Here is a 112,034-nt window from a genome sequence, read left to right as displayed (position 1 = left end):
CGAGGATCTCCACGGTGAGCAGCTCCGGCGCGATGGGGACCGGGGCCCCGGAGAGCAGAAGATCCCGGGTGAAGTTCACGAAGACCCGGCGGCCGCCCGTTATGGCGTCCAGGGAGGGCGAGTTGAAGACGTTGAAGAGGAGGCGGGAGGTGGCCTCGTTGCCGTCGAGGCCGGGAAAGGCGTTGGTCCGGCCGGAACGGTAGAGGAGCTCGTAGGCCACCACCCGCTGGGAGCGGTCGAAGATGGGCTGGCGGCCGATGAAGAGGTCCATTGGAGCGCCTCAGTCCCTTTCGTCCCCGGCGGGAGGGAGCGCGCGCCGTCCCTCCATACCCGCCACAGGCCACACCGCCCGGAGCCACCGGACCAGGGCCTCGGCCAGCGGGCCGGGCCGCCGGGGCAGCCGGAGCCGCACCCGGGCCACGTGGTCCCCGCGCCGCCCGGCGGCGTCGCGCCAGCCCTTTCCCGGCGCCTGGAGGCGACACCCGTCGCCCGATCCGGCGGGCACCTGCACCAGCACGTGCCCCTCCAGGGTGGGGACGGCCACCTGGCCGCCGAGGAGCGCCGTCCAGACGTCCACCGCCACCGGCGCGTGGACGTCGTTCCCCTCGAGCCGCCAGCCCGGGGGGAAGCGGACCCGGACCTCCACGTAGAGGGGGGAGCGTTCCGCCCCCTCGCCGTGGGCCGGCCCCTGCCCCGGAAGGTGCAGCACCGTCCCGTCCCGGACCCCGGGCGGGAGCCGCACCGCGACCCGGCGCCGGCGGAGCACCCGGCCCCGCCCCCCGCACCGGTCGCACACCGGGCGGCCGACGAAGCCCGTCCCGCCGCAGGTCGTGCACAGGACCCGGAGGTGCCCCTCCCCCCAGGGGAGGAGGTCGGACCCCGTGCCGCCGCACGCCGGGCAGGCACGCTCGCCCCGCCCGGGCCGCCGGCCCGCACCGTCGCAGACGGGGCAGAAGACCTCCCGGTCTGCGACCTCCACGTCCCGCCGGGTGCCGGCCAGGGCCTCCCGGGCCGACACCTCGAGGAACAGGAAGGTGCCGTCCCCGGCAGGCGGAGCCGCCGGCTCGACCGCCCCGCCGCGCCAGGCACGGCGGACCAGGGCCTCGTAGGCCGCCCGGAGCCGCCGGAACTCCTCCGCGCGGGCCGGGCCGCCGCCGGCCGCGTCCGGGTGGCACCGCCGCGCCCGCTCCCGGTAGGCCCGCTTGATCTCGTCCAGGGTCGCGGACCGCGGCACCCCGAGCAGCTCCCATGGATCCATCGTGCCCCGGCCCCCGCCGCCCCGGCCCTATTCCCGTTCCGCTCCCCGTTCCGCCTCTCCCTGCTGGAGGGCCTCGCCGTCCAGGATGATGAGCAGCCGATCCTGGAGCTTGCAGACCTGCTTCACGAACCGGACGTTCATGCCCGAGATGAGCGGGGGCGGCGGCTCGATGAGGAGGGCCGGGATGGACATGACGTCGCCGATCTCTTCCACCAGGAGGCTCACCGGCTCGTCCCGGTCCCCGATGATCACGTTGTTGTAGGTGCCCCGTTCCTCCTCCGCGTCGGCCAGGCCGACCCGCCGGGCCAGGTGGATGGCGGTGAGGATCTGGCCCCGGAGGTTCACCACCCCGGCCACGTAGGGCGGGCCGAGTGGAACGGGCGTGATCTCCAGGGCCCGGTTGATCTCGATCACCTCGTCGATGGGGAGGCCGAAGAGATGCCGCCCGAAGTGGAAGGTCACGAACTGCTCCGCCTCCCGGGCCCGGACCTCTCCGGAGGCCGGGTCCGCCGCTGCCGGAAGATGCTGGTGTGCGCCCGTCATGCCGTCGCGCCTCCTTCCGCCCCGGCGGGCTCGAGGGCCGCCCCCGCCAGCCGCTTCACCGCGTCGAGGACGAGGTCACGGTCGAGCTTCACCTGGTAGTCGTCCACGCCGGCCTCGAGACCGCGGCGCCGGTCCGCCTCGCCGGAGAGGGACGTCACCGCCATCACCGGGAGGGACTGGGTCCGGGGGAAGCCCCGGATCTTCCGGGTCAGCTCCAGGCCGTCCATGTTGGGCATCTCGATGTCCGTGATGACGAGGTCCACCTGCTCTTCCTGGAGCAGCCGCCAGGCCTCCGCCCCGTCCTCGGCCGCGATCACCTCGTGCCCGGCGGCGGTGAGGTACGAGGTCAGCATGTTCCGGTAGAAGGCCGAATCCTCGGCGAGCAGGATGCGGACGCGGCGCCCCTCCTCCCCGCCGGGCCGATCGAAGAAGTTCGGATCGTAGGTCTCGATGACCCGGTAGACGTCCACGAAGAGGGTGGTCCGGTCCTTGACGATGGCCGACCCCAGGAGCCCGGGCTGCTTGAAGGTGTGCTCCTCCACCTCCACGGCGACCTCCACGCTGTCGTCGATGTTGGAGACCAGGAAGGCCACGTCCTTCTCGTTCATGTGGAAGACGATCAGGTGGTAGTACTCCTGCTCGGGGAGGGGCGAGACGGGCAGGAAGTTCTCGAGCCGGATGACGGGCATGGAGTGCCCCCGGTACTTGAGGACCTCCCGGCCGCCCACCACCTCGATGTCCGCCGCGCGGATCTTGTCGAGGCGGTTCACCATGGCCAGGGGTATGGCGAAGAACTCCCCGGGGGCCACGTTGAAGATGAGGAGGAACTGGCGCTCCTGCTCGCCGGCGGCCGTCCCCTCCGCCAGGACGCCCTTGGCCAGGGTGTCCTCGGCCCGCATGTTGATGGAGGCCGCGATCCCCACCACGTCGAGGATGAGGGCCACCCGCCCGTCCCCCATGAGGGTCGTCCCGGCGTAGGCGCGGATGTGCTTCAGGTGGCGGCCGAGGGGTTTGACCACGATCTCCTCGGAATCGCTGATGCCGTCCACCACGAGGCCGAAGTTCCGGCCGCCGGAGTTGAGGACCACGATGCTCAGCCGCCCGTCCCCCCCCCCGGGGGGCAGGCCCAGCACCTGGCGAAGCCGGACCAGGGGGAGGATGTCGCCCCGGAGCCGGTAGAACTCGGAGCCGCCTATGACCTGGACGTCCCGGCGCAGGGCCTCGGGGGAGAGCGTCACCAGCTCCACCAGGTTGATCTGCGGGATGGCGTAGCGCTGGTCGGCGGCCTGGACGATGAGGGCCGGGATGATGGCCAGGGTGAGGGGGATCTTCACCCGGACGGTGGTGCCGTGGTCCAGGCGGCTTTCGAGCTCCACCGTCCCGCCGAGCTTTTCGATGTTGGTCTTCACCACGTCCATGCCCACCCCGCGGCCGGAGATGTTGGTCACCTTCTCCGCCGTGGAGAACCCGGGCTGGAAGACCAGCATGAGGGCCTCGTGCTCCGAGAGCGCCGCGGCCTGTTCCGGCGTCAGCACCCCGCGCTCCACGGCCTTGGCCGTCACCCGGGCGGGGTCGATCCCGGCGCCGTCGTCCTGGATCTCGATGATGACGTGGCCGCCCTCGTGATAGGCCCGCATCACCAGGGTGCCCACCGGGGGTTTCTCCTTCTGGATGCGGATCTCCGGAGCCTCGATGCCGTGGTCGATGGAGTTGCGCACCATGTGGGTGAGGGGGTCCTTGATGACCTCGATGATGGAGCGGTCGAGCTCCGTCTCGGCCCCCTCGATCTGGAGCTGCACCTGCTTCTCCGCGTTCTTGGCGAGATCCCGGACGATCCGCGGGAACTTGTTGAACACGTTCCCGATGGGCTGCATCCGGGTCTTCATGATCTGCTCCTGGAGCTCGGTCACCACGAGGCTCATCCGCTGGTTGGCCTTCAGGAGCTCCGGCTCGTCCAGGGCATTGGCGATCTGGACCATCCGGTTGCGGGAGAGCACCAGCTCCCCGGCCAGGTTCATCAGCTTGTCCAGGAGGTGGATGTCGATCCGGACGTGGGTCTCGGTGAGCTGCGGCGCCCGGGCGGCGCCCGGCGGGGCGGCGGGCGCGGCCTTCTTCGGCGGCGGAGACGGCGCCGCCTCGGGGGCCGGGGGGGCCTCTCCCCCTTCCCCGCCGGGCGCCGCCCCTTGGGCCTCGGCCGGGGCCTCGGCGGCGGCCTCCGGTGCCACCTCGGCAGCCGCGGCCGGTTCCGGGGCCGATTCCGGGGCCGGAGGAGCAGCCGGCGCGGCGGGGACCTCGCCCTTGCCCACCTTCTCGGCGAAGTTCCGGAGGTCCACGATGAAGTCCAGGTAGGCGACGTCGTCGGGCTCCTTCCCCTGCTGCTCGAGGTTGGCCAGGATGGCCTTGATGTGGTCCACCGACTGGAGCAGCACCGTGGTGATGTCCTCGTTCACCTTCACCACGCCGTCGCGCAGCTTGGAGAGGATGTCCTCCGAGAAGTGGGCGATCCCCTCCAGGGTGGTGTAGCCGAAGAACCCCGCCGTCCCCTTGATGGTATGGATGGTCCGGAAGATGCTCTTGATGAGCTCGGCGTCTTCGGGGTTCTGCTCGAGCTCCACGAACTCCTGGTCCAGCCGCTCCAGGTTCTCCTTGGACTCGGCGAGAAAGTCCTTGAGGATCTCTTCTTCCATGCCCATGGGCCGTCTCCTTGCGCGGGCCTATGCCGCCCCCTCCGTGAACCGTTCCGAGACCCGGAAACCCGAGATGATCCGGCGGAGTTCCTCCGCCTGCCGGCTGAGACCGGCGGCCTGCTCCTGGAGGGCCTGGGCCTCCTCGAGATTCTGGGCGGCCTCCCGGGAGAGGACCTCCACCTTCTCGCCCACCACCGCGGTGCCCTCCCGGACGCCCTGGACGTGGGCGTTGATCTCCTGGTAGGTGGCGGTCTGCTCCTCCACCGCCGCCGCCACGGTGTTGGTGGCATCCCGCATCTGTTCCGTGGCCTTGACGCTCTCGGCGATGCTGGCCACGGCATGGGCCACCTCCTCTTGGATGCCCGTGATGAGCGGGGCGATGCGCTCGGTGGCGTCGGCGGTCTGCTTGGCCAGCTCCTTCACCTCGTTGGCCACCACGGCGAAGCCCTTGCCGGCCTCCCCGGCCCGGGCGGCCTCGATGGTGGCGTTCAGGGCGAGGAGGTTGGTCTGCTCGGCGATGGAACGGATGAGGTCGATCACATCCCCGATCTGCTGGGTCCGGGCCGCCAGTTCCTCGATGACACCGCGGCTGCGGCCGATGTGGCCCTCCAGCGACTTGGCGAGCTCGGCGCTCCCGCCGGTGGTCTTGGCGATCTCGTCGGTGGCCACGGAGAGGTTGGCCACCATCTCGGCGGTCTCCTCGATCCGCTGCCCCATGGCCGACGTCTCCTCGTGGACGGCCCGGGCGGCCTCGGCCGCCCGCTCCGCCTCGGAGAGCATCTGCTGGGAGAGTCCGCCGAGGGCCTGGGAGCTGTCTCCCACCTCCCGGGAGGTCCGGGTCACGTTTCCCACCACGGTGCTGATGTGGTCGAGGAAGGCGTTGAGATGCCGGGCCAGGCCCGTCAACTCGTCGTCGCCCCGGGCGGGGGCCCGCCGCATGAGATCCCCGCCGGCCACGTCCTGGAGGATGCGGACCCACCCGTCCAGGGGCCCCAGGATGGAGCGGAGGAAGAGGGCCCCCAGGACCAGGAAGAAGAGAAGGTCGAAGAGCAGCGCCCCCACGGTCACCCCCGTGCCGAGGCGGCCCACGGAAGCCGCCTGGCGGGCGAGGTCAGAGGCCGCGCGGCTCTCGGCGAGGACCCGCTCCTCCACCGAGCGGGAAAGGGCGGAGAGGTTCTCCATGAGGAGGGCCGAGGTGCCGTCCACCTTCTTCCGGATGGCGATCACCGTGCCGAGCATGTCCTCCATGTCGAAGAAGGCCTCCCGGAGGGCCATGAGGGCCCGCGCCTCGGCCGCGGGCCTGCCCTTGGCCGCCCGGCCGAGGATCCCCGCCGCCGCCTCCAGCTCCTGCGAGACCTCCCCGGCGGCCGCGTCTCCCTTGCCCTCGAGCACGGCCCAGGCATGGGGCACGAGGCGCCGGGCCACCTCCCCGGCCTTGCGGACGGCGGCCTCCGGGCCGCCGCTTCCGGCGGTCCGGGCGGCGGCCTCGAGGGCGGCGGTGAGGCTCCCCAGGATCACGAGCAGCTTGTCGCGGTTTTCGGCGAGGCTGTCCAGGCGGATCGCCATGGTCTTGATCCCCTCCCGGAAGCGCTGGATGTGCCCCCGGTCCGCCTCGGAGACCATCCCCGAAAGCGCCTGCACGCCGGCCTCGATCCGGGGCTTGAGCGCGGGGTCCGCGGTCCGCAGGTAGACGTTGGTGAGCCGGTTGACCTCCGCCACCTGGCGCGAAAGCTCCAGGCTCGCGGCCACGGACCGGGAGGCCGACTTCATGCGGACCACGGCGGCCTCCATGCGGTGGAGGCCCCACAGCCCCACGCCGCCCACCACGGCCATGGCCGCGAGCGCCAGGACGATGAGCGCCGCAAGGCGCACCCGGATGGAGAAACTCCTGAGCCAATCCATGAGCTGTTCCATTTCGTCTCCTCCCAGGCCCGGGGTGAGCCTACGCATCCGCGGCGGCCGGGTCCTTCCGCCGCCAGCAGTAGGTCTTCCCGTGGACCTCCTTCGCCAGGCCCTCGGGCAGCCAGACCGGGGTCTCGGTGGCGCCGAGGAAGAGGACCCCCCCGGGCCGGAGGGCCCGGGCCAGGCGATCGAGGATGGCCTTCTTGGTCTCGGTGTCGAAGTAGATCAGGACGTAGCGGCAGAAGACCACGTCGAAGGCCCCCAGGGACGCGAAGGGCTCGAGGAGGTTCCGCTGCTGGAACCGGACCAGCTTCCGGAGGGCCTCGTCCGCGATCCAGAAGGCCCCGTCCTGCTTGAAGTACTTGAGGAGGTACGTCACCGGGAGGCCGCGGTTGACCTCCACCTGGGTGAAGCGCCCGGCCCGCCCCTTCTCCAGGGCCCTGGCCGAGATGTCGGTGGCGAGGATCTCCACGTGCCAGGCCGCGGTCTCCGGAAAGTGCTCCCGGAGCACCATGGCGATGCTGTAGGGCTCCTGGCCCGTGGAACAGGCCGCGCTCCAGATCCTGAGCCGCCGGCCGGGCCGGTTCCGGTCGAGGATGCCGGGCAGGATCTCCTTCCGTAGGGCCTCGAAGGGATGCTGGTCGCGGAAGAAGTAGGTCTCGTTGGTGGTCATGGCCTCGACGACGGCCTCCTTGAGGCTCGGTGTCATCTCGTGCCGCGCCTTCCGGTAGAGCTCGTCGAGGCCGTCCAGCCCCAAGGACCGCGCCAGCTCGTTCAGCCGGCTCTCCAGGAGGTATTCCTTGCCCGGGTTGAGCGCGATGCCGCTTCCAGCCTTGACCAGGTCGGCGAAGAAGCTGAACTGTTCCGGGGTGATCATGCTCGCTCCCTGGTCGCCGGGCCGGTGGGCCGGCAGCCGCGGTGATCCCTGTCCGGTCGAACCCGTCCCATCACGCCGCCTGCAGCCCCACCACCCGCTGGATGGCGGAGGCGATCTCCCCGAGGGGCCGGATCTCGTCGGCCAAGCCCGCCTCCGCCACGAACCGGGGCATCCCCCAGACCACGCAGGTCTCCCGGTCCTGGGCGATGACCCGGCCACCGGCCTCCCGGAGGCGCCGCGCCCCTTCGAGCCCGTCCTGCCCCATGCCCGTCATCACCACCGCCAGCGCCCGTCCCCCGTACGCCTCGGCCACGGACCGGAAGAGGACGTCCGCGGAGGGCCGGCAGCTGTTCACCGGCGGCCCCTGGTGGAGGTGGATGATCCGTCCGTCGCCGCGGCCCCGGACCTCCATGTGCTGGTCCCCGGGGGCGATGTAGACCGTGCCGGGCTCCACCCGCTGCCCCTGGACGGCCTCCACCACCCGAACCGGGGAGCGCTCGTCGAGCCGCCGCGCCAGCTGGGCCGTGAAGACCGGCGGCATGTGCTGCACCAGGAGGACCGGGACCCGCAGACCCGCCGGCAGCCGGGGGATCACCTCGTTCAGGGCGTTGGGGCCCCCGGTGGAGATCCCGATGGCCACCGCCTCCGGACGGACCGCCACGGTCCGGCGGGGTGCTGGCTGGGCGGCCGGGGCCGCGGCGCCCGCCGCCCGGCCGGCGCGGCGGGTGGCGAAGGCGTGGATCTTCGGGATGAGCTCCGCCTTGATCCGCCGGATGCTCTCCACGAAGGCCCCCGTGCCCGTGGGCTTCGGCACGAAGTCGAAGGCCCCCTTGGCCAGGGCCTCCAGGGTGGTGGCGGCCCCCTCCGACGTGAGCGCCGAGAACATGATGGCCCCCACGCGGAGGTGCTGGCGGCGGAGTTCATCCAGGGTCTGGAGGCCGTCCATGCCGGGCATCTCGACGTCCAGTACCAGGAGGTCCGGGTGCTTGGCGCGGACGAGGTCCGGCACCTCGAGGCCGCTGGCCGCCGTCCCCACCACCTGGATGCCGGGGTCCGAGGCCAGCGCCTCGGTGAGGATCCGCCGGAAGGCGGCGGAATCGTCCACCGCGAGGACCTTGATCATACTCATACGCCCAGCACCATCCGGACCTTCTCGCCCAGCATGTCCGCCGTGAAGGGCTTCATGAGGTACTCGTTGGCCCCGGCCATGACGGCCCGGATCACGTTCTCCTGCTGGTTCTCCGTGGTCACCATCATCACCTTCACGTCGTTCCAGGCGGCGTTCTCCCGGATCTTGAGGAGACACTCGTAGCCCTCCATCTCCGGCATGTACCAGTCGAGCAGCACGATATCCACGGGCCCCACCTCCCGGAGCTTCGCCAGGGCCTGGGCCCCGTCGGCCGCCTCGTGGATCTCGTCGAAGATCCCCAGCTCCTCGAGGCCGGCCCGGACCATCTTCCGCATGGCCTGGGAGTCGTCAACGACCAGCGCCTTCATGCCTGTCTCCTCGTCTGGACGCCTCCCCGGGGCCGGGCCCGGCCCGGGGGATCCGGAACGCGCCGGAGGGCGCAAAATACCCCGCCGCGGTGCGCGGCATGCTGTTTTTTTATCGACACGCGGGGTCGAAATCATAAAGCCGGCCGGGGGGAAAGACCGGAGAAGGGCCGGCCGCCGGGGCGCGAAGCGGCGGGAAAGGGCGGGGCCTACTTCCGGGCGGGCAGCAGCACCACGTCGCCTTCCACCACGTAGGACCGGGCGGTCCAGAGGGGGCTGAGGGGAAGGCCGAGGAGGATCTCCCAGAGGCCCTGCCGGCCGGTGACGGTGAGGTTGATCACGGCGTCGCCGCCGGCGGCGGCGACCTCCTCCCGGACCACCTCGGCCAGGGGGAGATCCTTCCAGGTGACCAGGCCGAAGAGCCCGAAGTGGGCCCGTGCCTCGCGCCGGAAGTGGCGGAGGACGGCAAGGTCCACGGCCACGGGGTCGTTCAGGCAGGCGGGGGGCTCATCGGCCACGAGGTCGAGGTGCACCCGGGCACAGCCCGCGGCCCCGGCGAGCAGGCAGGAGAGCGCAACGGCCGCGAGGAAACGACGCGCCACTAGTAGCGCACCTCGAAGCCCTCGAAGGCGCCGGAGACCGGCTCCTCCCGGACCTCCAGGTGGTCCACCCGGGCGTAGGGCGGCCCCTGTCGGCACCAGGCCTCCAGCGCCCGGACCGCCGCCTCGGGCCCCTCGGCCACCAGCTCCACCCGCCCGTCCGGCAGGTTGCGGACCCAGCCGGAAAGCCCCAGCCGCCGGGCCTCGTCCCGGGTGGAGGCCCGGAAGAAGACCCCCTGGACCCGGCCGCTCACCCACGCGTGGATTCGGATGTCCGCCATGGATCTCCCCCGCTCAGGCCGCGCCGCCGCCCGGCCGGAGGCCCACCACCCGGTTCCGGCCCTCTTCCTTGGCCTTGTAGAGGGCCTTGTCGGCCCGGGCCAGGACGGCCTTGGGATTGGCGTCCTCCGGCCCCCCGGTGGTGACGCCGAAGGAGGCGGTGATCTTGAGGCTGATGTCCTCGTCGCCCTTGCACTTGAGGACGCGGGACTCCACGCGGGAGCGGAGCCGCTCCGCCACCACCAGGGCCCCGTCGAAGTCGGTCTCGGGCAGCAGCACCACGAACTCCTCCCCCCCGTAGCGGTAGACCCGGTCGATCTCCCGGACCTCCTGCGAGATCATCCGGACGAAGTACTTGAGGACCTCGTCACCGATGGTGTGGCCGTAGGTGTCGTTCACCTTCTTGAAGCAGTCGATGTCGGCGATGATGAGGGTGAAGGGCCGGTCGTAGCGGCGGCACCGGGCGTACTCGTCGGCGATGTCCTCCTCGAAGGCTCCGCGGTTCAAGGCCCCCGTCAGCGCGTCGAACCGGACCCGGCGCTGGAGCTCGGCCACCTCCTGCTTGTGGGCCTCGAGGCGCCGCTCCGAGGCCTCCACCTGCTCGCGCATGAGGGCGTTGGCGCTCAGGAGCGCCCCCACCTCCTGCTGCAGCACGGCCCAGACCTCCGGTGCCAGGGCGTCCTCCAGAGACTTCTTCCGCCCCTCGATGTGCTCGCTGTGGACGTCGAGCCGCTCCTTGTACTGCTTCATGGTGTCGCCCAGGTTGGTCATGACGCCAGCGAGGCGCTCGGCCATGGCCTGGGCGGCCTGACCCGGGGGGAGCTTGGCCTGGAGGAAGGCCACGAGGCCTTCCTCCCCGAGCTTCAGGGCCTCGTCGTAGAAGGCCTTCTCGTAGACCGGGGGGATGGGCGCCTTGCCCTTGGCGACGAGCCCCTTGAGGGCCCGGCGGGCGATCTCCGAGATCTTGTCCTGGGGCAGCTGTTCCCCGGCCGCCGCCTGGGTCGTCTCCTCCGGTGCCATCGTCTAATCCTCCGTTCCTTCGAGCAGGGCCAAGAACTCCGCCTCGTCGATGACCCGGATCCCGAGACGGCGCGCCTTTTCGAGCTTGGAACCGGGCCGTTCCCCCACCACCACGAAATCCACGCCGCGGCCCACGGAGGAGGCCACCCGCCCCCCGGCCGCGAGCACGCGCCGCTTGGCCTCCTCCCGGGTCAGCCCCGAAAGCCCCCCGGTGAAGACCACGGTCTTGCCCGAAAGGGGCGCCCCGGCCCGGGCGGCGGGCGGCGCCGGCCGGACCCCGGCCGCGAGCAGGCGCTCCACCAGCCGCCGGTTGGCCGGCTCGGCGAACCACGCGGCCACGCTCCGGGCCATCTCCGGGCCCACCCCCGGAACCTCCTGGAGGGCCTCCTCGGACGCCGCCATGAGGGCTTCCACGGACCCGAAATGCGCCGCGAGGAGCTGGGCCCCGACCTCCCCCACGTGCCGGATCCCCAGGGCGTAGAGAAGGCGCTCCAGTGTGGTCGCCTTGCTCCGCTCGATGGCCTCGAGGAGATTCCGCGCGGAGCGCTCGGCGAACCGGTCCAGGGAGAGGAGGTCGCTCATCTCGATAGAGTATATATCGGCAACATCGCGGATAAGTCCAACCCCGACCAGTTGCTCGGCGACCTTGGTCCCCAGGCCGTCGATGTCCATGGCCCCCTTGGAGGCGAAGTGGACCACCCGGCGGACGAGGCGCGGGAAGCACTCCGGGTTGGGACAGCGCCAGACCACCTCCCCCTCGCCCCGGACGAGCCGGGAGCCGCAGACCGGGCAGGTCCGCGGCATGACGAAGGGCACCTCCGCCCCGGTCCGGCGCTCGGCGAGCACCTTGACCACCTCCGGTATCACGTCGCCCGCCCGCTGGACCAGGACCCAGTCGCCCACGCGGACGTCCTTGCGCCGGATCTCGTCCTCGTTGTGGAGCGTGGCCCGCCGGACCCGGACGCCCCCCACCCGCACCGGCTCCATGAGCGCCACCGGGGTCACGGCCCCGGTCCGCCCCACGCTCAGCCGGATCTCGAGGATCCGGGTGACCGCCTGTTCCGCCGCGAACTTGTAGGCCACCGCCCAGCGCGGGCTCCGGGCCCGGGTCCCGAGCCGTTCCCAGTAGTCCAGGCGGTTCACCTTGATGACCACCCCGTCGATCTCGTAGGGCAGGGCGGCCCTTTGGGCCGCAAGGCGGTCCCGGGCCCGTATCGCCGCCTCGATCCCCTGGGCCCTGTGCACCAGGGGGTTCACCTTGAGACCCCAGCGGCGCAGGGCCTCGAGGACCTCCCAGTGGGTCTGCGGGCGCCACCCCCGGATCTCCCCCACCCCGTAGAAGAAGATGTCCAGCGGCCGGGCCGCCGTGACGGCGGGATCCAGCTGGCGAAGGGAGCCGGCGGCGGCGTTTCGCGGGTTGGCGAAGGGGGGCTCCCCCGCGGCCTCCCGCTCGCGGTTCAAGGCCGCGAACCCCTCCCGCGTCATGAAGACCTCGCCGCGGGCGTCGAGGCGCTCGGGGAGGTCGGCGGCGGGCCGCAGCCGGAGGGGGACGGCGCGGATGGTCCGGAGGTTGGCCGTCACGTCTTCCCCCGTGGTCCCGTCCCCGCGGGTGGCGCCCAGGACGAAGCGCCCGGCCTCGTAGACCAGCTCCACGGCGAGGCCGTCCATCTTGGGTTCCACCACGTACTCCGGCGAGGCGTCGAGGCCGAGCTGCCGGCGCACCCGCCCGTCGAACTCCCGGACCTCCGCCTCGCTGAAGGCGTCGTCCAGGCTCAGCATGGGAACGGCGTGGGGGACCTTGCGGAACCGGTCGGCCGGGGCGGCCCCCACCCGCTGGGTGGGGGAATCCGGGGTGACCGTCTCGGGGTAGCGGGCCTCGAGGTCCCGCAGCTCGTGCATCAGGGCGTCGAACTCGGCGTCGCTGATCACCGGGCTGTCGAGGACGTAGTAGCGGTAGTTGTGTTCGTCGATCTCCCGGCGGAGCCGCTGGATGCGCTCGAGGATCTCGGCGGGGACGGCCATGGGCGGGACCTGCTAGGAGGCGTCGTCCGGGACCAGTTCGAAGTTGATGTGGCGCCGGGCCACGTTCACCGCCTTCACCGAGACCCGGACCACCTGGCCGATCTGGAAGGTGCGCCCGGTGCGCTTCCCCACCAGGCGGTGGCGGTTCTCCTCAAGGACGTAGTAGTCGTCGGCGAGGTCCACCAGGCGGACCGCCCCTTCCACGAAGACGTCCCGGAGCTCCACGAAGAAGCCGAAGGAGGCCACCCCGGAGACGACCCCTTCGAAGACCTCGCCGACCCGGCCCTCCATGAACCGGACCTTGAGCCGGTCGAGCATCTCGCGCTCGGCCTCCAAGGCCGTCCGCTCCCGGGCGGACAAGGCCCGGCCCAGCTCCTCGAGCCGGTCCTCGCCGTAGACGGGCCGCTTGCGCGTGCCGCGCAGGTTGGCCTTCAGCACCCGGTGGACCACCAGGTCCGGGTACCGGCGGATGGGGGAGGTGAAGTGGAGATAGGCCGGGGAGGCCAGGCCGAAGTGCCCGGAGTTGACCGGGGAATAGACGGCCTGCTGCATGGACCGGAGCAGCACCGCGTTCACCACGTACTCCTGGGGCGTCCCCTCGGCCCGGGCCAGGACCTCCTGAAACCACCGCGGTGTCAGCTCCTCCGGGGCCGCCACGTCCAGGCCCGCCGAACGGGCGAACTCCACGAAGTCGCGGACCTTGGCGCGATCGGGCTCCTCGTGGACCCGGTAGAGCACCGGGATGCGGCGCTCGGCCAGGTGCGCCGCCACCGCCTCGTTGGCGGCGATCATGAACTCTTCGATGATCTGGTGGGCCAGGTTCCGCTCCCGCCGGACGATGGCCTCGAGCTCTCCCCGGAGCCCCAGGACCACGGCGGGCTCGGGGAGATCGAAGTCGATGCTGCCGCGGCGCCGGCGGCGCCGGGAAAGGTGCCCGGCCAGCTCCGCCATCCACTCGAGGTGGTCCAGGTGTTCCCGGTTCCGGGCCACGGCCGCCGGGTCGCGGTCCACCAGGACCTCCTTCACCTCCGTGTAGGTGAAGCGGCGGTGGCTGCGGATCACGGCCTTGAAGAACCGGCTCCAGCGCGGCCGGCCAGCCCGGTCGTAGGCGATCTCCACCGCCATGGCCAGGCGGTCCTGGCCGGGCACCAAGCTGCAGAGGTGGTTGGAGAGCGACTCGGGCAGCATGGGCACCACGGCCCCGGGAAAGTACACGCTGGTGCCCCGGGCCAGGGCGTCCTCGTCCAGGGGGGATCCCGCGGGGACGTAGTGGCCGACGTCGGCGATGGCCACGGTGAGGGTGTAGCCCGTCCGGGTCTTGCGCACGCAGACCGCGTCGTCGAAGTCCCGGGCGTCCGCCCCGTCGATGGTGACCAGGGGGAGCTCCCGGAGGTCCTTCCGGCCGGCGAGGTCGTCCCGGGTGACGGCGTCGGGCAGGGCCTCGGCCTGGTCCCGGGCCGCCGGGGAAAAGTCGTGGGGGAGCTCGTACTTGTGGATGACGATCCGGGTCTGGACCGCCAGATCCGCAGGGTCGCCCAGGACCTCCGTCACGCGGCCCTCGGGGTTCCGGTGTTCGGGGGAGAAGTCGGCGATCTCCGCCACCACCACCTCGCCGGGCCGCGCCCCCCCGTCGGCCCCGGGCGGGATGATGACCTCGAAGAGGAGCCGATCGTCCTCGGGGATGACCGCCGCCACGTTCCGCCCGCGCCGGAAGGTGCCGATCACGCGGTCGAGGGGGCGCTCCACCACCCGGAGGATGGAGGCCTCGAAGCGCTTCCCGCGCCGCCCCTCCACCCGGGCCACCACGCGGTCGCCGTGGACCGCGCCCTTGAGGCCCTTCGGGGGGATGAAGAGGTCCTCGGTGACCTTCTGGCCGGGATCGGGAATGACGAAGCCGAAGCCGTCGGGGTGAACGGACAGGCGGCCAGCGACGAGGTCCATGAGGTGCGGAAGGCCGTAGCGACGGCCCTTCATGAGGAGGAGCGCCCCCCGGCGCACCAGGCCGGAGAGGGCCTTCCGGGCCGCCGCCCGGTCCTCGGGCCGCACGTGGGCCAGGTGGAGGATCTCCCGCCGGAAGAGGGGGCGGCCCGCGGTCTCGAGGGCGGAGATGAGCCGGTCCTCGAGCGGCGCGCCCGGGCCGCGACGGCCGCGGCCTTTGGCTGACGTCCGCATGCGGGCACTATACGGTCGCCCCCGCCCGGGGTCAAGGAAGGCGGGCCGGGGATTTGACAACCCTTCGGCGATGGGGTTCATAAGATAAGGAGGCCCCGAGCGCCGGGGTCCGAAGTGCCGTCACGGGAACGGGCGTATTCGACGCAACTCGATCAGTTGGCGACGCCGTGCGACGCCATCATCGGAGTGCACTATGGCCGACGCTCCCAAACCGCTCGACCTCGATCGGCTCCGCACCCGCCTCAAGGAGCGGATCCTCGGAGCCCTCCCCGACGGCCGCCTGGACTACTGCCTCACCTGCGGACTCTGTGTCAGCGGCTGTCCGGCCAGCGGCCTCGAGGGCATGGATCCCCGAAGGCTCCTCCGCCTCCTCGTCTTCGGGCAGGACGACGACGTCCTCGCCACCGACTGGATCTACGCCTGCACCATGTGCCAGCGGTGCAAGTACGCCTGCCCCATGGGGATCGACGTCGGGCGCATCGTCTACGAGCTCCGCGGCATGCGCCCCAGGGACCGGCGCCCCAGGAACCTCCAGCGCTCCTGCGATCTCCAGAAGGCCTCCAACAGCACCGGCATCCCCGACGAGGACTTCGTCTGGGTGGTGGGGGACGTCCTGGAGGAGGTCCGGCGGAACGAGCCGGAATGGGCCGACCTCCAGGCCCCCATCGACAAGCACGGCGCCGAGTACTTCCTCAACCAGAATGCCAAGGAACCCACGGTGGAGCCCGAGGAGATGGTCCACCTGTGGAAGATCCTCCACGCCGCCGGCGTCGACTGGACCTATGCCTCCCGCTGGTGGGACGGGGCCAACTACTGCCTCTTCCCCGGCGACCCGGCGGACTGGGAGCTCACCGTACGGCGCCAGGCGGAGATGGTGGACTCCCTCGGCGTGAGGTACTACATCAACACCGAGTGAGGCCACATGTTCTACGCGACCCTGGAGGGGTTGCGAAGGTTCCGGATCCCCCACAAGTTCGAGCTCGTCAGCATCATCACCCTCTACGCCCGGTGGATCCGGGAGGGGCGGCTCCGGGTGGACCCCTCCTGGAACACCGAAGGGCTTCGGTTCACGGTCCAGGACCCGTGCAAGCTGGTCCGCCAGGGCCTCGGGGACGAGGTGGCCGAGGACCTCCGGTTCGTGGTCCGGGCCGTGGCCGGGGAGGCCAACTTCGTGGAACCCTGGCCCAACCGCTCCAACAACTACTGCTGCGGGGGCGGGGGCGGGGCCCTCCAGGCCGGCTTCGTGGAGAACCGCCGCCGCTACGGGCGGCTCAAGTTCGAGCAGCTCGCCGCGACCGGCGCCGACGTGGTCATCACGCCGTGCCACAACTGCCACAGCCAGATCCTGGACCTCTGCGCGCACTACGGCGGCTCCTGGCAGACCACCCACCTCTGGAACTGGATCGTCCGGGCCCTGGTCCGGGAGGCGGCGGCATGAGCGCCCCGGCGGGCGGCGTCCTCGTGGTGGGCGGAGGCATCGCCGGGGTCCAGGCCGCCCTGGACCTCGCCGACGCGGGCTTCCGGGTCCACCTCGTGGAGCGGACCGCGGCCATCGGCGGCCGGATGTCCCAGCTGGACAAGACCTTTCCCACCAACGACTGCTCCGCCTGCATCCTCTCCCCCAAGCTGGTGGAGTGCGGCCGCCACCGGAACATCGACCTCTACACCCTCACCGAGGTCCTCGCCTTGGAGGGCGAACCCGGGGCCTTCCGGGCCCGGCTCCGCCGCCACCCGCGCTACATCGACCCCGACCGCTGCATCGCCTGCGGCCGTTGCGCGGACAAGTGCCCCAAGCAGGTCCCGGACGAGTTCGACCTGGGCCTCGGCCGGCGCAAGGCCGCCTACCTCAAGTATCCCCAGGCCGTCCCGCTGAAATACGCCATCGACCCCGACCACTGCATCCGCCTCAAGAAACCCGGCCGCTGCGGCTTCTGCATCGAGGCCTGCCCCGCCGACGCGGTGAACTTCGACGATCGGGCCGAGGAACTCGACCTCGACGTGGGGGCCGTGATCCTGGCCCCGGGCTTCGCCCCCTTCCACCCCGGCGCCCTGGATTTCACGGGCTACGGCCGCCTGCCCAACGTCGTGACCGCCATGGAGTTCGAACGCCTGCTCTCGCCCTCGGGCCCGTGCATGGGGCACCCGGCCCGGCCGGGCGACGGGGCCGCGCCCCGGCGGATCGCCTGGCTCCAGTGCGTGGGCTCCCGCGACATCCACCGGTGCAACCGGCCCTACTGCTCGGCGGTCTGCTGCATGTACGCCGTCAAGCAGGCGGTGATCGCCCGGGAGCACCTGGGAGCCGACCTTGAGGCCCACGTCTTCTACATGGATCTTCGCACGCCGGGCAAGGGCTTCGAAGCCTACGCCCAGCGGGCCGCCGCCGAGGGCGTCCGCTTCCACCGGGCCCGGGTCCACAGCGTGCTCCCCGCGGCGACCCCGGGGGGCCTCTCCCTCCGCTTCATGGACGACGACGGGGAGATCCGGCAGGAGACCTTCGACCTCGTGGTGCTCTCCGTGGGCCTCGAGATGGACCCGGCGGCGACGGAGCTCGCCCGCCGGCTCGGGGTGGAACTCGACCCGGACGGGTTCATCCGGACCGACCCCTTCGCCCCGGTCCAAACCTCGCGCCCGGGGGTCTTCGCCTGCGGCGCGGCCACGGAGCCCAAGGACATCCCCCAGACCGTGGTGGAGGCCGGGGCCGCGGCCCACGAGGCGGCCCGACTGCTCGCGCCGGTCCGCTGGCAGGCCTCCCGGGAGGAGACCTACCCCGAGGAACGGGACGTTTCGGCCGAACCGCCGCGTATCGGGGTCTTCGTCTGCCACTGCGGGGTCAACATCGGCGCCGTGGTGGACGTCCCCGCCGTCCGCGACTACGCGAGGACCCTCCCGGACGTGGTCTTCGCCCAGGACAACCTCTTCACCTGTTCCCAGGACACCATCGACCAGATCGCCGAGACCGTCCGCCGCGAGCGGCTCAACCGGGTGGTGGTGGCCTCGTGCTCCCCGCGCACTCACGAGCCCCTCTTCCAAGCCACCCTCCGGGCCGCGGGCCTGAACCCCCACCTCTTCGAGATGGCCAACATCCGGGACCAGGACGCCTGGGTGCACCCCGACCGGCCCGACCTGGCCACGGAGAAGGCCAAGGACCTCGTCCGGATGGCCGTGGCCCGGGTCCGGGAACACCGGCCGTTGCCCGAGCGGCGGGTCCCGGTGACCCGGCGGGCCCTGGTGGTGGGCGGCGGGGTGGCGGGCATGAGCGCCGCCCTGGCCCTGGCGGACCAGGGCTTCCCCGTGACCCTGGTGGAACGCGAGGCCGCGCTCGGCGGCCAGGCCCGGGCCCTCTCCCGCACCTGGGAGGGGCACCCGGTGGCCCCCTGGCTCGAGGAAATCTCGGCCCGCGTGGCCAGCCACCCCCTCGTCGACCTCCGGACGGGCGTCACCGTGGCCGGGGTGGAGGGCTCCGTGGGCCGGTTCCGGACCCGGCTCTCGGACGGGACCGAGGTGGCCCACGGCGCCGCCGTCATCGCCGTGGGCGGCGAGCCGTGGCGGCCGGAGGACCCCTGGCGGTTCGGCCACGGCGACCACCCCGGGGTGATGACCCTCCTCGAGCTCGACCGCCGCCTCGCCGAAGACGCGGCCGGCCCCGCCGGGCTCTCCCAGGCGGTCTTCATCCACTGCGTGGGCTCCCGGGTGCCCGAGCGCCCCTACTGCAGCCGGGTCTGCTGCACCCACGCCATCGAGCAGGCCCTCGAGCTCAAGACCCGCCACCCGGACGCGGACATCTTCATGCTCTACCGCGACATCCGCACCTACGGCCGGCGCGAGCACCTCTACCAGGAGGCCCGGGCGCGGGGGATCGTCTTCGTGCGCTACGACCTGGATCGCCCGCCGGAGGTGACCGCCGCCGGCGGCCGCCTCGAGGTCACCGTCCGGGAACCCATCCTGGGCCGGGACCTCCGGCTCCACCCGGACCTCGTGGTCCTGGCCACCGCCATCCGGCCCCGGGCCGACGCAGGGGCCCTCTCCCGCTTCTTCAAGTGCGCGGTGGGCGCCGACGGGTTCCTCCTCGAGGCCCACATGAAGCTCCGCCCCGTGGACTTCGCCACCGAGGGGGTCTTCCTGGCCGGGCTCTGCCACTACCCGAAACCCATCGAGGAATCCGTGGCCCAGGCCCAGGCGGCGGCGGCCCGGGCGGCCCGGGTGCTGGCGCGCGAGGCCGTGGCGGCCGAGCCCATCACCGCCGTGGTGGACCCGGCCCGCTGCACCGCCTGCGGCGTCTGCGAGGCCGTCTGCCCCTACCACGCCGTCACCGTGGACCCGGCCGCCGGGGCCGCCGTGGTGGACCCGGGGCTCTGCAAGGGCTGCGGGGCGTGCACGGCCGGGTGCCGCTCCGGCGCCGTGACCCTCCCCAACCTCGACAACGCCGAGATCCTGGCGGCCGTGGAGGCCTGCCTGGAGGAGTCGCCATGGAGGCAGTGATGACCGGGACCGCGCCCGGGCAATGGGAGCCGCGGATCGTCGCCTTCCTCTGCAACTGGTGCAGCTACGCGGGGGCGGACCTCGCCGGGGTCAGCCGCCTCGCCTACCCGCCGAGCCTCCGGATCGTCCGCGTCCCCTGCTCCGGCCGGGTGAGCGCCGAGATGATCCTCGACGCCCTGAAGGCCGGGGCCGACGGGGTCCTCGTCTCGGGCTGCCACCCCGGCGACTGCCACTACCTCCAGGGCAACCTGGTGGCCCGGCGGCGCCTCTCCCTCTTGAAGCGGCTGCTCGAGTTCGTGGGCGTGGAGCCGGGCCGCGTCCGCCTCGCCTGGATCTCCGCCTCGGAGGGGGAGCAGTTCGCCGCCCTCGCCCGCGAGGTCACCGAAGGGGTCCGGGCCCTCGGCCCGGCCCGGCGCCTGGCGAAGACCCTGCCGGAGGTGAGACATGCCTGACCTCGCCGGCCAGATCCGCGCCGCGGCCCGGGAGCTCCTGGCCGCCGGGGAGGTGGCCGCCGTCCTCGGCTTCGCCCCGGGGCCGCTGCCCATGACCACGCGCCCCTTCGCCGCCCGGACACCGGCGGAGGCCGACCGCCTCACATGGAACGGCTTCTGCGTGATGAACCCGGCGAACCTCCTCCCGGAGATCCTCGCCGCCGTGGAACCGCCCCGGGGGCCGAAGGACCCCCCGCCCGAGGGGCCGCTTCCCAAGGTGGCCGTGGTGGCCACGGGGTGCTGGTCCCGCAACATCGTGGTCCAGATCCAGGAGGGCCGGGTCCGGCGGGAGCGCCTGGTGATCCTCGGCATCCCGAGCCGGGGCATGATCGACCGCCGGAAGGTCCTCCGCCGCGTCGGGGGGCGCGAGATCCGGCGCGTGGAGGAGGGGGCCCACGAGCTGCGGGTGGAAGGCCCGGGCCTCCACGAGACGATCCCCCGCTGGGAGGTGGTGCGCGACAACTGCCGGACCTGCGTCCACCCGACCCCGGTGGTCTACGACCGGCTCCTGGCCGAACCCGTGGAGCGCACCGGAGTGGACCGTTACGCCCAGGTGGCGGAGATCGAGGCCATGACCCCGGAGGACCGCTGGGCCTGGTTCCGCCGGGAGATCGCCCCGTGCCTCCGCTGCTACGCCTGCCGCAACGTCTGCCCCCTCTGCTACTGCCCCACCTGCTTCGTGGACGACTCCCGGCCGCAGTGGGTGGGAAAGAGCCTCGACCCGGCGGACACCGCCCTCTTTCACCTGCTCAGAGCCTACCACTGTGCGGGACGGTGCACGGACTGCGGGGCCTGCGAGAGCGCCTGCCCCATGGGGATCCGGCTCCGGCTTCTCACCAAGAAGCTCGAAAAGGACGTCCTCGAGCTCTTCGGGACGGAGGCCGGCCTCGACCCCGGGGCCCCGCTCCCGCTGGCCGCCTTCCGGCCCGACGACCCGGACGAGTTCCTCACCGCCGGGCCGGGCGGCGGGGCGGGCCCCGAGGGGCCCCCGCCCCGGGAGGAGGAACCGGCATGAAGCTCCTTCGCCTCCCCCGGCAGGCCCTCGCGGACTGGCTCGCGGCCCTCGGCCGCGACGCCGAGGTTTTCGGCCCGAAGGCCACGGCCGAGGGGCCGGCCCTGGCCTCCCTCGCCCCGGGCGAGACCCCGGACGAGGCCCCCGGTCCGCCGAAGGCCCCCCTGAAGACCTTCTTCTTCCCCCAGCCCGAGACCCTGGCCGTCTTCTCCACGCGCCGGGACGATCCGGAGGCCCACGTCCTCCGCCCGCCCCGCCTCGAGGCCGGCCGGCGGGTGGTCCTGGCCGGCGTCCGGCCCTGCGACGCGCGAAGCGTCGTGCTGAACGCCCTCCCATTCGCCGGGGATCCCTACTTCCAGGCCCGCTGCGGGGCCACGGTGCTCATCGGCGCGGCCTGCGCCGAGACCTGCGGCACCTGCTTCTGCCGGTGGACCGGGGGCGACCCCCTCGGGACCGAGGGGCTGGACCTCCTGCTCCACCCCGCGGACGGCGGCGACCTCCTCGTGGAGGTCCTGACGGCGAAGGGGGAAGGGGCGGCGCCCGAGGCAGGCCGGCCGGCGGCGGCGGCCGACGCCGAGGGCCTCGCGGCGCGCCGGGAGGCCTCGCGGCGGGCGGCCGGCCGCGCCCCGGACCCCCGCCCGCCCCTGGCGGCCGTGGACCTCCTCGCGCTGCACGGCGCCCCCTTCTGGGGCCGGGTCGCGGAACCCTGCCTCAACTGCGGGGCCTGCACCTTCCTCTGTCCCACGTGTTACTGCTTCGACATCCAGGACGAGACGCTCCGCGGCCGCGGCCGGCGGATCCGCTACTGGGACTCCTGCATGTTCCCGCTCTTCACCCGGCACGCCTCCGGGCACAACCCGCGGGGGGCCAAGTTCCAGCGCGTCCGGAACCGGTTCCTCCACAAGTTCCGCTACTTCCCGGACCGCTACGGCCCCTTCTCGTGCGTGGGCTGCGGGCGTTGCATCCGGGAGTGCCCGGTGGGGATCGACGTGCGCGAGGTCCTGCGGGAGATGCTCGCCTTCGCCGGCCGCGGCGCCTGAGGACCCGGACCATGGAGAACCCCTACATCCCCCTTCCCGCCCGGATCGACGACATCGTGGTGGAGACCGAGGACGGCAGCCTCAAGACCTTCCGCCTCGTGCTCGAACGGGAGGCCGACCGCACCCGCTGGCGCCACGTCCCCGGCCAGTTCGCCATGCTCTCCCTCGCCGGAAAGGGCGAGATCCCCATCGGCATCGCCTCGGCGCCGGAGGAGACCGGGCACCTTCTCTTCACGGTGAACCGGGCCGGCGTGGTCACCACCGCCCTGCACCGAATGCACCCCGGCGCCCGGATCGGCGTCCGCGGCCCCCTGGGAAACGGCTTTCCCCTGGACGCCCTCAGGGGGAAGAACATCGTCATCATCGCCGGCGGCTTCGCCTTCACCACCCTCCGGGCGGCCCTGGTGCACCTGCTCGCCCACCGCTCGGACTACGGCCGTATCACGGTGATCTATGGGGCGCGCACCCCGGGCATGCTCCTCTACCGGAAGGAATTCGAGGCCTGGGCGGCCCGAGACGACCTTGCCGTCCACGTCACCGTGGACCGGGAGGCCCCCGGCTGGGACGGGCTCGTGGGCTTCGTCCCGGCGGTGGCCGAGCAGGTGGCGCCGCCGCCGGACAACGCCGCCGCCCTGGTCTGCGGCCCCCCCATCATGATCAAGTTCACCATGCCGCCGCTGGAGAAGCTCGGCTGGCGCGACGAGCAGGTCTACCTCTCCCTGGAGAACCGGATGAAGTGCGGGCTCGGGGTCTGCGGCCACTGCACCGTGGGGCCCGCCACCGTCTGCACGGACGGCCCCGTCTTCACCCGGGCCGAGGTCCGGCGGCTGCCCGCCGAGTATTGATCCGGCGGACGTTCGGCGGCTCCGGACCTCACTCCCCGGCGGCTGTCGCCCGGCGCCGCTCCTTCCAGCGCCGGCGCTCCTCCAGGAACCGCTCGCACTGTGCCCGGGAAAAGCCCCGGCACACCTCGGGCCGAGCGGCATAGGCGGCGCACGCCGCGGCCCCTTTCCCCGCCCGGGCAAGAAGCGGGCAGGCCAGGAGCATCCCCTCGCCCGCCCCCACCCGCCGCGCCCCGCACCAGGCCCGGGCGAGGCTGCCGGCGAGGACCGCGGCCCGCCGGGGCGTCATCCCGACCCCGGGCGCCCGGAGGAAGGCCCGGAGCCGCCGGACGTCCGCCGCCCGGGTCTCGATGGTGAAGGCCATGGAGAGGCAGCAGGCCCCGCACCGCCCGCACCCGTCGGGCTCGGGCGGCCGGGCGGCCGCCGCCTCGAGCACGGGGAGCACCCCCAGCCGGAGCAGCGCCGCGTAGTGGAAGAGCACCTCGGGAAGCAGGTAGTCGTCGAGGAGGAGTTCCCAGGGGACCGCCGGGTGCAGCCACCCCTCCCGCTCCCGGAGCAGGCCGGAAAGGCCATAGGCATCGAGGTCGGCGAGGAGGTCCCGGTCGAGCAGCAGGGCGTGGCGGTCGGGGCGGACGAGGCGCCGCCAGAGATCCCGGCCCTCCTCCTGCCAACCGGCAGCCGCCCCCGGCCGATCCGCCCCCACGGCGCCTCCTCCCCTGGCTCCCCCGCCCGGCTCCTGCCTCCCTTGTACAACGTCCCTCCCGCCCGGCACAACCGGAAAGGCCGCGCACGAGACAAAAAGATGGCGTCGTCGAGATGCGCGGGGGGCCGCGGCACTTCGCATGTTCTCGTCATTGCGGCGTACCGTACGCTCCACACCCCGACATCCTTGCGGCTTGCACCTGGCGATCTTTGCTGAGCCATCCACTCAGAGGGCTTTCCCCGGGGCCATCAAAAAAGGGCGGCGGGCAAAGGCCCGTCGCCCTGCGGTCGTGTCGAGAACCGGGACTACTGGATGGTGAAGGTGATGGACTTGAGCACCGTTCCGTCCGGCCCCACGACGTCCACCCGCCACTGGCCGGTCCACCCCTGCCAGATGTTCTTGCTGCTCCAGGTCCGCCAGTTGTTGGACCGGACGGGCAAGGTGATCTCGGCCATCAGCTGGTCGCCGTGGTACCACTTGTGGGTCACCGTGGTCTCTGCCTCGGCCCCGACGATGCGGGTGAAGGCGTAGAGCTTGCCCACGTCGGCGGGGAAGGTCTCGCCCACCCCTTGGGGCATGCGATCCTCGATGAACGTGGCGATGGCGGCATCGTGCACCTGGAGTTCCTGGGCCTGGGCCAGGAAGGGGAGCAAGAACAGCGCCGCCACGACCAGCAACCAGATGAGGCCTCTCGGTTTCATGGATCCACTCTCCTTTTCCGCTTGCGTTGCGTCCTGCCGGGGTCGCCCCAAGGGGCGGGCCGGCCTGTTATTTTATTCTCTGGCCTAGTCGAAAGGCGCCGTTTTGTCAACGGCCGCCCCGACACCTCCCTTTTCGGCCCAGCCGCCCGAAAACCTGAAGCCCCTCGCGCTCCGGCCGGCGCGGCGCGGGGCAACATCCCCTTCATGCGGCGAGCCGGAGGAAGTCCTCCGCCACCAGGATCGGGCCGTCGTAGAACCGGGCACAGGGCGTGACGAGGTCATGGGCGTCGCATTCGGGGTAGAAGTGCGTGAGCACCAGGCGCCCGACCCCGGCCTCGGCCGCCATCCGCCCCGCCTCCGAGGGCGTCAGGTGCCCCTCCACCTTGTGCCCTTCCGGGGCCGCGCACTCGCATACGAAGATGTCCGCCCCGGCGGCCAGCGCCACCAGCTCGGGGCTGACATCCGTGTCGCCCGAAAAGACCACCGACCGCCCCGCCGGCGTCTCCACCCGGTACCCGAGGCTCATGGGCGTGTGGCGCGTGGGCCCGCTGCAAACGCGGAGCGGGCCGAGTTCCGTCTCCGCGGGGCCGGAGACCGGCAGCTCCCGCACCTCGAGCCGGCCCGGGCCCGGCTCCACCCACCGGCCGAAGGCCGCCTGGAGGTGCCCGTAGAAGGCCGAGAAGCCCCGGGCGGCCAGCACCGTGACCGGCGCCTCGCGTTGGTAGCCCGGGGCGTACTTCATGGCGAAGAGGAAGGGAACGAACTCCCCCACATGGTCGGGATGGAGGTGGGTGAAAAGGACGGCATCCACCTGGTCGTGGGCGACGCCCGCCCGCACCAGCTGCCGGAGGGTGCCGGCGGCGGCGTCCACCAGGAGGGTCCGCCCGCCGGCCCGGAGGCAGACCGCCGGCCCGGCCCGGCGGAGGGAGGGAACGCACGTCCCGGATCCGAGGATGATGAGTTCCAGAAGGTCGCCTCCCATGATGGCCTCGTAAGTCCTCTGAGTGGATGGCTCAGCAAAAATCGCCACAAGCAAGGCGCGAGGATGGATAGGCGAGAATCGCCGAGGAGAGGGCGCGACCATCGCGGGGAACGAGGCGTCGCCGGGGACCACGAGGGGCCGAGAGGCTTGAAGCACCACCGTGATTGGTGATTCTCGCGACGCCATCCCCCATGGCCGCGCCCCCGTCAGATAGGTGCCAGCTCGATGTCCCCCCAGGCGCCGAGCCGCCTGCCGACGATCACCAGCCCTCCGGACACCCCGGGGATCCGCTGGAGGAGCGCCAGGGCCGCATCCACGTCGGCAGGGCCGGCGACGCAGTTCGCCGCCGCCGTGGCCGCGGCATCGGCCAGGGCGGCCACGGGCGCCGCCACGGTGACGGCGTGGGCCCGGCCGAAGCTCCGGGAATGGCCGATCCTGCCCGAGGACGTGCAGAGCCCCAAGGGCATCTTTGCCGGGGCGAGGCGCAGCCCCACCCGGCCGCTGAAGGGGGAATCCCCGGCCCAGACCTTCGCCGTGGCGGGGCCGTGGGTCCAGACGAAGAGGTCGCCCCCGTTCTCCACGATGACCTCCCCGCCGGTCTCTTCCCGGAGCCGGCGGCCGACGTACTCGGCGATGGCCCCGGCCACCGCGGCCATGGGCCCCACGCCGGCGGCCGCCCCGGCCCGGATCATCTCCCGGACCACGGGCGGAGCGAAGGGGTCTTCGGGCCACGGCTCCAGGGCTTCGACAAAACCCGGGCGGCGCCGCGCGTAGGTCTCGATGCCGGTCCGGGCCTCGATGATCCACCGCGAGACCGCCTCCGGCACGGGGCGCTCGGCCTGCACGTGGAGGTCCGTCTCGCGGTGGCGCACCCGGAAGGCCGCCAGCCCCGGGCGCCGCATGGCCGCCCGGTAGAAGCGCTCGCCTTCCGCCGGCCCGGCCCGGCCCATCCGGCCTAGCCGGCGCCCGTGCCGGGGTTCACGGTGAGCACCGGCACGGCGGCGGCGCGCACCAGGCGCGCGGCCACGCTGCCGAAGACCACCCAGTCGAGCCCCTTGCGGCCGTGGGTGCCCATGATGACCAGGTCGGCACCGGAGTCGCCGACGGCCGCCAGAAGCTCTTCCGCCACGTCGCCCAGGCGGACCTGGGTGGCCACGGGCAGGCCGCCGAGGCGGTCCGCCACGAAGGCCGCGAGCTTCCGCTCGGCCCCCGCCACGGCGTCGGCCTCGAGGCCAGACAGGGTCTCGGCGGGCACCGACAGCCCGCTCATGTCGGCGAGTTCCGCCACCACGTGGACGGCCAGGACCTCGGCCCCGAAGGCCTCGGCGAAGGCGCGGACCCGCGCCGCCACCGCCTCGGCCCCGGCCGGGTCGGCCAGGTCCACGGGGAAAAGGATCTTCCGGATCTCCACGATACCTCCCGGTCGCGCGCCGGAGTGCCGCCCCCGGCAACGCCTCAGACGAATTCCGCCTCGGCCCGGGGCGGCCGGAGCATGAGCTCCCGAACCGCCTCCCGCGGGTCGAACCCCTCGTGCAGGACCCGGCATACCTGCTCGGTGATGGGCATCTCCACGCCGTGCCGGGCGGCGAGGTCCCTGGCGGCCCGGGAGGTCTTCACCCCTTCGGCCACCATGTTCATGTCGTCGAGGATGGCCTGGAGGGCCTCCCCCCGGCCGAGCCGGAGCCCCACCTGCCGGTTCCGGCTGAGATCCCCGGTACAGGTGAGGACCAGGTCCCCCAGGCCCGCCAGACCGGCGAAGGTCAGGGGATTGGCCCCGAGCCGCACGCCGAGACGGGCCATCTCGGCCAGCCCCCGGGTCACCAGGGCGGCCCGGGTGTTGGTGCCGAACCCGAGGCCGTCGGAGATCCCGGCGGCCACGGCCATGACGTTCTTGAGGGCCCCGCCGAGCTGCACCCCCACCACGTCGGTGCTGGTGTAGACCCGGAAGCTCCCGGTGGCCATGACCTCCTGGACCCAGGCGGCCACCCGGTGGTCCTGGGCCGCCACGGTCACCGCGGTGGGGAGATCGGCGGCCACCTCGCGGGCGAAACTCGGGCCGGAGAGCACCGCCACCCGGGCCCCCGCCTCGGGCGGCAGCTCCTCCTGGAGCACGTCGGTCATGGTCCGGAGGGTCCCGTTCTCGATGCCCTTGGCGGCGGAGACCACGGCCTTCGGGCCGCCCCCCGACAGGTGCGGGGCCAGCGCCCCAGCCACCTCCCGCAGCCCGTGGGAGGGGACCACCACGAGGAGGAGTTCCGCCTCCGCCACGTCGGCGAGGTCCGAGGTGATCACCATCTCGGGCGGGAGCGGAAACCCCGGAAGATAGGAGGCATTTTCCCGGCTGCGGTCGAGCTTGCTGGCGTGAACGGGCCGGCGCGCCCATAGGACCACCTCGTGGCCCTTCCGGGCCAGCAACAGGGCCAAGGCCGTGCCCCAGCTCCCCGCCCCGATGACGCCGACTCGTTTCATCCCTGGTGGACTCGCAACGGGTTCACGCCCCGCCGCGGCCGGGCGGCCACGTGCACGGCGCAAGATCTTCGGGCCCGGCGGCCGGGGAGGTGCCCCGCTGGCGGCACGCCCGCGACCCCGCTCCCCGATGGCCGCGACGCCCTCACGCCTCGTCGTCCTGCTCGGCCAGCCTGGCCACCGCCGCCAGCCGATCCCCGTCGGCCAGCTGGATGAGCCGGACGCCCTGGGTGGACCGGCCGATGGCGCGGATATCCCGCACGGAGAACCGGATGATGTTCCCGCTGGCGCCCACCAGCATGACCTCGTCGCTTTCCTGGACCAGGAGGGCCCCGACGACCTTGCCCGTCTTGGGTCCGACCCTGAAGTTGATGATCCCCTTCCCGCCCCGGGACTGCAGGCGGTACTCCTCCACCGGTGTCCTTTTACCATAGCCCTTTTCGGTCACGGTGAGCAAGGTGGCCTCGTCGGTGCCGTGCACCTCCATGGCCACCACCGCGTCGCCGGGCGCCAGACGGATGCCGCGCACACCGGCCGCCAGCCGGCCCATGGGGCGGACGTCCGTCTCGGGGAAGTGGATGCTCATCCCGTCCCGGGTGCAGAGGAAGATCCGCTCGTCGCCCCCGGTGAGGGCCGCGGCCATGATCTCGTCGCCCTCGTGCACCGTGGCGGCCAGGAGCCCCTTCGGCCGGGGGTGCGAAAAGGCCTCGAGCGGGGTCTTCTTCACCGTGCCCAGCCGGGTCGCCATGACCACGAACTGGCCGGTGTCGAAGGAGCGGACCGGGATCACCGCGGCGATCCGCTCCCCGGCCTCCCGGTCGAGGGGGAGGAGGTTCACCAGGGCCTTTCCGCGGCTCATGCGCCCGGCCTGCGGGATCTCGTAGACCTTGAGCCAGTAGAGCCGCCCGAGGTTGCTGAAGCAGAGGAAGTAGTCGTGGGTGGAGGCCACGAAGAGGTGCGAGACGAAGTCCTCACGCCGGCTGTCCAGCCCGGTGACCCCCTTGCCCCCGCGCCGCTGGCTCCGGTAGAGGCTGAGCGGATTGCGCTTGATGTAGCCGCCGTGGGAGACGGTGACCACCATGTCTTCCTCGACGATGAGGTCCTCGAGGCGGATCTCCTTCGGGTCGCCCACCACCTCGGTCCGGCGGGGGTCGGCGTAGGTCTCTTTCAGGGCCAGGAGTTCCTCCTCCACGATCTCGAGCACCAGGGCGTCGCTGGCCAGGATCTGCCGGAACCGCTCGATGTCCTTGAGGACCTGCGCGTATTCCTCGAGGATCTTCTCCCGCTCCAGGCCGGTGAGCCGCTGGAGCTTCATGTCGAGGATGGCCTGGGCCTGGATCTCGGTGAGCCCGAACCGCTCCATGAGGCCCTCCCGGGCCGCGCGGGGGCTCCGGGAGCCGCGGATGAGGGCCACCACCGCGTCCAGATGGTCCAGGGCCGTCTTGAGGCCCTCCAGGACGTGGGCCCGGGCCTCGGCCTTCCGGAGGTCGTAGGTGGTCCGGCGGATGACGACGCTCCGGCGGTGCTGGATGAAGTGCCCCAGGAGTTCCTTGAGGTTCAGGAGCTCCGGCCGGCCGTTCACGATGGCGAGGAAGATGATCCCGAAGCTCGTCTCCATGGGGGTGTGCTTGTAGAGGTGATTCAGCACCACCTGGGCCACCCCGTCCCGCTTGAGCTCCACCACCACCCGGAGGCCCTCCCGGTCGGACTCGTCCCGGACCTCGGCGATCCCCTCGATCTTCTTGGCGGCGGCCAGCTCTGCGATCCGCTCCACGAGCTTCGCCTTGTTCACCTGGTAGGGGATCTCGGTGATGACGATGTGCTCCCGGTTGCCCTTGGCCTGCTTCTCGATGGTGGCCCGGGCCCGAAGCTTCAGGATGCCCCGGCCCGTCTCGTAGGCCTCCTGGATGCCCCTTCGGCCGCAGATGAAGCCGCCGGTGGGAAAGTCCGGGGCGGGCAGATGGGCCATGAGGTCCGCCACGGTGGCGTTGGGATCCCGGATGAGGGCAACCAGGGCGTCCACCACCTCGCCCAGGTTGTGCGGCGGGATGTTGGTGGCCATCCCCACGGCGATGCCCGCCGAGCCGTTGACCAGGAGGTTGGGCACCTTGGTGGGCAGCACCACCGGCTCCTGGAGGGAGTTGTCGTAGTTGGGCTGGAAGTCCACCGTCTCCTTCTCGAGGTCGGCCATGAGCTCGTGGGCCAGCCGAGTCAGCCGCACCTCGGTGTAGCGCATGGCGGCGGCGGAATCGCCGTCGATGGACCCGAAGTTGCCCTGGCCGTCCACCAAGGGGTAGCGCATGGCGAAGTCCTGGGCCATGCGCACGATGGTGTCGTAGGCCGCCTGATCCCCGTGGGGGTGGTACTTGCCGATGACGTCGCCCACGACCCGGGCCGACTTCTTGTAGGGCTTGTTGTAGTCGTTCTTGAGCTCGTGCATGGCGTAGAGGATCCGCCGGTGCACGGGTTTTAGGCCGTCGCGGACGTCGGGCAGCGCCCGGCCGATGATGACGCTCATGGCGTAGTCCAGGTAGGACCGCCGCAGTTCCTCGGCGATGTCGCGCTGCTGCCTGTGGAAGGTTTCACCCTGCTCGGTCATGCAATCTCTCCTCGCGGCCGGGGGCACACGGCGGGTGCCGGCCCGGGCGGCGGCCCCGGCGGCTTCAGGTCAGGGAGGCCCCCGTGGTGGTCATGGTGAGCTGGCAGTGCTTGATGCCCTTGAGGGCCCGAAGCTTGTCGGCCAGGCGGCGGAGGGCGGCGGCCCCGCCCTTGACGATGGCCACCTCGAGGCAGTTGTGGTGGTCGAGGTGAACATGCTGGGAGGCCACCACCTCCTCGGGGAAGTGGTGCTGGATCTCGAGGATGGCGTCCACCAGCTCCCGCCGGTGGTGGTCGTAGACGTAGGTGATGGTGCCGATGACCTCGCGCCCCTCGGCCTCGAGCTCCCACTCCTGCTCCACGAGCCGCTCGCGGATGAGGTCCCGGATGGCCTCGGACCGGTTCCGGTACTCCCGTTCATCGAGGTACCGGTCGAAGGCCCGAATGAGCTCCCCCGGGATGGAGACCCCGAACCGGACCAGGGCGGGGGACTTCTTGGGGCGGGGCATGGGCGAAGGATCCTTTCCGCGCGGTCGTCGCACCGCCCCAATTAACCACCCTTCGCAAATAAAGTCAATAAGTTATGAAAAGCCCTCCCCGCCCCAAAAAGGCGGGGCGCCCCGCAGGGGCGCCCGCCGTGGCGGCGTTGGCACGGCCGCGTCAGATCTGGGTGATCTCGGGCCGGAGCAGGATGACGAGCTCCCGCTTGTTGTCGTACTTTCGGGTGTTGGTGAAGAGGTAGCGCCCGATGAAGGGGATGTCGCCGAGGAGGGGCACCTTGATGACCTCCGTCCCCGTGGTGTCGTCGATGAGGCCGCCGATCACCAGCAGCTGCCCGTTCTTCACCCGGGCCATGGTGGTCATCTCCCGGAGCTTCACCCGGGGGAGGCCCACCTCGTTCTCGTTCCCCACCTGGCCGAAGGAGCGGTACTCGATGGGCTCCTGGAGCTGGGAGGTCACGGGGGTGATCTGGAGGATCACCTCCTCGTTGTCGGCGATGTTGGCCATCACCGAGAAGCCCAGGCCGGAGAGGACGCTGGCCGTGGTGACCGTGTAGGTGATGATCCGGGTCTCGGGGTCCACGTTGGACTCCACCTTGTCGATGTAGCGGACGCTGTCACCCACGGTGATCATGGCGGGCTGCCCGTTCATGAGGGAGAGCTTCGGATTGGAGAGGACCCGGACGTCCCCGAACTCGTCCAGGAAGTCCACCAGGATCCCGAAGGACTTGGAATCGAGGAAGACGTCGCTGATGAACTTGATCCCCTGGCGCGGGTAGATCTGCCCGAGGTCGCCGAAGTCCACCAAGGCGGCGAAGGCGGAATTCTTGAGGAGCTCGCTCCAGTCGATCCCCTCCTGGTGCTCCTTGTTCAGCCGCACCTCGATGATGCGGGCCTCGATGACCACCTGGCGGGAGAGTTCCGTCTTGAGGTTGGTGATATAGTTGGCCACCTGTTCCTGGATGGAGCGGGGAGCCGTGACCGTCACGATCCCGAGGGGCTTGTCGATGGTGTAGTAGAAGCCCTGGCGGTCGGCGGTGGCCTGCGTCGGCGGGGGTGGCGCGTTGGCGCCGCCCTGCTGCTGGCCCTGGGCCGCGGCGGTCCCCGAGGCCGGGGCGGCCGCCTGGGTGGCCGCCAGCTGGAGCAGCTTGTCGAGGTTCTGCTCCACCGTGGCCCAGAGGTCCACGGAGTCGCCGGAGTGGTTCACCTGGAGCGTCCCCTTCATCACCCCGGAGGCCCCCTCGGCAGCGCCGAGGAGGTCACCGCCCACGTTGCTGCTGTAGTTGGCCTTCACGAAGGGCATGGGGAGGTAGTAGCGCTTGGTCTCCTTGTACTTGACGATGATGGTGTTGCCCTTGTACTCGAAGAAATAGTCCAGCTGGCGCAGGATGTTCGAGATGGCGGTGAAGAAGTCGTCCTCCGCCTTGATGTCGACATCCACCAGGGCCTGCTGGTTCACGTCGCTCGCCCAGCTCACGTTCATGTTCTTGAGCTCGGCCAGCCCCTTGATGAGGTCCCGGAGGACCACGGTGCCGTTTCGGGCCTCGATGTCGGCCCCCACCTTCATCTTGGGGAGCTCTTCCTTGAGGACCACCGGCTCGTTGGGCAGCTCCACGTCCTGGATCTTGTACTGGGGGTTCCAGGCGGCGGGGGCCGCCTCGGCCGGGGCGGCGCCCGCCGCCTGGCCGGCGGCGGCGGGGGCCGGAGGCGCGGCCTTCTGGCCGGAAGCGCCGCAGCCGGCCAGGGCCAGGAGACCGGCCGCGGCCGCCAGCACCAGGAGAACCTTCTTCTCGGGCACCACTCTCATACGGGTATCCATGTCATGCACTCCGCTCTAGGGTGTCGGCCCGCCGGTGTCGTTGGCGGGACCACCGGCCGCCTCGCCGGACTCCAGGACCTGGTCGAGCAGCTCCCGCACCTCGGGCACCGACTCGGCCGGGGGCGGGGCCTCCGCCTCGGGGGCGGCGGGTTCGGCGGCGACGCCGGGAGCCGGGGCGGATTCCGCGGCCGGCGGTGCCGGGGCCGCGGGCGCCTCCGGGGCCGGAGTCGCCTCGGGCGGCGCTTCCGCCGGGGCGGGCGCCGTTTCGGGAACCGCTTCCATGGTCGAGGCCGGCGCCTCGGGCGGCGGCACAGGTGCCTCCTCGGGCGTCGTCACCTCCTCCAGCATCTCGCGGATCTCCGGGACGGCCTCCGCCGGCATCGGGGCCGACTCGGCCGGGGGCGGGGCCTCCGGCGGCCCCTCGGGCACGGGGATCACCTCCGGCGGCGCCACGGGCGGCGGCACGGGGGCCGCCTCCACCGCCTCGCGCTCGCGGCGGGCCGCCTCCTCGGCCTTGAGCCTGGCCAGCTCCGCCTCGGCGTAGCGCCGCATCTTCTCGGGCTGCCGGGCCCCGGCCTTGAGGAAGGCCTCGTATTCCTGGATGGCCCGGCGGGTCTTGCCGAGCCGGGCCAGCAGCCGGGCCTTCATGAGGAGGGTCTCCCCCGTGACCCCGGCGATGGCCTCGTAACGCTCGATGAGCCGGAGGGCGGCCCGGTAGGAGCCCTGCTGCTCGGAGAACACCGCGTAGTTGTAGAGGGCGAAGGGAGAGGGAGAGCGGGTCAGGAGGGCCTTTTCGTAGTAGACCCGGGCCTCGGCCGCCTTGCCCAGCCGGGAGAGGGCCAGGGCCGCGTAGACCGCGGCGCCGGTGTCCACCGGCGAGGCCTTGAGCGCGAGCCGCGCGTAGCGCAGCGCCCCCACGTTGTCCCCGAGGCGGCCGAGGCAGATCGCCGCCAGCTTCTTGGCCAGGGTCACGTTGGTGGGCCACTTCTGGAGGGCCTTGTCGTAGAACCGGACCGCGCGGGAAAACTCGCCGCGCCGCTCCGCCTGCTTGCCCTGGCCGATGTACTTCTGGGCCTCGAGGAGATCGGCGGAGGAGATCCCGGCCTGGAGGGTCCGCTTGATCTCGAGCTGCCGTTCCGGCGCCTTGGCCTCGACCTTGGCCGTGGGTTTCTTCGGGACCGCCTGGATGACCGGCGACCGCACCATGACCTGTCCGCTGGCCCCGGTGGCCTCGTCGGTGGTCCAGTTCAGGGCCTTGCCCCGGGGAAAGATCATGATGGTGTTGAAGCGTTCCTCGCTGCCGAGGTTCTTGAGGTTCTTGATGACGTCCAGAACGAAGGTCCACGGGACATCCTGGAGGGCCAGGGTCAGCGTGCCGCGGACCGACTCGTCCACCACGATGTTCTTGCCGCTGATCTGCCCGAGCAGGCGGAAGACGTTGTGGAGGTCCACCTTGTAGAAGTCCACGCTGATCCGCTTCGCATCGCCGTAGAGCCCCTCGAGCCCGAAGGGCGCGGCCGGCGCGGCGGCCGAGGCCTTCGCCTTGCCGGCGGGCGCGGCCTCGGACTTTTCGGCCGTGGCGTTGGCGGCCGGGGGCTGCTTGAGCTCCGCGAGCCAGTCCGCCACGTCCTTGTTCACGGCGGCGCCCGTCCCGGCCGCCCGGAGGGACCCCGGCCCGCCGAGGGCGAGGAGCGCCAGGAGCCCCGCCAGCATCCACAGCCCTTCATGCCGCTTCTGGCATTTCATCTTCTATTCCTCCGGATATAGCAGCAGGACCCGGTCCATGGGCACCAGTTTCCCCTGGACGTTCTCCACCTTCTCGGTCACCACCACCCGGTCCTTGAGGATACGGGTGACCCGCCCGCCCCGGTAGCCCACGCGGTCGCCCTCCCGCAGGGTATAGCCGACACCGGCGGCGTCCTGGGCCATGGCCAGACGGGTCCCGTCGGCCTCGCGGACGATGGCCACCAGGGTGAGCTGGCCGACGTCGATGCACTCGAGGACCGTGGCGCATTTCTCGGGCTTGGCGCCGGGGCCCGGCCCCTTCTTCGAGCGGGCCGGGGACTTCTGGGGGCCCGTCCCGGCGACCTCCATGAAGGGGCGGAAGGGGTCGGGCTTGCCCGCCGGCGAGAACCGGTAGGCCTCGGGGGCGAGCAGCCGGGCGAGCCGGGCCTCGAGCTCCTTCACCCGCTTGGACGTCGGGACCTTCTGCGCCACCTTGGCCTTCGGCGCCGGGCGGGCCTTTCGCGTGCCCCTTCCCCCGAGGAGGCCCGAAAGCGTGTCACACCCGGCAAGGCCCGGCACCACGGAGATCAACACGGCGCACAGCAGGAAGAGGCGCCGCCCGGCGGGGTGCCCGCCCTCCCCGATGATCTGCTTCAGGACCGCCATGGTTCCGTCATCTCCGCCGCCGGCCCCGCCGGCCCCGCCGGGCCTTGGCCGCGGCCGCCTGTTCTTGTGGGCTCAAGAAACGGTAGGTCACCGCCTGGCACGAGGTATTCAAGACCCAGGTGGCCCCCCGCTGGACCCCCGCATCCTCCCCGGCGCCCCCTCCCGTGGCGCCCCCCGGCGCGCCGGGGGCGCCGGGAGCGCCGGCGGCGGGAGCCGCCCTGCCCCCGGCCTTCCGGCCGCCCTTCATGGGGCCGCCCTCCCCGGTGAGGCTCCAGATCTCGGAACTCGGCGCGGCGCCGCCCATCCGGAGCTCCCGGATGTGCACGATGCGGGCCATCCGGGCCACCCGGTCGAAGAAGGCCAGGGTGTTGAAGAAGGGGCCCCGGAACCGGAGGGAGACGGGGATCTCGGCGTAGAATCCCTTCTTCACCTCCTGCTGGGGCTGGAAGGACTGGAACTCGAGCCGGGCCTCGTTGCCCAGGGAGGAGATCTCGGTCAGGACCGAGGGGATGTCCTTCTGCTCGGGGAGGAGCTTCATGGCCGTGGCGAGGAGCCCCTCCATGGCCTTCACCTCGGCCTCCACCTCGGGCAGGTGCCGCTCCTTTTCCTGGAGGTCGGCGATCTCCTGCCGGAGCTTCGGGATCTCGTCCTTCAAGCCGTCGATCTCTTTCAGGGTGCCGTTCAGGTAGAGCAACCAGAAGGCGGCCAGCGGGACAACCCAGGCGGCGAGCAGGATACCCACCTTGTAGAGGTTCGGCATCCCGTAGACCGCCTGGTAGAAGCTGGCGGGGATGAGGGCGCTGAGACGGGGGACGTTCACCGCTTGCCGCCTCCTTTCTTCGCCCCGGCGGGGACCTTCGGGTCCTGGAGCCCCACGTCCAGGGCGAAGTTCATGAGATCGTGCCCCTTGACATTGACCCGCGAGGTGTTCTTGAGATTCACCGAGGTGAAGTAGGGCGAGGCCTTGAGCCGCCGCATGAAGAGGGCCACCGTGTGGTTGTCCAGGGCCACGCCGCTCATGTTCAGCCGCGTGCCGCTGAGGGTGAGCTGGCGGAGCCAGACGCGGTCCATGGGCATGGTGGAGATGAGCTCGTCGAGGACCCGCACCGTGAAGGAGCGGCCCTGCTGGAGCGACTCGATGGAGGCGAACTTCCGCTCCACCTCCCGCCGCTTGGCCTCGGCCTTCCGCATCTTCTTGGTGACGTAGTCGAGCTTCTGCTTCTCGGCCCGGAGGGCGGCGACATCGCTGCGGTACCCGGCGACCGTGCCCTGGACCGTGATGAACACGGCCACCAGGGCCACCAGGAGGAGGATCTCGCTCAAGAAGAAGATGGAGACCTGCTGGCGCACCACCTCCCGGCGCCGCCATTCCCGAACCGGCAAGAGGTTGATGCGGATCATAGGTCGGCCGTCCTCAGGGCCAGCCCGGTGGCGATGGCCATCTGGGGCCCGACCGCCGCGAGATACCGCGCGTCGACGCCCTTCTCCGCCGAGATGTTGCGCCAGGGCTCGAAGACCTGCACGGGAAGCTTGGCCTCCTGCCCGAGGAACCGGTCGAGACCCTGCATGAGGGCGGTGCCCCCGCTCAGGAGGATCCGGGTCGGCTTCTCCTCGGCCTGGGCGTTGGCCACGAAGAAGTCCACGGCCTTTCGGATCTCCGCCCCCCAGGCACGGCAGACCCGCTGGCAGACCGACGCCGCCTCGGACTGGAGGGCGGCGTCGTTGGTGCCCGAGATCTTGAGCCGCTCCGCCTCCGGGTAGTCCAGGCCGGTGGCCTCCATGATGGCCTCGGTGAGCTGCCGGCCGCCGAAGGCCATGTCCCGGGCGAAGAGCGACTGCCCCTTGGCCACCACGTTCAGGTTGGTCTTGCTGGCCCCGATGTCCACCAGGGCCACCGCCTCGGCCACCTTGCCGTAGGCGTTCTCGAAGGCGTTGCCCATGGCGAAGGCGTCCACGTCCACCACGGCGGGTGTGAGCCCCACGTCCTGGATCACCGTGGCGTAGTCGTCCACCACCTCCTTCTTGGCGGCCACGAGGAAGATCTCGGACTCCGGCTTCTCGCCCTCCCCTGGGCTGCGCAGGATGTAGAAGTCCACGTAGACGTCCTCGATCTCGAAGGGGACGTAGTTCTCCGCCTCGGCCACCAGGTTGTCCTCGATCTCCCGCTCGGTGGCGTAGGGGACGGTGATCCGCTTGACGATCACCGAGTAGCCTGCGATGGAGGTGGCGGCCCGGCGCGTCTTGGGCTGGAGGTTGCCGAGAAGGGCGGTCAGGGATTCCATCACCTCGTCCCGGTCCTGGATGGAACCGTCGGCGATGGCCCCCGGCGGCAGCAAGGCCTTGCCCACCCGCCGCAGCACCAGGCCGCCCCCGGACTCCACGAGTTCCACGAGCTTGATGGAATGCGAACCCACATCAAGGCCGAGGACCCGGGCAGGGCGCCCCTTGAGCTTGCTGGCGAGGGAGGAGAGTTTCATGTCGGCGGATTTAATACCCTATATAATGGTAAAGTGGTCCTGTCCAGTACAAAGCGCCCTTCCGGTTTTACCTCTTCTTCCTTCGGCATCCCCCATAAAACTCTTGAACGGTTCTCGTCAATCGGGACGCATGCAGGCGCATTTCGTCGGGAGCGCGTCTGCAGCCGACTCAATTGTTAGCAAATTACAGACCAAGCAGGTGCTGAAAACGCCGTCAACGCCCCGGTGCCCCTCCCCGGGATTGGCTTTTGGGGGCCCGCAGGGTAAATTCGCGCCATGCCCGAGGCCCCCCGCATCCGGAACTTCTCCATCATCGCCCACATCGACCACGGCAAATCCACCCTCGCCGACCGCCTGCTCGAGGCCACCGGCACCGTTTCCGCCCGCCAGATGAAGGCCCAGTTCCTGGACCGCATGGACATCGAGCGGGAGCGGGGCATCACCATCAAGGCCCAGACGGTCCGCCTCTCCTACCGGGCCGCGGACGGGGAGGCCTACGCCCTCAACCTCATCGACACCCCCGGCCACGTGGACTTCAGCTACGAGGTCTCGCGGAGCCTGGCCGCCTGCGAGGGGGCGCTCCTTGTGGTGGACGCCTCCCAGGGGGTCGAGGCCCAGACCCTCGCCAACGTCTACCTCGCCCTCGAAAACGACCTCGAGATCATCCCCGTGCTCAACAAGATCGACCTCCCCAGTGCCGACCCCGACCGCGTCCGCCGGGAGATCGAGGACATCATCGGCCTCGACGCCTCGGCGGCCATCCTCGCCAGCGCCAAGGAGGGCCTCGGCACCGAAGAGATCCTCGAGGCCGTGGTGCGCCGGATCCCCCCGCCCGGGGGCGACCCGGCCGGTCCGCTTCGGGCCCTGATCTTCGACTCCTGGTTCGACTCCTACCAGGGGGCCGTGGTCCTGGTGCGCGTGGTGGACGGGGCCATCCGGCCCGGCGACCGGATCCGGATGATGTCCACCGGCCAGGAATACGAGGTGAGCCGCGTGGGCCACTTCGCCCCGGATGCCGTAGACCGCGACGTTCTGGGGGCCGGCGACGTCGGATTTTTGACTGCCGCCATCAAGTCGGTGCGCGACACCCGGGTCGGGGACACCATCACCGGGGCCCGGCGGCCCGCCTCGGCGCCCCTGCCCGGCTTCCGCCCGGTGAAGGCCATGGTCTTCTGCGGCCTCTATCCCGTCGACTCCGCCCAGTACGACCAGCTCAAGGAGGCCGTGGAAAAGCTCTGGCTGAACGACCCGGCCTTCTCCTACGAGCCCGAGACCTCCTCCGCGCTGGGCTTCGGCTTCCGGTGCGGATTTCTCGGCCTGCTCCACATGGAGATCATCCAGGAGCGCCTCGAGCGCGAGTTCGAGCTCTCCCTCATCAGCACGGCCCCCGCCGTCCCCTACGAGGTCACGCTCGCGGACGGCACCGTCACGAAGATCCACAACCCGGCCCAGATGCCTCCACCGGACCGGATCGCCCAGGTGGCCGAGCCCTACGTCCGGGCGGAGATCCACCTCCCGAAGGAGTACGTCGGGGCCGTGATGCGCCTCTGCGACGAGAAGCGCGGCACCCAGGCCGGCATGCGCTACCTCACGCCGGACCGGGTGCTGCTCACCTACGAGATGCCCTTCAACGAGATCGTCCTCGACTTCTACGACCGGCTCAAGTCCGCCAGCCGCGGCTACGCCTCCCTGGACTACGATTTCATCGGCTGGCGGCCCGCCGACCTCGTCAAGCTCGACATCCTCATCAACCGCCAGCCCGTGGACGCCCTTTCCGTCATCGTCCACAAGGAGAAGGCCTACTACCGCGGCCGGGACCTGGCCGGGCGCCTCCGGCGGGTGATCCCGCGCCAGCTCTACGAGGTGGTCATCCAGGCCGCCGTGGGCGGCCGCGTCATCGCCCGGGAACGGATCCCCCCGCTCCGGAAGGACGTGACGGCCAAGTGCTACGGGGGCGACATCACCCGGAAGCGAAAGCTCCTCGAGCGGCAGAAGGCCGGCAAGAAGCGCATGAAGCAGGTGGGATCCGTGGAGATCCCCCAGGAGGCCTTCCTGAGCGTCCTGAAGGTCTGATGGCGCCGCAAAAGGTCGCGGGCCGCTGCGTTGCTTCGGATGTTCTCGTCGTGCGGCGTACTTGTAAGTACGCTTCATTCCGCGACATCCCCGCGCCGTGCATTGGCGATTTTTGCTGAGCCGTCCACTCAGAGACCTTTTTACCAGGGCCCCCAAGGTCTGATGGCCGCATATCCCGGCAGGCCCGGGCGAGCCCCCCGCACACCGCCACGCGGCGCCGCCCCCGTTGCCAAGCACCGGTTCCGGGAATAAGATGCCGGCCATGGCCTTCTTCCGCGGCAAATCCGGCCAGTGGTCCGCCGCCGGCGGCGTCTTCTGGGAGTATGCCCAGGCGATCCTCATCGCCCTGGTGCTCGCCCTCTTCATCCGCACCTTCGTGATCCAGGCCTTCCAGATCCCCTCCGGGTCCATGGAACGGACCCTGCTCGTGGGCGACCACATCCTGGTCAACAAGTTCGCCTACGGGGTCCGCAACCCCTTCACCCGGGCGACGTGGATCCCGGGGCACCCGCCGCAACGGGGCGACGTCATCGTCTTCGTCTATCCCCTCGACCGCGACAAGGACTACATCAAGCGGGTCATCGGCGTGCCCGGCGACCGGGTCCAGGTCATCAACAAGCGCGTGTACGTGAACGGCGCCCCCTTCCCGGACCCCCCGGGGGTCCAGTACGACGAGGGCCCGGTCCTCGCCCCGCGCCGGGACAACTTCGGCCCCGTGGTGGTCCCCGAGGGGCACCTCTTCGTCATGGGCGACAACCGCGACCACAGCGCCGACAGCCGCTTCTGGGGCTTCGTGCCCATCCGGGACGTCCTCGGAAAGGCCGTCCTCATCTACTGGTCGTGCCCCAACCCCACCGGGGTCCCGGTCCTCGGCTGCTTCGCCTACATGGCCCACAACTGGGACGACTTCGTCTCGCGCCTCCACCGCATCGGGGACCGCATCCGCTAGCCCGCCGGCCGCCTTGACGAGCGCCGCCGGGCTGTGCTACTGCTGAAGATCATGATCGCCGCGCCGGCCTCCGCCCACCGCTTGCCGTCCCCGACGGCGGATTCCTTCCTCCTCCACGGAGGATTTTTTTTGGCGTGAACCCCTTCGGCCACCGCCATATCCTGGGCATCTCCCAGCTCGCCCCCGGGGACATCACCACGATCCTCGACACCGCCGATTCCCTCAAGGAGATCCTCGACCGCCCCATCAAGAAGGTGCCCCCGCTCCGGGGCCGCACGGTGGTCCACCTCTTCCTCGAGCCGAGCACCCGGACCCGTCTCTCCTTCGAGATGGCGGCGAAACGCCTGAGCGCCGACACCGTGGGGATCTCCGCCGCCACCAGCAGCCTCGTCAAGGGGGAGACCCTGGTGGACACGGCCCGCAACATCGAGGCCATGCGCCCCGACGTCCTGGTCCTGCGCCACCCCGCCTCCGGCGCCCCCCACCTCATGGCCCGGCACGTGGACGCCGCCGTGATCAACGCCGGCGACGGCACCAACGAGCACCCCACCCAGGCCCTCCTGGACCTCATGACCGTCCGGGAGCGCCTGGGCCGCCTCCAGGGCCTCCGGGTCGCCATCGTCGGCGACATCGCCCACAGCCGCGTGGCCCGCTCCGACATCCTGGCCTTCTCCAAGATGGGCGCCGAGGTGGTCATCTGCGGCCCGGCCACCCTGCTCCCCCCGGACCCCGCCGCCCTGGGCGCCAGGGTGACGCTCCGAATGGAAGAGGCCCTGGAGGGGGCGGACGTCGTCATCATGCTGCGCATCCAGCGGGAGCGCATGGGGCAGAATCTGCTGCCCTCCCTCCGCGAGTACGCCGCCCGCTACGGCCTGGACCGCCGGCGGGCGGCGCTGGCCAAGCCCGGCGCCCTGGTCCTCCACCCGGGCCCCCTGAACCGGGGGGTGGAGATCAGCCCGGAGGTGGCCGACGGCCCCTGCTCCGTGATCCTCGACCAGGTGACCAACGGGGTCGCCGTGCGCATGGCCCTGCTCTCGCTCCTGGTGCGGGAGGGATGAACCGCCCGTGAAGCCCGTCCTGCTCAGAAACGCCCGGCTCCTCGACCCGGCCTCGAACCTGGACGAGGCCGGGGACCTCCTGGTGGCCGACGGGCGCATCGCCGCCCTGGGCCGGGGCATCCCCCCGCCCGAGGGCGCCATCGTGACGGACCTTTCGGGCGCCTGGCTCGGCCCCGGCCTCGTGGACATGCACGTCCACCTCCGGGAACCCGGCGAGGAATACAAGGAGACCATCGCCACGGGCACGGCGGCGGCCGCCGCCGGCGGCTTCACCGCCGTGGCCGCCATGCCCAACACCCGCCCCCCCAACGACTCCGCCGCCGTCACCCGGTTCATCCTCGACCGGGCCGCGGCCGCGGGGAGCGCCCGGGTCCACCCCGTGGCCGCCGTCACCCGCGGCCAGGCGGGGAAGGAGCTCACCGAGTTCTTCGACCTCCTGGACGCCGGCGCCGTGGCCTTCTCCGACGACGGCCGCCCCGTGGAGAGCCCCGAAATGATGCGGCGGGCCCTGGAATACGCCCGGAGCGCCGGCGCACTCGTCATCTCCCACGCCGAGGAACCGGCGCTCGCCACCGGGGTAATGAACGAGGGCCGGGTCTCCACCCTCCTGGGCCTTGCCGGCACCCCGGCCGCGGCCGAGGAAGTCGCCGTCTTCCGGGATGTCCGCCTCGCCGCCCTCACCGGGGCCCGCCTCCACGTGGCCCACGTCTCCACGGCGGGGGCCGTGGAGATCCTCCGCCGGGCCAAGGAGGCGGGTATCGCCGTGACCGCCGAGACCGCTCCCCACTACTTCTCCCTCACCGAGGAGGCGGTGGCCGGCTACAACACCCTGGCCAAGATGAACCCCCCGCTCCGGACCGAGGCCGACCGGGAGGCCGTCATCCAGGGCCTCCGCGACGGCACCCTCGACGCCATCGCCACGGACCACGCCCCCCACAGCGTCCTCGAGAAGGAGTGCGAGTTCGCCCTGGCCGCCAACGGCGTCATCGGCCTCGAGACCGCCGTCCCCCTGGCCCTCGACCTGGTGCGCGCGGACGCCCTCTCCCCCCTCGACCTCTTCCGGTTCCTGTCCACGGCGCCGGCCCGCATCCTCGGCATCGAGGGCGGGAGCCTCCAGGTGGGCGCCCCCGCGGACCTGTGCGCCATCGACCCTGATCGGCCCTTCGCGGTGATCCCCGAAAACCTCCGCTCCCGCAGCCACAACACCCCCTTCCTCGGCCGCACCCTCACCGGCCGGGCCGTACTCACGCTCCTCGCCGGGACCCCCGTCCACGATCTCGACGGCCGCCTCGCCCCCGCCGCCCGCTAAACCCCCCCGCCCCCGCGGTCGATGAGTAAGGGTGGAGCATCCGTCCCATGGCATTACCGGAGAAAACGGCCCAGCCGCCCGAGCGCGAGGCCCGGCCCGTCATCCTCATCGTGGACGACGACCGCAGCCTCAGGGAGTTCCTGGAAATCCTCTTCGCCAAGGAGGGGTACGAGGTCCTGTGCGCGGCCAGCGGCGAGGCCGCCCTGGATCTACTCGGCCGGCGCCGGGTGAACGTGGTCCTGAGCGACGTCCGGATGCCCGGGATGGACGGCGTCGACCTGCTCCGGCGCATCAAGGCGCGGACCCCCGACGTCCCCGTCATCCTCATCACCGCCTTCGCCTCCATGGACTCCGCCGTGGCGGCCATGAAGGAGGGGGCCTTCGACTACCTGACGAAGCCCTTCCGCATCGACGAGATCCGCGAGGTGGTGGCCCAGGCCCTCGCCGCCGGCCCCGCCCCGGCAGACCCGGGCGAGGAGGCGGCCGCCGCCGAGTCCCCGGACAAGGTCCACCGCCTGGACCGCATGGTGGCCCGGAGCCCCGCCATGCTGAAGATCTTCCAGATGGTCCCCAAGGTGGCGGCCTCCACCTCCAGCGTCCTCATCACCGGCGAGAGCGGCACCGGCAAGGAACTCGTGGCCCGGGCCATCCACAACCTCGGCCCCAGGAAGGACCGCCCCTTCGTGGTGGTCAACTGCGCCGGCATCCCCGAGAACCTCCTCGAGAGCGAGCTCTTCGGCCACACCCGAGGGGCCTTCACCGGCGCCGAGCACGAAAAGAAGGGCCTCTTCGCCACCGCCCACGGCGGCACCATCTTTCTCGACGAGATCGGTGAACTGCCCCTCACCCTCCAGGTGAAGCTCCTCCGGGTGGTCCAGGAACGGGCCTTCACCCCCCTCGGCAGCACCCGGGAGGTCCGGGTGGACGTCCGGATCGTGGCGGCCACCAACCGCTCCCTGGAAGACGAGGTCATGGAGGGGCGCTTCCGGGAGGACCTCTACTACCGCCTGAACGTCATCACCCTCCACATCCCCCCCCTTCGGGAACGGCCCGAGGACATCCCGCTCCTGGTCCAGTACTTCCTGGACCGGTATGCCACCGAGCAGGGGAAGACCGTCCAGGGCATCTCGAGCTATGCCATGGACGCCCTGGTGAACTATCCCTTCCCCGGCAACGTCCGGGAGCTCGAGAACATCATCGAACGCAGCGTCGCGCTCTCCGCCTCGAACCTCATCCTCCCGGAGAGCCTCTCCCTGGCCCGGTTCAAGGAACGCCAGGGCCGCCGGGGCCCCGCCGCCGGGCCGGAACCGGAGCTGCCCCCGGAGGGCCTGGACCTCGACGCCTACCTGGGGGCCGTGGAACGGACCCTGCTCGAAAAGGCCCTGGAGCGGACCGGCGGGGTCAAGACCGAGGCGGCGAAGCTGCTCGGGTTGAACTTCCGCTCCTTCCGCTACCGCCTGGCGAAGTACGGACTCTGAACGATGCCCGACCCGCGCCTCTTGCCCTGGATCACCGCCGGCCGCCTCGCCCTCCTGGGGCTCCTGGCCGCCTTCGTCCTCTCCTGGCCCTCGGCGGCCCCCGGGACCGGCACCTTCGTCGCCGGGCTCTACGGGCTCGGGGTCGCGGCCCTGGCGGCCTCCGCCCTCTTCTTCGCCTGGGCCGCCTGGCGCCGGTACATCCGGGCCCTGGTCTGGACCCAGGTGGTCTCCGACGTGGTCCTCGTCACCCTCCTGGTCCTCTGGACGGGGCGGGCGGAAAGCCCTCTCACCTTCCTCTACCCGGTGGCCATCATCACCGCCTGCCTCCTGGGCGGCCGGGCCGGGGGCACCACGTCGGCGGTGCTCTCGACGATCACCTTCGCCCTCCTCTACTGGCCCCCCCGGCCCGGCCCCGGGCTCCCGGAGCGGGCCTTCACCTTCTTTCTCAACATGGCGGCCTTCAACCTCACCGCCGCCCTGGGGATCGCCCTCGCCCAGCGGCTGCGCTCCGCCCAGCAGGAGCTGTCCGAGGCGAGGGTGGACCTGCGCCGCATGGAACAGATCCAGCGGCACCTGGCCCGTAACCTCCGTTCCGGCGTGGTCACGGTGGACGACGCAGGGCGGCTGACCTCCTTCAACCAGGCCGCCGTGGACATCCTGGGGCCGGGGCTCTACGAGGCCTACGGGCACCCGCTGGAGACCGCCTGGCCCGAGGGGGCGCGCCTCCTCGCCGAGGTCGCGCCCGAGGTCGCCGCCGGGGGGCAGCACCGGTACGAGATCCGACAGGCCACCCCCGCCGGCGAGCGTTGCCTCGGGGTGGCCGCCTTTCCCCTCTCCGACGAGGCCGACCGCCCCCTCGGCCACGGGCTCATCTTCCAAGACATCACCGAGCTCAAGAACCGCCAGCGACACCTCGAGTACATGAACCGCCTCGCCGCCCTGGGCGAGATGGCCGCGGGGCTGGCCCACGAGATCCGAAACCCCCTGGCCTCCCTGTCGGGCTCGGTCCAGTTCCTGTCCGAGTCGGGCGGCATCCCGGACGAGGCCCGGCGCCTCCTCGACATCGTCGGCCGCGAGTGCGAGCGCCTCGACCGCCTGGTGGAGAGCTTCCTCCTCTTCGCGAGGCCGGAACGGAAGGAAGGGCAGCCGGTCTCCCTCCGGGAAGAGGTGGAACGGACCCTGGCACTCCTGGCCCGCCGCCCGGAACTGCCCCGGGCCGAGCTCACCGTCTCGGTGCCGGACGGCTCCTGCCTCCACATGGACCCGGGGGAACTGCGCCAGATCCTCTTCAACGTCATCCTGAACGCCTACCAGGCGCTGCCCCCCGAGGGGGGCCGGATCTCCATCTCCGTGGCGCACGAAGCGGACCGCCACGTCCTCACCGTCTCGGACAACGGCGCCGGGATCCGCCGGGAGGACCTCCCCCACATCTTCGACCCCTTCTTCACCACCGTCCCCGAGCGGAGCGGACTCGGTCTCTCCGTGGTCCAGCGCCTCGTCCTCGACGCCGGCGGCGAGGTAGAGGCGCGGTCCGAGCCCGGCCGGGGCACCACCTTCGTGGTCCGGATGCCCGCGCGCCCCTGCCCGCCCAAGGGGCCAGGCGCCCCCGGCCCGATTGACGCCGCCCCCGCCGGGTGATAGACAAGAACCAGGTGGACCCGCGCGGCGGGTCCAGGATGGCCGTGGCGCCATCGAAGCGGGGACCGGCACGTCCCCGGCCCCCGGGCCCTTTCCCTGGACGCCGGAGGCCGCCCCCATGAAGAGCCTCGAAGACCTCCCCATCGACGAGGGCTTCCTCTCCGAGATCCTCAACGCCGTCCCCTCCGGGATCTTCGTCACCGACCTCGAGCACAACATCGTGATGATCAACAAGGCCGGCGCCGAGCTCGTCGGCCGCTCGCCCGGGGACTGCTTCGACCGCAAGTGCTACGACATCTTCAACACCCCCATGTGCCAGACCGAGAACTGCACTTGCCGCGTGGCGGTGGAGACCCAGGCCGTGAACCAGGGCCAGACCACCCTCCACCTGCCCGACGGCCGCGAGGTCCCCATCGAATACGCCAGCCGGCCGCTCCGGAACTTCGAGGGAAAGGTCGTCGGCTGCGTCGAGCACTACATCGACATCTCCGACCGGCTCGAACAGGAGCGGTCCCTCCTCGAGCAGCAGGAGGAACTCCTCCGGAAACAGGAAGCGGACATCCGCCACCTCCAGGACGAGATCCTCGAGCTCTCCACCCCGGTCCTCGAGGTCTGGGACGGGGTCCTGGCCCTCCCCCTGGTGGGGACCCTCGACAGCCGCCGGGCCAAGATCGCCATGGAGCGACTCCTCGAGGGCATCGAGCGGACCCGGGCGCCCTTCGTCATCCTCGACATCACGGGGGTGCCCGCCGTGGACGCGGAGGTGGCCAACCACCTCCTCCAGACCGTGGACGCCGCCCGCCTCATGGGGAGCCGGGCCGTGCTCACGGGGGTCTCGCCCCACATCGCCCGGACCATGGCCCGCCTGGGGGTCGACATGGCCAACATCACGGTGCGCGGGCGCATGGCCGACGCCCTGCACATGGCCATCCGCCGCCTGCGGCGCCAGGCCGGGGAGGAGGCGCCCCCGGGGCCGGGCGCACCGCCTGCACCCGAGCCATGACCGCCTTCCCGGCCCCGCCGGAGCCCTATTCCGTGATCTCCCTCGGCGCGGTGCTCCTCGTCACCCTGGACGAGGACATCGATGATGCCAGCGTGGCCCGGCTCATGGAGCTCTTGGCGAACGAGGTCCGCCGGACCGGGGCGCGGGGCGTGGTCTTCGACCTCCACCAGGTGGAGGTGGTGGATTCCTACCTGGCCGGCCACCTCGAGTCCCTGGCGGCCCTCGCCCGCAACCTGGACGCCCGGGCCGTGGTGGCCGGGCTCGGCGTCCCCACCGTGCTCACGGTCCTGGACTTCGGGATCCGGATGACCGGGCTCGAGTTCGCCCTGGACGTCCAGGACGCCGTGGCGCGGTTCGGCGTCCGGGTGACGGCCTGAGGCGGTGCCCGTGACCCGGCGGCGCCTCGACCCCTTGGGCCTGTCCCCGGCCCCGAACCGGCCCGTCCTCGAGGAGGTCCCCGTCCGGCGGGAGGCCGACGTGGCGGTGGCCCGCCGGGTGACCGACGAGATGGCGGCACGCCTGGGCTTTCCGGAAAGGCGCCGCGCCGAGGCGGTGCTGGTGGCCAGCGAGCTGGCCACCAACCTCGTCGTCCACCACGCCGAGGACGGCCTGGTCCGGGTCTTCGGGCTGGGCGGCCCGGGGCCCCCGCTCATCACCGTGGCCGCCCTGGACCGGGGCCCGGGCATCCCGGACCTCGCCGCCGTGCTCCGGGACGGCACATCCTCGGACCAGGGCCTCGGCGCCGGGCTGGGCACGGTCTTCCGCCTGGCCGACCGGGCCGCCCTCTGCTCCGGGAGCACGGGGCCCGCTCCCTGTCCCTGCCCCGGCGGCCGGCCCTTCTCCGGGACCCTGGTGGCGGCGGAACTTTCGGCGGCCCCGGCCCGCCCCCGGGATGCGGCCTCCGGGGCCGGCATCGAGACCGCCGTCCTCCTGCGCCCAGGCCCGGCCCGCGGGGGAGCGCTCTTCTATGCCGAGGAGGTCCGCCCGGGCTCGGTGACCGTCCAGGTCGGGCTCCGGCCGGAACGGGCCTCCACCGCGCCCCCGCCCGGCTGGATCTTGGAACTCGGCGGCGTCGCCTTCCGGCTCCGGATGCCCCCGGAGGGCCGGCTCTTCGTTGTCGATGGCGCCGGCTGCCGCCGGGTACCCCCGGGGCGGGGCCCCGTGGCCCCGGCCCCCGGGGCCGGAACGGCCCTGGCCGTCACCGGCCTGCCCCTGGAGCCTTCGGACATCGTCCCCGCGGCCCGGGCCGCCCCGCCCCTGATCGTCGCCCAGGCCTTCTTCCCCAGGGCCGAGGCCCCGCCCCTCCATCCATCGGGGCTCCTGGTGGTCCGGTGGGAGACATGAAGGACAACCGGCTCCACCTCCTCACCCTGGTGGTCGGCCAGGAAACCGACATCCCGGCCATTCGCGGCCGGGCCAAGTGGATCGCCGCGGCCGCCGGCTTCGGCCGCCGCTTCGCGGTCCAGGCCGCGGCCGCCGCCTCGGAGCTGGCACGCTTCCTCTTCCGGCACGTCGACGGCGGCACCTTCACCCTGGCCTTCGTGGAGGGGCCCGGCGGCCGGGGGGCCGGGCTCGAGTTCACCGCCCTGGGGCGGCGGACCTGCCCGGCCCTGGAGGGCGCCTGCCCGGCCGACTTCGACGAACTCCTCAAGTACCCGCCCTTCCCCGGCCTCAAGCGCGTCCTCGACGAGGTCGCCATCAAGGGCGGCTACCACGGGCGGCCCTTCCTGGTCCGCTGCCGGAAATGGTCGCCGGAAAGGGCCTGGGCCGACATCGAGGCCGCGGAGCCCGACATCCGCCGCCACCTCTTCGCCGACACCCGGGAATCGTACGTGGAGAACCTCCGGGCCAAGCACGAGGAGGTCCTGCGGCTCCTCCGGGAGAAGACCCTGCAGAACCGGGAACTGGACCGGGTGAACACGGAACTCATGCAGCTCGCCCGGGACCTCGAGGCCCTCGCCCACGAGCGGAGCCTGGCCGAGGTGCTGCTCGAGATCGCCGACCGCATCCGGAACCCGGCCGTGGCCATCGGCGGCCTGGCCGAGGCCCTGGCCCGCTCCGGGGAGATGGCCGGACCGGCGGGGGAGAAGCTGAAGGCCATCCTCAGGGAGGCCCGCCGCCTCGAAGAGGTGGTCCGGGAGTTCGAGGCCCTGGGCAGGCGCCGGGCCCTCTACTACCGGCGCCTGCCCCTCCAGGATGTGGTGGCGGCCGCCATGGAGGCCCTCCGGCCCGCTCTGGAACGAAAGGGGGTCCGGGTCGAGGCGGACCTCCCCGACCGGCCCCTCCCGGTGCGGGCCAACCGGAAGGTGCTCATGGTGGCCGTCCTCCACCTGCTGCGCAACGCCCTGGAAGCCTCCCCCCCCGGCAAGGTGATCCGCGTCCGCGTGCATCGCGACCGGGGCCGCCCCCTGGTGGAGATCGCCGACGAGGGCCCGGGCATCCCGGAGGAAGACCGGGCCCGCATCTTCGACGTGGCCTTCACCACCAAGCCGGGCGGGACCGGCCTCGGCCTGCCCATGGTGCGCCAGATCATGATGGAGCACCAGGGGGAGATCGCCATCGAGAGCGCCCCCGGAACGGGCACCAGGGTCATCCTCCGGTTCCCGGCGCGGTGGCGCGAGCATCCCGGGGCACCGGCCCCGGAATGGGTCTCCGGCGCCCCGGGGGAACGGGAGGCGGCCGGGGGCCCGGGCTCCGCCGGCTGAAACCGGCCGGTGCTTCCCCTCCCCCGCTCCGCCCCTTATAATGAATCCAACTCCGGTGCCGCCCGCGGGCGGCCGCCGGAACGGGACGGAAGGCCGCCCGGCTGATGCCGCCGGGCGGCGCGGCCGAAACCGAACCCCCGGTCCACCGGGCCGGAACACCCACAGCGTCCTCAGGAGGCGGCATGGAGATCCCGACCCCCAACCTCCACCTCAAGCTCCAGGAGATGTGCGACTGTTACATGGACACCGACTACGTCGGCCAGATGCGCGCCATGGCCGGCGCCGAGCCCGGGGACCTCACGGAGGCGGCCCTGAAGTACCTGGCCCTGGCGATCCTGGCCGCCGTGACGGAGCGGGCCCGGAAACTCTCCATCAAGAACGACGGCGGACTCGTCACGGTGGAGATGAAGGACGAGGCCGGCAAGACCGTGCTCCCCGCGCCTCCGGCCGCGGTGGCCGCCGAGGCCATCCGCATCCTGCGCGCCGTGACGGACATCCGCGAGGACCGGGGGGAATCCCCCCTCTCCCTCGGGCTCCGCAGCGGGAGCCTCGACCTCTCCCTGAAGGTGAAGCGGAAAGACGGCAAGGAATCGGCCAAGCTCCGCTTCCCCGCGGCCTAGCGCGGCCGCCCCGCCACCGCGTCGTAGTAGTCGCCCCCCGCCGTGTCGTCGATGACCACGGCGGGGAAGTCCTCCACCTCCATGCGGAAGAGGGCCTCCGGCCCGAGCTCCGGGAAGGCGGCCACCTCGCAGGCCCGGATCCGCCGCGCCAGCTCGGCCCCCGCCCCCCCCAGGGTGGCGAGATAGACCGCCCCGTGGCGCCGGTGGGCCTCGCGGACCTCCGGGGACCGGCGCCCTTTCCCCATGGTGGCGCGGATGCCGGCCGCCTCCAGGAGCCGCGGCGTGTAGGCGTCCATCCGGTAGCTCGTGGTGGGCCCGGCCGAGCCCACCACCGCCCCCGGCGGGGCCGGTGAGGGGCCCACGTAGTAGAGGAGCTGGCCGCGGAGGTCCACTGGCAGCGGCTCGCCCCGGTCCAGGAGCTCCACGAGGCGGCGGTGGGTCTGGTCCCGGCCGGTGTAGAGCGGTCCGGTGAGGAGGAGCCGGTCCCCGGCCCGGAGCCCCCGGGCCGTCCCGGCATCCAGGGGCAGCCGGACCCGCTTCGCCCCCGAAAAGACCGGCGCTGGGGCCCCGGCGGAGGGCGCGGGCGCCTCCGACAGGGTCCACCGCCCCGCCTCCCACGACGCGCTCCGCCGCCGCGCCGCGTGGCACTGGACGTTCACCGCCACGGGGAGGCTGGCGATGTGACAGGGAAAGACCTCCGCCGCCACCCCGAGGGCGCTCACCGCCCCGCCCAGCCCCAGGGGGCCGGCCCCCGCGGCGTTCACCCCCTCGAGGATCGCCGCCTCGAGGGCCGCCACGTCGGCCCGGGGGTGCGCCGCGCCGAGGGGCCGCAAGAGCGCCTTCTTGGCGAGGAAGGCCGCCCGTTCCATGGTGCCCCCGATCCCCACGCCGATCACCCCGGGCGGGCAGGGGTTGGGCCCCGCCTCCACCACCCGGCGCACCGCCGCCGCCACCACCCCCTCCACCCCGGCCGAGGGCGGCAGCATGAAGAGGGCGCTCATGTTCTCGCTGCCGCACCCCTTGGGCAGGACGGCGACCTCGAGCCGCGCCCCGGCCACCGCCTCCACGTGGACCACCGCGGGGGTGTTGTCGCCGGTGTTGGCCCGGGTGAGGGGATCGCACACCGAGGCCCGGAGGTGCCCCTCCCGCGTCGCCCGCCGGACCCCCTCGTCCACCACCGCCCGGGGATCCCACCCCGGGGCGAGGTCCGTCCCCACCCGGAGGAAGACCACGTCGATCCCGGTGTCCTGGCAGAGGGGGAGGCCGGTCTCGCGGGCGAGGGCGGCGTTCCGGAGCAGGACGTCCAGCACGAAGCGCCCGGTCTCGTCGGTCTCCCGGGCGCGCGCCGCCGCGAGCGCCCGTTCCACGTCCGCCGGCAGGTCCACGTTGGCCGCCCGGACCAGCCGGGCCACCACCGCCGCCGTCTCCTCCCCGGTGGGGCCCCTCACGCCGTCCCCTCCCCCCCGCACTCCAGCCCGGCCACCCGGAGGGCCTTGGCCACCACCGACTCCGGGTCCGGCCCGAGGATCCGGATGATGGGTTCCTTGCCCACGTCGCCCGGGTCGTGGACGAGGTCCGGGACGGCCCCCGCCTGGCGGATGGCCCGATCCACGCCCCAGGCCAGGGTGGAGCCCTCCCGGCGGCGGCTCTCCTCCGGCTCGTCCCGGCGGGAGAAGCCCGCCACCCGCCACCCCAGGTCCCGCGCCCGGTGGAGGAAGGCCTCGTCGTGCCGGATGTTCATGGCGGCCCGGCATTCGGGGTCGTGCCGCATGGCGGTGAGGACGATCCGGGCCACGTGGCTCGAGGCCCCGAAGGCCGGCGCCGCCACCCGGGCGACCCCGTCCCCGAGGCCCACGATCCTGCCCGGAAAGGCCGCCACGTCCGCCACGGACCGGGCGCCGGGGAGGGCATAGCCCAGGTTGATCTGGACCTCGGGGACCAGCACCCGGGAAGGGGCCGCGGCCAGCCGCCGCCAGGCGGCCTCGAGGGCCTGGAGCACCGGGTAGCGGGAGAGCTCCGCCTCGAGGACCCCGACGGGATTGGCCGGGCCGCGGCCACGCCCCACGGGCACGGCCTGCTCCAGGCTCCGCTCGAGGAAGGCCTTGGCCCGCCGGGCGGCCTCCCGGGGCGCCAGGCCCCGGGCCAGGAAGACGGCGAGCGCCGCCGAGAGGGTACAGCCCGTCCCGTGGGTGTGGGGGGTCTCGATCCGCCGCCCGCGGAGGAGCTCTGTGCCCTCCGCGTCGGCCCAGGCGTCCACGGCCCCGGCCGGGTCGTCGAGGTGCCCGCCCTTGAGGAGCACCGCCCGGCACCCCAGGGCGGAACGGAGGGCGGCGGCCGCCGCCTCCATGGCCCGGGCGTCCGGGATGGACCGGCCGAGCAGGACCTCGGCCTCCGGGAGGTTCGGGGTCACCACGGTGGCCAGGGGGCAGAGCCGTTCCCGGAGCACCGCCACGGCATCATCGGCGAGCAGCGGCACCCCGCCGGAGGAGGCCAGGACCGGGTCCACCACCAGGGCCGCCGGCGGCCGCCCGGCCAGGGCCCCGGCCACCGCCGCCACCACTTCCGCCGTCCCCAGCATCCCGGTCTTCACCGCGGCGGGGGCGATGTCCGCCAGCACCAGTTCCACCTGCCGGCGGACGAAATCCGCCGGCACCGGCGCCACCGCCGCCACGCCCCGGGTGTCCTGGGCGGTCAGCGCGGCCGGGGCGGCGGCCCCGTAGGCCCCGAGGGCGGTGAAGACCTTGAGATCCTGCTGGAGGCCGGCCCCCCCGCCCGGGTCGGAGCCGGCGATGGTGAGGACCGGGATCACGCCCCGCCGGAGCCCGCCTTGAGGCGCATGGCCCGCTTGTAGGTCTTGATGGCGCAGTAGTCGCCGCACATGGTGCAGGTGGGCCCGTGGTAGGCGCCGCCCTCGTCCCGGTAGAGCCGGGCCTTCTCCGGATCGAGCGAAAGATCGATCTGGGTCTGCCAGTCCAGCCGGTGGCGGGCCTCGGCCATGCGCCGGTCCTGGTCGAGGGCGCCGGGGACCCCCTTGGCGATGTCGGCCGCGTGGGCGGCGATGCGGGCGGCGATGACCCCTTCCTTGACGTCCTCGAGGGAGGGGAGCTTGAGGTGCTCGGCGGGTGTCACGTAACAGAGGAAGTCGGCCCCGGCGGCGGCGGCGATGGCCCCACCGATGGCGCTGGTGATGTGGTCGTAGCCGGGAGCGATGTCCGTCACCAGGGGCCCCAGCACGTAGAAGGGCGCCCCGTGGCACAGGCGCTTTTCGAGGAGCATGTTGGCCGCGATCTGGTCCATGGGCATGTGGCCCGGGCCCTCGATCATGACCTGGACCCCCGCCTCCCAGGCCCGGAGGGTGAGCTCTCCCAGGATGATGAGCTCGTGGACCTGGGCCCCGTCGGTGGCATCGTGGAGGCAGCCCGGCCGGAGGCCGTCGCCGAGGCTCAGGGTCACTTCGTGCTCCCGGGCGATGGCGAGGAGGTCGTCGAAGCGCTCGTAGAGGGGGTTCTCCCGCCGGTTGTACATCATCCACTCCATGACCAGGGAGCCGCCCCGGCTCACCACGCCCATGAGGCGCTCCTTCCGGGCCAGGCGCTCGATGCCCTCCAGGGTGAGCCCGGCGTGCACCGTCATGAAGTCCACCCCCTCCTGGGCCTGCTCCTCGATGACCCGGAAGAGGTCGTCCACGTCCATCTCGCAGATGGAGCGGCCGCGCTGCTCCACGGTCTCCACCGCGGCCTGGTAGACGGGCACCGTCCCGAGCGGCACCGGGCATGCCTCGCGGATGGCCCGGCGGATCTCTCGGATGGGACCGCCGGTGGAGAGATCCATCACCGCGTGGGCCCCGGCATCGAGGGCGACCCGGAGCTTTTCGAGCTCCGGCTCCGGCTCCGGGTGGTCCTTGGAGGTCCCGATGTTGGCGTTGACCTTGGTGGAAAGGCCGCGGCCCACGGCCATGGGCCGCTCGAGGCGGACGTGGCGGTTGTGGGGGATCACCGCCTGCCCGGCCCCCACCGCCTCGGAAAGGGCCTCGGCGGAGACGCCCTCCGCCTCGGCGGCGCGCCGCACCGGGTCCGACACCCCGCCGTCCCGGGCCGTCTCGAGGATCGTCTTGTCGCCGTCCTGCTCCATGGGCGCACTTTACTGGCGGGGTCCGGCCTTTTCAAGGCTGGGCCTCCGGTGTAACTATTGGGGTTTCAACCCGGGGCCGAGGCGGAGAACGGGGCCCGGCCGCGCCGCCGCCCTTCGGGGCGTTCGAGACCGGGCCATCTGCCGGCCCGTTCCCGAACGCCCACGGATCCACAGGAAGGAGGAGAAGGAGAAGATGAAGACCCAGCTCATGCAGGCCCAGGCCGGCGTCGTGACCCCCGAGATGGCCCACGTGGCGGAGGAGGAGGGGCTTTCGCCCGAGCTCGTTCGAGACCGCGTGGCGGCGGGCCAGATCGTCATCGGCCGCGGCCGCTTCAACGACCGGCGGATCGTGGGGATCGGAAAGGGCCTTCGCACCAAGGTGAACGCCTCCATCGGGACCTCCAGCGACATCTGCGACCTGGAACACGAGCGCCGAAAGGCCCGCGTCGCCGAGGAGGCCGGCGCCGACACCCTCATGGAGCTCTCCGCCGCGGGCGACCTCGACCTCATCCGCCGGACCGTCCTCCGGGAGGTCTCGCTCCCGGTGGGCAACGTCCCCCTCTACCAGGCCTTCTGCGAGGCCATCCAGCGCCACCGGGACCCCTCCCGCATGGACCCCGAGGCCCTCTTCGACCTCATCGAGCGCCAGTGCGAGGACGGCATCGCCTTCATGGCCATCCACTGCGGGATCAACCGCTTCACCATCGAGCGCCTCGAGCGCCAGGGCTACCGCTACGGGGGCCTCTGCTCCAAGGGGGGGACGCTCATGATCCAGTGGATGCTAAAAAACAACAAAGAAAACCCACTTTATGAGCAGTTCGACTGGGTCTGCGACATCCTCAAGAAGACCGACACCATCCTGAGCCTCGGAAACGGCATCCGGGCCGGCGCCATCCACGACTCCCTGGACCGGGCCCAGATGGCGGAACTCATCCTGAACTGCGAGCTGGCCGAGCGGGCCCGGGAACGCGGCTGCCAGGCCATGGTGGAGGGCCCGGGCCACGTCCCCCTGGACGAGATCGAGGCCAACATCCTCCTCCAGAAGAAGATGTCCAGCGAGGCACCCTACTACATGCTGGGGCCGCTGCCCACCGACGTGGGGGCCGGCTGGGACCACGTGACCGCCGCCGTGGGCGCGGCCCAGTCCTCCATGCACGGGGCGGACCTCATCTGCTACATCACCCCGGCGGAGCACCTGGCGCTCCCGGACGAGGCGGACGTGGCGGTGGGGGTGAAGACGGCGCGGCTGGCGGCCCACATCGGCGACGTGGTGAAGCTCCGCGGCCGGGCCGACCGGGCCGACATGCAGCTCAGCAAGGACCGGCGGGACTTCCGGTGGGGGGACCAGTTCCGGAACCTCCTCTTCCCCGAAGACGCCCGCCGGATCCTGGAGTCCAGGAAGTCCGTCTCCGGGAAGGGTTGCTCCATGTGCGGGGAACTCTGCGCCCTCAAGAACGCCGAGACCACCCTCAACCGCCACCTCAAGGGGGAGAAGCGGAACACCGCCCCGGCGGGGGTCGGCACGGACTAGCTCGAGGAACAGGAGCCGCCGGTGCAGTTCACGTAGGCGTTACAGTCGCCGTCCGTGTCGAGGGACACCGGCGTCCCCTGGGCGTGGATCGCTCCGCCGCAGTTCTTCTTGTCGTAGACGGTCAAGACGTCCGCGTCCCCGATGGGGATCTGGGCGGTGGAGGTGTTCTTCGGAACGTTGGTGCAGCCCCCCCCGTTCACGTCGTACGACTTGTCCTTGCCCTGGGCGCGTATCTGGAAGGTATAGCTCCCGCTGCAGCCGGTGGGCGGCCCGGTCCCGTTTCCGCTCCCCGTGGCGTTCCCGGAGGCGCAGATCCGGCTGACCAGGCCGTAGAGCTGGGTGTATTCCACGATGTCGTCGTAGTGGGCGTTGGGGTCGTTGGGGTCGGAACCCCCGGCGTAGTCGTCCACCTGGACCCCGTAGTCGTAGATCTTCACCACCCCGCTGGCGTTGGCGGACTGCTGGTTCAGGTTCTCCCCCTTGCTTCCCACCACGAAGGCCACGTTGGCCTTGGTGACGCCGCCGGCGCAGGCCGCGTCGGCGCAGAAGGTCACGTTCAGGTCCGTGGCCGTGGCGTTACAGGGGTTCGATGTGGGGGCGCCGCCGCTGTCGAGGTACTGGGTCGCCGGGTAGTAGTAGAGGGACTCCTGCCAGGGATCCCGGGTGTGGCCGACGGCCGCGTGCCAGGTGGCGTTGGAGGCCGGGGGGGCGCCGTTGACCATGGCGTAGCCCACGGTCTCCTCCAAGGCCGCCCGGACCGTGCGCCGGCCCTCGGCCAGCTTGTCGCGCTTGACGAGGCTCATGAGCATGGGGCCCAGGGTCCCGATGAGGAGCCCCAGCACCACCAGCACGATGGCCAGTTCCACCAGGGTGAATCCGTCCGTCCTAGTAGCCGCAGCAGATCTGGTAGATCTCATGGATCGTCACGTAGGCGGGGAGGTCGTCCGTCCCCCTGAAGTTCACGGTGGTGGCGTTGGCCGTGTAGTCCCGGACCCCGTTGGCCCCGTAGCTCGCCGCCACCAGGAGGGTTGCGTTGTGGTCGCCGTCGTCCAGCCGGAGCACCCGCCCGGCGAGGTTGGGGGCACTGCAGTCCACCCGGAGCCCCTCCATGGCGGCCGTCACCTCGTAGACCAGGTCGTGGCCCCAGGCGTCCGGGGCGCGGCACCGGGCGTCGAAGTAGCTCGCCGGCGGCACCTTCCGGCTGTGGCTCGCGTAGACCTCGAGGCAGTTCTTGGCCGCCACGAGCCGGTTCCGGGTGGCCGCATACTGGCGCGAGACCCGGAAGACGCTCCAGGCCGAGATGGCGATCCCCATGATGGCCCCGATGATGACGAGGGCCACCGCGAGTTCCACGGCGCTGAAGCCCGCCCCGCCCCTCACCTCGCCCCCCGCCGGCCCGCCAGGCCCTCGGCCACCCGGAGGTTGTAGCGGAGGTCCGGGTCGTTCGGCGCCAGTTCCTGGGCCCGCCGGATCACCCGCGCCGCCGCCCCCGGGCGCCCCAGGAGGATGAGGACCCCGGCCAGGTTGTTCGCCACCGCCGGGTCCGGGCGTTCCGCCAGGTAGGCCCGGTAGAGGCGGGCCGCGTCCCGGAGCCGGCCCGCCAGCCGGTACTCCTCCGCCTGCTGGAGCAGGGCCTTTCGGGTCCAGGCACCGGGATCGGCCGGGACGGCCGGTTCGGACGCCTGGCGCGCCGCCCCCCCGGCCGGTTCCGGTGCGGCGGCGGGGCCGGCATACGGGCTCGGAAGGGCCGTCGCTGCCGGAAGCGGCGGCGGCGTCCCTTTCGAGGAGACCGCCGGCGTCCCGGGCGGGGCCGGGGTCGCCTCTTCGCCCCCGCGGGACGGGCCGGCCGCCGACCCGGGGAGCGGGGCCGCGGGATTCGCGGCCGTCACGGGGGGCGGGGCCGCGGGACGGGCCGGCCGCGCCCTTTCCGGCGCCGCCCCCGGGACCACGGGGTGCCACCACAGGACGGCCGCCGCAGCGGTCAACCCCGCCGCCGCCAGCACGAGGCCGCCGAGCACCGCCGCCCGGAGCCAGGGCCGGCGCCGGGACGGGCCGCCCTCCGGGGCCGCGGGGCCGATCGGCACCGGCACGGCCGGGCCGCCGCCGGCCTCCCGCTGCCGCTCCACCTTCTCCAGGGCCTCGAAGAGCTTGCTCATCCCGCCTTGTCCAGCACCGTCACATCGAGGAGGATCACCATCTCCACCCGCCGGAGGACCCGCCGCTGGTACCGGAAGACGCGCCCGACCAGGGGGAGCCGGTCCAGGACCGGGAGACCCGACATCTCCTTGTCCGTCCGCTCCTGGATGAGCCCCCCGATGATGACGATGTCGCCGGAGGCCGCCCGCACCACGGTGGAGGCCTCCCGGAGGTTCACCCGGGGGAAGGTGTATCGGGTCCCGCCGGCGAACTCCCGCTCGTCCAGGGAGACGAGGTCGCTCTTGATGGGGACGAGGTGGAGGCTGACCCGCCCGTCGTCCTCGATGATGGGGGTCACGCCGAGGAGCACCCCGTCGAAGATGGAGCCGATCTCCGCCGTTGGAGCGATGGTGCTCGACCCGCCCGAGGTGGTGGTGGTGCCCGTCTCGAGGCTTTTCAAGTAGGCCACGGACTGGCCCACGCTGATCACCGCGGACTGGCCGTTGGTGACCTTGAGGCGCGGGTTGGAGAGGGTGCGGATCCGGCCGTAGTCCTCCATGGCCCGGAGCACGGTGCTCACATTGTAGTAGTCCTGGGAGAGGGTGAGGTTGTAGAGGACGGATTCATCCGTGGGCGTGGTGGCCACGTCCAGGACGGCCCCGCCGGCCTTGAGCGCCGCCTTGCTGAGGGTGGCCGTGAGCTGGCCCCAGTCGATGCCCAGTTCGTGTTGGTGGTCGAGCTCGATCTCGAGGATCTTCGCCTGGATGAGGACCTGGCGCTGGTACCGCTCCCGGAGGGCGGAGACGTAGGCCTCGATGGAGCGGACCGTGGAAGGGCGGCCCCGGACCATCAGGGTGCCGGTCTGCCGGTTCAGGACGTAGGATCCCTCGTCGCCGAGCCGGTCCTTCAAGGCCGCCTCGATCCCCTTGTAGATGTCGGTCACCTCGGCGGAGTTCTGGCCCGTGAGCTCGAAGCTCCCGGTGAGCGGGGTGAGGACGTCGGTGTCCGTCCCGCCCCCGGCGGTATTGCCGCCTAGCACGTCGCCCCCCACGCTGAAGCGCGAGCTCTGGACCGTGCCCAAAAAGTCCAGGGGGATGAGCCGCTCCACCAGGGGCGAGATGTAGACCGTCCCCCCGTCGAGTCGCCAGCCCACGTCCAGGGCCGTGCATACAGACTCGAGCACCTCCCGGATCGGCCACTCGTGGTACTGGGCCGTCAACCGCCGCGCCGCCTCCGGGCTCGCCGCGAAGGCCGGGTCCAGCACCAGGTTCAGCCCCGCCGCCTTGGCCAGGGCGAGGAGGATGGCGCCCCCGCCCTCCCCCACGAAGTTGAGGGTGACGCGCTGGGTGTCGAGGGGCGACAGGCGCTTGAACCTCGGTTTCGGGGGGGCCGGCCGGCGCCGCGGGGAGGCCGGGTCGGCCGGCCGTTCCGCGGCGGCCGCCGTGGGCGGGGCCTGGGGCGGAGGTGGCGCCGGCCGACCGGCGCACCCGGCCAGCAGCAGGAATCCGAGGAGTGCCGCACCGGCGGCACGCCCGCCTCGTCTCTTCGCCGTCTCTCGTTTCATGGCGCTCCCACCGGGAGGGTCCGGGTCTCGCCGGGACGGAGAAAAACCCGTCCCTGGCCCGGCACCTCGAACCACACCCCCGTCCGCGTGATGTCCAGCACCCGGAACCGGCCCGCCCGGTCTCCGGGTGCCAGCGTGGCCCCGTTCACCTTGCAGAAGGTCTTGCGCCCGCAGGCCACCACCAGGTCCAGGGAGAGTTCCTGGAGGAGGGGCGGCGTCCCGCCCGCCGGCGCACGGTCGGGCCGGAGGAAGGGGTCGGCCGGAAGCCGGGCCGGCGGCCCCGGCCGCCCGCACACCGCCGCGGGCGGCCCCTCGGGGGCGTTTTCCAGGGCCCAGGCGGCCACCCTGGCCTCGGGCAGGCGCGGTCCGCCCCCGGGGCCGAGGGCCCACGCCAGGGCCACCCCAAGAGCCAGGACCCAGGCCGGTGCCGCAAGACGGCCCCACTGCCTCAACTCCTCGGTGGACACGGCCACAGGTAGTACCCCCTCAGCTTGATGGAGAGATAGACGCCCGCCGGGCCCTTCCCGGAGATCCGGTCCACGGAGAGGCGCTCCGGCACGAAGATCCGCCCCGAGGTGCACTGGGCGGCCAGGCGGCGGACGAGCTCCGGAAAGGAGAGGTCGCGCCACTCGGCCTCCACCCGCTGCCACGTGCGCACGTTGGGCCGACCGCGGCACGGGAGGAGGGCCCCGTCCAGGACCTTGTAGGCCGAAAGCGCCCGGCGGTTGGCGTCGAGCCGGACGGCCGCCGCGTCGAGCCGTGCCAGCGCCCGCCGGGCCTCGGCGCGCATGTGGCGGGCCCGAAGGAAGCCGGCCAGGGCCGCGGAAAAGACCACCGCCGCCACGACGGCGGCCGTCCACCGGAGGGTGGGTATCGCCGGGAGCCGTGTCACGTCCTAGTGCGCCCTCCTGGGGATCAAACGGCAGGAGAGATATCCCTCCGCACTCTCTTCATCGTACATCCAGCCGATTTTCTTCAAATCGAAGGCCGGATCGAGGCCGCGCTCCAACCGGTCGAACCGGGCCCCGACCGTGGAGAACCCCCCTTGGGTGACCATCTCGGCCTCCAGGATCAGGGGCCGGTCGAGGAGGCGGGCCGGGTCCTTCACCTCCGGGGCCGCGCGTCCCGAGCCCGCCCCTTCCCGCCGGACCTGGAGCCGCACCACCTTGACCCCATTCGGGACCGCCTCGGCCAGCCGGACGAGGACCTGGTCGAGGTCCGGTTCCCCGGCCTTCCTGGCCCGGATGGCCAAGAGGCGTTCCAGGTCTGCCTTTCGGTCCGGGGCCGGGAGCCCGGCCTCGAAGGCCCGGCGCTCCTGCTGGAGCTGCCGGTACCGCGCCATGTAGACGTCCTCGAGGTGCCGGGCCTGGACGAAGAGGACCGCGGCTGCCACGGCGAGGGCCAGCGCGCCGGCGCCGAGACCCGCGGCCAGGGGCGGGAGGGCGTCCAGCCAGGCCCTGGCCCAACGCCGGGCCGCGGGCAGGAGGTCCAGGGCCGGGTCCACGAAGGGGGCGCCGTAGAGGGCCGGCGCCTCCGGGGCGGCGGCCGCCGCGGCCGGCCCCACAACGGCGGCCCAGTCGGGCTCGACAATCTCCACCCCGGGCGCCGGCCGGGGCGGGCAGGCCCCCCGGAGGGGGCCCACCGGCAGGACCCCCGCCACCCGGAGGCCGGTCTGCCGCTGCACGGCCTGCACGGCGAAGGCAACGGCGGGCGCGACCGCCTCGGGTTCCGGCCGCTGCGGCTCGCTGTAGGGCACCACCTGGGCGTAGGCGGGGATGCCGCCCTCGGCGGCCACCAGGGTGAGATGGGACGCCCCGAAATCCGCCACCAGGACGGGCTCCCGGATGAGCCGGCCGGCGAGCGCCGCCACGGCGGCCACCGCCGGGACCTGGCGGCGGATCCCCTCCGCGGCCCCTTCGGGGAACTCGTCCCAGATCCGATGCAGCTCCGCCTCCGAGCACGAAAGGACCGAGAGGACGAGCTGGGGGCCCCGCCGCCCCAAGACCTTCCAGCGGTGGAGGAGGGGCTCCTCGGGCCCGAAGTACCCGGCCTGCCGCACCCGCTCGTCCACGTGCAGGGCCAGGATCCCCCTCCCGGCCGCCGGAAACTGGCCCCGGGTGACGGCGGCCTTCTGGAATCCGGCCACGAACACGTCGGCGCCCCGGGCCGCGAGGTCCGCGGCGCCCACCTCCTCCGGGAGGCCGAAGACCGGCCGCCGCCCGCCCGCCATCCAGGTCCGGCGCCAGCGCCCCGCGCCCGCCGGTTCAACGATCCATCTTCTTCGCGCCACTGCCCGCATCCTCCCGCGCCGAAACGACGCTGTCGTGGATCCAACCGGGGATCTCGGCACCGTCCGAGCCATGGACGGCCACCCGCCACCAGTCCGCCTGGCGCCCCTCTGCCCGGAGGACCTGTCCGGCTGCCGCCAGGGCCACCGGGTCGAAGGCCTTCCCCGGCCCGCTTCGCACGTAGGCGCGGTGCGCCACCACGCGGAGCACGTCGCCCCCGGGCGCCTTGGCCTCCCGGGCGACGGCGGGCCGGGCCGCCTGTTCCCCGGTGTCGGCCTGGAGCATCCGCCCCGCCACGAAGCCGCCGGCCAGGAGCGTCATCGAAAGCACGGCAAGGGCCGCCGCCCGGCGCCACCGGGACGCCTCGGCCACCACACCCGCCGGCATGGGGACCGTCTCGCCCGACTCCTGGACCTCCCGGGTCCCCACCCGCCCCTTCCCGGCCGCGCAGGCCATGAGGAGGGCCCGGTCCATGAGGCGGTTGACGAGCCTCGGGATCCCCTTCGTCCGCTCGTAGACCCGGTCCAGGGTCCGCCGGTCCAGGCGCATGTCGCCGCGGCCCGCCTTGGCCAGGCGGAAGGCCACGTACTCCGCCGTCTCTTCCCGGCTGAGCGGCCGCAGCACCTCCTTGACGGCCACGCGCTGGGTCAGCTGTCCCAGGGCCGGGTCCGCCAGCACATCTTCCAGCTCCGGCTGGCCCACCAGGACGATCTGGAGAAGCTTTTCACGGCGGGTCTCGAGGTTCGACAGGAGCCGGAGCTGCTCCAGTGTTTCACGTGGAACATTCTGGGCCTCGTCCACCACGACGAGGAGCTCCCGCCCCTGCTCGGCGAGGTCGAGCATCGCGTCCTGGAAGCGCTTGAGCAGGATGCCTCGGTCCTGCACCCCGGGATCGTCCGCGTCGAGCTCTTCCAGGAGGAGATGGAGGAGCCCCTCCGGGCCCACCGCCGGTGAGAGCAGGACGGCGGGCTGTTTCTTGGGATCGAGTTCCTGGAGCAGCATCCGAAGGAGCAGGGTCTTTCCGGTCCCGGCGGTCCCGATGAGCACCAGGAACCCCTCCCCGCGCCCGATCCCGTACTTGAGCACCTCCTTGGCCGCCACGTGGGGCCGGGCCGGGAAGAAGAATTCCGGGTCGGGGGAGAGGCGGAAGGGCGCCTCCCGGAGGCCGAAATACTGGATGTAGTCGCCGAATCCGTTCATTTGATCTGCCCCACCATCTGGTAGATGGGCCCGATGAGGCCCAGGGCCACCAGCAGGAAGATGATCCCTGCAAAGACGATGAGGATGGGCTCGAGGGTGCGGGAAAGGGTGTCCACGAGCTTGTCCACCTCGTCCATGTACCGCCGGGCGAGGATCAGGAACTGCTCGGGGAGGTTCCCCGTCTGCTCGCCGACGCCCACCATCCGGAGCACGAAGGGATCGAAGAAGGTCACCCGGCCGAAGGCCTCGGTGAGCCCGAAGCCGGCCATCACGTCCTCGCGGACCCGCCGGATGCCGCGCCGGAGTTCCTCGTGTCCCACCGAATCCTCCATGAGATCGAGGCTCTTGAGGATGTCGATGCCCGCCGAGGCGAGCAGCGACAGATACTCGAAGAAGAAGGCCAGGGCTGAGGCCTTGACGATGCGCCCGAAGACCGGGGTCCGGGCGGCGGCGGCGTCCCAGTAGAACTTGAGGTCCGGGTGCGCCCTGGCGGCCAGGCGGAGGGCCGCGAACAAGGCGATGAAGATCGGCACCACCGGCCACCACCGCTGGCAGACGTCCACGGTGGCGATGAGGAACACCGTGGCCGCGGGCAGCTCCTTGAGCCCCAGTCCCTGGAAGAGGTCCAACATCTTGGGCAACACGTAGAAGATCCAGACCGAGAAGGCGACCAGCATGAGGACCACCACGAAGGTGGGGTACATGAGGGCCCGCTTGGTGCTGGTGATGATCTCGTGGACCCGCTCGATGTGGCGCCCCGCGTCGTCCAGGGTCCGGTCGAGGCTCCCGGTCTCTTCGCCGATGGCGACCAGGGCGAGGACGATCCGGGGAAAGATCCCCCTGTGGGCGCGGAGGGCCTCGGAGAACATCCGGCCGTTTCGGACGTCGGCCACCACTCGGGTGAGGATCCGCTTGAGCGCCTTGTCGCCGGGGCTGGCCTCCAGGTCCTCGAGGGCCTGCATGAGGGGGACTCCGCCCCGGAGGAGCAGGGCCAGGTTCCGGAAGAACTCGGCGAGGACGAGCCGGCGCACGCGCCCCCGCTCCAAGGAGAGACCCGGGAAGAGGCGCCGCCGGTAGCGGAGGAGGCTCAGCCCCCGCTGCCGGAGGGTGACGAAGAGCTCCGCCGGGGAGGCGAAGTCCCCGCTCTCGCGGAGCCGGTTCCCGTCGCGGTCCAGGGCCTCGTAGGAAAAGGTCGCCATCAGCCGAGCACCCGCTGCATCTCGTCGAGGCTGGTCTCCCCGGCCAGCACCTTCTTCTTCCCGATCTCGACGAGATCCCGGAACCCCTCGGCCCGGGCCTGGTCTTCGATGGCCCCCATGGGGGCCTCCTCCGCGATGAGCCGAAGGAGCTCCCGGCTCATGGAGAGGATCTCCACCACGGCGATCCGGCCGAGGTACCCGGTGCCGCGGCAGAATTCACAGCCCTTCCCCTTGTAGTATTCCCCGTCCTCCGGGAGTCCGTAGCGCCGCAGCACGTGCTTGTCGGGCTGGTACCGCTCCTTGCACCGGTAGCAGAGCCGGCGCACCAGCCGCTGGGCCAGGATCCCGGCCAGGGAGGTGGAGAGGAGATAGGGCGAGATCCCGAGGTCTCGGAGCCGGGCCACGGCGCCCAGGGCGTTGTTGGTGTGGAGGGTGGAGAGCACCAGGTGCCCGGTGAGCGCCGCCCGGGTGGCGAGCACCGCCGTCTCCTCGTCCCGGATCTCCCCCACGAGGATCACGTCCGGGTCCTGGCGGAGGAAGGTCCGGATGGCGGAGGCGAAGGTGTAGCCCGCCCGCTCGTTCACCTGGGTCTGGTGGATCAGGAGGAACTCGTACTCGATGGGGTCCTCCACGGTGAGGATGTTCTTGCTGATGGCGTCCATCCCGCGCAGCCCGGCGTAGAGGGTGGTGGTCTTGCCGCTCCCGGTGGGGCCGGTGACCAACACCATGCCGTAGGGGAGGCCGAAGAGCTCCCGGGCCTTGGCCAGCTCCTCGGGCTCGAACCCGAGATCGGCGATACCGAGGAAGGTCCCGCCGCGGGCGGGCAGGAGCCGGAGCACCAGGTTCTCCCCGAACTGGGACCGCACGGTGGAGACGCGGATGTCGAAGGCGTCTCCCAGAAATTCGAAGGACATCCGCCCGTCCTGGGGTTTTCGCTGCTCGGAGATGTCCATCCCCGACCGGACCTTGATGTTGGTGACCAGCCGGTTGTGGAGGCCTATGGGGAAGATGTAGGCCGGGCCCGTGACACCGTCCACCCGGAACATCACTCGGACGGTGCGGTCGCTGGGGCTCACGTGGACGTCGGTGGCCCGCTGGCTGATGGCGGCGGCGAGCAGCATGTCCACCATCCGGCCCACGTCCAGGTCCCCGGCGGGGTCACGGCGAAGCCGCTCCGCCATCTCCTCGATCTGCTCGTCCAGCGGGTGCTCGAGGAGGTAGTAGAACCGCTCGATGACCTTGCCGAGTTCCCCTTCCGCACCGACGTGGATCTCGGGGAAGCCCCCCGTGAGCCGGAAGACCACGTCCCGGGGACGCGGGTCGTAGGGGTCGGCCACGGCCACGTGGAGCCTTCCTTCTTCGTTGTAGAGGGGGAGGATCTTCTGGTCCCGGGCGACCTGGGCCGGAAGGCGCTCGAGGTTCTCCGCGCGGGGGAGGAAGGTCCGCAGGTCTACGAAGGGATGCCCGCTCTGCTGGGCCAGGGCCCGGGCCACCTCGGCGTCGGTGACGAGGCCGAGCCGCATGAGGCACTCCCCGAGCCGTTCCCCGGTGGCCCGCTGTTCCTGGAGGGCGTACTGGATCTGTTCCTCGGAGACGAGCCCGTGGTCCTTGAGGAGTTTCCCTATGGGGGGTCGTTGCTCTGCCATGTCGTGAACCGTCCCGCCGGCCCAGGACCGGAACGCCGGGCGCACCGCCCCGCCCCCCGAAGGCCGTCCTTCGCTCTCCGGCTTATCGGCACGATGCCCTTGTTTCGATAGCAAAAACCCCGCCAACCCGCCGGCAGAGGCGGGACGGGGTGCAGCCGGGGCCGGGACGAGGTATAAATCGACCGGCACCGGTCCGGGCCCCCTCCCGGGGGCCAGAAGGAAACCAGGAACCGGCGCCGGGGAGGCCGAGGTGGACATCCTCACGGAAAAGTCGTCCATGCGCCGGGCCGCCGACCGCTGGCGGGCCGAGGGCCGCCGCATCGCCCTCGTCCCCACCATGGGCTACTTCCACGAGGGGCACCTCTCCCTCATGGACATGGCCCGGAAGGCGGCCGACCGGGTGGTGGTGAGCCTCTTCGTGAACCCGGCCCAGTTCGGTCCGTCGGAGGACCTCGCCCGCTACCCGCGGGACCTCGAGCGGGACGCCGCCCTGGCGGAGGCCCGGGGCGTGGACTGCCTCTTCGCCCCCCCGGCCGAGGAGATGTACCCGGCCGGGTACCAGACCTGGGTGGAGGTGACGGATCTCGCCGCGGGCCTGTGCGGGGCCTCCAGGCCCGGGCACTTCCGCGGGGTCTGCACCGTGGTGGCCAAGCTCTTCAACATCGTCCGCCCGGACGTGGCGGTCTTCGGCGCCAAGGACTTCCAGCAGCTCCAGGTGGTGCGCCGGATGGCGGCGGACCTCGACCTCCCGGTGGAGATCCTCGCCCACCCCGTGGTGCGGGAACCCGACGGGCTGGCCATGAGCTCCCGGAACACCTACCTCTCGCCGGAAGAGCGCCGTTCGGCCCTCTCCCTCTTCTCGTCTTTGGAACTGGCCGCCCGCCTGGTGCGGGAGGGAGAGCGGGAGGCGGGACGGATCGAGGCCGCCGTGGCGGCCCACATCCGCTCCGCCCCCGGCACCCGCATCGACTACGTCTTCGTCGGGGACCCGGAGACCCTCCGGCCGGTGAAGCGGCTGGCCGGCCCCACCCTGCTGGCGCTGGCGGTCTGGGTGGGCAAGACCCGGCTCATCGACAACACGATCCTGGAACCCTGCCCGACCGGGCCGATGCGGGCGGACTAGCGCCGGGTTATAATTTATAAAAAATTCCAAACGAACCGGCGCGCGCCCCCCGCCACGTCACTGCGTGCCGGGCGGCCGCCCCCGGTTCGAGGAACCGAACCCATGCTGCGCACCATGCTGAATTCCAAGATCCACCGGGCCCGGGTGACCGAGGCCCGGCTGGACTACGAGGGAAGCCTTTCCCTGGACCCGGACCTCATGGAGGCGGCCGGCCTCCTCCCCTACGAGCAGGTCCGGGTCTACAACATCTCCACCGGGGAACGCTTCGAGACCTACGTCATCAAGGGGGACCGCCCCGGTTCCGGGACGGTCTGCCTCAACGGGGCCGCGGCCCGGAAGGGCAGCCCGGGGGACCTCGTCATCATCGCCTCCTACGGCCTCTACGCCCCCGAGGAGATCCCGTCGGGCCAAAGCATCCTCGTGTGGGTGGACGAACACAACCGGGTCGCCCGCCGCAAGGTGGACCCCTGGTCCGCCTGATCCCCTCCATGGTGGCGTCGCGACAATCGCCGATGACGGTGGTGCTTCAAGCCCCTCGGGGCTCCCCGCGGTCCCCGGCGACGCCTCGTTCCCCGCGACGGTCGCGCCTTGTCCTTGGCGATTCCCGCTGAGCCATCCACTTACGAGGCCACATTCATGAACCCAGCCAAGGCCCGGCCCAGACTGTACGTGGTCAGCCTGGGCTGCGCGAAGAACCAGGTGGACACCGAGGTGGCCCTCGGGGCCATAGAACGGGAGGGGGGCTTCGACCTCACCGACCGCCCGGAGACCGCCGATCTCCTCGTGGTCAACACCTGCGCCTTCATCGAGCGGGCGGTCTCGGAATCCATCGAGGCCGTCCTGGAGACCGCCGAGATGAAGCGCCCGGGCCAGCGGCTCGTGGTCATGGGCTGCCTGGTCCAGCGCTACGGGGAGGCCCTCCTCCGGGAGCTGCCCGAGGTGGACGCCTTCCTCGGCACCGAGGGGCCGGCGGGTCTCCCCGGCCTGGTCCGGCGCCTGGCCGCCGGGGAGGGACCCCTCCTGGACCTGGCCCCGGCGGGCCGCCTTCCGCTCTCCGCCCCCCGGTTCCTCACCACGCCCCCCTGGCGGGCCTGGCTCCGGGTGGCCGAGGGGTGCGACAACCGGTGCACCTATTGCCTCATCCCCCGGATCCGGGGCCCCCTGCGGCCCGTCCCCCTTCCCGACCTCGTGGCGGAGGCCCGGGACCTCGAGGAAAGGGGTGTCAAGGAATTGACCTTGGTGGCCCAGGACCTCACCGCCTACCGCGACGGCGGATCGGACCTCGCCGCTCTCCTCCGCCGCCTCCTGGCCGAGACGGGGATCGCCTGGATCCGTCTCCTCTACCTTCACCCTAACGGTATCAACTCGAATTTATTGAAGATTATTGCGGATAACCCGCGCATCTGCCCCTACCTCGACGTCCCGGTCCAGCACGCCAGCGACCGGATCCTCGCCCGGATGGGCCGCCGCTACCGGCGACGGGACCTTGACGCCCTCCTCGGCCGGATCCGGGAGCACCTCCCGGAGGCGGCCCTCCGGACCACCGTCATGGTGGGCTTCCCGGGGGAAGGGGAGGACGACTTCGAGGCGCTCCTCGAGTTCGTGGAGCGGTGGCGTTTCGATCACCTCGGGGCCTTCGCCTACTCCGACGAGGAGGGGGCGCCGTCGGGCGCCCTGGGCGGCAAGGTGGCCCGGGATGTGGCGGCCCGGCGGCTGGACCGGGTCATGTCCCTCCAGGCGGGGATCGCCGCGGAGCGCAACCGCCGCCGGGTGGGCCGGGTGGAAGAGGTCCTGGTGGAAGGGGTGAGCCGGGAGACGGATCTCCTCCTCGAGGGCCGCACCCGGTACCAGGCGCCCGACGTGGACGGGGTGGTCTACATCACGGCCGGCCGGGCCGAGGCGGGCGGCCTGGTCCCGGTGAAGATCACCGGGGCCCACACCTATGACCTGGTGGGAGAGATCGTCTCCGGCACGACCGAAGACGGGGATTAGCCCCGCCGAGCCCGCCGCCTAGACCTCCCCGGCCTGGACCAGCCGGGCGAAGTGCTCGAAGCTCCGGTCGTAGGTCCGCTCCCCCGCCTCGTGGAAGCAGCAACCGGGCAGTTGGCGCATCTTCAAGTGGTAGCGCAGGCACTCGCAGCAGATCCCCTTCCGGGGACAGGGCTCGTAGGTGCAGGGACAGCGCTGGCGGTTCTTCTCCTTCTGGCATTCCATGTGACGGCCTCGCAAAAAAAGTCCTCCGGGTGGATGGCCCGGCAAAGGTCTCCGATGCGCGACGCTGATGATGGATCAGCGGGAATCACCAAGGACAAGGCGCGACCATCGCGGGGAACGAGGCGTACTCCGGATACGCCGCAGTGACGATGCGATGGGAAGCACCGCTGTGATTGGCGATTCCCGCGACGCCATCATCAGATGTCCAGTTCCTGGACCTCAAGGGCATGGGTCTGGATGAACTCCCGCCGGGGCTCCACCTTGTCGCCCATGAGGGTGGTGAAGAGGCTCTCGGCCTCGTCGGCGTCCCGGATGCTTACCTGGAGGAGCGTCCGCTTCTCGGGATTCATGGTGGTCTCCCAGAGTTGGCCCGGGTTCATCTCGCCGAGCCCCTTGTAGCGCTGGATGGTGATCCCCTTCCGGGCCGAGGCCCGGATGAAGGCCAACAGTTCGTCCATCCGGCTAAATTCGGCCGCCTCACCCTCCTTGAGGGCCACCTCCATGCGGGCGCCGACCAGGCCCTCCAGGGCCCCGTAGGCCCTGCGGAGGCGGCGGAACTCCGGGAGTTGGAAGAGACCGGGACCGACGGTGGCGGTGAGGTAGCCGAGATCCTCCACCCCCACGTCGAACTCGTAGCCCCCCTCCTCCCCGCGGGCGGCCCGGACACCTCCCACCCGGTAGCCGAGCCCCTTGAGCTTCTGGGCCAGGGTCTCGGCCTCGGCCTGGTCCCGGAGGGCCCCGTCGCTCTCCCGGAGGAGGTCTTCGGCCAGGCGGCGCCAGCACCCTTTTCGTTCCAGTCCCTCCAGGGCGTCCTCGTAGGCGGCGGCCCGGTCCAGGAAATCCCGGAGCTTGCGCCCCTCGAGGGCCACGTCGTGCCCCTCGACGAGCACCCTGAGCCCGTCCGAGATCCGGTCGAAGAGGAACCGGTCGAGGGCGGCCTCGTCCACCAGGAAGAGCTCCTTGCCCTTTCCGAGCCCCACCCGGTAGAGCGGCGGCTGGGCCACGTAGAGCATCCCCCGCTCCACCAGCGGGGCCATCTGCCGGTAGAAGAAGGTGAGCAGCAGGGTCCGGATGTGGGCCCCGTCCACGTCGGCGTCGGTCATGATGATGACCTTGTGGTAGCGGACCTTGTCCGGGTCGAAGTCGGCCTTGCCGATGCCTGTTCCGAGGGCGGCGATGAGCTGGCGGATCTCCTCGCTGGCCAGCATCTTGTCGAACCGGGCCTTCTCCACGTTCATGATCTTGCCCCGAAGGGGCAGGATGGCCTGGAAGCGCCGGTCACGGCCCTGCTTGGCGCTGCCTCCGGCGGAGTCGCCCTCCACCAGGAAGAGCTCGCGGCGGACCGGGTCCTTCTCCTGGCACTCGGCCAGCTTCCCGGCCATCATGACGTCCGGGCCGCCCCCCTTCTTCCGCGCCAGTTCCTTGGCCCGCCGGGCGGCCTCCCGCGCCCGGGCCGCCTCGACGGCCTTGGCGAGGATCTTCTTGGCCACGGTGGGATTCTCCTCCAGGTAGGTGGAGAGCCCCTCGTGGACGATGGAACCGACGATGGACCGGACCTCGGTGTTACCGAGCTTGGTCTTGGTCTGTCCCTCGAACTGGGGGTTGGGCACCCGGACGGAGAGGACGCAGGTGAGCCCCTCCCGGACGTCGTCCCCTTCCATCTTCTCCCGGAGCTTCTTCGGCACCACGTCGTCGCTGGCGTAGCGGTTGAGGCACTTCGTGAGGGCCTGGCGGAACCCGGCCACGTGGGTTCCCCCCTCCTTGGTGCGGATGTTGTTCACGTAGCTCTGGATCCGCTCCGAGTAGCCGCGGTTGTACTGGAAGGCCGCCTCGACCTGGACGCCGTCGCGTTCGCCCGAGATGAACACGGGTTTCTCGTGCACCAGATCCTTGTTCTTGTTGAGGTACTCGACAAAGGAGACCACCCCGCCCTTGAAGTGGTACTCGTGCCGGACGCCGGAGGCCTCGTCCTCGAGGGAGATCTTGACGCCGGAGTTGAGGAAGGCCAGCTCCCGCATCCGGGCCTGGAGGATATCGTACTCGAAGGCCGTTCCCTCCCGGAAGATCTCGGGGTCCGGCTTGAAGCGGACCTTGGTCCCCTGCTTCCGGGTGGGACCGAGGTCTTCCAGGGGACCTTCCACCTCGCCTCTCCGGTAGCGCTGCCGGTAGGCCCGGCCGCCCCGGTACACCTCGGCCACCAGCCACTCCGAAAGGGCGTTCACCACCGAGACCCCGACCCCGTGCAGCCCGCCGGAAACCTTGTAGGTCTGGTGGTCGAACTTGCCCCCGGCATGGAGTCGGGTCATGACGAGTTCCAGGGCCGGGATCCCCTCGGTGGGATGGAGGTCCACCGGGATCCCCCGGCCGTTGTCCTCCACGGTCACGCTCCCGTCCTCGTGGAGGGTGACCTCGATGCGCGTGCAGAAACCGGCCAGGGCCTCGTCGATGCTGTTGTCCACCACCTCGTAGACCAGGTGATGGAGACCCTCGGCCCCGGTGTTGCCGATGTACATGGCCGGGCGCTTTCGCACCGCGGACAATCCCGAAAGGACCTTGATCTGACCGGCCCCGTAACCCGAACCCCTGGGTGTCTTCGTCTTTTCCGTGGTCATCCCTCGTTCCCTGTATCCTCGGCGTCTTCGCCCGACTCCTTCCTGAGCGACATGGGCATCACCAGGGCCAAGAAGCCCGGGTCCTTCTCCCCCTGGATGACGCAAGGCGAAAAATCGTTGTTGCAGGCCAGTTCCACGCGGTCGGAATCCATGACCCCGAGCGCGTCCATGATGTACTTCGCGTTGAAGGCGATCTCGAAGGGCTCGCCCTCGTATTCCACGTCCACCACCTCCCGGGCCTCCCCCATCTCCTTGTGGAGAGACTCCACCTCCACCGACCCCGGCGAGACGGCGGCCTTGACCCCCCGGAAGAGGCTGTCGGCAGACATGATGGACAGGCGCTTCAGGGCGCTGTAGAAGGTGGTCTTGTCGAAGAAGAAACTCCGTTCCTTCTCCGCCGGGATGATGGCCTTGTAGTCCGGGAAGGCGGCATCCACCAACCGAAGCACCATATGTTCCGGCCCGGCGGCCACGAAGGCGAAGCCCCCGTCCACCCCGAACCGGACCCGGTCGTAGCCCTCCACCATCCGCCGGATCTCCGCCGCCCCTTTCCGGGGAAGGATGATGCCGCCATCGAGCCCCAGGGGGTGATCCAGGGCCTTCTCGGCACAGCTGAGGCGGTGGCCGTCGGAACTCACCATCCGCAGAAGGGGCGTCCCACCCTCTTCCCCAAGGACCTCCTCCACGTAGACCCCGCACAGGGCGTACTTGGACTCGTCATGGGAGGCGGAATAGAGGGTCTTGTCGAGGAGTTCCTTGAGCAGCGCGCCCTCCACCTCGGCGGATCGTTCGTGGGACACCTCCCGGAAGCGCGGAAAATCCTCCGGGCTCAGGCCCCCGATCCGGTACTCGGCCTTCCCGCCGCCCCCGATAGTCACCCAGTAGTTCTCCCCCTCGATGAGGCGGATGGTCTCGCTGGGAAACTCCCGGACGATCTCGAAGAATTTCTTCGCCCCGAGGGTGACGGCGCCCTGTTCCTCGACCTCGTCGCAGCGGACCCGGCCCCGGTAACTGATCTCGAGGTCCGTGGCCTCGATGAAGAGTTCATCGGCGGAGGTGTAGAGGAAGACGTTGTTCAGGATGTTCATGGTGGTCTTCTTGTCCACGATGGTCTGGATGCGGGCAAGGACCGGGGAGAGCGCCTTCTTTTCCACGACGAGACGAAGCATTTCTTATTCTCCTGATATCTATTTATAACCAGAAAGGATAAGAAGGCCTGTTCAAATACTTGATAAACACAATAAGTAGTTGTTATTGTTAAAATTCAAACCTGGAGAACCTGTTGTCGAAAAGGGCCGTTTTCCAGGGGGCCCGGCGGGGCGCAGTTTGTGAAGGAGATGTCCACGGATCCATTCACATGTTATGAACAGGGGTCTGGAACCGGCCCGGAATCGTTTCGGAAGACCATACCACAAGATGACATTATCTACCAGAAATCTAACCAAAATCTTATCGGACAGGATCCGGCGCGAAGGGCCCGTTTCCTTCCGGGATTTCATGGAGGCGGCGCTCTACCACCCGGAAGGGGGCTACTATGCCCGGGGTTTCCGGGTGGGCCGGGCCGGGGACTTCGTCACGAGCCCCCACGTCCACCCGCTCTTCGGCGCCCTGTGCGCCCGCCAGCTCCTGGACTTCCGGTCCCGCCTCGGCGGCGGGCCCTTCCGGGTCGTGGAGCAGGGGGCCGGCGCCGGCTACCTCGCGGCGGACATCCTGGGCTACCTGGAGCGGAAGGCGGCCCTCGACGGGGTGACGTACGTCGTCGTGGAGCCCTTCGAACACCTCAAGGCGCTCCAGGCGGAGCGCCTTGAGCGGTACGGGGACCGGGTGCGCTGGGTGGGCGCCGCCGCCGAGCTTTCCCCGGCGCCCGGGTGCGTGCTGACCAACGAGCTCCTGGACGCCTTTCCCGTCCACCTCGTGGTCCGGGAGGCGGACGGGTTCCGGGAGGTCTACGTGGACTGGGAGGGCGGGGCCTTCCGGGAGGTCACCGGGCCCCCGTCGTCCCCGGAACTGGCGGCCGAGGTGGCGGCCCTCCCGGCGGACCTTCCGCCGGGCTACCGGACGGAGATCAACCTGGAGGCCCGCCGCTGGCTCCGGGAGGCGGCGGGGGGCCTGGACCGGGGCTTCGTCCTGACCGTGGACTACGGTTTCACCCGGCGGGAGTACCTCCACCCCGCCCGGTCCGGGGGGACGCTCCTCGCCTACGGCGGCCACAGGGCCTTCGCGGACGTCCTCCAGGACCCGGGGACGCGGGACATCACCGCCCACGTGAACTTCACGGACCTGGCCCGGTGGGGCCGCCGATTCGGCCTCCAGCCCCTGGGCTATGCCCCCCAGTGGTCCTTCCTGGCCTCCCTGGACGTGGAGGCGGCCCTTCGGGACCTCGATGGCGGGCCGCCCCCGCCCTTCTCCCCCCAGGCCGCGGCCGTCAAGATGCTCCTTCTCCCGCAGGGCATGGGAGATTCCCACAAGGTGTTCGTCCAAGGGAAGGCGGTGGCGGCCGAGCCGGTTCCCGCCGGTTTCCGGCTCCGGAACCTGGTGCACCGGCTGGAGGAGGAACCGTGAACCGCTTCGACCTCGTGATCTTCGACTGCGACGGCGTCCTCTTCGACTCCCGGGAGGCCAACCGGGCCTACTACGACCGGATCCGGGCCGAGTTCGGCCTGCCGCCCATGGACGAGGCGGAGATGGACTACGTCCACATGCACACCGCTCAGGAGTCCGTGGCCTTTCTCTTCCGGGACCGGCCCGAACTCTTGCCCGCGGCCGAGGCCTTCGTGGCGACGCTGGACTACTCGGCGTTCCTCCACCTCATGACCCCCGAGCCGGGATTTCCGGAACTCGTCGAGGCCGTGCGCCCGCCGGTCCTGACCGCCGTCTCCACCAACCGCAGCACCACCATGCCGGAGTTGCGCCGGGTCTTCGGCCTCGACCGCTGGTTCGACCGGATCGTCTGCGCCCTGGACGTGGAGCACCCGAAGCCCCACCCGGAGGGGGTCTTTCGGATCCTTGAGGACCTCGGGGTGGCGCCGGGCCGGGCCCTCTACGTGGGGGATTCGAAGGTGGACGAGGAGGTGGCCGGGAGGGCCGGCCTCGCCTTCGCCGCGTACCGGAACCCCGGGCTCCGGGCGGCGTTCCACGTGGGCCGCCACGGGGAACTGTTGCCCGTCATCCGGGGGGAAGGGCGGCCGGAGGGGCTTCAGGGGCCGGTGATCCGCTCCACGCCCCCGAGGTAGGGCCGAAGGGCCTCGGGGACCGCCACGCTGCCGTCGGCCTGCTGGAAGTTTTCGAGGATGGCCACCACCGTGCGTCCCACGGCGAGGCCCGAGCCGTTGAGGGTGTGGACGAGGCGGCTCTTGGCCGCGCCCTTGGGCCGGTAGCGGATGTCGGCCCGCCGGGCCTGGAAGTCCTCGAAGTTGCTGCACGACGAGATCTCGCAGAAGCGGTCCTGCCCCGGGAGCCAGACCTCGATGTCATAGGTCTTGGCCGCGGAAAAACCCAGGTCGCCCGTGCAGAGGGCCACCACCCGGTAGGGGAGCCCGAGGCGCTGGAGGACCTCCTCCGCGTCGAGGAGCAGGGTCTCGAGCTCGTCGTAGGAATCCTCCGGCCGGGCGAACTTGACCAGCTCCACCTTGTTGAACTGGTGCTGGCGCACGATCCCCCGGGTGTCCTTCCCGTAGGAGCCGGCCTCGGACCGGAAGCACGGCGTGTAGGCCACGTACTTGACCGGAAGGTCGTCCTCGGCCAGGGTCTCGGCCCGGTGGAGGTTGGTGACCGGGACCTCGGCGGTGGGAATGAGGTAGTAGTCGGTCCCCGAAAGCCGGAAGAGATCCTCCTCGAACTTCGGCAGCTGCCCGGTTCCCAGGAGGGAGTCGCGGTTGACGATGAAGGGCGGCAGGACTTCCCGGTAGCCGTGTTCCTCGCGGTGGAGGTCGAGCATGAAGTCGATGAGGGCCCGCTCCAGCCGGGCGCCGAGGCCGTGGTAGACCGCGAACCGGGCCCCGGTGATCTTGGCCGCCCGGGCGAAGTCGAGGATCCCCAGCCGTTCCCCCACGTCCCAGTGCGGGGCCGGGGTGAAGGTGAAGGTGGGGATGTCACCCCACCGCTTGACCACCACGTTTTCCGTCTCGTCCGCCCCCAGGGGCACGGAGGCGTGGGGGATGTTCGGGACCGACAGGAGCAGTTCCCGGAAGGCCGCCTCCACGTCCTTGAGCCGGGCGGAGAGGTCCTTGATCCGGGGGGAGACCCCCTTCATCTCGGCGATGAGTTCGGCGGCGTCCTCCCCGGCCGCCTTCCGCCGGCCGATCTCGTCGGAGAGGACGTTTCTCCGGTTCTGGAGGGATTCGAGCTCCTGGATCAAGGAACGGCGGTCGGCGTCCAGGGCGAGGAGGCCGTCCAGGTCGAACTCCGCCCCCCGGTGTTCCAGGGCCTTCCGGACCAGGTCGGGGTTGTCGCGGACGAAGCGGATCTCCAGCATGCGGGCCTCCGGTTTCGGGCGGTGTTCGCGGTCCGAGTGGACCCACGATCATATACCAGCGGCGAGGGGGGAAATCAAACGGGCGGCGGGAGCTCCCTCGGGGCGGCCGGGTCCCGGAGGAGGATCCGCCGGGGGCGGAGATCGGCGAGGAGGCGTGCCAGGGTGGGCCACGGGGCCCCGGTGCGGAGGTGTTCCCACCCACCCACGTGGACCAGGGGGCCGCACCGGGCGAGGATCCGGCGGATCCGCCGGGCCACCCGCCGCTCCCGCTCGGCCCAGCCGGAGAAGCCCGTGACCGGGTCGCCGCCGGAGGCCCCCGCGGGGTCCGGGGGCTCCCCGCCCTCGAGGGTCCGGAGGGCCTCCCGGTAGTGAGAGCCGATCCGGGCCTCCAGGTCGTAGTCGGGCCCCGTCACCAGGGCGGCGAGGTTCTCGGGCGAAAGGAGCTCCGCCTCCCAGCGGGGGAGCTCTCGCCGGGAGAGGGCGCCGGAATCCACCGGGATACAGGGACGGCCGAGCCGGCGGGCGACCCGGCGAGTCACCTCCCACTCGAAGGGCATCCGGATCTGGCGCCGGACGAGGCGGATGCCGGCGTGGCCGCGGGCGGCCGGCGGGAGGGCGGCCAGGGAACCGGCCAGGCGCCGGGACCAGGCGCGTTCCACGGCCTCCCGGTACCGTACGGAGAAGGCGCTGATCTCCACGGTGAAGACCCGGGCCGGGAGGCGGAGGAGGAGGGCCTCCAGGGCCTCGGGGCCCCGGGGGTCGAGGTGGACGGTGCCCACGAGGATCAGTTCGGGCCCGGGGGCCATGTTCAGGCGGCGCCGTCCCCCCGGTCGAGGCTCCGGTACTGGACGGCCTCGGCCACGTGGGGCAGGCGGATGTCCGGGGCGGCCTCGAGGTCGGCGATGGTCCGGGCGATCTTCTGGATCCGGTGGAAGGCCCGGGCGCTCAGGTGGAGCCGGCGGCTCGCCTCTTCCAGGAAGGAGAGGGCCTCGGTCTCGAGGCGGCAGAAGCGGCGGACCTCCCGGGCCCCCATCTGGGCGTTGCAGTGGAGGGGGAGGCCGGCGAAACGCCGGTGCTGGCGTTCCCGGGCGGCCAGGACCCGCCGCCGGATCTCGGCGGAGGGTTCCCCGCGGCGTGACCGGGCCAGGTCGCGGTAGGGGACCGCCGGGACCTCGATCTGGATGTCGATCCGGTCGAGGAGGGGCCCGGAGATGCGGCGCCGGTAGCGGTGGACCTCCCGGGGGTGGCAGGTGCAGGGCCGCTGCGGGTCGCCGTAGTAGCCGCAGGGGCAGGGGTTCTGGGAGCAGACCAGAGTCACCCGGGCGGGGAAGGTGAGGGTCTGGGAGACCCGGGAGATGGTGACGAAGCCGTCTTCCAGGGGCTGGCGGAGGGATTCCAGGGCGTTCTTCCGGAACTCGGGCAGCTCGTCCAGGAAGAGGACCCCGTTGTGGGCCAGGCTCACCTCGCCGGGGCGGGGGTGGGTGCCGCCCCCGATGAGGCCGGCGTCGGAGATGGTGTGGTGCGGGGCGCGGAAGGGGCGGCGCGTGACGAGGGCCTGGTGGGGGTCCAAGAGGCCGGCCACGCTGTAGACCGAGGTGGTCTCCAGGGCCTCGGTGAAGGCCAGCGGCGGCAGGATGGTGGGAAGCCGCCGGGCCAGCATGGTCTTTCCGGAGCCCGGCGGGCCCACCATGAGGATGTTGTGACCGCCGGCAGCGGCCACCTCGATGGCGCGCTTGGCGTGCTCCTGCCCCACCACGTCCTGGAAGTCGCAGTCCTCCCGGCCGTCGTCGGAGAACAAGGTGGCCGGGTCCACCTGGACCGGCGCGATGGCCGCGGCGCCCCGGAGGAAGTCCACCACCTGGGAGAGATGCTCCACCGGGAAGATGGGGACCTCGCCCACCACGGCCCCCTCCCGGGCGTTGGGCGCCGGCACCACCAGGCCGTCCACCTGCCACTTGCGGGCCGCCATGGCCAGGGGAAGGACGCCCCGGGCGGGTTTCACCGATCCGTCGAGGGACAGCTCCCCCACCAGGCAGTAGCGGTCCAGGGCCTCGGGCGGGACGACGCCCCCGGCGGCCAGGACCGCCGCGGCCATGGGAAGATCCAGGCCCGCGGCGTCCTTCTTGAGATCCGCCGGGGCCAGGTTCACCGTGATCTTCCGGGTGGGGAAGGGGTAGCCGCAGTTCTTGATGGCGGACTTCACCCGCTCCCGGCTCTCCCGGACCGCCCCCTCGGCCAACCCTACCACCGTGAAGGCGGGAAGGCCCTGGGCCACGTCGGTCTCCACGGCCACGGGGAAGGCCTCCACCCCCAGGGCCACCCCGCTTCGTGCGATGGCCAGCATAGCTTTCTCTCCGTCTCCCTGCCCGGCCCGGGATGGCGTCGGTTTTAAAGATGCGCCGACCGCGAAGAGGCCTCGTCCTGGTTGAAAGGCCTCGCCAAGGACCTTACTTCTTTAGCAAGAAAGCGCCCGGTCCGCCACCGGGCTGGCCGCCGGGGATTGCTTTCCGGCCTTCCAAGGTTATAATTGCTCCTTTCGGGAGTTCTGGCCGGAGGCACCGGACGGGGCCGGGTCCACCGCCACCGGAAATCAGCCTTTCGGCCCGCCGGGCCGATAAGAAACAACGGCCCGGGACCAGACCCGCCACTGGAGGGAAAAATGGCACGAGTCACCGTCGAGGATTGCCTGAGGCACGTCTCCAACCGTTTCGAGCTGGTGCACCTGGCCATCGAGAGGGTGAAGCAGTTGCGCAAGGGGGCCGAGCCCCTGGTCCGATGCAAGAACAAGGAGATCGTGGTGGCCCTCCGGGAGATCGCCGCCGGCAAGGTCCGCTTCGACAACCTCGACGAGCTGGCCCGGGAGGCCGAGGAGCGCCAGGCCATCAAGACCCTGGAGGCCCCCGTGGAGCTGCCCGAGGGCGAGGCCGCGCCCGAGGCCCCGGCCGCCGCCGGGACGGCGCCGGAGGGAACCCCGGCCTGAGCCGGCCATGAAGCGCGACTACTACGAGATACTCGGCGTCGCCCGGACGGCCTCCGCCGAGGAGATCAAGAAGGCCTACCGGGCCCTGGCGCTCAAGTACCATCCCGACCGGAACCCCGGCGACAAGGAGGCCGAGGAGCGGTTCAAGGAGGCGGCGGAGGCCTACGAGGTGCTCCGCGATCCGGACAAGCGCCGGGCCTACGACCTCCACGGCCACGAGGGGGTGGCCGGCACCGGCTTCCATGGCTTCGGCGGCTACGACGACATCTTCAGCGCCTTCAGCGAGATCTTCGAGGACTTCTTCGGCTTCTCCCACCGCCCGGGCGGCCGGGCGGGGACGGGTCCCGAGCCGGGCGCCGACCTCCGCTACGACCTCCAGGTCTCCTTCCGCGACGCGGTCCGGGGGGCCGAGACCGAGGTCTCCCTCTCCCGGCGCGAGACGTGCCCGGACTGTAACGGCACCGGGATGGGCGCGGAGAGCCGGAAGTCCGTCTGCCGCCTCTGCGGCGGCCGGGGCCAGGTGGTCCGGACCGAGGGCTTCTTCCGGGTGGCCTCCACATGCCCGGGGTGCCAGGGGCGGGGGTTCGCGGTTCTCGACCCGTGCCGCACCTGCCGCGGCGAGGGCCGGGTGACCCGGCGCCGGAAGGTGGCCGTCCGGATCCCGGCCGGCGTGGACACCGGCTCCCGGCTCCGCCTCCGGGGCGAGGGCGAGGGCGGGCTTCGCGGGGGGCCGCCGGGCGACCTCTACATCGTCATCCACGTGAAGCCCCACGACATCTTCGAGCGGCGGGGGCGGGACGTCTTCTGCCGGCTGCCGGTCTCCGTGGTCCAGGCCGCCCTCGGGGCCGACCTGGAGGTCCCGACCCTGGACGGGACGGAGGCCCTCTCCATCCCGGCCGGGACCCAGACCGGCGACGTCTTCCGGCTCAAGGGCCTCGGGGCCCCCGACCTCAGGGGGTTCGGCACCGGGGACCAGGTGGTGGAGGTGACGGTGGTGACCCCCACCCGGCTCACCGACCGCCAGCGGGAGCTCCTGGAGGAGTTCGATCGGATCGAGAAGGAGAAGGACGAGGGCGGCTTCTTCCGCAAGATCTTCCACGCGGGGAGCGGGCGGTAGGGGATCATGACCGCGTTCACCCACATCGACGCCCAGGGCCAGGCCCGGATGGTGGACGTCTCGGGCAAGCCCGCCACGGTGCGCGAGGCCGTGGCCCGGGGGCGGGTCCGGCTCGGGGAGCGGGCCTTCGAGCTCTTGGTGCGGGGCGAGATCCCCAAGGGAGACGTCCTGGCCGTGGCGCGGGTGGCGGGCATCATGGCCGCCAAGCGGGTGGACCAGCTCATCCCCCTCTGCCACCCCCTGCCCGTGGAGGCGGTGGAGGTCCACTTCGAGGCCCTGGCCGGAGAGCACGCCGTGGAGGTGGAGGCGCGGGTGCGGACCCGGGCCGCCACCGGGGTCGAGATGGAGGCCCTCACGGCGGTGTCCGTGGCCGCCCTCGCCATCTACGACATGTGCAAGTCCGTGGACAAGGGCATGACCATCGAGACGGTCCACCTGGTCCGGAAGTCCGGCGGCAAGAGCGGCGACTGGGAGCGGTGAGGAGGGCGCCCCGCGGGGGCCACTAGGAGGATAACGCACATGGAAAGGGAGCAGTTGGAGTACTTCCGCCGGTTGCTGGAGGAGAAGCTCGCGGAGCTCCTGGGGGAGGCGGACAAGACCCTCGAGGAGATGACCGATCAGGACGACCGGTTCCCGGATCCCACCGACCGGGCCACCGTGGAGTCCGACCGGAACTTCGAGCTGCGGATCCGCGACAGGGAGCGGAAGCTCATCCGCAAGATCCAGAAGGCCCTGGAACGGATCGAAGACGGGACCTACGGGATCTGCGAGGAGTGCGAGGAAGAGATCGGCTTCAAGCGGCTCGAGGCCCGGCCCGTCACCACCCTCTGCATCGAGTGCAAGTCCAAGCAGGAGCAGGAAGAGAAGGCCAAGGGCCTTTGATCCCGAAAGTGACATGATGGCGTCGTAAAAAGGCCTCTGAGTGATGGCCCAGCAAAGATCGCCGAATGCACGGCGCGAGGATGTCGAGGAATGAGGCGTACTTTAAGTACGCCGCAATGACGAGGGCATCCGAAGCACCGAAGCAGCCCGCGACTTTATTGCAACGCCGTCAGTGACATGACCGGCCCCGGGGCCGGTCGGCGCCACGTCCCCCGGCGGAAGGAGCGCCGTCCCATGTCCCACCCCCTGCATGTCGCCTTTCTCTGGCACATGCACCAGCCCCGGTACCTGGACCCGGCGGCGGGGCGCCTGGTCATGCCGTGGGTCCGGCTCCACGGGGTCAAGGCCTACGCCGACATGGCGGCCGCCGCCGCGGCCGCCGGGGTGCCGGTCACCTTCAACCTCGTTCCCTCCCTCCTCCGCCAGATCGAGGCCTACGGCCGGGGGATCAGCGACGACTTCCTGGAGGTCAGCCGGCGTCCGGCCGAGGACCTCCGGCCGGCGGAACGGGCCTTCGTCCTGGCCCACTTCTTCAGCTGCCACTGGCCCACCATGGTGGATCCCTATCCCCGCTACCGGGAGTTGCTCGAGCGGCGGGGCCGGGAATTCGATCCGGCCCGGGCGGACGATGTGGTCGCCGCCTTCTCCGCCCAGGATCTGCGGGACCTCCAGGTCTGGTTCAACCTGGCGTGGGTTGGGTTCGCCGGCCGAAAGGCCCCGCTGGTCCAGGAGCTGCTCGCCAAGGGCCGCCTCTTCACCGAGGAGGAGAAAGCGGCCCTGCTCGACCTCCACCTCGAGACCCTGGCGGGCCTCATCCCGGCCTACCGCGCCCTCCAGGAGGAGGGCCGGGTGGAGCTGTCCACCAGCCCCTTCTTCCACCCGATCCTGCCGCTCTTGGTGGACACGGACACGGGGCGCCGCCCGAGGCCGGAGATCGCCCTTCCCCGCCGGTTCCAACATCCGGAAGACGCCCTGGAACAGCTCGTCCGGGCGCGGCGGTGCTTCGAGGAGTGCTTCGGGGCCCCGCCCCGGGGACTCTGGCCCTCCGAGGGGGCCGTCTCCCCGGAGATCATCCCCCTGGTCCAGGAGGCGGGCTTCGGGTGGGCCGCCAGCGACGAGGGCATCCTGTTTCGGTCCCTCGGCGACGGGGCCGGCCCGCTGGACCTCTTCCGGCCCTACCGGGCGGAATGGGAGGGGGCCTCGGTGGACATGGTCTTCCGGCACCACGAGCTCTCCGACGCCATCGGGTTCGTCTACCAGAAGACGGACCCGGCGGTGGCCGTGGCCGACTTCACCGGGCGCCTCCGAGAGATCCGGGAGCGGTGCCGCGAGATGGACGAACCGCCCCTGGTGGCGGTGATCCTCGACGGGGAGAACCCCTGGGAATACTACCCCGACGGGGGGGAAGCCTTCCTCTCGGGCCTCTACCGCGCCCTCGAGGCCGACCCGGACCTCGTCCCCGTGACCGTGGGCGGCTACCTGGAGGCCCACCCCCCGGAGCGGTCCATCGCCCACCTCTATTCCGGCTCGTGGATCAACAGCGATTTCGGGATCTGGATCGGGGGTGAGGAGGAGAACCGGGCCTGGAGCCTCCTGTCGGAGACCCGGGCGGCCTTGGACCGGGCGCTGGCCGCCGGGGAGGTGGGCGAGGCGGACCGGGAGGCGGCCCTGGAGGCGGTGCTCGCGGCGGAGGGAAGCGACTGGTTCTGGTGGTTCGGGGACCAGTTCGTGACGGACTACGCCTACGAGTTCGACCGGCTCTTCCGCCACTACCTCCAGGAGGTCTTCCGGCGGATCGGCCGGCCCGTCCCCGCCGCCGTCCAGGTGCCGGTCCGGCGGCCCCGGCCGGTCCTCCCCGCCGAGGAGCCCAAGGGCTTCCTCCACCCGGTGGTGGATGGCCGGCGGACCCACTACTGGGAGTGGAAGGGGGCGGGCTCCCTGGCCCTGGGCGACCTCGGGGGGGCCATGCACCGGGGCGAGGCCCCGGTCCGCCGGATCCTCTACGGTTTCGACCTCGAGCGCTTCTACGTGCGGCTGGATCCCACCGACACGGACTTCCGCGACTGGGAGCCCGGCCTCTCCCTTCGGCTCTCCTGGCGGGGGGAGGCCGAGGCGGCGCTCCACATCCGGCCGGGTCCGGAAGGAGGCTGGAGTGCTGAGGCCCGGCTGGACGACGCCGGGGTGGATCTCTCGGTGGCGGGCATCCGCTGGGCCGTGGGGGAGATCGTCGAGGTCGCCCTGCCCTTCGCCCTCCTGGGCGCGGCCAAGAACGAGCGCCTCTCCTTCCGGGTCGACCTCCTCCGGGACGGCCTGGTCCTGGACCGGTGGCCCCGAGAGGGCCCCCTGGTGGTCACCGTCCCCGACGAAGACTTCGAGCGGCGGATCTGGCTGGTCTGAGATCCGGCCGCCCCGCCCCCCGGCCGGTCTCTTCCGGGTTTGACCTTCGGCCCGGAACCGGCTTAGGGTAGTATATGAAAGGTGGGGGTCGACCGCCTCCCGCCGCGCAAGGCCCGGAAAGGAACCGCCGGCATGCCAGAATTCCGTAGGGACCCCATCATCGGCCGATGGGTCATCATCGCCAAGGAACGGGGGAAGCGGCCCTCCGACTTCGTCATCCAGCCCGAGCGCCGCGTGGGCGGCTTCTGCCCGCTCTGCCAGGGAAACGAGAACACCACCCCGCCCGAGGTCCTGGCCTACGGCCCCCCGGGCCGGGTCCCCAACACCCCGGGGTGGACGGTGCGGGTGGTCCCCAACAAGTTCCCCGCCCTGGTGATCGAGGGGGACCTCGACAAGCAGGGCGAGGGCATCTACGACAAGATGAACGGGATCGGGGCCCACGAGGTGATCGTGGAGACCCCGGACCACGACCAGACCCTGGCCGGTATGCCCCACGACCACGTGGTCCAGATCTTCCATGCCTACCGCGACCGCATGGTGGACCTCGAGCGGGACCAGCGTTTCCGCTACATCATGGTCTTCAAGAACTTCGGCCGGGCGGCCGGGGCCTCGCTGGAACACTCCCACTCGCAACTCATCGCGCTCCCCGTGGTTCCCCACCGGATGCAGGAGGAGATCAACGGGACGCGCAAGTACTACGACTACAAGGAACGCTGCGTCTACTGCGACATCATCCGGCAGGAGCGCTCGCAGAACGTCCGGGTGGTGTGCGAGAACGAGGGCTTCATCGCCATCTGTCCCTACGCGCCGCTGGCGCCCTTCGAGACCTGGGTGCTGCCCAAGCGGCACGCCTCCTCGTTCCCGTCCCTGGACGAGCCGGGCTTCCAGGCGCTCACCGGGGTCTTCCTCGAGACCATGCGCCGGCTCGACCGGGCCCTCCCCAGGGTCCCGTACAACTACATGCTGCACACCGCGCCCCTTCGCACCCCGCCCATGGAGCACTATCACTGGCACATCGAGATTGTGCCCAAGCTTACCATGATCGCGGGGTTCGAGTGGGGGACGGGCTTCTACATCAACCCCACGCCGCCGGAGGAGGCGGCGCGGTACCTGCGCGAGATGGAGATCGATTGACGGCGCCGGCCGTCCCGCCGGGGCGGCCGGCATCCCTAGGACGGAACGGGGGGTTTCATGAGCGGAAAGAAGCGCATCCTGGTGGTAGACGACGAGGAGAGCATCCATCTCCTCTACCGGGAGGAACTGGAGGAAGAGGGATACGAGGTCTCCACCGCCATGAGCGGGGAAGAGGCGCTGGAGGTCTTCGACGCCGAGCATCCCGACCTCGTGGTCCTCGACATCAACATGCCCGGGATGGACGGGATCGAGGTCCTGCGCCAGATGAAGGAGAAGAAGCCCGACGTCCCGGTGATCCTGAGCTCCGCCTACCCGGAGTACAAGCAGGACCTGGCCTCCTGGGCCTCGGACGACTACATCGTGAAGTCCTTCAACCTCGACGAGCTCAAGGCGTCCATCCGCCGGCACCTGGCCAAGTGACCGGCGGTTCCGGTGTCTTCAATTTGTGCCGGCCGTGTGCCGAACCCATGGTAAGGGACGAGGCGTGACCCCGAGCCCGGCCGAGGACCGCGTGAACCGCGAACCCGAAAAGACGAAGGCCCCCTGGGCCGGAGACCTGGAGGTCCCCTTCCTCGAGCCCCAGCACATCCTGGTGGTGGACGACGACGTCACCATCGTCCGCCTCCTGGGCGAGTTCCTCTCCGGGCTGGGCTACAGCCACGCCACCGCCGCCGACGGGCGGGAGGCCCTGGAACGCCACGAGGAGGCCCCCGCCACCATCATCGTGACCGACCTCGTCATGCCCCGGATGGACGGGATGGAGCTCATCCGCGAGGTCCGCGCCCGGGGGGACGACACCGACATCATCGTCATGACGGGCTACGGGCGCGACTTTCGCTACACCGACGTCATCCGCGCCGGCGCCAGCGACTTCATCAACAAGCCCTTCAACCTGGACGAGCTCGAGGCCAAGCTCGACCGCATCATCCGGGAGCGCAACCTCCGGGCCCAGCTCCGGCGCCTGTCCATCCACGACGCCCTCACGGACCTCTACAACCGCCGGCACTTCGAGACCCGGCTGGAGGAGGAGGCCCAGCGGGCCATCCGCCAGTCCTACCCCCTCTACCTCCTCATGGTGGACGTGGACCGGTTCAAGGATTACAACGACCGGCTCGGCCACCAGGCGGGCGACGAGGTCCTCCGTCGCCTCGCCCGGGTCCTGGAGCAGTCCACCCGGCGGCACGTGGACAACGCCTTCCGCTACGGTGGCGACGAGTTCGCCGTGATCGTCCCCCAGGCCAGCCTGGAGCAGGCCGCCCAGATCGCCGAGCGCATCCGCCGCACCTACCTGGAGGAGGGCCTCGCGCCCACCACCCTCAGCATCGGGGTCGCCCGGCTCCAGGAGAACGGGGAACAGGACGTCCGGGAGCGGCTTCGGCGGCTGGTCCGGTGCGCCGACGAGGCCATGTACGCGGCCAAGCACGCCGGGGGCGACCGGGTCGTGGTGGACGCGAACGCGGCGGCCGCGGCCGGTTCGCCCCGGCGGGATCCGCCCCCGCCCGGGGCCCCGGGGCCCAAGTAGGGCGCCGGGGCATGGCGGACACGGCCGTCATCTTCTGGGGGATGCTCTTCGGGGTCGTCGGCCTGGGCTTCTTTGTCTACGGAAAGAAGCAGAAGGCCGTGGTGCCCCTCCTCGTCGGGATCGCCCTTCCCGTGATCCCTTATTTCATCTCCAACGAGGGCCTGCTGCTCCTGGCGGGGGCCGTCCTGGCGGCCCTTCCCTGGTTCGTGAAGGCCTGAGGGCCCCCGGGCCCGCCCCCCCGCTTCACCACGGTACTCGGGCAGGGCCTGCTTTATTTGATGGCGTCGCGGGAATCGCCAATTACGGCGGTGCTTCCCATCGCATCGTCACTGCGGCGTAGCCCAAGTACGCCTCGTTCCTCGCGATGGTCGCGCCTTGTCCTCGGCGATTCCCGCTTGGCCATCCATGCAGTGCCGGCGGCCTGAGCGAATCTTGACGCCCCGGGCGCCCGGCGGCATGGGTGATTTCACCCTTTCCGTGGAGGTGGGTGGAAAGCGTTTCCGGTTTGACCATTGCTGTCGTGTCGCTTGATCCCCCGGGCCCGCCCGGGAGGGGATGGAGGTGGATCCATGAGTTTTGGCCGGGTAGCGGATATGTGCTGGGGAGGTGAGAGCCGATGATTTCCATAATGCTGTTGGCAGCATTTGCCGCCTATATATTTTTTGCCCGGTTTGTCGTCAGGCAGGTGTACAAGAGCACCGGTAGTCTCAAGAAGAAGCGGATCGCCATCGCGGTGTTTCTCCTGATCCCCACCTGGGACGTGATCCTGGGGTACCCGGTCTTTTGGTACCTGTGCCACTTCAAGGCCGGGGTGATCTACAAGACCGTGGACGGCGTGGAGGGGATTTATGTGGGGAACACTTGGCCGACCTTATTGAGAGAACACATGATTCCCCGAAGAGGTGGGAGCCCGGGCCTGTATTCACGGTACAGGTTCGTGGACACACGCGGCCGCTGTGCATGCCGGCGCACGATACATAGTCACGAGGAACGCCACGGATTTCAAGAGGTCCAAGCTGCCTGTCTTCGAGCCGAGAGAATTCATCGGCGTGCTGGCGTCGTTAGGGAGCTGAAAGAAGAGGGGCCGCCAAGGGACCCCCGAGCGGTCGGTGGGCGGCCCGAGTCGCCGAGTGCACGGCGCGACGGCCGCCGCGATGAACGGGAGGGACCCGCGCCGCCGCCTCCCGCGGAGCGCGGCTGCGACGGCCGGGCTTGGCGTTCAGGGCGGGTCGAGGCCGCGCTGCTCGAGGCAGGCCGCGAGCCCCAGGCGGCGGACGCGGAGGTAGTCGGCCACGATGCGGGCGTGGTCGAAGCACAGGGGGCCGGGCGGCCGGTCGGCGGGCGCGGCCACGGCCCGCCGGGCGTCGTCGCCGCCCCGGGGAGCGCCCGCCGCGCCGGCCACGAAGACGGTGCTCACGGTGTGCCGGCGCGGGTCCCGGTCGGGCCGGGAGTAGGTGCCGAGCAGGTACCGGAGCCGGACCTCGAGGCCGGTCTCTTCCCGGGCCTCCCGGATCGCCGCCGCTTCGAGGGTCTCGCCCACGTCCACGAACCCGCCGGGCAGGGCCCAGCCCAGGGGCGGGTTGGCCCGCTCCACGAAGACGATCCCCCCCTCCACCTCGATGATCACGTCCACGGTGGGCGCGGGGTTGCGGAAGACCTCCACCGTGGCCCCGCACCGCGGGCAGCGGACCCGCCGGGCGCCGCTCACCGCGTCCTCCCGGCGAAGGGCCCGAGGAGGTCGAGCATCGCCCCGTGGAGGCGGCCGTTGCTCGCCGCGATCTCCGGGGTGAAGGGCGACCACGGCCCCCCGTCGAAGGTGGAGACCCGTCCCCCCGCCTCTTCCACGAGGAGGGCGCCGGCGGCGGTGTCCCACGGCTTGAGCTTGATCTCCCAGAAACCGTCCAGCCGGCCGCAGGCCACGCCGGCGAGGTCCAGGGCGGCGGAGCCGGCGCGGCGGATCCCCTGGGCCCGGACCAGGACGGCCCCGAGGGCCTCCAGCACGGGCGCCGGGCGTTCCTGGACGTCGTAGGGGAAGCCCGTGGCGAGCAGCGCCTCGCCGAGGTCCGCGGCGGCGGAGACCCGGACGGGCGCGTCGTTCAGCCAGGCCCCCCGGCCCCGGCCGGCCCAGAGGCACTCGTCGAGGACGGGGTGGTAGACCGCGCCGGCCTGGACCCTGCCCCCGTCCATGAAGGCCACTGAGACGGCGAACCAGGGGTAGCCGTGGGCGAAGTTGGTGGTGCCGTCCAGGGGGTCCACGATCCAGGTGGGGCCCTCGGGCGGGGCCCCGGCGGCCCCGGCGTCCTCCTCCGAGAGGATCCCGTGCCCGGGGAAACGCTCGCGGAGGTCGGCGAGGAGGACCCGCTCGCTGGCCAGGTCCGCCTCGGTCACGAGATCGATGGTCCCCTTGTGGCGGACCTCCAGAGGGCGGCCGTAGTACTCCATGAGGAGGCGGCCGGCCCGGCGGGCCGCCTCCCTGGCGGCGTCGAGGATGGTGTCGAGTTCCGGTGTCATGGGCGTTGTCTCCAGCCGGCCGGCACCCCGCGGGCCTCAGGCCTTCCGGAGGAGGGGCCGGAGCCGTCGCTGGCGCAGGGCCTCCGCCGCCCCGCGGGCCGCGGCGCGTTCCGGCTCGTCCGCCACCTCGGCGAGGAAGCCCGTGGCCTCCCGCAGGTAGTCGCACAGCCCCGGCAGCCGTGCCCCCTCCCCCACCAGGGTGAGGCCCGCGGCCCCGGCCACCGCCCGGGGTCCGGGCTCCAGCGCGGCCGCGGCGGCCGTGACCGCCTCGGCCACCCGGGCGAGGAGGGGGGCGAGGCAGGCCCGGACGTCCGCCCCGGAAAGCGTCACCGTGGTGGGGAAGCCTCCCGGGCGGCTGCCGGCCACGTCCGCCCGGGGCTCCGCCCCGCCGGGGGGGCGGGCGGTGCCCAGGCGGCGCTTGGCGTGCTCGAGGGAGGCGGGCCCGACGCGAAGGCCGTGGGCCTCGAGGATCCACCGGCCCAGGGCGAGGTCCATCTCGCGGCCCCCGGGGGCGGATTCCACCGTGCGGATGCCGGGGCCTTCCACCACCGCGGCCCGGCTGGCGCCGTAGCCGAGGTCCAAGAGGAGGCGGGGGCGGCCCGACTCCAGGGAGAAGCCCGCGCCCACGGCGGCGGCGAGGAGCCCCGGCAGGAAGCGGACCCGCCGGGCGCCGGCCTCTTGGAGGGTCTCCCCGAGGGCCCGGCATTCCACCGGGGTGGCGCCGGGGGGCGTGCAGACCGCGACCCGGGGACGGTGGAGGCCCGGGCCGGCGGCCGCCCGCCGGAACAGCTCCCGGAAGAGGGCCCGGGCGGCCTCGTAGTCGGCCATGAGGCCGGCCTCCAGGGGATGGACGGCCTCGAGGCCGTCCGGGGTCCGGCCGAGGTAGCGGGCCGCCTCGGCGCCGGCGGCCACGACGGCCCCGCCCAGGCGCCGGGCGATGACCGCCGGCTCCTCGAGGACCGGTCCGTGGCCATCCAGGAAGACCCGGACCGTGGAGGCGCCGGGGTCGAGGCCGAGCCGGGAGCCGCCGAAGGGAAGCAGCCTCATGGCCGCTTCTCGCCGCCTGCGGCCCCGAGGAGCCGCCGGATGGCGGCCCCGTAGGGCGGACGGAGCACCCCGCGCTCGGTGACGATGGCGGTGACCAGCTCGGCGGGGGTCACGTCGAAGGCGGGGTTGGCCGCGGGCACCCCCGGCGGCGCCACGCGGCGGCCGGCGCAGGCCGTGACCTCCTCCCCCGGGCGTTCCTCGATGGGGATGGCGTCGCCGGAGGCCGTCCCGGGGTCGAGGGTGGAGGTCGGGGCCGCGACGTAGAAGGGGACCCCGTGCTGGCGGGCCAGGACCGCCACGGTGTAGGTCCCGATCTTGTTGGCCACGTCGCCGTTGGCCGCGATGCGGTCCGCCCCCACCACCACGGCCTGGATGCGGCCCTGCCGGAAGTGGTGGCCGGCGGCGCCGTCGGCGAGCAGCGTCACGGGGATCCCGTCTCGGGCCAGCTCCCAGGCGGTCAGGCGCGCGCCCTGGAGCCAGGGGCGGGTCTCGTCGGCGAGCACGCGGATGTCCTTGCCGGCGGCGCGGGCGGCGCGGATCACGCCCAGGGCGGTGCCGTAACCGCCGGTGGCCAGGGCCCCGGCGTTGCAGTGGGTGAGGACGGTCCCGCGGGCGGGGAGGAGGGCCGCCCCATGGGCGCCCATGGCGAGGTTGGCCTCGAAGTCTTCCCGCCAGGCGGCCAGGGCCTCGGCCTCGAGGAGGCGGCGCGCCTCGGCGGCCGTCGCCCATGCGCCCCCGGCAAGGCGCGCCTCGAGGCGGCGGACGGCCCAAGCGAGGTTCACCGCGGTGGGCCGGGCCGCGGCGAGGACCGCCGCCCGGCGGCGCCAGGCGGCGAGGCCCGCCGCCCGGCCCCGGCGGCGGAGGGCGCCGGCGGCGAGCACCAGGCCGAAGGCGGCGGTGATCCCGATGGCGGGGGCGCCGCGGACCACCATGGCGGTGATGGCACGGGCCACGGCCCCCGAGGAGCGGTAACGGAGCCAGGCCTCGCGCCGCGGCAGGCGGCGCTGGTCCAGCAGCCACAGGGCCTCTCCGGACCAGCGGAGGGGGACCACTCCGGAACCGCCCCTTTCGGCCAGGGCGGCGATGGCCTCCGGGAGCGGGGGCGGGACGGGGCGCGGGGTCATTTCAGGGCGTCGGCCAGGAGCTGGTTGACCTTCTTCGGGTTGGCCTGCCCCTTGGTGGCCCGCATGACCTGGCCCACGAGGAAACCCATGACCTTGGTCTTGCCCGCGCGGTATTTGGCGACCTCGTCGGGGTGGCGGGCGATGACGTCCTCGATGACCGCCCGGAGGGTGTCTTCGTCGCTCACCTGGGCGAGGCCCTTCGCCTCCACGATGGCCGCCGGCGTCTTCCCCGTGGTGTAGGCCTCTTCCAGGACGGCCTTGGCCATCTTGCCGCTGATGGTCCCGTCCTTGACCAGGGAGAGGAGCTCGGCCAGGTGGCCCGGGGTCACGGGAGAGTCCGCGATCTCCCGCTCGTCCTGCTTAAGGAGCCGGAGGAGCTCCACCATGATCCAGTTGCTCACGGTCTTGGGCTCGGGGAAGAGGGCCACGCAGGCCTCGTAGTAGTCGGCCGTCTCCCGCGAGGCGGTGAGGACGTCGGCGTCGTAGGCGGGCAGCCCGTACTGGGCCTCGAATCGGCGGCGCTTTTCCTCCGGTAGTTCCGGCAGCTCCCGGCGGACCTTCTCCACCCAGCCGGGGGGGATCTCCACGGGCACGAGATCCGGGTCGGGGAAGTAGCGGTAGTCGTGGGCCTCCTCCTTGCCGCGCATGGAGACGGTCACCCCCCGGGCCTCGTCCCAGAGGCGGGTCTCCTGGACGATCTCGCCGCCGTCGAGGAGGATGGCGGTCTGGCGGCGGATCTCATACTCCAGCGCCCGCTGGACGTGGCGGAAGGAGTTCATGTTCTTGAGCTCGGTCTTGACGCCGAAGGCGTCGCGGCCGGCGGGCCGCAGCGAGATGTTGGCGTCGCAGCGGAAGCTGCCCTCTTCCATGTTCCCGTCGCAGATCTCGAGGTAGCGGACCAGCTCGCGGAGGCGCTTCAAGTAGGCGCCCGCCTCCTCGGGGGTGCGGATGTCGGGCTCGCTCACGATCTCGATGAGGGGGACCCCGGTGCGGTTGAGATCCACGTAGCTCACGGGCCGGGAGGGGTCGTGGACGAGCTTGCCCGCGTCTTCCTCCATGTGGATGCGGGTGATCCCGATGCGGCGCGTCTCGTCGCCGGCCCGGACCTCGATCCAGCCGCCTTCCGCCAGCGGTGCCTCGTACTGGGAGATCTGGTAGCCCTTGGGGAGATCCGGGTAGAAGTAGTGCTTGCGCGCGAAGCGGTTCACCGGGCGGATCCGGCAGTTGGTGGCCAGCGCCATCTTCATGGCGTAGGTGACCACCTCGCGGTTCAGGACGGGCAGCACCCCCGGCATGCCGAGGCACACCGGGCAGGTGTGGGTGTTCGGGGGGGCGCCGAAGGTGGTGGGGCAGGCGCAGAAGATCTTGCTGCGGGTCTTGAGCTGGGCGTGGACCTCAAGACCGATGACGGCTTCGAATTCCATGGGACGGGACCCTTCCGGCCGGGGACCTGGTGGGCGGCGCGGCTGCCGCCCCGCGCCGCCACACTAACACGGCGACGGCCGCCCATCAACAGGCGGCCGCCCGGAAAAGACCCGCCCCGGCCGCTCGGCCGGGCCCGGGCGGGCTGCCGGCGGGGCCGGCTAAGAAGACTTCTTTCGGGGACGCCCGCGGCGGCCGGCGGCCTTTGCGGGGGCCTTCTTCCGGGCCTTCGGCTCGATCCCGCGCTGCTTCAGGAAGGCCTCGATGGGGTTCTGCCGGCGCACGGTCTTCTCGGGGAGGTCGACGCCCTTCTTGCGGAGCTCGCTGACGATCTTGGCGACCTGGAACTTGCTGATGCCGAGCTGCTCGGCGATCTCGCCGGCGGTCATGTTGGCGTAGTTGTCGTAGACGTAGTTGACGTCTTCGAGGGTGTAGGGACGGCTTCTCTTGCGTGCATTCATGTAATGGTCTCCTTTCGTGTCATTTGAATTTAAGTTGGTGCGTCTTCGGCTGCGAGCCCCCCGTGCGGCGTCGCAAAATAATGCACCGACTGTGGCTTGCTTCGGTGCTCTTTGCCCGACCGATCCCCTGGACTTTTACTTGCGAGGCCACATCATTGACGGCGCTGCACCCCGTTGCGATTCCGTGGCGAGATGCCCCGATTGGACGGACTTCCGCTCCAAGCGTGGTTGCGTTTGCGGCTCGTTGTTCCTTTTCGGACGCTTTGCACGAATTTACAAGTAATTGTTAGCAATATAACGGGGTTCTTGTCAACCGTTCAATTGAAAAAACTTGTGGAGACGGAAATGAACGCAGAATGACAACGAGGGAATCTGCTGGAAAGTTTTTGTCTACGGGTGGGTAACGGCTTTCACCAGGTGTAATCCGGAATTTGCATCATCGAGAGAAATGCGTGGTGGGTGAGTTCGAACTGGAGGGGCGTGATGGAGATATAGCCGTCCCGGAGCGCCCGGCTGTCCACGTCTTCCGGCTCGGTCTCCGCCAGGGTCTCCCCCGCCTGCCAGTAGTAGACGTTCCCCCTGGGGTCGGTGCGCCGGTCGAAGCGTTCGACGAACCGGGCGGTCCCCTGGCGGGTCAGCCGGAGGCCGCGGATCCGGTTCGGGGGGAGGGCCGGGATGTTCACGTTGAGGGCGAAGGCCCCGGGGCCGGGGAGGACGGTGATCCAGTGGACGAGGTCCGCGGCGAAGCGGGCGGCGAAGCAGAAATCGGGGTCCTGGTAGGTGTCGAGGGAGAAGGCCGCGGCCCGAAGGCCCAGGATGGCGGCCTCGGTGGCCGCCGAGACCGTCCCGGAGTAGAGGACGTTGATGCCGACGTTGGCGCCGAGGTTGATGCCCGAGAGGACCAGGTCCGGGGGGCCGGGGAGCAGCTCGTGGACTGCGAGCTTGACGCAGTCGGCGGGGGTGCCGCTCACGGCCCAGCCGAAGGGACGGCCGTTGCGCTTGATGGGGCGGGCGCGGAGGGGGTCGGCCAGGGTGATGGCGTGGCCCACGGCGCTGCGCTCGGCCTCGGGCGCCACCACGTGGACCTCGTGTTCCTCGCGGAGGGCCTCGTAGAGGGCGCAGAGGCCCAGGGCGTGGATGCCGTCGTCGTTGGTCAGGAGGATCCGCACCGTGCCTCCCGGTCCGTCGCCCCGTGGTCCTCCCGCTCCCGGGCGCGCTCGCGCTCGTGGAAGTGGACGATGCAGGCCTGCCGGTACTGGCAGTAGTCCTTGGGGTGCCGGCAGCCCTCGTCCAGCGGGACCTCCCGGTTGTCCTTCTGGCAAAAGCCCTTTGGGGCGGTGTCGCTCATCGGCAGGCTCCCGGCCGGGGTTGAAGCCCCGGGCCTTCTCTTGTTATGTAGTCAGCCGGTTCCAAAAAATCGTGACCGGGCCGCCCGGCACAATTTACGCGGCTTTGCCGCGGCGCGCAAAGCGGCGGGGGCGGCCCCGGGAGGAGGCGAGTCGAGATGGAAAAGGCGAAGATAGCGGTGGTGGGCGCCGGGCCCGCCGGCATCGCGGTGGCCGTGGAGGCCAAGGTGGCGGGCGTCGCCCCCGTGGTGGTGCTGGAGAAGAAGGGCGAGGACTGCGACACGGTGGTCAACCTCTTCCACGAGGGAAAACGCGTGGACCCGGTCTACCGGAAGGTGAAGGTGGAGCCCATCGGCCGCCTCTCCTTCGACACCGAGACCCGGGAGGAGTTTCTCGCGCGGATGGACCGGGTGATCGAGGAATACGGCCTCGACATCCGCTACTGGAACGAGGTGCAGAAGGTCGTCCCGGGCCCCGGCGGCTTCCGCGTGGTGACCGGAGGCGGGCTCGAGGTCGAGGCGCCGGTGGTGGTGGTGGCCATCGGGATCTTCGGGAAGCCGGTGAAGCCCGGCTACCCCATCCCCAAGGAGGTGAAGGACCGGGTCCACTTCTCCATGCCCAAGGCGCCGCCCGAGGGGGAGAAGATCCTGGTGGTGGGAGGCGGGGACACCGCCGCCGAGACGGCCTGCTTCCTCTGCGGCACCAACGACGTGACCCTCTCCTACCGGCGGGAGAAGTTCTTCCGCCTCAACGAGACCAACGCCTGCAACCTGGACGAGTGCGCCTGCACCGGGAAGGTCTCCTTGAAGATGCCCTCCAACATCCAGGGCCTTTCCGCCGACGGCGACCGGGTCAAGGTCCACTTCGACGACGGGAGCGACGAGACCTACGACCGCGTCTTCTACTGCCTCGGGGGCTCCACGCCCCAGGCCTTCCTCGAGGGGATCGGCGTGGCCTTCGACGGGCGGCGGCCCAAGGTGGACGAGGCCGGCGAGACCAACATCCCCGGCCTCTTCCTTGCCGGCGACCTGATGCTGGAGAAGGGCTCCATCATGGGGGCCTTCAACTCGGGGAAGATCGTGGTGGACGGGATCCTGGCCCGTTACCGGGACAAGGTCCTGGGATAGCCCGGCCCGGGGACGGGGTCCGTCAGCTCCGGTAGTCCGCGTTGATGCGGACGTAGTCCACGGAGAGGTCCGTGGTGAGGATCTCGGCCCGCCCGGGGCCGGTTCCGACCCGGAGCTCCACGGCGAACTCCCGTCCGCGCATGGCGGCGCGGGCCCGTTCCTCCGCCTCGAGCCCCGTCGGCCGGCCGCCGGCCACCACCTCGACCCCGCCGATCCCGATGGCCAGGTCGCCGGGGTCGAAGGGGACCCCGGCCCGGCCGGCCGCGGCCGCCACCCGGCCCCAGTTGGGGTCCTCGCCGAAGCAGGCGGTCTTCACCAGGGGCGAGGCCGCCACCACGCGGGCGATCCGCTCCGCCGCCGCGTCGTCCGGCGCGCCGGTCACCGCCACCCGGACCAGCTTGGTGGCCCCCTCCCCGTCCAGGCAGATGCGGCGGGCGAGTTCCGCGCAGACCCCTGTCACGGCGGCCTCGAGCTCCGCGGCCCCCGGCCGGCCCGGCCCGATGGGCGGGCCCCCGGCCGCGCCGCTCGCCAGGGCCAGCACCGTGTCGTTGGTGCTGGTGTCGCCGTCCACCAGGATCCGGTTGAAGGTGGTCCCGGCGGCGGCGGCGAGCACCGCCTGCCACCAGGGGGCCTCCACCGGGGCGTCGGTGAAGAGGAAGGCCAGCATGGTGGCATGGGGGGGCCCCAGGTCGGGGCCGATCATGCCGGCTCCCTTGGCCATGCCCGCCACGGTGACGTCCCGGCCCCCGAGGGACAGGGCCCGGGCGGCGGTCTTCGCCGCGGTGTCGGTGGTGAGGATGGCGCGGCTGACGGCCTCGAGGCCGTCCTCGGAGAGCCCGCGGGCGAGCTCGGGGATGGCCTGCCGGATGCGGTCCATGGGGAGGGGCCACCCGATGACCCCGGTGGAGGCCACGAGGACCTCATCGGCGGGGACGCCGGTGGCCGCCGCCACGAGGCGGCAGGACTCCTCGGCGTCCGCCAGGCCCCCCGGGCCGGTGCAGGCGTTGGCGTTGCCGCTGTTGACCAGGATGGCCCGGGCCTCGGCGCGGGCCTGGAGGCGGGCCGTGTCCAGGAGCACGGGCGCGGCCTTGACCCGGTTGCGGGTGAAGACGCCGGCGGCCACGGCCGGGCGGTCGGCCACGACGAGGCCCAGGTCCAGGCGGCCGGGGGTCTTGATCCCGGCGGCGGCGGCGGCGGCGCGGAAGCCTGGAACGCGCACGGCCTAGGCCCCCCGCCCGCAGCACTTCTTGTACTTCTTGCCGCTGCCGCAGGGGCAGGGGGCGTTGCGGCCGACCTTCTTCTCCTTCCGCCGGACGGTGGCGGGCTTCTGGTCCTCGCCCCGGCTGTAGCTCAGCCGGCGCTGGCGGCGGCGCTGGCGTTCCTCGGCCGACTCGATCTCCCGCTCCTTCATGGGCCGGATGCGGAGCAGGAGGCTCAGGGTCTCCTCGCGGAAGGCGTCCACCATGGCCATGAACATCTCGTAGCCCTCTCGGCGGTACTCGTTGAGGGGGTCCACCTGCCCGTAGCCGCGCAGCCCGATGCCGTCCCGCAGGTGGTCCATGTTGAGCAGGTGGTCCTTCCAGAGCCCGTCCAGGCTCTGGAGCATGATGTAGCGCTCGGCCTGGCGCATCTGGGTCTCGCCGAAGCGGGCCTCCTGGGCCGCGTAGGCCGCCTTGAAGAGCTCGACCAGGCTGTCGCGGAGGTCGTCGGGCTCGAGGCCCGCCAGTTCGTCCTCGGTGGGGGGGTCCAGCTGGATGCCGAACCGCGCCAGGAGCATCTCCCGCAGGCGGTCCCAGTCCCACTCCTCCGGCGGGGCCTTGGGGTCGGCGTAGGTCTCGGCGAACTGGTCGGCCAGGTCTTCCATGAAGCCGTGGACCACCTCCCGGAGGTTCTCCCCGGCCAGGATCTGGCGCCGCTGCTGGTAGATCACCTCCCGCTGCTTGTTCATGACGTCGTCGTAGTCGAGGAGGTGTTTCCGGATCTCGAAGTTGTGGGCCTCCACCCGGCGCTGGGCGTTCTCGATGGCCTTCGAGAGCCAGGGGTGCTCGATGGGCTCCCCCTCCTGCATCCCGAGTTTCTCCATCATGCCCGAGATGCGCTCGGAGCCGAAGATGCGGAGGAGGTCGTCCTCCAGGGAGAGGTAGAAGCGGGAGGAGCCGGGGTCGCCCTGGCGGCCGGAACGGCCCCGGAGCTGGTTGTCGATGCGGCGCGACTCGTGGCGTTCCGTCCCGAGGATGTGGAGCCCGCCGAGCTCCCGGACGCCCTCGCCGAGGACGATGTCGGTGCCCCGGCCGGCCATGTTGGTGGCGATGGTGACCCGGCCGCGCTCGCCGGCGTGGGCCACGATCTCGGCCTCGCGCTCGTGGTGCTTGGCGTTCAAGACCTCGTGGCGGATGCCCATCCGCTTGAGCATGCGGGAGAGCTCCTCGGAGGCCTCGACGCTGGTGGTGCCCACGAGGACCGGCTGTCCCTTCTGGTGGAGCTCCTTGATCTCTTGGGCCGCGGCCTCGAACTTCTCCCGCCGAGTCCGGAAGACCACGTCGGGAAAGTCCTTTCGGATCATGGGCTTGTGGGTGGGGATGACCACCACCTCGAGGTTGTAGATCTTCTGGAACTCGGCGGCCTCGGTCTCGGCGGTCCCGGTCATGCCCGCCAGCTTGTCGTACATGCGGAAGAAGTTCTGGAAGGTGATGGAGGCCAGGGTCTGGTTCTCGCTCTCGATCTTGACCCCTTCCTTGGCCTCGAGGGCCTGGTGGAGGCCCTCGCTGTAGCGGCGCCCGGGCATGAGGCGGCCGGTGAACTCGTCCACGATGACGACCTGGCCGTCCTTGACGATGTAGTCCACGTCGCGCTTGAAGAGGGTGTGGGCCTTCAGGGCCTGCTGGACGTGGTGGAGGAGCTCGGCCTGGGTGGGGTCGTAGAGGTTGTCCACGCCGAGGAGCTTCTCGCAGAGGGCGACGCCTTCCTCGGTGAGGGTGGAGGTCCGGGCCTTCTCGTCGATGGTGTAGTGGACCTCCTTCTTGAGGGAGGGGATGACGGCGTTGACCCGGTAGTAGAGGTCCGTGGATTCCTCCGAGGGACCGGAGATGATGAGCGGGGTGCGGGCCTCGTCGATGAGGATGCTGTCCACCTCGTCCACGATGGCGTAGTGGAAGTCGCGCTGGACCATGTCCTCCAGGGCGTACTTCATGTTGTCGCGGAGGTAGTCGAAGCCGAACTCGTTGTTGGTGCCGTAGGTGACATCGGCGGCGTAGGCGGCCTTCCGGGCGGCCTCGTCCATGTCGCTCAGGATCACCCCCACCTCCAGGCCCAGGAAGCGGTAGATCCGGCCCATCCACTCGGCGTCGCGGCGGGCGAGGTAGTCGTTCACGGTGACGATGTGGACGCCGCGGCCGGTGAGGGCGTTGAGGTAGGTGGGCATGGTGGCCACGAGGGTCTTGCCCTCGCCGGTCTTCATCTCGGCGATCTTGCCCTGGTGGAGGACGATGCCCCCCATGAGCTGGACGTCGAAGGGGCGGAGGCCGAGGACGCGGCGGGCCGTCTCCCGGACCACGGCGAAGGCCTCGGGGAGGAGCTGGTCCAGGGTCTCCCCCCGCTCCAGGCGTTGCTTGAAGAGCGGGGTCCGGGCCTGGAGCTCCGCGTCCGACAGCTTCCGGACCTCGGGCTCCAGGGCGTTGATGCGGTCCACCCAGGGGCGGAGTTTCTTGACTTCCCGTTCGAATTTCGTCCCGACGAGGCGGGTGAGGAGTTTTCCGATCATGTCTCGCTTGTCGGCGCCGGCTCAGAGTTCCAGGAGGAGGGCGACTTCGTCGCAGTCCGGGAACCGGGCGCACTTGACGCAGTCGGCCCAGACCTTGTGGGGCAGGGTGGCCTTGTCCACCGGGCCGAAGCCGAGCTTTTTAAAGAATTCAGGCCGGTTGGTCAGGGTGAAGACCCGGTAGATCCCCAGGGTCACCGCCTCGGAGAGGCAGTGTTCCACGAGGCGGCGCCCCACCCCATGGTGCTGGAGGTCTTCCCGCACGGCGAGGGAGCGGATCTCCGCGAGATCCTCCCAGCAGATGTGGAGGGCCGCCACTCCGCCGACGGCCCCCGCCTCGTCCTCGTAGACGGTGAAGTCCCGCAGGTGGTCATAGAGCTCGCTCAGCGACCGCGGCAGCAGGAGGTTGCGGTCTCCGAAGGCCGAAAGGAGCCCGTGGATGGCCCGGACGTCGCCTATCTTGGCCTTTCGGATCATGGGGTCACTGCCGGAGGGGGACGATGTAGGACTTGAGCCCCTTCTCCTTGGCGAGCTTCTCGGCGAACCGCTTCGCCTCGTCCACGGTCTGGAAGCGCCCCATGTAGACCCGGTACCAGGTGCCCTTCTTCGGGCCGAGGAAGACCTCCCGCACCAGGACGCGGTACCCCTTCTCGCGCCACCGGGCGGCCTCTTTGTCGGCCAGGTCCTTTTCCGGGAAGGAGGCGATCTGGACGGTGAAGAAGGTCTTGGGCGCCGGCGCCTCGCCCTCCGAGGCAGTGGTTTCTCCGGGGGCGGGAGCCTCCGGAGGGTTCAGCCACTGGCCGGGGGCCTCTGCCTGGGGAGCGGGCGGTGGCACGGGTTCGGCGGTTTCGGCGGGCGGCGGGGCGGGGGGGACGGGTTCGAGGGTGGCGTTGGCGGGAAGCTCTGATCCGGGGGCGGCGCCGGGCTCCGCGCCGGCGCCTTCCTGGCCGGGGGCCGCCGGGGCCCCGGCGGCGGGCGCCAGGAGGGTCTCGGCGGGGCTCCGGCCCACCAGCTTCTGGCCCAGGTAGAGCCCGAGGATGAACATCCAGAGCAGGAGGCAGAGGGCCAGCACCCCGAGGGTGACGAGCCCGAACCAGCCGGTCTCGATGTGGAACTTCTTGCCTTCGCGCTTGGCCATGGCGGTCTCCTACATCGTTTCGGGGGCGGTGACCCCCAGGAGCTCGAGCCCCTTCTTCAGCACCTGCCGCAGCGCCTGGGCCAGGAGGAGGCGGGCCCGGGCCAGCGCCGGGTCGTCGTCGAGGAACCGGTGCCGGGCGTAGTAGTTGTGGACGGCGCCGGCCAGGTCCGTAAGGTAGTACGTAACACGGTGGGGTTCCAGGGCCAGGGCGCTGTCGGCCACCACCCGGGGAAAGGCGTCGAGGAGCTTGAGGAGCGCCGCCTCCTCCGGAGCGGTGAGCCGGTGGACGTCCGCCTCGTCCGGGCCGGGCACCGGGATGCCCCGTTCGCCGGCGTTGTGGAAGACGCTCGAGAGGCGGGCGTGGGCATACTGGACGTAGTAGACGGGGTTGTCCTGGTTGCGCCTTCGGGCCAGCTCCAGGTCGAAGTCCAGGTGGCTGTCCGAGCGCCGGGTGAGGAAGATGAAGCGGGCGGCGTCGCGGCCCACGTCGTCCAGGACCTCGCGGAGGGTCACGAACTCGCCGGCCCGGGTGGACATGGCCTTGGGCCGGCCGCCCTCCAGGAGGTTCACCAGCTGGACCAGGAGGACCTGGACCTTCTCCGGGGGGTGGCCGAGGGCCTCCACCGCCGCCTTCACCCGGGGGACGTAACCGTGGTGGTCGGCGCCCCAGATGTCCACCAGGAGGTCGTAGCCCCGCTCCAGCTTGTGCCTGTGGTAGGCGATGTCGGCGGCGAAGTAGGTGAGGATGCCGTTGGCGCGGCGGACCACCCGGTCCTTTTCGTCGCCGAAGGCGGAGGACCGGAACCAGAGGGCGCCGTCCCGCTCGTACACGTGGCCCTTTTCCTCCAGGAGTTCCAGGGTGCCGGTCACCAGGCCGGAGTCGTGGAGCGTCCGCTCGCTGAACCAGTTCTCGAAGGCGACGCCGAAGTCCTCGAGGTCCTTCCGGATGCCGGTGGAGATGCGCTCCACCGCCAGGGCCGTGAAGTCGTCGATGCACGCCTCCAGGGGCGTGTCGAGGTAGCGGTCGCCCGCGCGATCGGCCATCTCCCGGGCGATCTCACGGATGTAGTCGCCCCGGTAGTGGTCCTCGGGGAAGTCCACCGGGCGGCCGTGGAGTTCGAGGTACCGGTAGTAGACCGAGGCCCCCAGGGTGCGCATCTGGTTGCCGACGTCGTTGATGTAGTACTCCCGTTCCACCCGGAAGCCCGCCGCGGCGAGGATCCGGGCCAGGGAGTCGCCCACGGCGGCCCCCCGGCCGTGCCCCACGTGGAGGGGCCCCGTGGGGTTGGCGCTGACGAACTCCACCTGGACCCGCCGCCCGCCGCCTGCGTCCGTCCGGCCGTAGGCCTCGCCGGCGCGGCAGATCTCCCGGAGGTTCTCCCGCCAGACCGAGGGTGCGATGAAGAGGTTGACGAAGCCGGGACCGGCTACTTCCACCTTCTCGAAGAGGGAGACGCCGCCCAGGAGGCGGGCCAGGTCGGCGGCGATCTCCCGCGGCGGCCGCCGGGCGGCGGAGGCCAGCACCAGGGCCGCGTTGGTGGCGTAGTCGCCGTGGGCCTCGTGCCGCGGCGGGGTGACCTGGAGACCCGGCGGGTCCGCGTCGGGCCAGAGTCCCCGGCGGGCACCCTCCCGGAGGGCGGACTGGATGGCATGGAGGGTTCGCTGTCGCATGGATGGTGGTGGCCGGCTCCCCCGGCCGGGGGCGAATTTGGCCCATTCTAGTGTCTTGGGCCCGGCAGGGCAAATCCCGCGGCGGGGTCGAGGGGGACCGGGGAAATGGGATGTGGCCTCCAACTTGCATATTTTCCCGGGAAATCCCCGGCCCCGCCGGGCCGGACCCGGGAGGTGCCCCATGTCGGAAGCCCCGTCCCTTGACAAGCGCCGGGCGGAACGGGTGAAGGTCCAGTTGGAGCTCAGCTTCGCCGACGGCCGCCGGTTCTGCACGGGAGAACTCCGGGACATCAGCTCCACGGGGGCCGGGGTCGAGGCCCTGGAAGGCTGCCCCCGGGGGACCCGGCTCACCCTCGTCCTGCCCCTCAGGCCGCCGGTGAAGCTCCAGGGCGAGATCCAGTGGGTGGTGCAGGACGGCCTGCACTACCGGATGGGGATCCGATTCCTCGGCATCGGGCCCGCAGAGGAGCGGGAGATCAAGCGCCTGGTGGAAGACCTCAAGTGGTCGCGCCGGTGAGCCGGCGGCCCCGGCCCCGGCGGCGGAAGAGGGGCCAGCTGGCCGAGACGAGGCACAGGCCCACCCCCATCAGGAAGAGGGCCGACCACTCCACCCCGGGCTCCAGGAGGGAGCGGGCCGGGTCGTCGGGGTTGTAGCGGACCCGGACCCGGGCGCCGGAAGGGTGGCGCCGTCGGGCCCGCTCGAGGTAGGACCTGGAGCCGAAACAAGGCCAGCCCGTGTTCAAGCGGGTGCCCCGGTAGCCCTTTCCCCCCACCTCGTACCAGTATTCCAGCCGGAGGCAGAGCCGCGAGACCCCGGGGCGTTTCGGCGTCGGCAGTTGCCGGAGCTCCGAGATCACCACACGGCCGGGCGCCGTGGGCCAGCTGCGCGCGGCGAGCCCCTCCAGGGCCTTCGAGGCCCCCACCGCGAGGCACCAGAACCCCAGCCCCAGGAAGAAGAGGGTGAAGAGCCGGCGCCCGGTCACGGCGTCGTGGCGCCCCGGCGGGGAGGCGGTGTGATGGGGGCGGGGGGACGGTTCGACATCTCTCCATCATATATAATGATCGGGCCTTCTTCGGCAAGCGGCAGACCGGGTACCGAAGTTCGGGTGAATCGAGTAGAGTTGGAAGAGACGTCCAAGGGGCGGCACCGGCGGGCCGGGCCGCGGCCAGACAGGAGGAGGCAGCCATGAGAAAGGCCTTGGAAACCGACAAGCGGCGGGCGGTGGACATCGCCCTCTCCCAAATCGAGAAGCAGTTCGGGAAGGGTTCCGTCATGCGCCTGGGCGACCGGCAGGTGGAGGACGTCCCCGCCATCTCCACGGGCTCCCTCGCCGTGGACATCGCCACCGGGGTGGGGGGGGTCCCCCGGGGCCGCATCGTGGAGATCTACGGGCCGGAGTCCTCCGGCAAGACCACCCTGGCCCTCCACATGATCGCCGAGGCCCAGAAGGCCGGGGGCATGGCGGCCTTCGTGGACGCCGAGCACGCCCTGGACGCCACCTACGCCCAGAAGCTCGGGGTCAACACCGACGACCTCATCGTCTCGCAGCCCGACTACGGGGAGCAGGCCCTCGAGATCGTCGACGCCCTGGTCCGGAGCGGGGCCCTGGACATCATCGTGGTGGACTCCGTGGCCGCCCTGGTGCCCAAGGCGGAGATCGAGGGCGAGATGGGCGACGCCCACGTGGGGCTCCAGGCCCGGCTCATGTCCCAGGCGCTGCGGAAGCTGACGGCCAACATCAGCCGCACCCGGACCGCCCTGGTCTTCATCAACCAGATCCGGATGAAGATCGGGGTCATGTTCGGCAACCCCGAGACCACCACCGGCGGCAACGCCCTCAAGTTCTACAGCACCATGCGCATGGACATCCGCCGGATCGCCGCCATCAAGGAGGGCTCCGACGTGGTGGGCAACCGCACGCGGGTCAAGGTGGTCAAGAACAAGATCGCCCCGCCCTTCCGCGAGGCCGAGTTCGACATCTACTACGGCGAGGGGATCTCCCGGGAGAGCGCCCTGGTGGAGCTGGCCACCGCCGTGGACATCGTGGAGAAGAGCGGCGCCTGGTACAGCTACGGCGGCGAGCGGCTGGGCCAGGGGCGGGAGAACGTCCGCCAGTTCCTGAAGGAGCACCCGGAGGTGGCCGGCGAGATCGAGGCGCGGGTCCGCGAGGCCTACGGACTCAAGCCCAAGGCGGCGGCCGCCGAGGGCGAGGCCGCCCCGGCCGCGGAGGCCTCCTGAGGCGCTTGCCGGAGTGTTGCGTTTCATGAAGGCCCTTGCCGCATCCGAGATCCGGCGCCGTTTCCTGGACTTTTTCGCCCAGCGGGGCCACGAGATCGTCCCCAGCTCGTCCCTGGTGCCGGCGGACGACCCCTCCCTGCTCTTCACCAACGCCGGGATGGTTCAGTTCAAGCGGGTCTTCCTGGGCGAGGAGAGCCGTTCCTACACCCGCGCCGCCTCCAGCCAGAAGTGCGTCCGGGCCGGCGGCAAGCACAACGACCTCGACAACGTGGGCTACACCGCCCGGCACCACACCTTCTTCGAGATGCTGGGCAACTTCTCCTTCGGCGACTACTTCAAGCGGGAGGCCATCGCCTTCGCCTGGGAGTTCCTCACCGCCCACCTCGAGCTGCCGCGGGAACGGCTCTGGGTCACGGTCTTCCAGGACGACGACGAGGCCGCCGCCCTCTGGCGGGAGGTGGCCGGGGTCCCCGCCGACCGCATCGTCCGGCTCGGCGAGAAGGACAACTTCTGGGCCATGGGGGATACCGGCCCTTGCGGGCCCTGCTCCGAGATCCTCATCGACCAGGGGCCGGGGGTGGGGTGCGGCCGCCCGGAGTGCCGGGCCGGGTGCGACTGCGACCGCTACCTCGAGCTCTGGAACCTGGTCTTCATGCAGTTCTTCCGCGACGAGGCGGGCGAGCTCCACCCGTTGCCCCGCCCCAGCATCGACACGGGCATGGGGCTCGAACGCATCGCGGCGGTCTGCCAGGGGAAGACCACGAACTTCGACAGCGACCTCTTCGCCGGGCTCATCGCGCGGATCTCGGGCCTCTCGGGCCGGGCCTACGGGGCCGAGCCCCGCGACGACGTGGCCATGCGGGTCATCGCCGACCACGCGAGGGCCGGCGCCTTCCTGGTGGCCGACGGGGTGTTGCCGTCCAACGAGGGGCGCGGCTACGTGCTCCGCCGGATCCTGCGCCGGGCGGTCCGCTACGGGCGCGTCCTGGGGCTCGAGGCGCCCTTCCTCTCCGAGGTCACGGCCACGGTGGTGGACGAGATGGGGGAGGTCTACCCCGAGCTCCGGGCCGCCGGTACCTTCCTCGACCAGGTGATCCGGCACGAGGAGGCCAGGTTCGCCGAGACCCTCGAGTTCGGCCTCCGGCTGCTCGACGAGGAGATCGACCGGCTGCGGCGGCAGGGGGCCCGGATCGTCCCCGGTGATTTCATCTTCCGGCTCTACGACACCTACGGCTTCCCGGTGGACATCGTCCAGGACGTCTGCCGGGAAGAGGGTCTCGAACTCGACCGGTCGGGGTTCGAGGCCGCCATGGAGGCGCAGCGGGAGCGCTCCCGGCGCTTCCAGAAGTCGGTGGTCACCCGGGAGCTGCCGCCGATCTACCGGGAGCTGCTGGAGCGGGGCGAAGGGACGGCCTTCGTGGGCTACGAGACCCTGCGGCACCGGGCCCGCCTCTCGGCCCTGGTGGGGGCGGACGGCGCGGCGGTGGCGGCCGCGGAGGCCGGCTGGGAAGGGGAGCTGGTGGCGGCCGAGACCCCCTTCTACGGGGAGTCCGGCGGCCAGGTGGGGGACCGGGGGTGGATCCGTGGGCCCGGCGGCGCCGCCGAGGTCCTGGACACCCGGCGCCGCGGTGACCTCGTCGTCCACGTCGTCCGGGTCACCGAGGGCCGGCTGGCGACCGGGGAGGAGGTGGCGCTCGAGGTCTTGGAGGCCCGGCGCCTCGACACCGCCCGGAACCACACGGCCACCCACCTCCTTCACGCCGCGCTTCGCCGGGTGCTCGGGGAACACGTCAAGCAGGCGGGTTCCCTGGTGACCCCGGAGCGGCTCCGCTTCGACTTCACCCACTTCGCCGCGGTGACTCCGGAGGAGCTGCGGCGGGTGGAAGACCTGGTCAACGAGCAGGTCCGCCGCGACGCCGAGGTGGAGACCCGCGTCCTCGCCTACCGCGAGGCGGTGGCCGAGGGGGCCATGGCGCTCTTCGGCGAGAAGTACGGCGAGCGGGTCCGCGTGGTGTCCGTCCCGGGCTGGAGCCGGGAACTGTGCGGCGGGACGCATCTGCGGCGGACGGGCGAGGTCGGCCTCTTCAAGATCCTCCAGGAGGGCAGCGTGGCCTCCGGGGTCCGCCGGATCGAGGCGGTGACGGGCCGGGCGGCCGTGGATCGGGTCCATGCCCTGGAAGACCTCCTTTCCGCGGCGGCGGACCGGCTCCGGTGCGCCCCCCGGGAGGTGCCCGACCGGGTGGAGCGGCTGGCCGCCCGGGTCCGGGAACTCGAGAAGGCCCTCGAGGAGGGGCGGGGCGCGGCCGCCGCCGAGTCGGTGGACGACCTCCTCGCCCGGGCCCAGGACGTGAACGGGGCGCGGGTGCTGGCCGCCCGGGTCCGGGTGCCCGGGGCCAAGGCCCTCCGGGACCTCGGGGACCGGCTCCGGGACCGCCTGGGGTCCGGAGTGGTCCTCCTCGGCGCCGAGGCCGGGGGCAAGGCCCTGCTGCTGGCCATGGTGACCCCGGATCTCACGGGCCGGGTCCGGGCCGGCGACCTGGTGAAGGCCGCGGCCGGCCCCGTGGGGGGCGGGGGCGGCGGCCGGCCCGACATGGCCCAGGCGGGCGGCCCCCGGCCGGAGCGGCTGGACGAGGCCCTGGCCGCCGGCCGCCATGCGGTGGAGGCGGCCCTTGGCCGGGGGTGAGGGGCGGGGCCTCCTCCCGGGATCTCTGAGAAGGGTGCGCCGCCCATGAGCGATTCTCCCCGGATCCCGCCGAAGGGGTTTCCATCCGCCGAGGAAGACGCCCGGGCCGCGGCCATGGGGCCGCGGACACCGCAGACCCTCTCCCCCTCCTACCGGCTGGCCTACATGGACCCGGACTTCCTCCAGCGGGAGGAACTCCGCCCGGTGCGGCTCCAGCTTGAGCTCCTGAAGCCGGAGCTCGTCCAGCACGAGCACGGCATCGAGCACACGGTGGTGATCTTCGGGAGCACCCGGATTCCCGAGGCCGCCGAAGCGCGGCGGCTGGCCGCCGCCGCGGAGGCCGCGGCGGAGGCGAACCCCGACGACCCGGAACTCGTCCGCCGGGCGGCGGTGGCGCGCCGGATCCTCCAGAAGTCCCGTTACTACGACGAGGCCCGGCGCCTTTCGGCCCTGATCGCCCGGGAGTGCCGCCGGAAGACCGGCTGCGACCTGGTGGTCATCACGGGCGGCGGCCCCGGCATCATGGAGGCCGCCAACCGGGGGGCGGCCGAGGAAGGCGCCAAGACCGCGGGGTTCAACATCGTCCTCCCCTTCGAGCAGCAGCCCAACGCCTACGTCACCCCCGAGCTCAGCTTCCAGTTCCACTACTTCGCCATCCGGAAGATGCACTTCCTGCTCCGGGCCCGGGCCCTGGTGGTCTTCCCCGGGGGCTTCGGGACCCTGGACGAGCTCTTCGAGACCCTGACGCTCGTCCAGACGGGCAAGGTCCGGCAGGTGCCGATCCTGCTCTTCGGGCGCGAATTCTGGGAGCGGGTGGTGGACTTCGAGGGCCTCTGCGACGAAGGGACCATCTCGCCGGGGGACCTCGACCTCTTCGAGTACGTGGAGACGGCCGAGGAGGCCTGGGCCCGCATCCAGGACTTCTACCGGGAAAACGGGGGATTGGACCCGGCCCCGCGCTGCTAGCCCCGCCTTCTCAGGCGTCGGCCCCGGCCGCCTCGGGCGCCGGGGCGGCCGGCGCCTTCCGCGCCCCCACCTTCTGCCAGGCCCGGATCACCGAGTGCACCAGGGTGGCCAGGGGGATGGCGAAGAAGACCCCCCAGAGCCCCCAGAGCCCGCCGAAGACCAGGATGGCCACGATGATGGCCACGGGGTGGAGGTTCACCACCTCGGAGAGCAGCAGCGGGACCAGGAGGTTGCCGTCGAGGACCTGGATCACCAGGTAGGCCGCCACCGTCCAGGCGAAGTCGGCGCTCCACCCCCACTGGGAGTAGGCGATGAGGGCCACCGGGAAGGTCATCACCGTGGCCCCCACGTAGGGGATCAGCACCGAGAGCCCCACGAAGAGGCCGAGCAGCATGCTGAACTTGAGGCCCAGCCAGGCGAAGGTGGCGGTGCTGGCGGTCCAGACGATGAGGATCTCCCAGACCTTGCCGCGGATGTAGTTGCCGAGCTGCCGGTCCATTTCCGCCCAGACCTCGGCGGCCAGCCCCCGTTCCTCCGGCAGGAGCTCGGTGACCCAGGCCAGGATCCGCTCCTTGTCCTTGAGGAAGAAGAAGACCAGCAGCGGCATGAGGACCAGGTAGACCAGGAGGGTGAGGAGACCCAGCACCGAGGCCAGGGAGAGGGAGAGCAGATGCTGGCCGATCCCCATGACCTCGGCGCGCAGGGTGGCCATGAGCTGGGTGAGCTGGGCCTCGGTGACGAAGTCCGGGTAACGCTCGGGCAGCCGGAGCAGCGCCTGCTGCCCGCCGGCGATCATGGCGGGGAGATCGTGGAGGAACTGGCCGACCTGGCGGGAGAGGAGGGGGAGCAGGCCGAGGAGGATGAAGACCAGGACGGCCATGAAGAGGAGGAAGACCAGGGACACGGCGGCCAGCCGCGGCAGCCCCAGCCGCTCCATGCGCGCCACGGGGCCCTGGAGGAGGTAGGCGATGACGAGGCTGGCCAGCACCGGGGCCAGCATCCGCCCCAGGGTGAGGATGATCACCGTGCCGAGCCCCAGCAGGAAGGCGAGGATCACCGCCTGCGGGTCGGAGAGGTAGCGGTGGAACCAGTCCCGGAAGGGCTTCATGCCCTCCTTTGTAGCAGGAACGGGAGGGGGGTGAAAGGGGGCGGGCGAGAGGATTCGGGGGCGGGGCCGGCTCCGGTCCCGCCCCCGAACCGCCTAGATGGGCACCTTGTCCACGGCGTCGGCGGCCTCGTCGATCACGTCGTGGGCGGTGTTTCCGGCCACGGGGACCACTGAGATCACCGCCCCCGCGGCGCGCATGGGCACCGAGACCACCTTGGTGAGCACGCAGCCGCCGAGGTTCACGGCGGCCGCCGCGGCCAGCAGGGCGAAGAGGATGCGTTTCATGGGGGACCTCCTTCCTTTCCGGCGGCCTTCTTCGCCGCCGCTCGTGGGTTTCAGCCGGCCGGGGCCTCCTGGCTCCGCCGGCCCTTGGCCAGGAAGTGGGCCGCCGCCGCCTCCGGGTCGGGCACCCCGACGGCCTGGCCGTAGGCGATGAGAAAGCCGCGCAGGTAGACGCGGACCGGGAGCTCGGCGAAGTTCTCGGCCTCGATGTTCGCCAGGTGGGTGGTGCCCACCTTGGTGATCTTGGCCAGGGCCGCGAGGCTGAGTCCCTTCTTCCGCCGGTGCCACCGGAGGAAGGCGCCGGGCTCGGCTGCGGGGTCCGGGGCCGGCTCCCGGGGCGGCTCGGGGGGGCCGTCCCGGCCGGCCGGGAGGGCGACAGGGGCCTCGCAGGCCTCGAGGAGCCGGTGGTAGGCCGCCTCGATCCGATCCAGCATGGCCGCCCGGGCCTCCGCGTCCAAGAGGGAATAGGTGGCCAGGGAATCCTCGGCGTAGAGGGACCGCATCCGGTGGTAGGCCCGGGTGATCTCCTCCGGGCCGGCCTCGGCCGCCACCCGCAGGAGTTCCCGCGCGGCCGCGAGGTCGACGTCAGCCATCTTCGGCCTCCTCGGCGGCCTGTCTGAGCCGCCGCGCGATCTCCCGAACGGACCGGGAGAAGGGGCTTTCCGGGAAGGCCTCCAGGGTGGGGCGGCGGGCCTGCACCGATTCCCAGACGGCGTCGTCGTTCCGGATGTGGCCGAGGTAGCGGACATCGATGCCGAAGAAGTCCCGGCAGGCCGTGGCGATGCCGTGGCCGAGTTCCTGTTCCCGGGGCTTTCGGACCTGGTTCACGATGAGGCGGGGGGCCAGGGTCCGGGCCTCCGCCTGGAGGAGGCGCCCCGCCTCCGGGTCCCGGGCCGCGACGCCGGCCACGAGGTCCCGGGGCGAGCGGAAGCGGCCGTTGCCCGTGGCCTTCAGGGCCGTCTCCAGGGCGAGAGCCACCCGCGGGTCGCGGCAGGCGGTGCGGACCTTCCGGTGGTAGGCCGCCTTGATGAAGTGGTAGGCGTTCTCGATGCTGGTGGGCGAGGGGACGATGACGAGCACCCCTTCCTGGGCCGCGAGGAAGAAGTCCAGGGTGTTGAAGGCGCTGCCGGCGCCGAGGTCCAGGAGGACGAAGTCGGCCCGGAGGGTCTTCAGGTGGCGGAAGATCTTCATCTTCTGGGCATAGCCCAGGTTGGCGCCGTCGGGCTGGGCCAGGGCCCCGCTGATGAGCCGGAGCCCCGGGACGGCGGTCTCGACGGCCACGTCGTCGAGCGTGGGGGCGGCGCGGGCGATGAAGTCGGCCAGGGTCCGCTCCGGGCCGGAGATCCCCATGAGGGTGTGGAGGTTGGCCCCGCCGAGGTCCGCGTCCACGAGGACGCACCGGTGGCCCTCACGCGCCAGGGCGATGGCGATGTTGGCGGTGATGACGCTCTTTCCGACGCCGCCCTTTCCGCCGCCGACGGCCCAGATGCGGGGCCCGGCGGAAAGCGGCGTCTTCTCCGGTCCGTCGTTCATGGCCTGGTGCCGAGGCGGTTGCGGGTAACGGGCATGGAACGCCACCTCTCCTCACATTGACGGCACGCGCGGCCCGAAGCTTTAACCGCGCGCGGCCGGGGAGGGGTGACGGCGGGGGCTCAGCGCGGCCCGGTGTCCCGGAGGCGGTGGAGGATCCGGTCGAACTCGTCCAGGGAGCGGTAGTGGATCTCGATGCGGCCGCCGTCTCCGCGGTGGACCACCCGGACCCGGTGGCCGAGGAGCCGCGTCAGCTCGTCGGCGAGGCGGCGGAGGTCGGGGTCGTCCCGCCTCGGCGCCGCCGCCCGGCGGGCGCCGGCGGCGGGCCGCCGGGCCCGGGCCTCGGTCTCGCGGACGGAGAGGCCCTTGGCGAGGATCTCGTCGCGGAGGGCCAGGCGGGCGGCGTCGTCTTCGAGGGTGAGCAGCGCCCGGGCATGGCCCATGGTGAGGCGCCCCTCGGCGAGGTCCTCGCGGATGGGCGCGGGCAGCCGGAGCAGGCGGAGCGAGTTGGCCACGGTGGAGCGTTCCTTGCCCACCCGCTGCGCCACCTGGGCCTGGGTGAGGCCGAATTCCTCCACGAGGCGCTGGTAGGCCATGGCCTCTTCCAGGGGGTTCAGGTCCTCGCGCTGGATGTTCTCGATGAGGGCGAGTTCGAGCACCTCGCCGGGGCTGATGTCCTTGATGACCACGGGCACGGTCTTGAGCCCCGCCAGCTGGGCGGCCCGCCAGCGCCGCTCCCCGGCGATGAGCTCGTAGCCGCCGCCCGCCTCCCGGACCACCAGGGGCTGGATGACCCCCTTTTCCCGGATGGAGGCGGCCAGGCCCTCCAGGGCCGCCCGGTCCATCTGCCGCCGCGGCTGCTCGGGGTTGGGGTGGATCTTTTCCACGGGGCACTGGAAGAAGCCCGGTCCCTCGGAGTCGAAGACGTCGGTGGTGGGCAGGAGGGCGCTGAGCCCCTTGCCGAGACCCTTCTTTGGCTTCATCGCGGCCTCCTCTGGCGGTCGAGGAATTCCCGGGCCGCGGCGAGGTAGCTCTGGGCGCCGCGGGAGGCCGGGTCGTAGAGGAAGATGGGTTTCCCGTGGCTCGGACTCTCGCTCAGGCGGACGTTCCGGGGGATGGTGGTCTCGTAGACGAGTTCCCGGAAGTGGGCGCGGACCTCGTCGTTGACCTGGGTGGTGAGCCGCGTCCGGGCGTCGAACATGGTGAGCAGGATGCCCTCGATGTAGAGGCGGGGGTTGAAGTTGTGCTTCACCAGGCGGATGGTGTTGACCAGCTGGCTGAGCCC

The 112,034-nt window shown here is 71.4% G+C and carries 104 protein-coding genes (2 of these 104 cut by a window edge); 38 read left to right on the top strand and 66 right to left on the bottom strand.

The genetic code is table 11. The annotated features are described in order from the left end of the window. The 13 genes from HCU62_RS00760 to rnr form a co-directional block, all read right to left on the bottom strand. A protein-coding gene (locus tag HCU62_RS00760; protein WP_163297988.1) for an EAL and HDOD domain-containing protein crosses the window boundary here: on the bottom strand, window positions 1–271 show its 5' end (the start). It extends 944 nt beyond the left edge of the window; only the first 271 of its 1,215 coding nucleotides appear in the window; its start codon is at window positions 269–271; its stop codon lies off the left edge, out of view. 9 nt (window positions 272–280) lie between these two features. Then, window positions 281–1,258 (bottom strand): DnaJ C-terminal domain-containing protein, encoded by a 978-nt coding sequence (locus HCU62_RS00755; RefSeq protein WP_163297987.1) that lies wholly within the window; start codon window positions 1,256–1,258, stop codon window positions 281–283. 27 nt (window positions 1,259–1,285) lie between these two features. After that, window positions 1,286–1,801 (bottom strand): chemotaxis protein CheW, encoded by a 516-nt coding sequence (locus tag HCU62_RS00750; protein WP_163297986.1) that lies wholly within the window; start codon window positions 1,799–1,801, stop codon window positions 1,286–1,288. Next, window positions 1,798–4,494, bottom strand: a complete 2,697-nt coding sequence (locus HCU62_RS00745) for a hybrid sensor histidine kinase/response regulator (RefSeq protein ID WP_163297985.1) — start codon at window positions 4,492–4,494, stop codon at window positions 1,798–1,800. Before HCU62_RS00745 ends, HCU62_RS00750 begins: the two co-directional genes overlap by 4 nt. 21 nt (window positions 4,495–4,515) lie before the next feature. After that, on the bottom strand, window positions 4,516–6,402 hold the full coding sequence (locus tag HCU62_RS12415) for a methyl-accepting chemotaxis protein (protein WP_163297984.1): 1,887 nt from the start codon (window positions 6,400–6,402) through the stop codon (window positions 4,516–4,518). Between the two features lie 28 nt (window positions 6,403–6,430). Further along, window positions 6,431–7,267, bottom strand: coding sequence for a CheR family methyltransferase (locus tag HCU62_RS00735; protein ID WP_181447982.1), 837 nt, complete (start codon window positions 7,265–7,267; stop codon window positions 6,431–6,433). 70 nt (window positions 7,268–7,337) lie between these two features. After that, window positions 7,338–8,390, bottom strand: coding sequence for a protein-glutamate methylesterase/protein-glutamine glutaminase (locus HCU62_RS00730; protein ID WP_309474765.1), 1,053 nt, complete (start codon window positions 8,388–8,390; stop codon window positions 7,338–7,340). Window positions 8,391–8,392: 2 nt separating this feature from the next. Continuing rightward, window positions 8,393–8,764 carry a response regulator gene (locus tag HCU62_RS00725; protein WP_163297982.1) on the bottom strand — a complete coding sequence of 124 codons (372 nt, stop codon included), beginning with the start codon at window positions 8,762–8,764 and terminating at the stop codon, window positions 8,393–8,395. A 206-nt stretch (window positions 8,765–8,970) separates the two neighbouring features. Then, window positions 8,971–9,363, bottom strand: a complete 393-nt coding sequence (locus tag HCU62_RS00720; protein ID WP_163297981.1) for a hypothetical protein — start codon at window positions 9,361–9,363, stop codon at window positions 8,971–8,973. Continuing rightward, window positions 9,363–9,641 carry an acylphosphatase gene (locus HCU62_RS00715; protein WP_163297980.1) on the bottom strand — a complete coding sequence of 93 codons (279 nt, stop codon included), beginning with the start codon at window positions 9,639–9,641 and terminating at the stop codon, window positions 9,363–9,365. The genes HCU62_RS00720 and HCU62_RS00715 overlap by 1 nt, the downstream gene beginning before the upstream one ends. Window positions 9,642–9,654: 13 nt before the next feature. Then, window positions 9,655–10,659 carry a GGDEF domain-containing protein gene (locus HCU62_RS12410; protein WP_163297979.1) on the bottom strand — a complete coding sequence of 335 codons (1,005 nt, stop codon included), beginning with the start codon at window positions 10,657–10,659 and terminating at the stop codon, window positions 9,655–9,657. 3 nt (window positions 10,660–10,662) lie between these two features. After that, window positions 10,663–12,681 (bottom strand): NAD-dependent DNA ligase LigA, encoded by a 2,019-nt coding sequence (gene ligA / locus HCU62_RS00705; protein WP_163297978.1) that lies wholly within the window; start codon window positions 12,679–12,681, stop codon window positions 10,663–10,665. A gap of 12 nt (window positions 12,682–12,693) precedes the next feature. Further along, window positions 12,694–14,853 carry a ribonuclease R gene (gene rnr / locus HCU62_RS00700; protein WP_163297977.1) on the bottom strand — a complete coding sequence of 720 codons (2,160 nt, stop codon included), beginning with the start codon at window positions 14,851–14,853 and terminating at the stop codon, window positions 12,694–12,696. 193 nt (window positions 14,854–15,046) lie between these two features. On the opposite strand from rnr, the gene HCU62_RS00695 reads away from it, so the two are divergent. The 7 genes from HCU62_RS00695 to HCU62_RS00665 are packed head-to-tail and all read left to right on the top strand — an operon-like array spanning window position 15,047 to window position 22,720. Continuing rightward, window positions 15,047–15,769 (top strand): 4Fe-4S dicluster domain-containing protein, encoded by a 723-nt coding sequence (locus HCU62_RS00695; protein WP_163297976.1) that lies wholly within the window; start codon window positions 15,047–15,049, stop codon window positions 15,767–15,769. Window positions 15,770–15,775: 6 nt separating this feature from the next. Next, window positions 15,776–16,291 (top strand): heterodisulfide reductase-related iron-sulfur binding cluster, encoded by a 516-nt coding sequence (locus tag HCU62_RS00690; protein WP_163297975.1) that lies wholly within the window; start codon window positions 15,776–15,778, stop codon window positions 16,289–16,291. Beyond that, window positions 16,288–19,332: a CoB--CoM heterodisulfide reductase iron-sulfur subunit A family protein gene (locus HCU62_RS12405; RefSeq protein WP_163297974.1), complete on the top strand. Its 3,045-nt coding sequence runs from the start codon at window positions 16,288–16,290 to the stop codon at window positions 19,330–19,332. Before HCU62_RS00690 ends, HCU62_RS12405 begins: the two co-directional genes overlap by 4 nt. Beyond that, a complete protein-coding gene (locus tag HCU62_RS00680) occupies window positions 19,320–19,784 on the top strand; it encodes a hydrogenase iron-sulfur subunit (protein ID WP_246325198.1) in 465 nt (154 codons plus the stop codon). Before HCU62_RS12405 ends, HCU62_RS00680 begins: the two co-directional genes overlap by 13 nt. Then, window positions 19,777–20,838: a 4Fe-4S dicluster domain-containing protein gene (locus tag HCU62_RS00675; protein ID WP_163297973.1), complete on the top strand. Its 1,062-nt coding sequence runs from the start codon at window positions 19,777–19,779 to the stop codon at window positions 20,836–20,838. Before HCU62_RS00680 ends, HCU62_RS00675 begins: the two co-directional genes overlap by 8 nt. Further along, complete coding sequence (locus HCU62_RS00670; RefSeq protein WP_169755345.1) at window positions 20,835–21,875, top strand: 4Fe-4S dicluster domain-containing protein; 1,041 nt, start codon at window positions 20,835–20,837, stop codon at window positions 21,873–21,875. Before HCU62_RS00675 ends, HCU62_RS00670 begins: the two co-directional genes overlap by 4 nt. Before the next feature lie 11 nt (window positions 21,876–21,886). Then, window positions 21,887–22,720, top strand: a complete 834-nt coding sequence (locus tag HCU62_RS00665; RefSeq protein WP_163299967.1) for an FAD/NAD(P)-binding protein — start codon at window positions 21,887–21,889, stop codon at window positions 22,718–22,720. A gap of 28 nt (window positions 22,721–22,748) precedes the next feature. On the opposite strand, the gene HCU62_RS12400 is transcribed toward HCU62_RS00665, so the two are convergent. The 14 genes from HCU62_RS12400 to pilM form a co-directional block, all read right to left on the bottom strand. Beyond that, window positions 22,749–23,420 (bottom strand): YkgJ family cysteine cluster protein, encoded by a 672-nt coding sequence (locus HCU62_RS12400; protein WP_169755344.1) that lies wholly within the window; start codon window positions 23,418–23,420, stop codon window positions 22,749–22,751. A gap of 305 nt (window positions 23,421–23,725) precedes the next feature. After that, entirely contained in the window at window positions 23,726–24,121 is a 396-nt protein-coding gene (locus tag HCU62_RS00655; RefSeq protein ID WP_163298873.1) for a DUF2914 domain-containing protein, read from the bottom strand. A 202-nt stretch (window positions 24,122–24,323) separates the two neighbouring features. Continuing rightward, a complete protein-coding gene (locus HCU62_RS00650; protein WP_163298874.1) occupies window positions 24,324–25,103 on the bottom strand; it encodes an MBL fold metallo-hydrolase in 780 nt (259 codons plus the stop codon). Between the two features lie 206 nt (window positions 25,104–25,309). After that, window positions 25,310–26,053: a UPF0280 family protein gene (locus HCU62_RS00645; protein WP_246325161.1), complete on the bottom strand. Its 744-nt coding sequence runs from the start codon at window positions 26,051–26,053 to the stop codon at window positions 25,310–25,312. 5 nt (window positions 26,054–26,058) lie between these two features. After that, a complete protein-coding gene (locus HCU62_RS00640) occupies window positions 26,059–26,514 on the bottom strand; it encodes a universal stress protein (protein WP_163298875.1) in 456 nt (151 codons plus the stop codon). 44 nt (window positions 26,515–26,558) lie between these two features. After that, on the bottom strand, window positions 26,559–27,572 hold the full coding sequence (locus HCU62_RS00635; protein WP_163298876.1) for an NAD(P)H-dependent glycerol-3-phosphate dehydrogenase: 1,014 nt from the start codon (window positions 27,570–27,572) through the stop codon (window positions 26,559–26,561). 142 nt (window positions 27,573–27,714) lie between these two features. Further along, on the bottom strand, window positions 27,715–30,168 hold the full coding sequence (gene gyrA, locus HCU62_RS00630; protein ID WP_163298877.1) for a DNA gyrase subunit A: 2,454 nt from the start codon (window positions 30,166–30,168) through the stop codon (window positions 27,715–27,717). Window positions 30,169–30,232: 64 nt separating this feature from the next. Continuing rightward, complete coding sequence (gene nikR, locus HCU62_RS00625) at window positions 30,233–30,676, bottom strand: nickel-responsive transcriptional regulator NikR (RefSeq protein WP_163298878.1); 444 nt, start codon at window positions 30,674–30,676, stop codon at window positions 30,233–30,235. 151 nt (window positions 30,677–30,827) lie between these two features. Next, a complete protein-coding gene (gene mshL, locus HCU62_RS00620; protein ID WP_163298879.1) occupies window positions 30,828–32,486 on the bottom strand; it encodes a pilus (MSHA type) biogenesis protein MshL in 1,659 nt (552 codons plus the stop codon). Window positions 32,487–32,501: 15 nt separating this feature from the next. Next, a complete protein-coding gene (locus HCU62_RS00615; RefSeq protein WP_169755343.1) occupies window positions 32,502–34,232 on the bottom strand; it encodes a tetratricopeptide repeat protein in 1,731 nt (576 codons plus the stop codon). Window positions 34,233–34,235: 3 nt separating this feature from the next. Next, on the bottom strand, window positions 34,236–34,877 hold the full coding sequence (locus HCU62_RS00610) for a pilus assembly protein PilP (RefSeq protein ID WP_163298881.1): 642 nt from the start codon (window positions 34,875–34,877) through the stop codon (window positions 34,236–34,238). A 7-nt stretch (window positions 34,878–34,884) separates the two neighbouring features. Continuing rightward, complete coding sequence (locus HCU62_RS00605) at window positions 34,885–35,697, bottom strand: type 4a pilus biogenesis protein PilO (protein WP_169755342.1); 813 nt, start codon at window positions 35,695–35,697, stop codon at window positions 34,885–34,887. After that, the gene (locus HCU62_RS00600; protein WP_163299319.1) at window positions 35,694–36,278 is read right to left on the bottom strand and encodes a PilN domain-containing protein; all 585 of its coding nucleotides are present in this window, start codon (window positions 36,276–36,278) and stop codon (window positions 35,694–35,696) included. The genes HCU62_RS00605 and HCU62_RS00600 overlap by 4 nt, the downstream gene beginning before the upstream one ends. Beyond that, complete coding sequence (gene pilM, locus HCU62_RS00595; RefSeq protein WP_163299318.1) at window positions 36,275–37,354, bottom strand: type IV pilus assembly protein PilM; 1,080 nt, start codon at window positions 37,352–37,354, stop codon at window positions 36,275–36,277. Before pilM ends, HCU62_RS00600 begins: the two co-directional genes overlap by 4 nt. A 276-nt stretch (window positions 37,355–37,630) precedes the next feature. Here pilM and lepA point away from each other — a divergent pair, with 276 nt between their 5' ends. The 11 genes from lepA to HCU62_RS00540 all read left to right on the top strand — a co-directional run bounded on the left by lepA (window position 37,631) and on the right by HCU62_RS00540 (window position 50,187). After that, window positions 37,631–39,427 (top strand): translation elongation factor 4, encoded by a 1,797-nt coding sequence (gene lepA / locus HCU62_RS00590; RefSeq protein WP_163299317.1) that lies wholly within the window; start codon window positions 37,631–37,633, stop codon window positions 39,425–39,427. 262 nt (window positions 39,428–39,689) lie between these two features. Further along, entirely contained in the window at window positions 39,690–40,376 is a 687-nt protein-coding gene (lepB, locus tag HCU62_RS00585) for a signal peptidase I (RefSeq protein WP_169755341.1), read from the top strand. Between the two features lie 134 nt (window positions 40,377–40,510). Beyond that, window positions 40,511–41,434: an aspartate carbamoyltransferase catalytic subunit gene (locus tag HCU62_RS00580; RefSeq protein WP_309474833.1), complete on the top strand. Its 924-nt coding sequence runs from the start codon at window positions 40,511–40,513 to the stop codon at window positions 41,432–41,434. Window positions 41,435–41,441: 7 nt separating this feature from the next. Continuing rightward, window positions 41,442–42,743, top strand: a complete 1,302-nt coding sequence (locus HCU62_RS00575) for a dihydroorotase (RefSeq protein ID WP_169755340.1) — start codon at window positions 41,442–41,444, stop codon at window positions 42,741–42,743. A gap of 47 nt (window positions 42,744–42,790) precedes the next feature. Further along, window positions 42,791–44,221 (top strand): sigma-54-dependent transcriptional regulator, encoded by a 1,431-nt coding sequence (locus HCU62_RS00570; RefSeq protein ID WP_163299277.1) that lies wholly within the window; start codon window positions 42,791–42,793, stop codon window positions 44,219–44,221. 21 nt (window positions 44,222–44,242) lie between these two features. Beyond that, on the top strand, window positions 44,243–45,859 hold the full coding sequence (locus HCU62_RS00565) for a two-component system sensor histidine kinase NtrB (protein WP_169755339.1): 1,617 nt from the start codon (window positions 44,243–44,245) through the stop codon (window positions 45,857–45,859). A gap of 118 nt (window positions 45,860–45,977) precedes the next feature. After that, window positions 45,978–46,862, top strand: a complete 885-nt coding sequence (locus tag HCU62_RS00560; RefSeq protein WP_163299279.1) for a PAS domain-containing protein — start codon at window positions 45,978–45,980, stop codon at window positions 46,860–46,862. Then, window positions 46,859–47,239: an STAS domain-containing protein gene (locus tag HCU62_RS00555; RefSeq protein WP_169755338.1), complete on the top strand. Its 381-nt coding sequence runs from the start codon at window positions 46,859–46,861 to the stop codon at window positions 47,237–47,239. The genes HCU62_RS00560 and HCU62_RS00555 overlap by 4 nt, the downstream gene beginning before the upstream one ends. Window positions 47,240–47,249: 10 nt before the next feature. Beyond that, window positions 47,250–48,206 (top strand): ATP-binding protein, encoded by a 957-nt coding sequence (locus HCU62_RS00550; protein ID WP_163299281.1) that lies wholly within the window; start codon window positions 47,250–47,252, stop codon window positions 48,204–48,206. Continuing rightward, window positions 48,203–49,567 carry a sensor histidine kinase gene (locus HCU62_RS00545; protein WP_163299282.1) on the top strand — a complete coding sequence of 455 codons (1,365 nt, stop codon included), beginning with the start codon at window positions 48,203–48,205 and terminating at the stop codon, window positions 49,565–49,567. The genes HCU62_RS00550 and HCU62_RS00545 overlap by 4 nt, the downstream gene beginning before the upstream one ends. A 182-nt stretch (window positions 49,568–49,749) precedes the next feature. Next, a complete protein-coding gene (locus HCU62_RS00540) occupies window positions 49,750–50,187 on the top strand; it encodes a hypothetical protein (RefSeq protein ID WP_163299283.1) in 438 nt (145 codons plus the stop codon). On the opposite strand, the gene HCU62_RS12790 is transcribed toward HCU62_RS00540, so the two are convergent. From HCU62_RS12790 to thiC (HCU62_RS00530), 3 genes are read right to left on the bottom strand one after another with little or no spacing between them, the layout of a single operon-like run. After that, complete coding sequence (locus HCU62_RS12790) at window positions 50,184–51,635, bottom strand: fumarate hydratase (RefSeq protein ID WP_181448349.1); 1,452 nt, start codon at window positions 51,633–51,635, stop codon at window positions 50,184–50,186. The genes HCU62_RS00540 and HCU62_RS12790 overlap by 4 nt on opposite strands. Continuing rightward, window positions 51,632–52,996, bottom strand: a complete 1,365-nt coding sequence (gene thiD, locus HCU62_RS11605) for a bifunctional hydroxymethylpyrimidine kinase/phosphomethylpyrimidine kinase (RefSeq protein WP_163299450.1) — start codon at window positions 52,994–52,996, stop codon at window positions 51,632–51,634. Before thiD ends, HCU62_RS12790 begins: the two co-directional genes overlap by 4 nt. Next, the gene (gene thiC / locus HCU62_RS00530) at window positions 52,993–54,318 is read right to left on the bottom strand and encodes a phosphomethylpyrimidine synthase ThiC (RefSeq protein WP_163299451.1); all 1,326 of its coding nucleotides are present in this window, start codon (window positions 54,316–54,318) and stop codon (window positions 52,993–52,995) included. Before thiC (HCU62_RS00530) ends, thiD begins: the two co-directional genes overlap by 4 nt. A 193-nt stretch (window positions 54,319–54,511) precedes the next feature. Here thiC (HCU62_RS00530) and thiC (HCU62_RS00525) point away from each other — a divergent pair, with 193 nt between their 5' ends. Next, on the top strand, window positions 54,512–55,849 hold the full coding sequence (gene thiC / locus HCU62_RS00525; protein ID WP_163299453.1) for a phosphomethylpyrimidine synthase ThiC: 1,338 nt from the start codon (window positions 54,512–54,514) through the stop codon (window positions 55,847–55,849). On the opposite strand, the gene HCU62_RS00520 is transcribed toward thiC (HCU62_RS00525), so the two are convergent. Genes HCU62_RS00520 through HCU62_RS00475 form a run of 10 tightly spaced genes read right to left on the bottom strand, consistent with a single transcriptional unit; the run spans window position 55,846 to window position 65,882 of the window. After that, window positions 55,846–56,766, bottom strand: coding sequence for a type II secretion system protein (locus HCU62_RS00520; RefSeq protein WP_163299455.1), 921 nt, complete (start codon window positions 56,764–56,766; stop codon window positions 55,846–55,848). The genes thiC (HCU62_RS00525) and HCU62_RS00520 overlap by 4 nt on opposite strands. Continuing rightward, entirely contained in the window at window positions 56,735–57,229 is a 495-nt protein-coding gene (locus HCU62_RS00515) for a hypothetical protein (RefSeq protein ID WP_169755336.1), read from the bottom strand. The genes HCU62_RS00520 and HCU62_RS00515 overlap by 32 nt, the downstream gene beginning before the upstream one ends. Then, complete coding sequence (locus tag HCU62_RS00510) at window positions 57,226–58,005, bottom strand: tetratricopeptide repeat protein (protein WP_169755335.1); 780 nt, start codon at window positions 58,003–58,005, stop codon at window positions 57,226–57,228. The genes HCU62_RS00515 and HCU62_RS00510 overlap by 4 nt, the downstream gene beginning before the upstream one ends. Next, window positions 58,002–59,549: a pilus (MSHA type) biogenesis protein MshL gene (mshL, locus tag HCU62_RS00505; RefSeq protein WP_163298465.1), complete on the bottom strand. Its 1,548-nt coding sequence runs from the start codon at window positions 59,547–59,549 to the stop codon at window positions 58,002–58,004. Before mshL (HCU62_RS00505) ends, HCU62_RS00510 begins: the two co-directional genes overlap by 4 nt. Further along, the gene (locus HCU62_RS00500; protein WP_163298464.1) at window positions 59,546–60,022 is read right to left on the bottom strand and encodes a hypothetical protein; all 477 of its coding nucleotides are present in this window, start codon (window positions 60,020–60,022) and stop codon (window positions 59,546–59,548) included. Before HCU62_RS00500 ends, mshL (HCU62_RS00505) begins: the two co-directional genes overlap by 4 nt. Next, window positions 59,998–60,441, bottom strand: a complete 444-nt coding sequence (locus HCU62_RS00495) for a hypothetical protein (protein WP_163298463.1) — start codon at window positions 60,439–60,441, stop codon at window positions 59,998–60,000. Before HCU62_RS00495 ends, HCU62_RS00500 begins: the two co-directional genes overlap by 25 nt. Before the next feature lie 3 nt (window positions 60,442–60,444). Further along, window positions 60,445–61,839, bottom strand: coding sequence for a hypothetical protein (locus tag HCU62_RS00490; RefSeq protein ID WP_163298462.1), 1,395 nt, complete (start codon window positions 61,837–61,839; stop codon window positions 60,445–60,447). Then, on the bottom strand, window positions 61,814–63,037 hold the full coding sequence (locus tag HCU62_RS12385; RefSeq protein ID WP_163298461.1) for an AAA family ATPase: 1,224 nt from the start codon (window positions 63,035–63,037) through the stop codon (window positions 61,814–61,816). The genes HCU62_RS00490 and HCU62_RS12385 overlap by 26 nt, the downstream gene beginning before the upstream one ends. Further along, a complete protein-coding gene (locus tag HCU62_RS00480; protein ID WP_163298460.1) occupies window positions 63,034–64,236 on the bottom strand; it encodes a type II secretion system F family protein in 1,203 nt (400 codons plus the stop codon). Before HCU62_RS00480 ends, HCU62_RS12385 begins: the two co-directional genes overlap by 4 nt. After that, entirely contained in the window at window positions 64,236–65,882 is a 1,647-nt protein-coding gene (locus HCU62_RS00475) for a GspE/PulE family protein (RefSeq protein WP_163298459.1), read from the bottom strand. Before HCU62_RS00475 ends, HCU62_RS00480 begins: the two co-directional genes overlap by 1 nt. A gap of 250 nt (window positions 65,883–66,132) precedes the next feature. On the opposite strand from HCU62_RS00475, the gene panC reads away from it, so the two are divergent. From panC to rimO, 3 genes are all read left to right on the top strand, one after another. Next, window positions 66,133–67,005 carry a pantoate--beta-alanine ligase gene (gene panC / locus HCU62_RS00470; RefSeq protein ID WP_163298458.1) on the top strand — a complete coding sequence of 291 codons (873 nt, stop codon included), beginning with the start codon at window positions 66,133–66,135 and terminating at the stop codon, window positions 67,003–67,005. Between the two features lie 102 nt (window positions 67,006–67,107). Further along, complete coding sequence (gene panD, locus HCU62_RS00465) at window positions 67,108–67,485, top strand: aspartate 1-decarboxylase (protein WP_163298457.1); 378 nt, start codon at window positions 67,108–67,110, stop codon at window positions 67,483–67,485. Window positions 67,486–67,641: 156 nt separating this feature from the next. Then, window positions 67,642–68,997 (top strand): 30S ribosomal protein S12 methylthiotransferase RimO, encoded by a 1,356-nt coding sequence (gene rimO, locus HCU62_RS00460; protein ID WP_169755334.1) that lies wholly within the window; start codon window positions 67,642–67,644, stop codon window positions 68,995–68,997. An 18-nt stretch (window positions 68,998–69,015) separates the two neighbouring features. Here the strand turns inward: rimO and HCU62_RS00455 are convergent, their stop codons facing one another. The 3 genes from HCU62_RS00455 to dnaN all read right to left on the bottom strand — a co-directional run bounded on the left by HCU62_RS00455 (window position 69,016) and on the right by dnaN (window position 73,000). Then, the gene (locus tag HCU62_RS00455) at window positions 69,016–69,219 is read right to left on the bottom strand and encodes a DUF6485 family protein (RefSeq protein WP_163298455.1); all 204 of its coding nucleotides are present in this window, start codon (window positions 69,217–69,219) and stop codon (window positions 69,016–69,018) included. 197 nt (window positions 69,220–69,416) lie between these two features. Further along, window positions 69,417–71,831 carry a DNA topoisomerase (ATP-hydrolyzing) subunit B gene (gene gyrB, locus HCU62_RS00450; protein WP_163298454.1) on the bottom strand — a complete coding sequence of 805 codons (2,415 nt, stop codon included), beginning with the start codon at window positions 71,829–71,831 and terminating at the stop codon, window positions 69,417–69,419. Next, window positions 71,828–73,000, bottom strand: coding sequence for a DNA polymerase III subunit beta (gene dnaN / locus HCU62_RS00445; RefSeq protein ID WP_163298453.1), 1,173 nt, complete (start codon window positions 72,998–73,000; stop codon window positions 71,828–71,830). Before dnaN ends, gyrB begins: the two co-directional genes overlap by 4 nt. A 328-nt stretch (window positions 73,001–73,328) precedes the next feature. Between dnaN and HCU62_RS00440 the strand changes: the two genes are divergently transcribed. Together HCU62_RS00440 and HCU62_RS00435 are read left to right on the top strand one after the other, a co-directional pair. Beyond that, complete coding sequence (locus HCU62_RS00440) at window positions 73,329–74,393, top strand: class I SAM-dependent methyltransferase (protein ID WP_169755333.1); 1,065 nt, start codon at window positions 73,329–73,331, stop codon at window positions 74,391–74,393. Continuing rightward, entirely contained in the window at window positions 74,390–75,064 is a 675-nt protein-coding gene (locus HCU62_RS00435; RefSeq protein WP_163298303.1) for an HAD family hydrolase, read from the top strand. Before HCU62_RS00440 ends, HCU62_RS00435 begins: the two co-directional genes overlap by 4 nt. Here the strand turns inward: HCU62_RS00435 and serS are convergent. The 3 genes from serS to HCU62_RS00420 all read right to left on the bottom strand — a co-directional run bounded on the left by serS (window position 75,028) and on the right by HCU62_RS00420 (window position 78,649). Further along, window positions 75,028–76,305, bottom strand: coding sequence for a serine--tRNA ligase (serS, locus tag HCU62_RS00430; RefSeq protein ID WP_163298304.1), 1,278 nt, complete (start codon window positions 76,303–76,305; stop codon window positions 75,028–75,030). The two genes, HCU62_RS00435 and serS, sit on opposite strands and share 37 nt — an antisense overlap. Before the next feature lie 74 nt (window positions 76,306–76,379). Then, complete coding sequence (locus HCU62_RS00425; RefSeq protein WP_163298305.1) at window positions 76,380–77,111, bottom strand: hypothetical protein; 732 nt, start codon at window positions 77,109–77,111, stop codon at window positions 76,380–76,382. A 2-nt stretch (window positions 77,112–77,113) separates the two neighbouring features. Continuing rightward, window positions 77,114–78,649 carry a YifB family Mg chelatase-like AAA ATPase gene (locus HCU62_RS00420; protein ID WP_163298306.1) on the bottom strand — a complete coding sequence of 512 codons (1,536 nt, stop codon included), beginning with the start codon at window positions 78,647–78,649 and terminating at the stop codon, window positions 77,114–77,116. 315 nt (window positions 78,650–78,964) lie between these two features. On the opposite strand from HCU62_RS00420, the gene rpoZ reads away from it, so the two are divergent. The 9 genes from rpoZ to HCU62_RS00375 all read left to right on the top strand — a co-directional run bounded on the left by rpoZ (window position 78,965) and on the right by HCU62_RS00375 (window position 86,555). Next, on the top strand, window positions 78,965–79,285 hold the full coding sequence (gene rpoZ / locus HCU62_RS00415; protein WP_163298307.1) for a DNA-directed RNA polymerase subunit omega: 321 nt from the start codon (window positions 78,965–78,967) through the stop codon (window positions 79,283–79,285). Between the two features lie 7 nt (window positions 79,286–79,292). After that, window positions 79,293–80,402 (top strand): molecular chaperone DnaJ, encoded by a 1,110-nt coding sequence (dnaJ, locus tag HCU62_RS00410; RefSeq protein ID WP_163298308.1) that lies wholly within the window; start codon window positions 79,293–79,295, stop codon window positions 80,400–80,402. 6 nt (window positions 80,403–80,408) lie between these two features. Continuing rightward, window positions 80,409–80,882, top strand: coding sequence for a cyclic pyranopterin monophosphate synthase MoaC (gene moaC, locus HCU62_RS00405; RefSeq protein ID WP_163298309.1), 474 nt, complete (start codon window positions 80,409–80,411; stop codon window positions 80,880–80,882). A gap of 39 nt (window positions 80,883–80,921) precedes the next feature. Next, window positions 80,922–81,284 carry an RNA polymerase-binding protein DksA gene (dksA, locus tag HCU62_RS00400; RefSeq protein ID WP_163298310.1) on the top strand — a complete coding sequence of 121 codons (363 nt, stop codon included), beginning with the start codon at window positions 80,922–80,924 and terminating at the stop codon, window positions 81,282–81,284. 234 nt (window positions 81,285–81,518) lie between these two features. Next, a complete protein-coding gene (locus tag HCU62_RS00395) occupies window positions 81,519–83,681 on the top strand; it encodes a glycoside hydrolase family 57 protein (RefSeq protein ID WP_163298311.1) in 2,163 nt (720 codons plus the stop codon). A gap of 132 nt (window positions 83,682–83,813) precedes the next feature. Beyond that, complete coding sequence (galT, locus tag HCU62_RS00390) at window positions 83,814–84,815, top strand: galactose-1-phosphate uridylyltransferase (RefSeq protein WP_163298312.1); 1,002 nt, start codon at window positions 83,814–83,816, stop codon at window positions 84,813–84,815. Between the two features lie 57 nt (window positions 84,816–84,872). Beyond that, on the top strand, window positions 84,873–85,235 hold the full coding sequence (locus HCU62_RS00385; RefSeq protein ID WP_163298313.1) for a response regulator: 363 nt from the start codon (window positions 84,873–84,875) through the stop codon (window positions 85,233–85,235). A 91-nt stretch (window positions 85,236–85,326) separates the two neighbouring features. After that, window positions 85,327–86,337, top strand: coding sequence for a GGDEF domain-containing response regulator (locus HCU62_RS00380; RefSeq protein WP_309474780.1), 1,011 nt, complete (start codon window positions 85,327–85,329; stop codon window positions 86,335–86,337). Window positions 86,338–86,348: 11 nt separating this feature from the next. Next, window positions 86,349–86,555 (top strand): hypothetical protein, encoded by a 207-nt coding sequence (locus HCU62_RS00375; protein WP_163298314.1) that lies wholly within the window; start codon window positions 86,349–86,351, stop codon window positions 86,553–86,555. A gap of 1,001 nt (window positions 86,556–87,556) precedes the next feature. On the opposite strand, the gene HCU62_RS00370 is transcribed toward HCU62_RS00375, so the two are convergent. The 8 genes from HCU62_RS00370 to HCU62_RS00335 form a co-directional block, all read right to left on the bottom strand. Next, window positions 87,557–88,045, bottom strand: coding sequence for an NUDIX domain-containing protein (locus HCU62_RS00370; protein ID WP_163298315.1), 489 nt, complete (start codon window positions 88,043–88,045; stop codon window positions 87,557–87,559). Beyond that, window positions 88,042–88,848, bottom strand: a complete 807-nt coding sequence (locus HCU62_RS00365; protein WP_163298316.1) for an inositol monophosphatase family protein — start codon at window positions 88,846–88,848, stop codon at window positions 88,042–88,044. The genes HCU62_RS00370 and HCU62_RS00365 overlap by 4 nt, the downstream gene beginning before the upstream one ends. 36 nt (window positions 88,849–88,884) lie before the next feature. Beyond that, window positions 88,885–89,895: a rod shape-determining protein gene (locus HCU62_RS00360; RefSeq protein ID WP_163298317.1), complete on the bottom strand. Its 1,011-nt coding sequence runs from the start codon at window positions 89,893–89,895 to the stop codon at window positions 88,885–88,887. Continuing rightward, window positions 89,892–91,019: an S-methyl-5-thioribose-1-phosphate isomerase gene (mtnA, locus tag HCU62_RS00355; RefSeq protein ID WP_169755332.1), complete on the bottom strand. Its 1,128-nt coding sequence runs from the start codon at window positions 91,017–91,019 to the stop codon at window positions 89,892–89,894. Before mtnA ends, HCU62_RS00360 begins: the two co-directional genes overlap by 4 nt. Beyond that, window positions 91,016–92,443: an Asp-tRNA(Asn)/Glu-tRNA(Gln) amidotransferase subunit GatB gene (gene gatB, locus HCU62_RS00350; RefSeq protein WP_163299188.1), complete on the bottom strand. Its 1,428-nt coding sequence runs from the start codon at window positions 92,441–92,443 to the stop codon at window positions 91,016–91,018. Before gatB ends, mtnA begins: the two co-directional genes overlap by 4 nt. A gap of 159 nt (window positions 92,444–92,602) precedes the next feature. After that, window positions 92,603–92,902, bottom strand: a complete 300-nt coding sequence (locus tag HCU62_RS00345) for a helix-turn-helix domain-containing protein (protein ID WP_181448050.1) — start codon at window positions 92,900–92,902, stop codon at window positions 92,603–92,605. A 410-nt stretch (window positions 92,903–93,312) separates the two neighbouring features. Further along, window positions 93,313–94,071 (bottom strand): 5'/3'-nucleotidase SurE, encoded by a 759-nt coding sequence (surE, locus tag HCU62_RS00340; protein WP_163299187.1) that lies wholly within the window; start codon window positions 94,069–94,071, stop codon window positions 93,313–93,315. Then, window positions 94,056–94,250 carry a hypothetical protein gene (locus tag HCU62_RS00335; RefSeq protein ID WP_163299186.1) on the bottom strand — a complete coding sequence of 65 codons (195 nt, stop codon included), beginning with the start codon at window positions 94,248–94,250 and terminating at the stop codon, window positions 94,056–94,058. The genes surE and HCU62_RS00335 overlap by 16 nt, the downstream gene beginning before the upstream one ends. 156 nt (window positions 94,251–94,406) lie before the next feature. Here HCU62_RS00335 and HCU62_RS00330 point away from each other — a divergent pair, with 156 nt between their 5' ends. Next, on the top strand, window positions 94,407–95,375 hold the full coding sequence (locus HCU62_RS00330; protein WP_163299185.1) for an NAD(P)-binding domain-containing protein: 969 nt from the start codon (window positions 94,407–94,409) through the stop codon (window positions 95,373–95,375). Between the two features lie 22 nt (window positions 95,376–95,397). Here the strand turns inward: HCU62_RS00330 and argJ are convergent, their stop codons facing one another. Genes argJ through argS form a run of 5 tightly spaced genes read right to left on the bottom strand, consistent with a single transcriptional unit; the run spans window position 95,398 to window position 101,941 of the window. Continuing rightward, on the bottom strand, window positions 95,398–96,594 hold the full coding sequence (argJ, locus tag HCU62_RS00325) for a bifunctional glutamate N-acetyltransferase/amino-acid acetyltransferase ArgJ (RefSeq protein ID WP_163299184.1): 1,197 nt from the start codon (window positions 96,592–96,594) through the stop codon (window positions 95,398–95,400). Between the two features lie 3 nt (window positions 96,595–96,597). Beyond that, window positions 96,598–99,135, bottom strand: a complete 2,538-nt coding sequence (secA, locus tag HCU62_RS00320; protein WP_163299183.1) for a preprotein translocase subunit SecA — start codon at window positions 99,133–99,135, stop codon at window positions 96,598–96,600. 21 nt (window positions 99,136–99,156) lie between these two features. Beyond that, window positions 99,157–99,609, bottom strand: coding sequence for an N-acetyltransferase (locus HCU62_RS00315; protein WP_163299182.1), 453 nt, complete (start codon window positions 99,607–99,609; stop codon window positions 99,157–99,159). A 4-nt stretch (window positions 99,610–99,613) separates the two neighbouring features. Then, entirely contained in the window at window positions 99,614–100,270 is a 657-nt protein-coding gene (locus tag HCU62_RS00310) for an SPOR domain-containing protein (protein WP_169755331.1), read from the bottom strand. Between the two features lie 9 nt (window positions 100,271–100,279). Further along, window positions 100,280–101,941 carry an arginine--tRNA ligase gene (argS, locus tag HCU62_RS00305; RefSeq protein ID WP_163299194.1) on the bottom strand — a complete coding sequence of 554 codons (1,662 nt, stop codon included), beginning with the start codon at window positions 101,939–101,941 and terminating at the stop codon, window positions 100,280–100,282. Between the two features lie 181 nt (window positions 101,942–102,122). Here argS and HCU62_RS00300 point away from each other — a divergent pair, with 181 nt between their 5' ends. Next, a complete protein-coding gene (locus tag HCU62_RS00300) occupies window positions 102,123–102,458 on the top strand; it encodes a PilZ domain-containing protein (RefSeq protein ID WP_163299193.1) in 336 nt (111 codons plus the stop codon). Here the strand turns inward: HCU62_RS00300 and HCU62_RS00295 are convergent. Continuing rightward, a complete protein-coding gene (locus tag HCU62_RS00295) occupies window positions 102,439–102,924 on the bottom strand; it encodes a DUF3592 domain-containing protein (RefSeq protein ID WP_163299192.1) in 486 nt (161 codons plus the stop codon). The two genes, HCU62_RS00300 and HCU62_RS00295, sit on opposite strands and share 20 nt — an antisense overlap. A 215-nt stretch (window positions 102,925–103,139) precedes the next feature. Between HCU62_RS00295 and recA the strand changes: the two genes are divergently transcribed. From recA to HCU62_RS00280, 3 genes are read left to right on the top strand one after another with little or no spacing between them, the layout of a single operon-like run. Next, the gene (gene recA / locus HCU62_RS00290) at window positions 103,140–104,180 is read left to right on the top strand and encodes a recombinase RecA (RefSeq protein ID WP_163299195.1); all 1,041 of its coding nucleotides are present in this window, start codon (window positions 103,140–103,142) and stop codon (window positions 104,178–104,180) included. 25 nt (window positions 104,181–104,205) lie between these two features. After that, complete coding sequence (gene alaS / locus HCU62_RS00285; protein WP_163299191.1) at window positions 104,206–106,863, top strand: alanine--tRNA ligase; 2,658 nt, start codon at window positions 104,206–104,208, stop codon at window positions 106,861–106,863. Window positions 106,864–106,908: 45 nt separating this feature from the next. Next, window positions 106,909–107,829 carry an LOG family protein gene (locus HCU62_RS00280; RefSeq protein ID WP_163299190.1) on the top strand — a complete coding sequence of 307 codons (921 nt, stop codon included), beginning with the start codon at window positions 106,909–106,911 and terminating at the stop codon, window positions 107,827–107,829. 10 nt (window positions 107,830–107,839) lie between these two features. On the opposite strand, the gene HCU62_RS00275 is transcribed toward HCU62_RS00280, so the two are convergent. The 6 genes from HCU62_RS00275 to HCU62_RS00250 all read right to left on the bottom strand — a co-directional run. Continuing rightward, window positions 107,840–108,937 (bottom strand): AI-2E family transporter, encoded by a 1,098-nt coding sequence (locus HCU62_RS00275; protein ID WP_163299189.1) that lies wholly within the window; start codon window positions 108,935–108,937, stop codon window positions 107,840–107,842. 93 nt (window positions 108,938–109,030) lie between these two features. Further along, window positions 109,031–109,222, bottom strand: a complete 192-nt coding sequence (locus tag HCU62_RS00270) for a DUF6726 family protein (protein WP_163297721.1) — start codon at window positions 109,220–109,222, stop codon at window positions 109,031–109,033. Window positions 109,223–109,272: 50 nt separating this feature from the next. After that, window positions 109,273–109,812 carry a helix-turn-helix domain-containing protein gene (locus HCU62_RS00265; protein ID WP_163297722.1) on the bottom strand — a complete coding sequence of 180 codons (540 nt, stop codon included), beginning with the start codon at window positions 109,810–109,812 and terminating at the stop codon, window positions 109,273–109,275. After that, window positions 109,805–110,752: a nucleotide-binding protein gene (locus tag HCU62_RS00260; RefSeq protein ID WP_163297723.1), complete on the bottom strand. Its 948-nt coding sequence runs from the start codon at window positions 110,750–110,752 to the stop codon at window positions 109,805–109,807. Before HCU62_RS00260 ends, HCU62_RS00265 begins: the two co-directional genes overlap by 8 nt. 119 nt (window positions 110,753–110,871) lie before the next feature. Then, window positions 110,872–111,732 carry a ParB/RepB/Spo0J family partition protein gene (locus HCU62_RS00255; RefSeq protein ID WP_163297724.1) on the bottom strand — a complete coding sequence of 287 codons (861 nt, stop codon included), beginning with the start codon at window positions 111,730–111,732 and terminating at the stop codon, window positions 110,872–110,874. Next, window positions 111,729–112,034: the end of a ParA family protein gene (locus tag HCU62_RS00250; protein ID WP_163297725.1), read on the bottom strand. 483 nt of this gene lie beyond the right edge of the window; 306 of the gene's 789 nt are visible here — the last part of the coding sequence; the start codon falls outside the window, past its right edge — the gene reads right to left on this strand; it ends in the stop codon at window positions 111,729–111,731. Before HCU62_RS00250 ends, HCU62_RS00255 begins: the two co-directional genes overlap by 4 nt.

Origin of the sequence: Dissulfurirhabdus thermomarina, assembly GCF_012979235.1 — a bacterium.
Taxonomy (GTDB): Bacteria; Desulfobacterota; Dissulfuribacteria; order Dissulfuribacterales; family Dissulfurirhabdaceae; genus Dissulfurirhabdus; species Dissulfurirhabdus thermomarina.
This window is presented reverse-complemented; position numbering and strand designations above follow the sequence as displayed.

Coding starts and splice junctions, on each gene's coding strand:
- HCU62_RS00555 (WP_169755338.1), top strand. CDS start 46,859: ATGACCGCCTTCCCGGCCCCGCCGGAGCCCTATTCCGTGATCTCCCTC.
- HCU62_RS00420 (WP_163298306.1), bottom strand. CDS start 78,649: ATGCTGGCCATCGCACGAAGCGGGGTGGCCCTGGGGGTGGAGGCCTTC.
- HCU62_RS00335 (WP_163299186.1), bottom strand. CDS start 94,250: ATGAGCGACACCGCCCCAAAGGGCTTTTGCCAGAAGGACAACCGGGAG.
- HCU62_RS00375 (WP_163298314.1), top strand. CDS start 86,349: ATGGCGGACACGGCCGTCATCTTCTGGGGGATGCTCTTCGGGGTCGTC.
- HCU62_RS12405 (WP_163297974.1), top strand. CDS start 16,288: ATGAGCGCCCCGGCGGGCGGCGTCCTCGTGGTGGGCGGAGGCATCGCC.
- thiC (WP_163299451.1), bottom strand. CDS start 54,318: ATGGAGCAGGACGGCGACAAGACGATCCTCGAGACGGCCCGGGACGGC.
- alaS (WP_163299191.1), top strand. CDS start 104,206: ATGAAGGCCCTTGCCGCATCCGAGATCCGGCGCCGTTTCCTGGACTTT.
- HCU62_RS00690 (WP_163297975.1), top strand. CDS start 15,776: ATGTTCTACGCGACCCTGGAGGGGTTGCGAAGGTTCCGGATCCCCCAC.
- HCU62_RS00735 (WP_181447982.1), bottom strand. CDS start 7,267: ATGATCACCCCGGAACAGTTCAGCTTCTTCGCCGACCTGGTCAAGGCT.
- HCU62_RS00600 (WP_163299319.1), bottom strand. CDS start 36,278: ATGATCCGCATCAACCTCTTGCCGGTTCGGGAATGGCGGCGCCGGGAG.
- dksA (WP_163298310.1), top strand. CDS start 80,922: ATGGAAAGGGAGCAGTTGGAGTACTTCCGCCGGTTGCTGGAGGAGAAG.
- lepA (WP_163299317.1), top strand. CDS start 37,631: ATGCCCGAGGCCCCCCGCATCCGGAACTTCTCCATCATCGCCCACATC.
- HCU62_RS00725 (WP_163297982.1), bottom strand. CDS start 8,764: ATGAAGGCGCTGGTCGTTGACGACTCCCAGGCCATGCGGAAGATGGTC.
- HCU62_RS00750 (WP_163297986.1), bottom strand. CDS start 1,801: ATGACGGGCGCACACCAGCATCTTCCGGCAGCGGCGGACCCGGCCTCC.
- HCU62_RS00730 (WP_309474765.1), bottom strand. CDS start 8,390: ATGATCAAGGTCCTCGCGGTGGACGATTCCGCCGCCTTCCGGCGGATC.
- gyrA (WP_163298877.1), bottom strand. CDS start 30,168: ATGACCGAGCAGGGTGAAACCTTCCACAGGCAGCAGCGCGACATCGCC.
- dnaN (WP_163298453.1), bottom strand. CDS start 73,000: ATGCTTCGTCTCGTCGTGGAAAAGAAGGCGCTCTCCCCGGTCCTTGCC.
- HCU62_RS00540 (WP_163299283.1), top strand. CDS start 49,750: ATGGAGATCCCGACCCCCAACCTCCACCTCAAGCTCCAGGAGATGTGC.
- HCU62_RS00265 (WP_163297722.1), bottom strand. CDS start 109,812: ATGGCTGACGTCGACCTCGCGGCCGCGCGGGAACTCCTGCGGGTGGCG.
- HCU62_RS00635 (WP_163298876.1), bottom strand. CDS start 27,572: ATGAAACGAGTCGGCGTCATCGGGGCGGGGAGCTGGGGCACGGCCTTG.
- secA (WP_163299183.1), bottom strand. CDS start 99,135: ATGATCGGAAAACTCCTCACCCGCCTCGTCGGGACGAAATTCGAACGG.
- HCU62_RS00665 (WP_163299967.1), top strand. CDS start 21,887: ATGGAGAACCCCTACATCCCCCTTCCCGCCCGGATCGACGACATCGTG.
- HCU62_RS00475 (WP_163298459.1), bottom strand. CDS start 65,882: ATGGCAGAGCAACGACCCCCCATAGGGAAACTCCTCAAGGACCACGGG.
- nikR (WP_163298878.1), bottom strand. CDS start 30,676: ATGCCCCGCCCCAAGAAGTCCCCCGCCCTGGTCCGGTTCGGGGTCTCC.
- HCU62_RS00260 (WP_163297723.1), bottom strand. CDS start 110,752: ATGAACGACGGACCGGAGAAGACGCCGCTTTCCGCCGGGCCCCGCATC.
- HCU62_RS00480 (WP_163298460.1), bottom strand. CDS start 64,236: ATGGCGACCTTTTCCTACGAGGCCCTGGACCGCGACGGGAACCGGCTC.
- HCU62_RS00395 (WP_163298311.1), top strand. CDS start 81,519: ATGTCCCACCCCCTGCATGTCGCCTTTCTCTGGCACATGCACCAGCCC.
- HCU62_RS00745 (WP_163297985.1), bottom strand. CDS start 4,494: ATGGGCATGGAAGAAGAGATCCTCAAGGACTTTCTCGCCGAGTCCAAG.
- HCU62_RS00360 (WP_163298317.1), bottom strand. CDS start 89,895: ATGAGGCTGCTTCCCTTCGGCGGCTCCCGGCTCGGCCTCGACCCCGGC.
- HCU62_RS00330 (WP_163299185.1), top strand. CDS start 94,407: ATGGAAAAGGCGAAGATAGCGGTGGTGGGCGCCGGGCCCGCCGGCATC.
- HCU62_RS00310 (WP_169755331.1), bottom strand. CDS start 100,270: ATGGCCAAGCGCGAAGGCAAGAAGTTCCACATCGAGACCGGCTGGTTC.
- HCU62_RS00255 (WP_163297724.1), bottom strand. CDS start 111,732: ATGAAGCCAAAGAAGGGTCTCGGCAAGGGGCTCAGCGCCCTCCTGCCC.
- HCU62_RS00655 (WP_163298873.1), bottom strand. CDS start 24,121: ATGAAACCGAGAGGCCTCATCTGGTTGCTGGTCGTGGCGGCGCTGTTC.
- rimO (WP_169755334.1), top strand. CDS start 67,642: ATGAACCCAGCCAAGGCCCGGCCCAGACTGTACGTGGTCAGCCTGGGC.
- HCU62_RS00670 (WP_169755345.1), top strand. CDS start 20,835: ATGAAGCTCCTTCGCCTCCCCCGGCAGGCCCTCGCGGACTGGCTCGCG.
- HCU62_RS00650 (WP_163298874.1), bottom strand. CDS start 25,103: ATGGGAGGCGACCTTCTGGAACTCATCATCCTCGGATCCGGGACGTGC.
- HCU62_RS00610 (WP_163298881.1), bottom strand. CDS start 34,877: ATGGCGGTCCTGAAGCAGATCATCGGGGAGGGCGGGCACCCCGCCGGG.
- thiC (WP_163299453.1), top strand. CDS start 54,512: ATGAAGACCCAGCTCATGCAGGCCCAGGCCGGCGTCGTGACCCCCGAG.
- HCU62_RS00675 (WP_163297973.1), top strand. CDS start 19,777: ATGCCTGACCTCGCCGGCCAGATCCGCGCCGCGGCCCGGGAGCTCCTG.
- moaC (WP_163298309.1), top strand. CDS start 80,409: ATGACCGCGTTCACCCACATCGACGCCCAGGGCCAGGCCCGGATGGTG.
- HCU62_RS00570 (WP_163299277.1), top strand. CDS start 42,791: ATGGCATTACCGGAGAAAACGGCCCAGCCGCCCGAGCGCGAGGCCCGG.
- HCU62_RS00695 (WP_163297976.1), top strand. CDS start 15,047: ATGGCCGACGCTCCCAAACCGCTCGACCTCGATCGGCTCCGCACCCGC.
- gyrB (WP_163298454.1), bottom strand. CDS start 71,831: ATGACCACGGAAAAGACGAAGACACCCAGGGGTTCGGGTTACGGGGCC.
- HCU62_RS00385 (WP_163298313.1), top strand. CDS start 84,873: ATGAGCGGAAAGAAGCGCATCCTGGTGGTAGACGACGAGGAGAGCATC.
- galT (WP_163298312.1), top strand. CDS start 83,814: ATGCCAGAATTCCGTAGGGACCCCATCATCGGCCGATGGGTCATCATC.
- mshL (WP_163298879.1), bottom strand. CDS start 32,486: ATGGATACCCGTATGAGAGTGGTGCCCGAGAAGAAGGTTCTCCTGGTG.
- dnaJ (WP_163298308.1), top strand. CDS start 79,293: ATGAAGCGCGACTACTACGAGATACTCGGCGTCGCCCGGACGGCCTCC.
- HCU62_RS00270 (WP_163297721.1), bottom strand. CDS start 109,222: ATGAAACGCATCCTCTTCGCCCTGCTGGCCGCGGCGGCCGCCGTGAAC.
- HCU62_RS00755 (WP_163297987.1), bottom strand. CDS start 1,258: ATGGATCCATGGGAGCTGCTCGGGGTGCCGCGGTCCGCGACCCTGGAC.
- mshL (WP_163298465.1), bottom strand. CDS start 59,549: ATGAAACGAGAGACGGCGAAGAGACGAGGCGGGCGTGCCGCCGGTGCG.
- HCU62_RS00510 (WP_169755335.1), bottom strand. CDS start 58,005: ATGAGCAAGCTCTTCGAGGCCCTGGAGAAGGTGGAGCGGCAGCGGGAG.
- HCU62_RS12410 (WP_163297979.1), bottom strand. CDS start 10,659: ATGGCACCGGAGGAGACGACCCAGGCGGCGGCCGGGGAACAGCTGCCC.
- HCU62_RS00425 (WP_163298305.1), bottom strand. CDS start 77,111: ATGGCCCCCGGGCCCGAACTGATCCTCGTGGGCACCGTCCACCTCGAC.
- panD (WP_163298457.1), top strand. CDS start 67,108: ATGCTGCGCACCATGCTGAATTCCAAGATCCACCGGGCCCGGGTGACC.
- argS (WP_163299194.1), bottom strand. CDS start 101,941: ATGCGACAGCGAACCCTCCATGCCATCCAGTCCGCCCTCCGGGAGGGT.
- HCU62_RS12415 (WP_163297984.1), bottom strand. CDS start 6,402: ATGGAACAGCTCATGGATTGGCTCAGGAGTTTCTCCATCCGGGTGCGC.
- pilM (WP_163299318.1), bottom strand. CDS start 37,354: ATGAAACTCTCCTCCCTCGCCAGCAAGCTCAAGGGGCGCCCTGCCCGG.
- HCU62_RS00545 (WP_163299282.1), top strand. CDS start 48,203: ATGAAGGACAACCGGCTCCACCTCCTCACCCTGGTGGTCGGCCAGGAA.
- HCU62_RS00615 (WP_169755343.1), bottom strand. CDS start 34,232: ATGAAATGCCAGAAGCGGCATGAAGGGCTGTGGATGCTGGCGGGGCTC.
- HCU62_RS00560 (WP_163299279.1), top strand. CDS start 45,978: ATGAAGAGCCTCGAAGACCTCCCCATCGACGAGGGCTTCCTCTCCGAG.
- HCU62_RS00280 (WP_163299190.1), top strand. CDS start 106,909: ATGAGCGATTCTCCCCGGATCCCGCCGAAGGGGTTTCCATCCGCCGAG.
- HCU62_RS00520 (WP_163299455.1), bottom strand. CDS start 56,766: ATGAGATCTACCAGATCTGCTGCGGCTACTAGGACGGACGGATTCACC.
- HCU62_RS00440 (WP_169755333.1), top strand. CDS start 73,329: ATGGAGGCGGCGCTCTACCACCCGGAAGGGGGCTACTATGCCCGGGGT.
- HCU62_RS00275 (WP_163299189.1), bottom strand. CDS start 108,937: ATGAAGCCCTTCCGGGACTGGTTCCACCGCTACCTCTCCGACCCGCAG.
- HCU62_RS00645 (WP_246325161.1), bottom strand. CDS start 26,053: ATGGGCCGGGCCGGGCCGGCGGAAGGCGAGCGCTTCTACCGGGCGGCC.
- HCU62_RS12385 (WP_163298461.1), bottom strand. CDS start 63,037: ATGAACGGATTCGGCGACTACATCCAGTATTTCGGCCTCCGGGAGGCG.
- HCU62_RS00345 (WP_181448050.1), bottom strand. CDS start 92,902: ATGAATGCACGCAAGAGAAGCCGTCCCTACACCCTCGAAGACGTCAAC.
- HCU62_RS00455 (WP_163298455.1), bottom strand. CDS start 69,219: ATGGAATGCCAGAAGGAGAAGAACCGCCAGCGCTGTCCCTGCACCTAC.
- mtnA (WP_169755332.1), bottom strand. CDS start 91,019: ATGACCCCGCGCCCCGTCCCGCCCCCGCTCCCGGAGGCCATCGCCGCC.
- HCU62_RS00300 (WP_163299193.1), top strand. CDS start 102,123: ATGTCGGAAGCCCCGTCCCTTGACAAGCGCCGGGCGGAACGGGTGAAG.
- rpoZ (WP_163298307.1), top strand. CDS start 78,965: ATGGCACGAGTCACCGTCGAGGATTGCCTGAGGCACGTCTCCAACCGT.
- serS (WP_163298304.1), bottom strand. CDS start 76,305: ATGCTGGAGATCCGCTTCGTCCGCGACAACCCCGACCTGGTCCGGAAG.
- HCU62_RS00680 (WP_246325198.1), top strand. CDS start 19,320: ATGGAGGCAGTGATGACCGGGACCGCGCCCGGGCAATGGGAGCCGCGG.
- HCU62_RS00715 (WP_163297980.1), bottom strand. CDS start 9,641: ATGGCGGACATCCGAATCCACGCGTGGGTGAGCGGCCGGGTCCAGGGG.
- ligA (WP_163297978.1), bottom strand. CDS start 12,681: ATGGCCGTCCCCGCCGAGATCCTCGAGCGCATCCAGCGGCTCCGCCGG.
- gatB (WP_163299188.1), bottom strand. CDS start 92,443: ATGGAATTCGAAGCCGTCATCGGTCTTGAGGTCCACGCCCAGCTCAAG.
- rnr (WP_163297977.1), bottom strand. CDS start 14,853: ATGCGGACGTCAGCCAAAGGCCGCGGCCGTCGCGGCCCGGGCGCGCCG.
- HCU62_RS00365 (WP_163298316.1), bottom strand. CDS start 88,848: ATGACACCGGAACTCGACACCATCCTCGACGCCGCCAGGGAGGCGGCC.
- HCU62_RS00315 (WP_163299182.1), bottom strand. CDS start 99,609: ATGATCCGAAAGGCCAAGATAGGCGACGTCCGGGCCATCCACGGGCTC.
- lepB (WP_169755341.1), top strand. CDS start 39,690: ATGGCCTTCTTCCGCGGCAAATCCGGCCAGTGGTCCGCCGCCGGCGGC.